Here is a 108,039-nt window from a genome sequence, read left to right on the forward strand (position 1 = left end):
CCAAAACAGTCCGCTGTTGAGTTCTCAAAGAACACACCCACACCATCACCCAGTCCCACAATCAGAACTGGAGCTCCGGGGAGCATTTCCTCTTCGCGCTTTTGCTGTTGACCAGAGTAGCAGACCCTTTTTTCGGCATTTCCAGGGGGTCGCCCCACTGGATCACCGCCGAATTTCGGCTCGCTATTCCACCCGGCCGCAGCCAAGCACTGTTGTATCAAAGATCTGGCCGGAAACCGCAACCTCGTTGCGCGGACAACCAAGTCCGGCAGTCGAATTTCGATTTCCTGATCGGGACGCCCACTCTACCACCCGGAAGCAGGAGCTTGGTTCGCGACCCCGCGTCAGTGCCCGGTCCGTTTTTCATCGGCCCGTTCCGCGCTGACTTGGAATAAGTTACGCGTCGTTCAGCGTCGAGTCAAATCGGCTCGAATCAGCACCGGCGGAACCCGAACATGCAGCTCAGCGCCCCTTTCCGGTGCTGATTCCAGGCTAGTGCACGACCCGAACGCCCGCAGTGTGACGCTTGCCACGGCGGATTACCAGCCAGCGGCCGTGCAGCAGGTCGTCCTTGCTCGGCGACCACTCCTCATCAGCGATCTTGCCGTTGTTGACGTACGCGCCGCCCTCCTTGATGGTGCGTCGCGCCGCGCCCTTCCCGGTGGCGAGGCCGGTCTCGACGAGCAGGTCCACGATCGTCGGGGCGTCGGTGAGCCGGGCGTCTGCCGTCGGCACCGCCGCCATCGCGGCGTCCAGGGTCGCCTCGTCGAGCTCGGCGATCTCGCCCTTGCCGAACAGCGCCTGGCTGGCCGCGACGACCTTGCGGGTCTGATCCGCGCCGTGCACCAGCGTGGTCAGTTCCTCGGCGAGCTTGCGCTGGCCGGCCCGCAGCTGGGGCCGCTCCACAGTGCTCCGCTCCAGCTCGTCGATCTCCTCGCGGTCGAGGAAGGTGAACAGCCGCAGGTACTTCGCGACGTCGGCATCGGCGGCGTTGACGAAGTACTGGTACCAGGCGTACGGCGTCGTCATCGTCGGATCCAGCCAGACGTTGCCGCCGCCGGTGGACTTGCCGAACTTGCGGCCCTCCGAGTCGGTGACCAGCGGCAGGGTCAACGCGTGCGCCGCGGCCGACTCCTGCTTCCGGACCAGGTCGACACCGGCGATGATGTTGCCCCACTGGTCGGAGCCGCCGAGCTGGAGCCGGGTGCCGTACTTCCGGTACAGCTCCACGTAGTCGTTGGCCTGCAACAGCATGTAGCTGAACTCGGTGTAGGACATGCCGTCGGTTTCCAGCCGCCGCTTGACGGTCTCCCGCGCCAGCATCGTGTTGACCGAGAAGTGCTTCCCGATGTCCCGCAGGAACGCCGTGACCGGCAGATCGGCGGTCCAGTGCGCGTTGTTCTCCATGATCGCGCCGGTCGGCGAGTCGTCGAAGTCGACGAACGCGGACAGCTGGGTGCGGATCTTGTCGGTCCACTCCAGCACGGTGTTCTCGTCGTGCAGGTTGCGCTCGCCGACGTCGCGCGGGTCGCCGATCAGGCCGGTGGCGCCGCCGGCCAGGACCACCGGCCGGTGCCCGGCCTGCTGGAAGCGGCGCAGCGTCAGGATCGGGATCAGGTGCCCGGCGTGCAGGCTGGGCCCGGTCGGGTCGAAACCGGCGTAGAGCGTGAGCGGCCCCTGGTCGAGTTCCCGTCGCAGCGAGTCGAGGTCGGTGGATTGCGCGATCAGGCCGCGCCAGGTCAGCTCGTCAAGGATGTTCTCACTCACGCATCCAAGTCTCGCTCATGCGAGCAACCGGCTTTACGTCCGGGCCTGGATGCGGCGACGGCCGCCGCGCCGGTACGAGCTGACCGCCGAGGAGCCGTCCACCCAGGTCCGCCAGGGCAGGTCCATCGCGGCGGCGACGCCGACCCGGGGCCCGCTGCGGATGTCGTCCTCGCCGACCGGGGTGCCGTTGTACAGCCGGATGGGTGACTCCGGGTCGGTGAGGTCGACGCCGTTGTGCTCGCGGGTGATGCCGAGGACCCCGGCCAGCCGGGCGGGCCCGCTGGCGAGCTCGGCGTCCTTGCGGGCCGCCGGGCGGCGGGACCGGGCGAGCTCGGGACCCGTGGTGATCTCCCCGGCGCGCAACAGCACCGCACCGGGGACACCGTCGGTCAGGCACACGACGTTGATGCAGAAGTGCATCCCGTACACGAAGTACACGTACAGGTGGCCCGCCGGACCGAACATCACGGCGTTGCGCTCGGTCTGCCCGCGGTAGCAGTGCGACGCGGGGTCGTCCACGCCGCGATAGGCCTCAACCTCGACCAGGCGTACGCCGACCTCGCCCTGCGGCCCGTTCGACCTCAGCTCGCAGCCGAGCAAGCGGCGGGCCACCCACAGCGGATCGAGGGCAAGTTCGTCGCGTGTCACCTGACTCACAGGCAAGACACTACCGGTCGTGCCCAAACCGTGATCACTTAGACAGCCACTCGCGATGTTGCCGCACCCCGGCGGCGACGCGTTCGCGCTGCTCGGCCACCCGGTTCGGGGCCGTGCCGCCGTGCGCGTCGCGGGAGGCGATCGAGCCTTCGACGGTCAGCACCTCGCGCACCTGCGGGGTGAGCGCGGGGTTGGCCGCGGCGAGTTCCTCGTCGGTCAGGTCCTCCAGCCCGACGCCGCGGGCCTCGGCGGTGCGCACGCACTCCCCCGACGCCTCGTGCGCGACCCGGAACGGGACGCCCTGCCGCACCAGCCACTCCGCGATGTCGGTGGCGAGGGTGAAGCCGGCGGGCGCGAGTTCGGCCAGCCGCCCGGTGTGGAAGGTCAGGGTGCCGAGCATGCCCGCCATCGCGGGCAGCAGCAGCTCCAGCTGTTCGACGGAGTCGAAGACCGGTTCCTTGTCCTCCTGCAGGTCCCGGTTGTACGCCAGCGGCTGCGCCTTCAGCGTGGCCAGCAGGCCGCCGAGGTTGCCGATGAGCCGCCCGGACTTGCCGCGGGCCAGCTCGGCGACGTCCGGGTTCTTCTTCTGCGGCATGATCGAACTGCCGGTCGCCCAGGCGTCGTCGAGCGTCACGTAGCCGAACTCGGCGGTGTTCCAGATGATCACCTCTTCGGCAATGCGCGAGAGGTTCACGCCGAGCATCGCGAGGCAGAACGCCGCCTCGGCGGCGAAGTCGCGCGAGGCGGTGCCGTCGATGGAGTTGTCGACGGCGCCGGCGAAGCCGAGCTCGGCGGCGACGGCCTGCGGGTCGAGCCCGAGCGAGGAGCCCGCCAGGGCGCCCGAGCCGTAGGGCGAGTAGGCGGTGCGGGCATCCCAGTCGCGGAAGCGCTGGACGTCGCGCAGCAGCGCCTGGCAGTGCGCGAGGAGGTGGTGCGCCAGCAGCACCGGTTGCGCGTGCTGCAGGTGGGTGCGGCCGGGCAGCACCGCGCCGGGGTGGTTGGTGGCCTGGGCGACGAGGGCGTCGACGATGTCGAGGACGCCGGCAACGACGCGGCGGTTGGCGTCGCGCAGCCACATCCGGAACAGCGTGGCGACCTGGTCGTTGCGGGAGCGCCCGGCGCGCAGCTTGCCGCCGAGTTCCGGCCCGACGCGTTCCAGCAGGCCGCGTTCGAGGGCGGTGTGGACGTCCTCGTCGTCGATCACCGGCTTGAAGGTGCCCGCCTCGACGTCCGCGGCCAGGACGTCCAGGCCCGCGAGCATCCGCTCGAGTTCGTCGGCGGTGAGCAGCCCGGCGCGGTGCAGCACGCGGGCGTGTGCGCGTGATCCGGCGATGTCGTAGGGCGCCAGTCGCCAGTCGAAGTGGGTCGACAGGCTCAGCGCGGCCATCGCTTCGGCCGGGCCGGAGGCGAACCGGCCGCCCCAGAGCTTGGTGGGCTCGCTGCCTTGCTGCGTCACGGTGTTCCCTCGGTCAAGTGTTGGTCGTCGTGATCCATTGTGGACCGCGTCGTCTCGGCGTCCGCTTCGGATTGCCGTCCGCCCGCGGCCATGTCGCTGAACCGGTCGGCCAGCTGGTGCCCGGTGAGGGGCTCGCGGGCGACGATCATCACGGTGTCGTCGCCTGCGATGGAGCCCACCACCTCCGGCAGCGCCGCCCGGTCTATGGCGCTGGCCAGGAACTGCGCCGCGCCCGGTGGGGTCCGCAGGACGGTCAGGTTGCCCGCGCCGTCGGCGCCGACGAGCAGCTCGCCGAGCAGCCGGCTCAGCCGCGACGTGCCGCCCTGCACGCCGCGGACCGGGCTGCCGTCCTCGGGGATGACGTAGACCGCCGCCCCGCCGTCGGCGCCCCGCAGCTTGACCGCGCCGAGCTCGTCGAGGTCCCGCGACAGCGTCGCCTGGGTGACGTCGATGCCGTCGCCGGCGAGCAGCTTGGCCAGTTCGGTCTGGCTGCGGATGCCCATCGACGCGACCAGTTCGATGATGCGGGCCTGCCGCGCGACCCGGGTCGTCATGCTCGTCGCACCAGCCACGCCAGCAGCGCCTTCTGCGCGTGCAGGCGGTTCTCGGCTTCGTCGAACACCGCGCTGGCCGGGCCGTCGATCACGTCGTCGGTGATCTCCATGCCGCGGTGCGCGGGCAGGCAGTGCAGCACGCTGGTGTCGGTCTTGCCGGTGGCGGCCAGCAGTTCGGCATTGACCTGGAACGGCCGGAACGGGCTGACCCGGTCCTTGCCGTCGTTCTCCTGGCCCATCGACGTCCAGGCGTCGGTGACCAGCACGTCCGCGCCTTCGACCGCGCCGTTCGGGGTGTTGAACAGCTCGACGGAGCCGCCGGTCTCGGCGGCGCGCTGCTTGGCGGCCTCCAGCACCCAGTCCAGCGGCCGGAAGCTCTCCGGCGCGCCGATGCGGACGTGCATGCCGGCGGTGACGCCGCCGACCATCAGCGAGTGCGCCATGTTGTTGGCGCCGTCGCCGAGGTAGGTCAGGGTGAGGCCGGCGAGCTTGCCGTGCCGTTCCCGGATGGTCTGCAGGTCGGCGAGCACCTGGCAGGGGTGGAACTCGTCGGTGAGCGCGTTGATCACCGGCACCCGGGACACCGAGGCCATGGCGTCGATGCGGGCCTGCGCGAAGGTCCGCCACACCACGGCGTCGACGTAGCGGGACAGCACCCGGGAGGTGTCCTCGATGGTCTCCTCACGGCCGAGCTGCATCATCCGCCCGTCCACGACGACCGGTTGGCCGCCGAGCTGGGCGATACCGACCTCGAAGGACAGGCGGGTGCGGGTGGAGTTCTTCTCGAAGAGCACCGCGATCGACTTGGGCCCGGCCAGCGCGTCGGAGCCGAGCGGATCGGCCTTGAGCTGGTCGGCGAGGTCGAGGACCTCGGCCTGCTCGTCGGGCGTGAGGTCGTCGTCGCGGAGGAAGTGCCGGGGCATCAGTGGTTCTCCTTGGCAGCGTCGAGCAGCGCGGGCAGGGCGGCGAGCAGTCGCCGCACCTGGTCGGGCCGCACGATCAGCGGTGGGGCCAGCCGGATCGCGTCGGGCTGGATGGGGTTGATCAGGAAGCCGGCTTCCTGCGCGGCGGCGGCGATCTTGGCCGACACCGGCTCGGTGAGGCCGACGCCGATGAGCAGGCCCGCGCCGCGCACCTCGCCGATCAGCGGGTGGTCGAGCTGCTGCAGGCCGGTGACCAGGTCCTTGCCGACCTGCTCGACGTGTTCGAGCAGCCCGTCGGCGGCGATGGTGTCCAGCACCGCCAGCGCGGCGGCGCAGACCACCGGGTTGCCGCCGAAGGTGGTGCCGTGCTGGCCGGGGTGCAGCAGGTCGCCCGCGGCGCCGATGCCGATGCAGGCGCCGATCGGCAGGCCGCCGCCGAGGCCCTTGGCCAGGGTGATCACGTCGGGCACGACGCCGGTGCGCTGGAAGGCGAACCACGAGCCGGTGCGGCCGATGCCGGTCTGCACCTCGTCAAGCACCAGCAGCGCGCCGTTGCGGGTGGCGATCTCCAGGGCGGCCTGCAGGTAGCCCTCGGGCGGCACGACAACGCCGTTCTCGCCTTGGATCGGCTCCAGGAACACCGCAGCGGTGTTGTCGTCCACTTCGGACTCCAGCGCGGCCACGTCGCCGTAGGGCACGTGCACCACGCCGGGCGGCAGCGGCTCGAAGGGCTGCTGCTTGGCGGGCTGGCCGGTGAGCGCCAGGGCACCCATGGTGCGGCCGTGGAAGCCGCCGTGGGCGGCGACCAGCTTGGCGCGGCCGGTCAGTCGCGCGATCTTGAACGCGGCCTCGTTGGCCTCGGCACCGGAGTTGCAGAACAGCACCCTGCCCTGGCCGGTCGCGCCGGCCAGGTCGAGCAGCCGTTCGGCGAGCTTCAGGCCGAGTTCGTGCACGTAGAGGTTGGAGACGTGGCCGAGCTTGCCGATCTGCGCGGAGACGGCCTGCACCACGGCCGGGTGCGCGTGACCGAGCGCGTTGACCGCGATGCCGCTGAGGAAGTCCAGGTAGGTCTTGCCGTCGGCGTCGGTCAACTCGGCGCCCGAGCCGCTGACGAAGGTCAGCTTCGGCGTGCCGTAGTTGTCCATCATGGACGCTTGCCAGCGCTGCGCGCCCGCGGCGTTGGTGGTCATCAGTTCTCGCCTTCCGCTGCCTCGACTGGCAGCACCATCGTGCCGACACCGGCGCTGGTGAAAACCTCCAGCAGGACCGAGTGCGCGAGGCGGCCGTCGATGACGTGCGCCCGCGGCACCCCGCCGCGCACCGCGCGCAGGCAGGCCTCCATCTTGGGGACCATGCCGGAGGACAGGCCGGGCAGCAGTTCCGCCAGCTGGTCGGTGTCCAGGCGCGACACCAGCGAGCCGCGGTCCGGCCAGTTCGTGTAGAGGCCCTCGACGTCGGTGAGCACCACGAGCTTCTCGGCGCCGAGCGCGACGGCCAGGGCTCCGGCGGCGGTGTCGGCGTTGACGTTGTGCACCACGCCGTCGGCGTCGGGGGCGACGGTCGAGACGACGGGGATGCGACCGGCCTTGATCAGGTCGAGCACCGCGTCGGCGTTGACCGACACCACGTCGCCGACGAGCCCGACGTCCACGGCTTCGCCGTCGACCGTCGCGGTGCGGCGCTCGGCGGTGAACAGCCGGGCGTCCTCGCCGGACATGCCGACCGCGTACGGCCCGTGCTGGTTGATCAGCCCGACCAGTTCGCGCCCGACCTGGCCGACCAGCACCATGCGCACCACGTCCATGGTCTCCGGGGAGGTCACCCGCAGGCCGCCGCGGAACTCGCCTTCCATGCCGAGCCGGTCGAGCATCGCGGTGATCTGCGGGCCGCCGCCGTGCACCACCACCGGGTGCAGGCCGGCGAGCCGCAGGAACACCATGTCGTGCGCGAAGGCGCGCTTGAGCTCGTCGTCGATCATCGCGTTGCCGCCGTACTTGATCACGACGGTCGCGCCGTGGAAGCGCTGCAGCCACGGGAGGGCTTCGACGAGGACGCTGGCCTTCTCGGCCGCGGTGGCCAGCCGGTCGCTGGTTTCTTGCTTGGTCATGAGGAGTACGCGCTGTTCTCTTCGACGTAGTCGTGGGACAGGTCGGTGGTCAGGATGGTCGCCGCGTGCTCGCCGAGGTGCAGGTCCACGACGATCTCGATGGCGCGGCCGGAGAGGTCGGCCTCGCTGCGGTCGCGGGCCTTGGTGCCGTTCGCGTAGAGCGTGACGCCGTTGGTGGCGATCTCCAGCTTGGCCACGTCGATCTCGGCGTCGACCCGGCCGAGCGCCATCGCGATCCGGCCCCAGTTCGGGTCCGAGCCGAACATCGCGGTCTTGACCAGGTTGTCCTCGGCGATGGTGCGCCCGATGGCGACCGCGTCGGCCTCGCTGACCGCGCCGCGCACGGTGATGTCGATGGTCTTGGTGGCGCCTTCGGCGTCGTCCTGCAGCTGGCGGACCAGGTCGGTGCAGACGGCGGTGAGCAGCCCGGTGAAGTCCTCTTTGGACGGTTCGACGCCGGAGGCGCCGGAGGCCAGCACGAGGACGGTGTCGTTGGTGGAGGTGCCGCCGTCGACGTCGAGCCGGTCGAAGGTGACCCGGGCGGCCGCGCGCAGCGCCTCGTCGAGGTCGTCGCCGCCGATCACCGCGTCGGTGGTGACGACGCTGAGCATGGTGGCCAGGTTCGGCGCGAGCATCCCGGCGCCCTTGGCGAATCCGCCGACCGACCAGCCCGCGTCGTGCGCGCCGAAGGCCCGCTTCGGCTTGCTGTCGGTGGTGAGCACCGCCGTGGCCGCGTCGAGACCGGCCTGGTCGGTGGCGTCCAGCGCCTTCGCCGCGGTGTCCACACCGGACAGCAGCGCGTCCATCGGCAGCCGCTCGCCGATCAGGCCGGTGGAGCACACCGCGATCTCGATGGCGCCGACGCCGAGCACGTCGGCGACCTTCTCGGCGGTGGCGTGGGTGTCCTGGAAACCCTCCGGGCCGGTGCAGGCGTTGGCGCAGCCGGAGTTGAGCACCACCGCGCGCAGCTTGCGCTCCGTCAGCACCTGCTGCGACCAAAGCACCGGCGCGGCCTTGACCTTGTTGGTGGTGAACACTCCGGCGGCGGCCTGCCGCGGCCCGTCGTTGACGACCAGCGCGACATCGCGCGCGCCCGCGGCCTTGATCCCGGCGGCAATCCCGGCCGCCCGGAAACCGGCAGGTCCGGTCACGCTCATTGGTTCTCCTCGATATCCACGGTGTGCCCAGCGGAGGTCAGCACGTCGGCGGCCCGCTCGGCCGCATCGGCCGGGACCAGGATCCAGTCGGTGTCGAATGTGGACAGGGTGAAGACGCTGATCTCGGCGTCGGCCAGCGGAGCCAGCAGCGCCGCCAGCACGCCGGTCAGCGCGAAGTCCAGCGGGCCGTCGATCTCCAGCGCGCGGAACGGCCCTTCCACCCGAACGTCGGGCCCGGACTCGGCGGCCAGCGAGAACGGGAAGATGATGGTGCGGCCCGCGCTGGTGGTCAGGCTGCCGTGGATCGGCGCGGTGCCACCGGTCAACGCCAGGTTGGCGTGCGCCGGAACCAGGCCGACCGCCAGCTGCTCGGCGTGCAGCCGGAGCTTCAACGCGCTCATGGAGCCACCCCGACCAGCGGCAGCCCGGTGGTCTCGGGCAGCCCGATCGCGAGGTTCATGCACTGCACGGCGCCGCCGGCGGTGCCCTTGGTGAGGTTGTCCTCGGCGCCGACGATGATCAGCCGGCCGGCGTCCGGATCCACCGCCAGCTGCAGGTGGACGGTGTTCGCGCCGAGCGTCGCAGAGGTCTGCGGCCAGTGGCCCTCGGGCAGCACGTGCACGAACGGCTCGTCGCCGTAGGCATCGAGGTAGGCCTTGCGGGCGGTGTCCTCGTCAGCGCCCGCGCGCAGCGGAGCGGAGCAGGTGGCGAGGATGCCGCGCGGCATCGGGGCGAGGACCGGTGTGAACGACACCTTCACCGGCTCCCCGGCCGCGGCGCTGAGGTTCTGCACGAGCTCCGGCGTGTGCCGGTGCGCGCCGCCCACTCCGTAGACGCTGGCGGAGCCCATCACCTCGGCGGAGAGCAGGTGCGGCTTGAGCGCGCGGCCGGCGCCGGAGGTGCCGGTGACCGCGACGACGACCGCATCCGGCTCGACGAGCCCGGCGGCGAGCGCGGGGACGAGCGCCAGCGAGGACACCGTCGGGAAGCAGCCGGGGACGGCGACGCGGCGGGAGCCGCGGAGCCGGTCCCGGGCGCCGGGGAGCTCGGGGATGCCGTAGGGCCAGGTGCCGGGGTGTTCGCCGCCGTACCAGCGGTCCCAGTCGGTGGGGTCGTTGAGCCGGTGGTCGGCGCCGCAGTCGATGACGACCGCGTCGTCGCCGAGTTCGGCGGCGATGGCCGCGGAGTGGCCGTGCGGGAGCGCGAGGAAGACGACGTCGTGGCCGGCGAGCTCGGCGGTCGTGGTGTCGGCGAGCACGCGGTCCGCCAGCGGCAGCAGGTTCGGGTGGTGCTGCCCGAGTTTGCTCCCGGCGTTGCCGCCCGCGGTCAACGCGCCGATCTCCACCTCGGGGTGCGACAGCAGCAGGCGGAGCAGTTCCCCGCCCGCGTAGCCGCTAGCCCCGGCAACTGCCACTCGAACCGTCATGCGGATGATTATGCACTCCGATGCAACATTAATCAAACGGGCGGCCGTCACGCGGCGAACGGCCCGTTCACCCCAATCCTCCCACCGCGTGGCACCCGAACGGGCGGCAAGTTTCCGGCGGCGGCGACCGGGCCCGGCTCCGCTCGATCAAGGGCGGGACGAACTGATCTTCTTGGCGCAACGTGCCCTTCGGGCCCGGGAGCAAAGGGGCGCGCCGGTGGTGTCCAGGCCAACCGACGTGCCCAGAGCCGGATACACCGGGATGCTCGCCAGCGGCGGTCTCGGGCTCGCCGGGCTGATCACGCTCGCCCTGGTCGTGGCGCTGCCGGTCGTTGGGCTTCGCGGTGCTGGTCGGCGCCGCGCTCACGGCCTCCCGGTCGATCCGTGAGCGCCCGCGATCCTGGTCCACCACGCGCTGATCCGTCATCTCCCGCCGTCGCAACGGGTTTTGCCCCCGCAGCCTGCTGCGGGGGCGGCTGGGCGACGAAAGTCCGGCGTTGCCCGACGAAAGTCCGGACCTGCGCCGCGACCGGCGTCCTGGCGCCGCACCCGCCATACGATTCCCGGATGACCGATGTCTGCACTGGCGGGCGCATGCGGCGCTGGCTGCCGTTCATCGCCGCGGCGTTCGCGATCCTGGGCGCCGCCTTCGCGCTCGCCGTGCTGCCGGGGCCGCCTGCCGCCCTCGCTCCGCCGATCGCCGTCGGGCTGCTGGCTCAGCTGGCCGCGACGGTGCTGGTCGCGCGCCTGCCCACGCACCGGCACATCGGCTTGGCGGCTGTCGCCGTCGTCGCAGGAGTGATGCAACTGGCCGACTCGCCTTGGCGAGCGCTGCTGGTCGAGCAGGGCGTGATCTGGGTTCCGCTCGCGCTGGCGTGGGCCACCGTGCTGGTGGTGGAAGATGCGCGCACGCCGCGGCAACTGCGCATCTCGGGCGCGATCCTGCTCGGGTACCTGCTCGTCGTCGGGGTGCGGGCGACGCTCGACGGAGACTCGGCCCTTGCCGCCGTGTTGAGCGCGGCCGGCCCCGTCCTCGGCGGCGTGAGCGTCAGCTTGGCCCGGCGGCTTCGCCAGGCCCGCCGCGACCGCGTCGCGGCGCTGGCCCGCGAGCGGGCCGCCGCGATCCGCGAGGCGCGCGAGCAGGAACGGCAGAAGGTGGCGGCGGAAATGCACGACACGCTCGGACATGTGCTCACACTGCTGGTGTTGCACGCCAACGCCCTCGCGGTCACGACGACCGAGGGCAACGCGCGGCAGGCCGCGGAGCAGATGAGCCGCCTGGGCACCGAAGGACTGGCCGAACTGCGGCAACTCCTGGACCTGCTGGGCACTTCCGGTCACGCCCCGCCGCCGGAGGTGGCGGAACTGGTCGACGAGGCGCGCGCAGCCGGCCAGTCCGTGCAGCTGGTGCTGGCGGAAGAATTCGCCGCGGTGCCCCAGTCCCTCGCGCGCACCGTTCGGCAGGTGGTGCGGGAAGGGCTGACGAACGCCCGAAAGCACGCGCCAGGAGCCGAAGTCCTGGTCGAGATCAAGGTGGCCGACACCATCGACGTCCTGGTGCGCAACGGCCGCGGCGAACCAGATCCCGGCCCTGGCAACGGAATTGGGCTCGCCGGCCTGCGGCGACGGGTCGCGCTGCTCGGTGGGCACTGCGAGCACGCACCGACCGGCGACGGCGGCTACGCTCTGCGGGCGAGCCTGCCTGCGGGCGGATCAACCCCTGACGAGCGGGATGGCACGTGGACCGAGCTGGCGCAACTGCCGTGACCGGCGACGCCGTGCACGTCGTCGTGGTGGACGACGAGTCGATGGTCTGCGAATTCCTCGGCATCATCCTGTCCGCCACCGGGCAGATCGTGGTGGACGCGGTGGCACACGACGGCGCCGTCGGCGTCGAAGCCGCGGCGCGTCACCGGCCCGACGTGGTCCTGATGGACTTGCGGATGCCGGGGATGGACGGCGTCACCGCCACCGCGAAGATCCGCGCGCTGCCCGATCCGCCGGTCGTGGTCGCGATGACCACGCTCGACACCGACGAGCACGTGCTGGGCGCCCTGGACGCGGGGGCAACCGGCTTCCTGCTCAAGACCACTCCCCCGGCGCAGCTCGTGCCGCTGGTGGTCGCCGCCGCGACGGGCGCGTCGGTGCTCTCCGAAGAAGCGGCGCAGCGGCTGCGGAAACGCCGCGAGGCGGAGCCCGTGTCGCGGCCCGACCCCGAGCTCGCGGCGCTCGGCGAGCGGGAGCGGGAGGTGCTGGCGCTGGTCGCGGAGGGCTTGCCGAACGCGGACATCGCCGCCCGGCTCTACCTCAGCGAAGGCACGGTGAAAGGCCACGTCTCGCGGCTCATGACGGTGCTCGGCTGCGAGAACCGGACGCAGCTCGCGCTACGCGCCGTGCGCGGCTAGCGACCGAGTGTTCCGGCACCCCGCTTCGAGTTCGGCGCGGCTCGCCCGGCATCATCGTTGCCGATGACGATGACCCCACCCCGCCCCGGCACGGGTGCCCGCCGTTCGGCGTCGATCACGACGTCGGGCCCGGTCGGGCAGCGGGTGTGGTTGCGGCGCGTCGAGCCGGCCGACCGGCGCACCCTGATGCGGTTCGACCGGGAATCCTCCGACACCCACTACCCGAAGTTCGACGGGTACCGGCACTGGGGAGCACACCGGGCGCACCACGCCGACTCCGGCGACGACATCCAGCTGGCCATCGAGACGCTGCGCGACCGGACGCTGGTCGGCTCGCTGTGCGCCAGCCAAGCCGAACCCGGTTCCGGCCGGTTCAGCTACGGCATCGGGATCGGCCCGCAGCACCGCCGCCGCGGCTACGCCGACGACGCGATCACCGCCCTGCTCGCGTACATGTTCGGACGGCTCCGCTACCGCAAGTGCGAGGTCGGGATCTACGACGGCAACCTGGCTTCCCTTGCGCTGCACGGCAAACTCGGCTTCCGCGAGGAAGGCCGCCTGCGCGACCCGGAGTTCCTGTGCGGCGGGGCCCAGTACCTCGTGCTGATGGGCATCACGGCAACCGAGTTCGGGGCCCACGACCTCACTCGCCGATGACCGGCGGCGCCGACTCCGACAGGTCGGTGCCGAAATGGTCCTGCTTTCCCGGGTACTGGGAGCCCTGGCGTTCCTGCTCTCCGAACGACCAGGCGCCACCACCCGAGATGGCCGCCCCGGCATCGGTAGCAACCCAGGTGCGCGCCCGGGTACTCGTCGCCCGCCCGTGGCCGTCCTGTTCCAGCCTGCCGATGAGGTACTTCTGCAGGCCGTTGAGATCCAGTTCCCCGCTGGGGCGCACGAAGCGCTGCACGTCGCGCACGAACGTGACGACCATCGACACCGACGAATCCCGTGCGGCCTCGACGAACATGTCGAACCAGGACTGCGCGGTCACGGCGTCGACGTCGCACGCCGCCGCGCAGTGCTCCAGGGCGGCCGGCAACCAGCGGTGCGCGGCCCAGCACAGCCGGTGGTAGTACTCCTCGACCAGCAGCGCCCGCCATTCGCCGTCGTACCACAGATTCGCCCGGCAACCCGAGTTCCCGGCGGCACCGTTCGAAGTGCTCGGCCAGCGTTTGGTGGCGCAGGCGGAAACGCCTCGGAGCGCGACCGCGTTCGTAGCGCACCATCGTCTCCCGAACCACCTGGTGGTACTGGAGACGACCCTGGCTCTCGTGCACGAACGGCCGGTCGCGCAGCCAGCGGAACAGCTCGGCCGTGCCGTCCGCAGCGCCCAACGCGGCCAGGATGTCCTCGTCGAGGCCCCGGGGCAGCGCGGCCAGCACGGCGTCCTCGCGGCGCTGCTGGTCGGGAACCCAGTTCAGGAACCGCGCCACCGCCATCCCCGTCGGGTCGTGCGCATCGTGCCCCGACTCGGCCAAGGTGGCGACCAGCAGCGGGAGACCACCCGACAGTTCGAGCACGACGTCCACCAGGCCGGGATCGAGGACTCCCCTGCGATTCAGCAGGGTTCTGGCTTCCTCGGACGTGAACGGGTCGAGCCGCCAGGTCACGGTGATCGACGAGTACTCGCCCCAGCTGTTGGGATCGAGCGGGTGCTGTCCGGCGATGCCGAGGAGCAGGTTGAGCGGGAGTTCTCCGTAGTGCCCCTGCAGCATGCGCAGCAGCCACGGCTCGATGACCTCGGAGGTCCTCTCGTAGTTGTCGAACAGCATCACCAGCTGCCGGTGCTGGGCGATCTTCCGCAGGTCGTCGACGAGGAACGGAGTGAGCTCCTCGACGGGCGACAGCAGCAACCGGACATCGGCCTGGCTGCCGAACTTCCGCGCGAGGTAGCCCCGGCACTGCTCCATCCACGCCTGGAGCTTCTCCGGCGGGACGGCGTCGGCGACCGGCCCGAGCCCCGGTGCGGCCATGCGCACCACACCGAGGCCGAACCGGATCGCCGTCGACATCACCAGTTCCCGGGCCTCCGACGGCGCCTGCGGATCGGACAGCACGTCGTCGTGCCTGCCTTCGTATTCCTTGAGGCGCTGGGCGAAGCTGCGGGTCTCGCCGCCCTGCCCGGCCAGCTGGCGGGAGATCGCGCCCATCGCCGCCACCAGGTTCGACTCGTTGTCGTCGGTGACCGCGACCAGCGCGTCGTGCTGCAGCGAGGTCTCCCGGAGCTGGCGCAGCAGGAACGTCTTGCCGATACCCGCCTGCCCGTGCAGGCCGAACACGAACTTGCGGTCCACCGGCGGCAATTGCAGGTTCGTGCGGAAGACGCTGCACTGCAGACTGCGGCCGACGAACTCGTTGCCCTGCCGCTGCCGCAGGATCTCCTGCAGGCTCCGCGCACCCCCGGCTCCGACCACCCGGACATCCTGCCAGGAAGTCGATCGGCTGAGGTGCGGTTCGGGAGAGATCCACTTCGGCCGCGCGTCAGCCTGGTACGACTCGGCTGCGCCGCTCCAGGGCGTATTCCGTGGCGATTCGCAGCAGCATCTCCTTTTCCACTCGTAGCAGCTGGTTCTCGCGGCGGAGGCGGTCGAGTTCCGCTCGTTCCACGGCCGTCAGGTCGGTGCTCATCGCAGCGGGTCGAACGGCTGCAGGAGCGCCGGGCGCTTGCCGGTGGTGATCTGCTCCGCCAGCAGGCGCCCGGTCAGCGGGCCCAGGGTCAGGCCCCACATGCCGTGGCCGCCCGCGACGTAGACGCCGGACATCTTCGTCGCGCCGATCAGCGGCAGGCCGTCGGGCGTCACCGGTCGGCCGCCGACCCACTCGTCGCGGCGTTCGTCCCAGCCGACGCCCTTCAGCAGCGGGCGCGCGGAGCGCACGATCGCTTCGATGCGGCGGCGGTCCAGCGGATCGTCCGCCGAGCGGAACTCCATCGTTCCCGCCACCCGAAGGCCGCCCTGATACGGCGTGCAGGCCACGCGCGCCGCGGGCAGGTAGATCGGGCCCGGAACCGGCTGCTCGGTCGGTACCGTGAACGAGTAACCGCGCCCGGCCCGCACCGGCGTCCGGACGCCCAGTGGTTTCGCCAGCCGGCTCAGCCACGAGCCGGTGGCCAGCACGACCACCTCGGCCGACACCCGCTCGTCCTGCTCCGACTTGACGGTCACCTGCCCGGAGCCGCGCAGCACCTCGCGCACGCGGAACCCGGTGCGCAGCGTGCCGCCGCGCTCCACCACCGACTTCGCCAGGCTCCGGGTGAACTCGCCGGGATCCACGTAGCGCTGCCCTTCCACCCGCAGCACCGCCGCGATGCGCGACGACAGCTGCGGCACATCGACGTCCGAAGTGGACAGTTCGCGGACCTCGACCTCCTGGCCGCAGCGGCGGATCTGCTCGAACTCGTGCCGCAGCTCGGCGACCTGCTCGGGCTTCTCGAACGCCGCCGTGATCGGCGCGGGCACGGTCGGCGCGGACACGCCGCCGGCGGTCAGCGAGTCGAAGGCGTCCAGGCACTCGGCGTTCATCGGGACGAACGCGCGCATCGACCGCTGCCAGGCCCGGGGCGTGCACCGCCGGGCGAAACCGGCGAGGAACGACCACAGCCCGGGATCCACCGAGGTCGGCACGTACAGCGGCGCGTCCCGGTCGAACAGCGACCGCAACCCGTAGCGCAGCACGCTCGGCTCCGGCAGCGGGATCGAGAAACCCGGCGAGAGGTAGCCGGCGTTGCCCCAGGACGCACCGGCCGCCACGTCCGTCCGGTCCAGCACCGTGACCTCGACGCCGTGCTCCTGCAAGAACCAAGCGGTCGACAAGCCGACCACACCCGCGCCGATCACCACGGCCCGGCGCGGAACCCCGTCGATCCCGTCCTCGCGCATGCTTCCTCCTCGAAACGTCTTGAGGTGGAGCCTGCCCGCGTCGCGCCGCCGCGCCAGTGTCGGAATCGCACAAATCGTGGCGGCCGGATTGGCCGGAACCGACTACACGGCGAGCGCGATGATCATCGCCAGCCGGGCGTCGGGATCGTCCAGGGCCAGCGGCGTCAGCTCGGCCATCTTCCGCATCCGGTACCGGACCGTGTTCGGGTGGACCTCCAGCCGCGCCGCCGCGGCACCCAAATCGCCCTGGCACTCCAGCCACGCCCGCAGCGTCTCGACGTAGCTCGTGCCGTGCTCTCGGTCGTGGCGGCGGAGCTCGACGACGGGACCGCGATCCGGCGCCCGCCCGGTCGACGCGGCGTGCCGCAGCCGCCGCAGCAAGATCTCGTGCCACGCCTCGTCGTAAACCACGGCCGCGACCCGGTCCGCCCGCGTCGCGTGGATCGCCAGGCTCTCGTCGGCTTCCTGCCTGCTGTCCACCAGCTGCGCCGGCTCGGCCGGGCCACCCACGCCGACGAGGACCGTCGCATCGCCGGCGAGTTCCCGGACCAGGGCCCGCGCCCATTCGCACGCCGGCTCGGCGTCCTCGTGCGGCAAGATCGTGTAGACGGTGTTCGCGAACAGCGCGCTGCGCCCCGGCCGCGACCAGCCGAAACCGGTCGTCGCCCGCTCGAAGGCGAGCAGCGGGGCGGCCTCCGGCGCGCCACCGGTGTGCACCTGCACCGCCACCACGCGGTACCTCGCACTGCGCAGGCCGAGGCGGCTCAACACCGCGGCGGGGTCCTCGTGTCCCTCCAGCAGCCCGGTGACCAGGTCGGATTCGACCTGCCGCTCCAGATCCGCGCTGGCCCGCGCGCGGAGCAGGTGCAGCGCCGCGGTGCGCGCCCCGCTGACCAGCGCGGCCTGGTGCGCGTCCGTGAGCGCGTGCTCCGTCACCACCCAGATCGAGCCCAGCAGCTCCTTGCCCGCGCGGACCGCCACGACCGCCCGGCCGTGCAGGGATTCCGGCTCCAGCGGCGCCACGAAGAGAGGTTCGTCGGAGGTCTCCAGGTGCCGGAACACGCCGCGCTCGGTCAGCTTCCGCCGGATCTCCGCCGGCACCCGCCGCCCCAGGATCGTGGCCAGGCGGGCCCGGTCGGCGCTGTGCTGCCGACTGGAGTACGCGAGCACGCCGGAGCGGTGGTCCTCGATCGTCACCGGGCCGCCGACCGAGTCCGCGAGCGCGTCGGCCAGTGCGAACAGGTCGGTCGGGCCCCGCCCCGCCTCGGTTTCGCGGCCTTCGAGCACCAGCCCGTAGATCACGCCCGCCAGCTGTCCCCACGACACGGCCGGGTCGACGAGCACGACCGTCACGTCTCGGTCGCGAGCCGTCGCGAGCGCCTGCTCGCCGAGATCGGTGCAGCGCAGCACGACCACTTCGGCGCGGGTATTCGAAAGCAGCTCCGCCGCACCGTCGGCGTCGACACCGACGGCGAGCAGGACGTCCTCACCGCCTGCGGCGGGATCGGCCGGGTCGTGCAGCGCCACCGACCGCAGTTCCGTCGACCTGGTTCGCGGGGCGTTGCCCAACCGGGCCCCGAAGCCGCCGAGAACGTTGATCAACCGATCCAGCTTGACCACGGCCGCTCCTCGAAACTGGGGCCCGGATCACCGGAATCCGGGCCCCCGACAATCAGGCGCGGAGGCTGGCGCCAAGGCGCTCGGTGGCGGCTCGCACCGCCGCGTCGCGGGCCTCGGTGGCCTCCTCCTGCTTGAGCGTCCGGTCCGAAGCGCGGAAACGCAGCGCCAGGGCCAGCGACTTCTTGCCCTCGCCGAGCTGCTCGCCCTCGTAGACGTCGAACAGCCGGATGTCCTCCAGCAGCTCGCCGCCGCCGGCGCGGACCGCGTCGATCACGTCGGCCGCGGCCACGCCCTCGTCCACCACGAGGGCGATGTCCATCAGCACCGGCGGGTACGCCGAGATCTGCGGCGCCGGGCGGCGATCGGTCAGCGGCAGGGCGTCCAGGTCGAGCTCCATCGCGCAGGTCCGCTTCGGCAGGCCCAGCGCCTCGACGACCTTCGGGTGCAGCTCACCGGCGTGACCGACGACGACGTCACCGGCCTTCAGCTGCGCGCACCGGCCCGGGTGCCACGGCGCGAGCTCGCCCGCGCGCACGGTCAGCTCCACGCCGGCGGCCTCGGCGACGACGCGCGCGGCCTGCACCGCGTCCGCCCAGTTCGCCTCGCGGCCCTTGCCCCACCAGCCGGCCTGCTCGCGGTTGCCGCCCAGCATCACGGCGACGTGCGTCGGCTGCGCCGGCAGCGACGCGTGCAGCGCGGCGAGCTCCTCGTCGCTGGGCCGCCCGGCCACGCCGACCGCAGGCACCGCGGGCTGGTTCTCCGCGGGCTGCACGACCTGTCCGATGTGGAACAACGCGAGATCGCGCTGGCCTCGGGAAACGTTGCGCTGCAAGGTTTCCGCCAGCCCGGTCAGCAGCGTCGTGGTCAGCAGCGACCGGTCGCTCTCCAACGCATTGAGCACCGTCATGGTGCGCCGCCGCGGATCGTCCTCGGCGAGGCCGAAGTCGTCCAGCGTCGCCTTGCCGACGAACGGGAACGGCAGCACCTCGACGTAGCCCTCACCGGCCAGCGCGCGGGAGACCGCGCGCTCGCGGCGCTGCTCGGCGGTGAGCCCTCGTCCGGGCGGCGCGGCGGGCAGCACCGAGGGGATCGTGTGGTACCCCTCCAGGCGCAGCACTTCCTCGACCAGGTCGTACGGCTGCTTCAGGTCCGGCCGCCAGGTCGGCGGCGTCGCGGTGACCAGGCCGACGCCCTCGTCGGACGTGCCGACCTCGATGCGGCAGCCGATCTGGCCCAGCCGCCGGGCGGTCACGCCGCGGTCGTAGTACACCCCGGCGATCTTGTCCGGCAGCGCCAGCGGCATGGTCACCGGCTTGGGCTGCGTCGGCTCGCCCACGTCGGTGCGGCCCGGCGCGATGGTGCCCTCGCCGTAGCGGACCAGCAGCTGCGCGGCCAGCTCGGTGGCCACCGCCGCGATCGCCGGGTCCACCGTCCGCTCGAAGCGCTTGCCCGCCTCGCTGGGCAGCTTGTGCCTGCGGATGGTGCGGGCGATGCTGGCCGGATCCCAGTTCGCCGCCTCCAGCAGCACGTCATGCGTGTTGTGGCCGATCTCGGTGGACTCGCCGCCCATCACGCCCGCCAGTGACACCGGGCCGGTGTCGTCGCAGATCACGATGTCGTCCGGGTCCAGCTCGCGGCTCAGACCGTCCAAAGTGGTCAGCTTCTCGCCCTGCTCGGCGCGGCGCACCACCAGCGCACCAGTCAGCTTCCCGGTGTCGAAGGCGTGCAGCGGCTGGCCGAGCTCCAGCATCACGTAGTTGGTGACGTCCACGGCCAGCGAGATGGACCGCATCCCGGCCAGCGCCAGGCGGCGGCGGAGCCACCACGGGCTCGGCGCGGTCGGGTCGACGCCGGTGACCCGGCGCAGCACGAACCGCGAGCAGGCGCTCGGGTCGCGCAACTCCACCTCGCGCGAGGGCCGGTCGTCGGCCGGGACCGGGCGGGTGCCCGGGTCGCCGAACGGCACGTCGAGCGCGTTGGACAGCTCGCGAGCCAGGCCGCGCACCGAGAAGCAGTAGCCGCGGTCCGGGGTGATGGCCAGCTCGATGATCGAGTCGTCCAGCCCCACCAGCTCGACCGCGTCGTCCCCGGGATCGGCCGAGCCGGGCGGCAACACCAGGATGCCGTCGTGGTCCTCGCCGATGCCCAGCTCCTTGGCCGAGCAGATCATGCCCTCGCTGACCTTGCCGTAAGTCTTGCGCGAGGTGATCTCGAAGTCGCCGGGCAGCACCGCACCGGGCAGCGCGACCACCACCAGGTCGCCCTCCTGGAAGTTGCGGGCGCCGCAGATGACGTCCTGCACCTGCTGCTCGCCGGACTCGGTCGCACCGACCTCGACCTGGCAGAACCGGATCGGCTTCTTGAACTCGGTGAGTTCCTCGATCGCGGCGACGCGGCCGGCCACGAGCGGGCCGCGCACCTGGGTCAGGTGGGCGACCTCCTCGACCTCCAACCCGATCCGGATGAACGCTTCGGCCAGCGTCTCCGCGGTCGTCTCCTCCGGCAGCTCAAGGTGCTCGGCCAGCCAGGAAACCGGAATCCGCACTTGGTCAGGCCTTTCTCTCGTTCAGGTGGGTGGTGTCGGTGGGCATCAGATGCCGAACGGCTGGGTGAACCGGACGTCGCCCTCGACGATGTCGCGCATGTCCGGGATGCCGTTGCGGAACTGCAGCGTGCGCTCCAGCCCCATGCCGAACGCGAAGCCGGTGTAGACCTCGGGGTCGACGCCGCAGGCGCGCAGCACGTTCGGGTTGACCATGCCGCAGCCGCCCCACTCGACCCAGCCGGCGCCGCCCTTCTTCTCCGGGAACCACACGTCCATCTCCGCCGACGGCTCGGTGAACGGGAAGAACGACGGCCGCAACCGGGTCTTGGAGTCCGGGCCGAACATCGCCCGGGCGAACGCGTCCAGCGTGCCCTTGAGGTGCGCCATCGTCAGGCCCTTGTCCACCGCAAGGCCCTCGACCTGCGAGAACACCGGAGTGTGGGTGGTGTCCAGCTCGTCGGTGCGGAAGGTGCGGCCGGGGCACACCACGTACACCGGCAGGTCGCGCTCCAGCAGCGAGCGGATCTGCGACGGCGAGGTGTGGGTGCGCAGCACCAGCCCGGAGTTCTCCGGCCCGACGTAGAAGGTGTCCTGCATGCTGCGGGCCGGGTGGTCCTTGCCGAAGTTCAACGCGTCGAAGTTGAACCACTCGGTCTCCAGCTCGGGACCCTCGGCGACCTCCCAGCCCATCGCCACGAAGGTGTCTTCGACCTGCTCGGCGAGCTGCGTGATCGGGTGCCGCGCGCCGGCCGGGACGCGGTCCCAGGGCAGCGTGACGTCGACGGTCTCCTCGCGCAGCACCCGCTCGTCGCGCTCGGCCTGCAGGGCTGCGCGGCGCTCGTCGAAGGCGCTCTGGATCGCCTCGCGGGCCTGGTTGACGCGCTTGCCCGCCTCCGATCGCGCCTTCGGCGGCAGCGCGCCGATCTCCCGGCGCGCGGTCAGCAGCGGCGAACGGTCCCCGAGGTGCGCGGGCTTGACGGTCGCCAGCGCATCGAGGTCGGTGGCCGCGGCGAAGGCTTTGCTGGCCTCGACCACCGCGCGGTCCAGCGTCTCCGGCGACAGCGCGGCGACCTCTTTCGGGTCGTACGGGTCGTTGGCTCCAGACATCGTTAGTGCGTGACTCCCGTTGATCCGACAGGCATCAGTACCCGATTCCCGGACCGGTGGCCCGGGGGCGGCGAACCTGCTCGTTGGCATACGACTCAAGCCGCAAGCTGACCCTCAGATTCTATGCGACGACCCCAACCGCTTTTCGCGGAGATCCGGTGCCGACACGCGCCCCGGGACCCGGCCGGTTCGCGATTTCACGCGAAATCGTCAACTTCCCCGAAGCGCGTGCGGCGATTTCGCGTGAAATCGCCGCGCTCAGCGGTGCTGGGCGCGGGCGGAGGCGTAGAGGCAGACCGCCGCGGCGGTGGCGAGGTTCAGGCTTTCGGCGCGCCCGTACAGCGGCACCCGCAGCGTGGTGTCCAACTCGGACTTCACCTCGTCCGGCAGGCCGTGGGCCTCGCTGCCGAACACCCACGCCGTGGGTTCGGCGAGCTCGCCGTCGCGGTCGGCCGTGTCGAGATCGCCGGTGGCGTAGCCGTCGGCGCCGACCAGCCGGAGCCCGGCCGCGCGGCAGGCGGCGAGCACGGCGGAGACGTCGCGGTCCCGCGCGACCGGCAGGTGGAAGAGGCTGCCGGTGGATGCCCGCACCGCCTTGCCGTTGTAGGCGTCGACGGTGTCGCCGGCGAACAGCACGGCACCGGCCCCGGCCGCGTCCGCGACCCGGACCACCGTGCCGGCGTTGCCCGGGTCGGCCACGCCGACCAGCACCGCGACCAGCTTCGGGCGTTCGGCGAGCGCGGCGGACAGCGCGGTGTCCGGCAGGTCGCAGACCGCGACCAGGCCCTGCGGGGTGACGGTCTCCGACAGCGACGCTGCCGCCCGCTCGGTGACCACGTGCACCGGCACCGACTCGGCGCGCGCCCGGTCCAGGAACTCTGCGTGCCGGAGCTGCTCGGTGGCGAAGACATCGCGCACCCGCAGCACCCCGGCGGCGTGCGCGGTCAGCGCCTCGCCGACCGCCTGGGCGCCTTCCGCGAGGAACGCACCGGCCTTCTCCCGGCCGGCGCGGCGGGTGAGCTTGCGAGCGACCGCGACCCGGGACGATCGCTCCGTCAGCGGAGTCGTCGTCCCGGGTCGCGGTGCAGCGGAGGGGCCTTCGGTGATCAGGCCACACTCTCCGGCAGGTTCTTGCGCGCCACCTCGACCAGCGCGGCGAACGCCTGCGGGTCGTTGACCGCGAGCTCGGCCAGGATCTTCCGGTCGACCTCGACCTCGGCGGCCTTCAGGCCCTGCACGAACCGGTTGTAGCTCAGGCCGTGCTGCCGGGTCGCGGCGTTGATGCGGGTGATCCACAGCTTCCGGAAGTCACCCTTGCGGGCCCGCCGGTCGCGGTAGGCGTAGGTCATCGAGTGGAGCATCTGCTCCTTGGCCTTGCGGTACAGCCGCGAGCGCTGACCGCGGTAACCACGGGCCGACTCGAGAATGGTCCGGCGCTTCTTCTGGGCGTTGACTGCCCGCTTGACGCGTGCCACGGGGTCCGTCCTGTTATCTCATCGGGGGCGGGGAACCGCCCGTGCGGGAAGCTGGAACTGCGTTGCCGACCTGCTGTCGCAGGCCGGGTTTCAGCGACCCAGCAGTCGGTTGATGCGCTTGACGTCGGCCTTGGCCACCGCTTCGGTGCCCTCGAGCCGGCGGGTGACACGGCTGGACTTCTTCTCCAGGATGTGCCGACGACCGGCCTGCTCGCGCCGCAGCTTGCCCGTGCCGGTCACCTTGAAGCGCTTCGAGGTGCCCTTGTGGGTCTTGTTCTTCGGCATCTTCTCGTCCTCGTTTCGTACTGATGCCGGGCGGGGGCGCGGACTGCGTCCCGGCCCGGCGTCACATCACGAGCCCTGCGGACTTAAGCGTTCGCCTTGGGCTTGGTCTTGTTCGTCTTGTGCGGCGCGAGAACCATGATCATGTTTCGGCCGTCCTGCTTGGGGTTGGCCTCGATGAATCCGAGTTCGGAAACGTCGTCGGCCAGTCGCTGCAGCAGGCGGAAGCCCAACTCGGGACGCGACTGCTCACGACCACGGAACATGATCGTCACCTTGACCTTGTGACCCTGGTTGAGGAAGCGGGTCACGTGGCCCTTCTTCGTCTCGTAGTCGTGCGGGTCGATCTTCGGCCGGAGCTTCTGCTCCTTGATGACGGTCTGCTGCTGGTTGCGACGCGATTCGCGAGCCTTCTGCGCGCTCTCGTACTTGAACTTGCCGTAGTCCATGAGCTTGCAGACCGGCGGGCGCGCCTGCGGGGCGACCTCGACAAGGTCCAGATCCGCTTCCTGGGCAAGCCGGAGCGCGTCCTCGATGCGGACGATGCCGACCTGTTCACCGTTCGGTCCGACCAAGCGGACCTCCGGAACCCGGATGCGGTCGTTGATGCGCGTCTCGGAGCTGATGGGCCCTCCTCGGTTCGATGGCTTAGTAACTGCACCGCGGCGCGTAGAGCTCACCCCGGAATGCAGAGGTCCCGTCGGCTTCCGCTCTCGCGGACCGCGGGACCCTGACTCCAAACCGATCGAACCGGTACCGCAATACCGTTCGTGCCGCCGATGGCTCTCGCCGTCGGCAGGACCGGAACCCGGAAACCTGTGGCGGCTACTCGGGTGGGAGCGGGACTCCACTTTGCCGCCCCCGCCTGCGCAGGGGCTGGTCGTGCGTGTCAGGGTAGCAGGCGTGACCGAACCGCAGCCAACCCCGCCCCCGAACGCGTCCGACCTGCTTGGTGAGCCGGTACCCGACGCGGATATGGAATTCAACGTCCGCGAGCTCGCGGATGTTCCCAGCGTCGAGGTGATCAGCCGGGCGTCGGTCATGCTGATGTCCGCGGCCGCGGAGAAGCTCGGGCTGGCCGCCGAGGACCCGGACACCGCGGCGGAGCGCGATCTGGACGAGGCGCGTCGGTTGATCACCGCGCTGGCCGGGCTGGTCACCGCTTCCGTCGAATACCTGGGGCCGCACGCGGGCCCGATCCGCGACGGACTGCAGACCTTGCAGCGCGCGTTCCGCGAGGCCTCCGCCCACCCGGACGCCCCGGGCCAGGGCCCGGGCGAGAAGTACACCGGCCCGGTGTACTGAGCTCACCAGACGAGCAGGAAGACGCCGAGGCCGATCGCGGCCACGCCGAGCACGAAGCCGATGGCCTCGCCTCGCGGGGCCGCTTTCTCCAGCGCGATCAGCGCGGCGAGGACGGCCATCCACACGAGGTTCATCGAGCCGGCCGCGATCAGCACGACCGTCAGCGCCCAGCAGCAGCCGAGGCAGTATCCGCCGTGGTGCACGCCCACCCACAGCGCGCCCGTACGACTGCGCACGGCGGTGTCGCCGTGGCGCACCAGCAGGGCCAGCGGCGAGCGGCAGCGGGCCAGGCACCAGCGCTTCAGCGGCGTGAACTGGTACGCGCCAGCGAAGATGAGCACGGCCGCGCCGACCCGCACCGACACCGCCTCTCCCTGCATCGCGATCTCGTCGAACCCGCGCAGGACGACGTAGGCGAGCACGCCGGTCGCGCTCCAGACGACCAGGTAGCCCGCCGTCAGGGCGGCAACGGTGCCGCGGCGGGCGTGGCGCGCCGCGGCCAGCCGGCGCACGCCGATGGTGAACGGCGTGCTGGCGGGCAGCATCATCGCCGCCATCATCACCGGCCAGATCAGCAGGAACAGCGGCATGGCGGACATGGCCGACCCACCGGTGAGGATGCCCGTGCTCATGTCGGGCATCGCCGCGAGACCGGTGATCAGCCAGGCCAGCCCGGCGAGCGCGAGCAGCGCGGCCGCCAGCGCGAGCTCCGCGCGCGACCAGGTGCGCGGGGCCGGGATGCCGCGCTGGGCGGCGACGCGCGTCATGCCCCGTCCGGTCCCGTCCAGTCGAACGGGATGAGCTTGCTGGAATTGCCCACGCGCTCCCAGCTGAAGCCGAACGCGTCGGCCCGGTCGGTCGTCGCCCGGCCCCAGGTGGCAGGCGGCTGACCGGGGCCGACCTCCGCGCCGGGCAGGTTGTGCACCTGGACGCGGGCTCCTTCGGCGCTGGTGGGGCCGGTGAGCGCGGTGACGGCGGCCTCCGCGTAGCCGGGGATCCGCACCCGCCAGGCCGACAGGTCGTCGGCGATGACGGCCTCGATCGCGTTCGTCTCCACGGCCACGATCTCCGGCCCGAACAGCTCGCCGAACTGCTGCGGCCAGCCGCCGGCCCGCCCCGTGAAGATCGTCTGGAGCGCGGCGCGCTGCGCCTCGCCGGCGCGTTCGTCGAAGAACACCGCGGCGCGCGCGTCGCTGTGTTCGCGAGTCCAGATGTTGCCGGTGAAGGACGCCAGCATCGCGACGTTGAGGCCGCCGAGCTTCAGGTCGCCGTAATTGCCGGTGCGGATGTGCCAGAGCAGGACGCCGTCGCAGTCGCCGTAGGTCGGCGGCTGCGCGAACGAGCAGGGGCACGGGATGGCGCATTTGCAGGCGTCGAACCAGACGCCCGCCAGGTGCCATCGCGCAACTTCGGGCGCGTTCATGTCGATCCCTCTGGCGCTTCGATGCGTGGTCCGCTGCCAGCATCCGTGATCCTCATCCCTGTCGGCACGGCCGAAAGACCCGCGCGGCCGCACGTATTGCACTTGGCGCAATGCACAGTGGACGAAATTGCATTTTGCGCAATGCACAGTGGACGGTAAATACCCGAAACCCTTGTCTTGCCGCAAGATCTTGACCACTTGCGAATGCTGACTTAGCGTTTGTTCGCTTCACACAACAAAAGACTCCAGGGGTGGACGTGGCCGATCCGGTCGAGTTACTCGCGAACCTCGTTCGCATTCCAAGCATCAATCCGCGAGAACGCGCGGAACCGGCCGAAACCGAGCTCGCCGAGAACATCGCGCAGTGGGCGTCCGAACACGGAATGCAGGCGCGCACCGAAGAAGTCCTCGACGGGCGACGGAACGTGATCGTCACGCTACCCGGCGACGACGACCGCCCGCTGCTGCTCGAATCCCATTTGGACACCGTCGAAACCGACGGCATGACGATCGACCCGTTCGAACCGGTGGTGCGCGATGGGCGGCTGTACGGGCGAGGGGCGTGCGATGCGAAGGCGCCGCTGGCGGTCTTCCTGACCGCGATGGCGCGGCTGGCCGAAGGCGGCCCGCGGCCCCGGACCGTGGTGCTCGCCGGCGTCGTCGACGAAGAACACCTGTACCGCGGCGTGACCGCGCTGCGCGCCAGCGGCCTGCCCACCCCGGTCGGCGCGATCATCGGCGAGCCCACCGAGCTGCGAATGGTGGTGGCGCACAAGGGATGCATGCGCTGCCGCATCGAGGCGCACGGCGACGGCGGGCACAGCTCGCAGCCGTGGGACAAGACCAACGCCATCGAGGTCGCCGCCGACGTGGTGCGCTACCTGCAACGCGAGCACGCCCCGCGACTGGCCGCGCTGGCCCGCCCGCTCGTCGGCCCGCCGTCGCTCGCGGTCACCCTGATCGAGGGCGGGCAGGGGCCGAACGTTCTGCCGGACAGCTGCGTGCTGACCATCGACCGGCGGACCGTCGGCGGTGAGGACCCGCACGAGGTGTGGGCCGAGCTGCGCGCCGAGCTCACCGACCGCTGGCCGGTGACGGTGCACGAGCCGCACATCGTCGACTACTCGCTGGACAGCGACCCGACCGAGGAGTTCGTCCGCTCGGTGGCCGGGAGCCTGCGCGAATCCGGGCTGGACGCGGCGCCGCTGGGCGTCGGTTACGGCACCGACGCGAGCAAGATCGCCTTGGACGGGGTGCCCGCCGTGGTGTTCGGGCCGGGCTCGATCGCCTGCGCGCACACCGCCGACGAGTCCGTTCCGCTCGACGAGGTCCGCACCGCGGTCGACGTCGTCGAACGCGTCCTGCACACCGGAGGTGCCCCGGCATGACGACCACCGCAACGACCACGACCCCGACCCGCCGGCGCTTCGGTGTGCTGGCGGCGGATTTCGCGATCCTCGGCCTGAACTACGCCGACCGGGCCGCGTTCGGCATCGCCGGGCCACTGATCATCGCCGAGTTCGGCTTCTCCAACGCCGCGTTCGGCTGGCTGGCCAGCATCTTCGCGCTCGCCTACTCGCCGTTCGGGTTCATCGGCGGCTGGCTGGCCGACCGGTTCGGCCCGCGCAACGTGATGGGCTGGGCGGTGATCGCCTGGTCGGCGTTCACCGCGCTGACCGCCGCCGGCGTCGGCTTCGTCAGCCTGCTGATCATCCGGTTCCTCTTCGGCGCCGGCGAGGGTCCACAAGCGACGGTCACCGCGAAGCTGATGCACAACTGGTTCCCGAAGCGGGAACTGGGCACCGCGCTCGGCATCGCCAACGCGGCCACGCCGCTGGGCGGCGCGATCGCCACGCCGGTGGTGGTCGGCATCATGCACGCCACGCAGGGCAACTGGCGGATCCCGTTCCTGGTCTTCGGCGCGCTGGGCGTCCTGGCCGCGATCGGCTGGTTCGCCATCGTCCGCGACTCCCCCGAGCAGCATCCGAAGGTCAACGCCGCCGAGCTGCAGGCGATCCGCGGCGGCCAGGCGGCGGCGAGCGTCGAGGAGCAGGCCGACGCGCCGGGCTTCTGGAGCTGCGTGGCCAAGCCCGCGGTGTGGGCGACCGCGATCGCGTACTTCGGCTACGCGTGGATCTTGTGGACGTTCGTGTCCTGGTTCCCGAACTACCTCGTGCAGGAGCGGGGCATCGACCTGGACGAGCTGGCGATCTCCGGGGCGATCCCGTGGGTCGGCGGGTGCGTCGGGCTGATCGTCGGTGGGGTGGCCACCGACTGGATCGTCCGGCGGGTCGGCGACTCGGCCGCCCCGCGCCGGTGGATGGTGATCGTCTGCCTGACGGCGACCGCGCTGCTGTTCGCCCTGGTCTCGACGCTGACCAGCACCTTCGCCGCGGTGCTGGTGATGACCGTCGTGGTGTTCCTGCTGTACCTCACCGGCGCCCAGTACTGGATCATCGTGGGCGAAGCGGTGCCGGCGTCCCGCTACGGCGCCGTCTCGGGCGCGGTGCAGATGTTCGCGACATCCGCTTCGATCTTCGCGCCGCTGGTGACCGGCTACCTCGCCGACTCGGCGTGGGGCTGGGGCGGGGTGTTCGTGGTGGCGGGCGCGATCACCATCATCGGCCCGGTCCTCCTGCTGTTCGCCGGCCGCCGCTGACCGGACGAAGCACGAAGGGCACCTCCCGCCGATCCGGCGGGAGGTGCCCTTCGCTCGTTGCTACGGGTTGACGGCCAGGAACAAGAAGGCCGCCAGCAGTGCCAGGTGGACGCCGCCCTGGAGGCGGGTGGCGCGGCCCGGGACGACCGTGAGGACGCTGACGATGACCGTCAGCGTGAACAGCACCAGCTGGGTTCCGCCCAGGCCGAGGTGCAGCGGGCCGTCCAGCCAGATCGTGGCGAGCACGATCGCCGGGATGGTCAGGCCGATGCTGGCGATCGCCGAGCCGTAGCCGAGGTTGAGGCTGATCTGCATCCGCCGGCGGCGGGCGGCGCGCACCGCCGCGATCGTCTCCGGCAGCAGTACCAGCATGGCGATCACGACACCGACGAAGGACTGCGGGAACCCGATGGCGTCGACCACGGCTTCGATCACCGGGGATTCCACCTTCGCCAGCCCGACGACGGCGACCAGCGCGACCACCAGCAGCACGATGCTGAGCAGGGTCTCGCGGCCGGTGGGCGGCGGCGCGTGGTCGTCCTCCGGGGCGACGGTGCCCTCGTCGGTGACCGGCAGGAAGAAGTCCCGGTGCCGGACGGTCTGGGTGAAGACGAACATGGCGTACAGCACGATCGACGCGACCGCGGCGAAGGCCAGTTGCGACGACGAGTATTCCGGGCCCGGCACCGTCGTGGTGAAGGTCGGGAACACCAGGCTCAGCGCGCCCATCGTCGCCACCGTCGCCAGCGCCGCGCCGGTGCCCTCGGCGTTGAACGTCGTCAGGTCGTAGCGCAGGGCGCCCACCAGCAGGGACAGCCCGACGATGCCGTTGGTGGTGATCATGATCGCGGCGAAGATCGTGTCCCGCGCCAGCGTCGCGGTCTCCGGGCCGCCGGAGACCATCAGCGTGACGATCAGCCCGACCTCGATGACCGTGACGGCGACCGCCAGAACCAGCGAGCCGAACGGTTCGCCCACCTTGTGCGCGATGAGCTCGGCGTGGTGCACGGCGGTGAGCACGGCGCCCGCGAGCAGGAGCGCGAGGACGACCACCATGCCTATGCCGAGGCCCTTGCCGGGCCAGGCGATGGCCAGCGCGACGATCGCGAGCACCGGTACCAGCACGTTCCAGGCCAGCAATGAACGCAACGACATGTGTCCACAGTAGAACCCGCACCGCACGGGACGGTGGAACTCGCTGGCGTCCGGCGCGGCGGCTTGCCAAGCTTGTCGAGGAGGTGCGTGGAATGGTTTCCGTTGATCGGTTGCTGGTGTTCGCGGCGATGTCGTTGGTGATCATCGCGGTACCGGGGCCGAGCGTGTTGTTCGTCGTCGGCCGGGCCTTGGCTCATGGCAGGCGCACCGCGTTGACCAGTGTCGTCGGCAACGCCATCGGGTGCTACCTGGTCGCCGCCGCGGTGGCGCTCGGCGTCGGCGCGGTGGTGGCGCAGTCGATCGTGGTGTTCACCGCGATCAAGGTGGCGGGCGCGGTGTACCTCGTCTACCTGGGGATCAAGGCGCTGCGCAGCAGTCGCCCGCTGGCGGCACAGCTGCCGGAGCAGACGCCGGCCTTCGGCAGCCTGCGGACGCTGCGGGAGGGCGTGGTGGTGGGTGTCGCCAACCCGAAGACGTTCATCTTCTTCACTGCGGTGGTCCCGCAGTTCGTCGATCCCGCGCTGGGCCACGTCCCGGTGCAGATGCTGCTGCTCGCCCTGATCCCGATCGCCATCGCGCTGGTCTCGGACAGCGCGTGGGGCCTGTTCGCGGCCACGGCCCGCAACTGGCTCGCCAGCGCACCGCGCCGCCTGGCGATGGTGCAGAAGGCGGGCGGATTCGCCATGATCGGCCTCGGTCTCTCCGTCGCCGTCACCGGCCGCAAGGAATGAGCGAAGGGCGCCTCCCGCCTGAAGACCAGGCCGGAGGCGCCCTTCAACGTTTCCATCTCGTTGCACCGAAGCCGCAACCGCGACGCCCAACACCGCGAGCGCTGAGGCCAACGCAAGCGGCGTAGCCGCTTAGCCCACCCTCGCAACTTGCACCGCCGCGGGTTCTCAGAAGCCTTCTCGCGAGGACAGCCCCGACGCCGCGTATGGCAATTTCGCTATTCAGTCAAGCACTGCCAGAGCGTCGATCTCGACGAGGAGACCGGCCGGGAGGCCGACGTAGACCGTGGTGCGGGCCGGGAAGGGCTCGCCGACGACGCGGGCGTAGGTCTCGTTCATCTCCGCGAACTGCGAGACGTCCGTCAGGTACACCCGCAGCATCAGCACGTCCTCCAGGGAGCCGCCCTCGGCCTCCAGGATCGCGATGATGTTGCGCAGGCACTGCTCGGTCTGCTCGGGGACGCCGCCCTCGACCACCTTGCCGGTCGCCGGGTTCACGGCGGTCTGGCCCGAGACCTGCAGGATGTTGCCCTTGCGGACGCCCTGCGACAGCGGGATGCTCGCCGGCGGCTTCGGGGCTTTGTCGGTGCTGACCACAGTCCTGGCCATCAGACTTCCTTTCCTTTCGGGTTCTTCTGCTGCCACCCCAGCTCGGCGGAAACCTCGCCGGCGGCGCGCAGCACGTCGTCGACGAGACCCATCAGTCCGTCGAAGTCCAGCAATACCTTGGGAACCGACAGTGACACGGCGGCGACGGCTTCGCCGCGGTGGTTGCGGATCGGCGCCCCGACGCAGTGGATGAAGTCCTCGTGCTCGCTGCGGTCCACCGCGTAGCCCTGGGCTCGCACCCGGTCCAGTTCGGTCAGGAACCGCTCGGCCGAGTCGATCGTGTTGGCGGTCATCTTCGGGTAGCTGAGCTGCTCGACGAACCGGCGGCGCTGCTGTGTCGGCCAGTCCGCCAGGAGGGCCTTGCCCACGGCCGTGCAGTGCACCGGCGCGCGCCGGCCGATGCGGGAGTACATCCTCACGGGGTGCCGGCTGTCCACCTTGTCGATGTAGACGACCTGATCGTCTTCGAGGGTCGCCAGGTGCACCGTGTGCCCGCTGATCTCGCCCAGCGCGACCAGGTGCGGGCGGGCGACGCCGCGCACGTCCAGGTCTTCCAGGGCTTGGTGGGCCAGGTCGAACAGGGCGCTGCCGAGGCGGTAGTGGTGCACGTCCTCGCGCCGCACGAAGCGGCCCGATTCGAGGGTGCGCAGGAGGCGCATCGCGGTGGATTTGTGCACGCCCAGGCGCTGCGCGAGCTGGTCGAGCGTTTGCGGGCCGGCGGCGAGTGCGGTCAGCACGGTCAGACCGCGTTCGAGGCTCTGGCTCACCGACCACTCCGTCCGTTGACGTGCTGCGCCGCTGATGGTACATACCTACCCGGCATTCTACGCAACCGGCGTTGCAGTCTACGCAATAGGAGGCCTTCGTGTCGACACGGGGGATCAACACCGCAGCGGTGCGCGCGCTGCACGACGAGCGCATCGACTGGCGCTTCAAGGGCATGCCGTCCGATGCGTTCGGCAGCACCGTCGGCGAGTTCCTCGCGCAGCGCCCGAAGTTGCACGAAGCGGGATTCGTCGGCCCGCTGCTGGTGCTCGATGATGCGGCCATGCGGCACAACCTGCGGACCATGGCGGACTGGTGCGCCCAGCACGGCCTGCAGCTCGCGCCGCACGGCAAGACGACGATGGCGCCGCAGCTCTTCGAACTGCAGCTGGCGAACGGCTCGTGGGGCATCACCGCGGCGAACCTCAGCCAGCTGCGCGTCTACCGGGCGTTCGGCGTGGAGCGGATCATGCTCGCCAACCAGCTGCTGGATCCCAGCGGCCTGGCATGGCTGGCCGACGAGCTGGACACCCACCCCGAGTTCGAGTTCAGCTGCTTCGTGGACTCGGTGCGCGGCGCGCAGCTGATGGCCGAGGCGCTGGCCCGGCACGGCGCGTCGCGTCAGGTCGACGTGCTGGTCGAGCTCGGCAGCGACGGCGCCCGGACCGGCGCGCGCACGATCGCCGAAGCGCGCGAGATCGCCGACCTCGTGCTGACGAACCCGATGCTGCGGCTGGTCGGCGTCGGTGGCTACGAGGGCGCGCTGGGATCCGACGTCAGCGAGCGGTCGCTGTCCGCAGTGGACGGATACATGGGCCGGTTGCGGGACCTCGTGGCGGAACTGGCCGAAGCCGGCCACTTCTCGGGGCTGGACGAGGTGATCGTCACCTGCGGCGGCAGCGCGTACTTCGACCAGGTCGCCGAGGCCTTCACCGAGCCGTGGCCCGCCGGGCTGCCCGTGGTGCCGGTGCTGCGCAGCGGCGGATACCTGCTGCACGACGACGGTTTCTACCGGGTCCGCTCGCCGTTCGGCCGCGAACACCGGCTGACCGGCGAGGAACGGCCGTTCCGCCCCGCGATGCGGGTGTGGGCGCAGGTCACCTCCCGGCCCGAGGAGGGCCTGGCGCTGCTGACCGTGGGCCGCCGGGACGTGTCCTTCGACCAGGACCTGCCCGAACCGCAGGTGATCCGCGGCGCGGACGGCGAGATCCGCGAGCTGGCCGCCGGTTCGTGCGAGGTGACGTCGCTGGCCGATCAGCACGCGTTCCTGACCGTGCGGGGCGCCGATCTGCAGGTCGGCGACTGGATCGGCTTCGGCCTGTCGCACCCCTGCACGGTGTTCGACAAGTGGACCTTGATCCCGGTCGTCGACGGCGACACCGTGATCGACCTGGTGCGCACGTTCTTCTAGAACGCCCGCGCAACGCAAGCACCTCCGGGTGCGACGAGAACCGAACTAGGAGATTTCTTTCAGAAGCGGCGGCAGCCGCTTGCGGTGTGGGACTCAGTTCGCACCGCCGGCGGTTCACGGTGCCCACCCCCCTGGGGTTCTCCCAGCGAGGACAGCCCCGACGTGGTGAATTGGCATTCATGATGTCGGGGATCCCACAGCGAGAAGGCGACGGTAAATCCCGCAGGGGGGCCGCTACCCGCACCGCCACGCAAGCCGCTGGAAAGAATTCCTGATTCTGAAAGGTTCCACTATGGACATCGTGGTCCACGGGGCTCGGGTCGTCGATGGAGACGGCGGCCCGGGTTACCTCGCCGACGTCGGGATCGAACGCGGGCGCATCGCCGAGATCGCCGAGCCCGGGCGGTTGAGCGGCAAGCGCACGATCGACGCCGGCGGCCTGGTGCTGGCGCCCGGCTTCATCGACATGCACGCGCACTCGGACCTGCAGATCCTGGCCGCGCCCGACCACACCGCGAAGGTGTCGCAGGGCGTGACGCTGGAGGTCATCGGGCAGGACGGGTTGTCCTACGCGCCGGTGGACGACGCCACGCTGGCCGCGGTGCGCGCCCAGATCGCGGGCTGGAACGACGATCCGCCGGGATTCGACTGGAACTGGCGCAGCGTCGCCGAATACCTCGACCGGCTCGACACCGGTATCGCCGCCAACGCCGCGTACCTGGTGCCGCAGGGCACGCTGCGGCTGCTGTGCGTCGGCTACGAAGACCGGGCGGCCACCGACACCGAACTCGACCGGATGCGCCAAGTCCTGGGGCAATCGCTGGAGGAGGGCGCCTTCGGCATGTCCTCGGGGCTGACCTACACGCCCGGGATGTACGCCGACACCGGCGAGCTCGCCTCGCTGTGCGAGGTGGTCGCGGCGCACGGTGGGTTCTACAGCCCGCACCACCGCAGCTACGGTGCCGGCGCGCTGGCCGCGTACGCCGAGATGATCGAGATCAGCAAGATCACCGGTTGCCCGTTGCACCTCGCGCACGCCACCATGAACTTCAGCGTCAACAAGGGCAAAGCAGCCGATCTGCTGTCCATGTTGGACGAAGCGCTCGCCGAGCGCTGTGACATCACCCTCGACACGTATCCCTACCTGCCGGGCAGCACGTCGCTGCACGCGCTGCTGCCCAGCTGGGCGATGGAGGGCGGCGTGGCGGCCACCCTGGAGCGGCTGCGCGATCCGGCGCAGCGAACCAGGATTCGCGTCGTCCTGGAAGAAGAGGGATCCGACGGCTGCCACGGCGTGCCGGTCGACTGGGACACCATCGAGATCAACGGCGTCCGGCGGGCCGACAACGCGCACCTCGTGGGGCGCACCGTCACCGAATCCGCCCGCGCGGCCGGGCAGCAGCCGACCGAGTTCTACTTCGACGTGCTGGTGTCGGAGGAACTCGGCAGTTCGTGCCTGATGCACGTCGGCCACGAGGAGAACGTGCAGGCCATCATGCGCCACCGGGTGCACACCGGCGGCAGCGACGGGCTGCTGGTCGGCGCCCGCCCGCATCCGCGCGCATGGGGCACCTTCCCCCGCTACCTGGGGCATTACGTGCGCGAGCTCGGAGTGCTGGGGCTGGAGGAATGCGTCCAGCACCTGACCGCCCGCGCGGCCGACCGGCTCGGCCTGACCGACCGGGGCCGGGTCCGCGAGGGATTCGCGGCGGACCTGGTGCTGTTCGACCCGGAAACCGTCGCCGACACGGCGACTTTCGACGAGCCCCGCCAGCAGGCGGTCGGCATCCCCTACGTCCTGGTCAACGGCGTGCCGGTGATCGACGACGGCCACCGCACCGACGCACTCCCAGGCCACGCACTGCGCAAGGCCCCCCGAACCCCGAGCTGACCCCGAAGCTCGGCCCCTCCCCTCCCCCTCCCTAGGAGCCCCCGCAGTGGACACCTTCCTCCACTGGCTGCAGCACGAAACCTCCGGCCTGCTCACGTTGTGCGCGGTCGGCATCGCGGTGCTGCTGCTGATGATCATCAAGTTCCGCATCGAACCGTTCATCGCCCTGATCGTCTCCGGGCTGCTGATCGCGCTGGCCGCCGGCCTGTCGGTCCAGGAGATCGTCGGCACCGCGCAGAAGAGCAGCGAATCGCTGCTGGAAGGCGGTTTCGCCGGAATCCTCGGGCACATCACCGCGATCGTCGGCCTCGGCACGATCCTCGGCTCGATGCTGGAGGCCTCCGGCGGCGCGCAGCTGCTGACCCGCAAGCTGCTCGCCGCCTTCGGCGAACGGCGCGCGCCGCTGGCGATGGGCCTGTCCGGTCTGGTGTTCGGCATCCCGGTGTTCTTCGACATCGGCATCTTCGTGCTCGCGCCGCTGGTGTACGTGGTGGCCCGGCAGGGCAAGCGATCCATCCTGCTGTACTGCCTGCCGCTGGTGGCCGGGCTGTCCATGACGCACGCGTTCCTGCCGCCGCACCCCGGCCCGGTGGTGGCCGCCGGGCTGCTCGGGGTGGACCTGGGCTGGGTGATCCTGATGGGCTTCGCCTGCGGCATCCCGGCCTTCATCGCCAGCGGTCTGCTCTACCCGGTCTGGATCGGCAACCGCATCTACCTGCCGGTGCCGGAGGACATGCTGGCCGCGACCGACGCGGTCGCCGAGAAGAACGCCGCCGCGGGCCGCCGCGATCCGAGCCTGGGCACCGTCGCGTTCATCATCGGCCTGCCGATGGTGCTGATCCTCGGCGCCACCTTCGGCAGCATCACGCTGCCCAAGGGCAGCACTGCGCTGAACGTGCTGACATTCTTCGGCAATCCCACGGTGGCGCTGACCATCGCGGTGCTGCTGTCGTTCTGGCTGCTTGGCACGCGGCGCGGGATGACCGGCAAGGACATCTCCGAGCTGACCGGCTCCGCGCTGCGCCCGCTCGGGATGATCCTGCTGGTGATCGGCGCGGGCGGGTTCTTCGGCAAGGTGCTCGCCGAAACCGGCGTCGGCGAGGCGCTGGCCGGGTCGTTGCAGTCCACCGGGCTGCCGGTGCTGGTGTCGGCATACGTGATCAGCAGCGGGCTGCGCATCGCGCAGGGTTCGGCGACGGTGGCGATCGTGACCACCGGCGGCATCATCGCGCCGCTGCTGCACGCCGGCGAGTACTCGCAGGCGCAGCTGGCGCTGATCGCGGTGGCCATCGCCGCCGGTTCGATCATCGCCTCGCACGTCAACGACGGCGGCTTCTGGATCATCAGCCGCTACTTCGGCATCCCGGTCAAGGACATGCTGAAGAGCTGGACGGTGCTGGAAACCATCCTGTCGGTGGTGGGTTTCGCAATGGCAGCCCTGCTCAGCGCACTGGTTCCGTAGAGATGATTTCAGAATGGGCTTGCGTCGCGGTGCGGGTGGCGGCCCCTGCGGGAGTTACAGACGCCGCCTGGACTGCGGGAGCCCCGACTTACGTATGACCAATACGCGGCATCGGGGCTGTCCTCGCCAAGAACCCCGGCGGGGTGGGCACTGTCTGAGAACCCGCGGCGGTGCGAGCTGAGTCCCACACCGCATGCGGCTGACGTCGCATTCTGAAACGACCCCGGTAGCCACCGCTGGGCCGAACGGCCGGAAGGACGCCAATTTCCTTGCTGCGGCGTCGGAAATGCCCGTAATCTTCAACGGATTGTCAACTGAGGAACGGGTTCACCGACGCCGACGCGAGGAGTGTCCGCATGGGCCTGAGCAGACGGTCGTTGCTGCGATCCGCTGGTGCCGCAGCGGGTTTGGTGGGGCTGACGCCGGCGCTGGCCGACGCCGCCGCGCTGGTCCCGGCGGATGCGCCGACCCCGCCGCGCGGCCCGGGCGAAGGACTCGGCCCGTTCCGCAAGCTCGTGGTCCGTGGCGTCAACGTGATCGTCGGGGCCGGCGGCGAGGTGCGCGGCCCGGTGGACATCGTCATCGCGGGCAACCGGATCCAGCAGATCATCCCGGCGGGCGCGCCGTCGCAAGCGCTCGCGCCGAACCGGGCGCCGCACGACGCCGAGCACGAGATCGACGCGACGGGCATGTGGCTGATGCCCGGGTTCGTGGACGAACACGCCCACAGCGGCACGGGCGGTTCGCCGCGGACCTACGCGTACAAGCTGTGGCTGGGCCACGGCGTCACCACGGTTCGCGGCGTTTCGCTGACCAAGAACGCCGATGCCGTCGCGGACAAGGAACGCAGCGAGCGCGACGAGATCGTGGCGCCGCGCATCGTCAACTACCAGACGCCGGGCAGCGGCTGGGAAGACGGCCCGGTCGATTCTCCGGAGAAGGCGCGCCGCTGGGTGGAATGGGCCGCGCGGCACGGCGTGGACGGCATCAAGTTCTTCGGCGAGGGCCCATACGGGCGGCCGGAGATCGAGGCCGCGATCGCCCGGGCGAAGCGGCACGGGCTGGGCACCACCATGCACCACTCGCCGCCGATCTACCCGCAGCTCAACGCGCTGGAAACCGGCCGGCTGGGCCTGGGCACGGTGACCCACTTCTACGGCCACTTCGAGGCGCTGCTCAAGGAAGGCCGCGAGCACCCGAAGCCGCCGGGCTACGACTACGAGAACGAGGCGTCGCGCTGGCGCGCGGTCGCCGACGTCATCGACTACACCTTCCCGCCGGATTCGCCGCAGTGGCGGTCGTACCTGGCGCGGCAGCTGGACAACGGCGTGACGTTCGGGCCGACGTTCGGCGTCTACCTGGCCGGCCGGGACCTGCTGCGGGCGCGCGGCCTGGAGTGGCATCCGCGCTTCGCGCTGCCATCGCTGTGGAACTTCTGGGAGCCGAGCCCGGAAGCGCACGGCTCGTTCTACTACGACTGGCGCACCGAGGACGAGGTGCGCTGGAAGCGCTTCTACCTGCAGTACATGCAGCTCATCCACGACTACAAGGCGATCGGCGGCCGCATCGCGGGCGGCACCGACCCGGGCTTCATCTACAACCTGTACGGCTTCGCCAACATCGCCGAGCTGGAAATGCTGCGGGAGGCCGGGCTGTCGCCGATCGAGGCCATCGAGGCGATGACGTCCGGCACCGCGCGGACGCTGGCCGAGCCGACCGGCGCCGAGCCGGAGTTCGGGCTCGTCCGCGAGGGCCTGCTGGCCGACCTGGCGATCGTCGGCGAGAACCCGTTGCAGGACTTGAAAACGCTGTACGGCACCGGAACTCCCCGGCTCGACGCCGAGACCGGCGACATCAGGCGCATCGGCGGCGTGCAGTGGACGATCCGCAACGGCATCGTCTACGACGCGAAGCGCCTGCTCGCCGACGTCGCCGAGATGGTGCAGGCCCAGAAGGCCACCGGCGCGTGCCGGGACGTCGATCCCGACTGGAGCACCGCGGGCCCCTGCGGCGGCAACCCGGGCGCCGACGTCGCTCCCGCCGCGAAACCCGCGAAGCGCGCGGCGGCGCTCCCCTGACCACTAGCGCGGTGCAGTGCGAATCACCTCCGTTCTCGCCCGGTTTCTGCTTGGCTGGTCGTGTTGGCGATAACGACCACGGGAGGTTCGCATGGCACTCACGCACTGGGGATTCATCTACACGGCAGCGGGCAGCACTTCGGGCGGCGATTTCAACGTCGTCGACACCGGCGAGTGCCGCACCGTTCTCGTCGGGGTGGACAAGCCCGAAGAGGGCATCGAGGTCGCGCGTCGTCTGGTGGAGGAGGGTGCGCAGCTGATTGAACTGTGCGGCGGGTTCGGGCCGGTTTGGGCCGGGCGGATCATCGAGGCGATCGACGGCGCGGTCCCGGTCGGCACCGTCGGCTACGGCCCCGAGGCCGTCGACCAGGTGCACGCGATCTTCTCCTGACCCGGGCGATTTTAGAGTCCAAGTACCGGCTGCACGGCCGGCGCTCGCTGAGATCGCGCGGGCGCAAACTGCGTGATCACTCCGTCGATGCGTGGTCCGCCTGCGCGTACTTGAGCCCTTTACCGACGGTGGCATGCCAGTGCTCTGCGGACCGGATGAGGTCGTTGCCGAACTGTTCGAGGAATTGGCCTGTCGCCGCGAGCCGGGCTCCGGCAGCGGTGTCAGCCCCGAAGATGCCGGCGCCGCGCAGCGCGGTGTCGGCGAGCCGCTGGTTGGCGCGGACGCCGACCACCGCGGAGCGAAAGGCCGCGTCTTCGTCGATGAAATACCGGTGACGCCTGCCCCGGTCGTCGCGGCCACGGCGGATCAGCGCCTGTTCCTCCAGGAGACCGACCGCGTGCGAAATGGTCGCCGCGCTGACCTGGAGGTGCTGCGCCAGTTCGGCGGCCGTGCGACTGCCGTTCTCGGCGGTGAACAGGCACGCCATCACACCGGCGGCCGTGCGCGGTAAGCCGGTGTCGATGAGCGCGGCGGTGAAATCGGTGACGAACGCGGCCGGCGCGTCTGGATCGGGGCCGCTGCACTCGCTGATCCGGTTCGGCACCGCCGGCGAACGCGGCCGTCGCTGGGCGCGGTGGGTGGTCGCGAGCTGCGCCAGTTCCGCACGATAGCGGCCCGGCCCGCCGTTGCGCGCGACCTCGCGGCTCACCGTTGAGGTGGGGCGGCCCAGGCGCCGGGCGATGTCGGCGTAATCCAGGCCCTGCGCCAACCCCGCTGCGATCTGCTGCCGGTCGGCTCTGGTCAGTCTGCGTCCTGGCATCCGGCCCGGCCCCCTGCGATTCGATCGTCTGGTCGCCAGTATGCGTACCGGTCGTCGACCGTTGCAACGCGCCGGCTTTCGGCGTGCATTAATCGGCAATGTCATTGCAATTGCCGATCACGGAGCCGATCAGCGCAAACGTGGTCAATTCGGCGAGATCTTCGTTGACCGGGGTTTCGGCTCCTGCCTAACGTTCGAATCCGCCAGCCGGACAACAGCATTCGGCGATCTGCCACGGATAAGCGAGGTAACAGCATGGCCGAGTCCGCCGTCGAACTGCCCACCGGTCGCACCCCGGGCCGTCCGTTCGATCCGCCCGCGGAACTGACTCGCATCAGCGTCGAAGCGCCGCTGAACCCACTGGCCTTCCCGGATGGGCACGAAGGGTGGCTGGCTACCGGCTACACCACGGTGCGCAGCGTGCTGGCCGACCGGCGCTTCAGCAGCCGTAGCGAACTCATGCATCCGCTGCTGCCGGGATACGAGGGGGCGGTGCCGCCGCCTGCGCAGCCCGGCGCTTTCCTCGACATGGATGCGCCGGAACACACCCGGTATCGAAGGCTGCTGGCCGGCAAGTTCACCGTGCGCCGCATGGCGCAGCTCGCCAAGCGGATCGAACAGGTGGCCGCCGAACACCTCGATGCCATGGAGCGGCACGGCGGGCCGATCGATCTGGTCCCGGCCTTCGCCCAGCCGATCCCCGCCATGGTGATCTGCGAACTGCTCGGCGTGCCCTACGCGGACCGGGAGCGTTTCCAGGCCGACGCCGCCAAACTCTTCGGAGTGGACGCCACGCCGGAGGAGCAGTACGAGGCATTCGGGGCAGTGAGTGCGTACATACGCGAACTGATCACGGCCAAGCGCGCCGAACCGACCGACGATGTGCTCAGCGATCTCACCGCCAGTGAGCTGACCGACGACGAACTCGCCGGCATGGGCGCTCTGCTCCTCGCGGCGGGTCTGGACACCACCGCCAACATGATCGCGCTGGGGACCTTCGCGCTTCTGCAGCATCCCGACCAATGGGCGGCACTGCGCGCGGATCCGGATCTGACCGGCCCGGCGGTCGAGGAACTGATGCGCTACCTCACCATCGTGCCCGCGGTGGCGAGGGTGGCGCTCGAGGACGTGGAACTCGACGGCCGCCTGGTGAAGTCCGGATCCACGGTGGTGTTGGCGTCGGCGGCGGCCAACCGCGATCCGGCGAAGTTCGCCGACCCGGATACCCTGGATCTGCGCCGCAACCCCGTCGGCCACGTCGGATTCGGTCACGGCCCCCACCAGTGCCTCGGTCAGCAACTGGCCCGGGTGGAGATGCGAGTCGCATTCCCCGCATTGGCCGCCCGGTTCCCGGGATTGCGTCTCGCCATCCCCGCCGACGACGTTCCGCTGCGCGAAGGGGCGGACATCTACGGGGTGACCACGCTTCCGGTCACCTGGTGAGGCGCGATGACCGGACTGCCCCCTCCTTGATCAACACGAGTTGGCGCGGTCAACTGAACGCCGTCGGCCGGAAAACTGCGCCGTTTTGGTCTAGTCCAATCACGTCGGATGCGGCAGACTGACCCGCGATCATCCACCGAACAGGGAGAACATCGTGCGGGACAACGCAATGCCGCGTCGCCGGTTCCTCACCGCGGTCGGCGCAGTCGGCTTCGCCGGTGCGGCCGGGATCGCCACCACGAGCACCGCCTGCGCGGCGCCCCCGGCCGCCGCACCGCACCCCGCCGCGCCGGCGACGCATCACCAGGCGGGCCTGATGACGCTCATCGGCAGCTACACCTCGGCGAATCCGCCCGGCCGGGGCCTGGAGGTCGCGATCCGCAACGAGGCCGGCGTGCTCGAGCCGTCCGGAGTGGTCGACGGAGTGCCCGACGCGTCGTTCTTCGCCTGGTCACCGGACCACAAGTTCCTGTACGTCACCAACGAAATCCCGCAGGGCACCATCACCGCGGTGGACCTCTCCGCGCACCACCCGGTGGTGCTGAACAGCCAGCCCAGCGGCGGCGCGGGCCCGACGCACATCGCGATGCATCCCAGCGGCGAATTCCTGTTCACCGCCAACTACACCGACGGCACGGTCGCCGTGCACCGCCGCAACGCCGACGGCAGCATCGGCGAATCCACCGACCTGGTCAAGCATCCCGGCTCCCAGCCGCACGCCCACCAGGTGCTCGTCGCCCCCACCAAGAGGTGGGTCGTCGCGGTCGATCTCGGTGCGGACGCGGTGTTCGTCTACGCCTTCGACACCGCCACCGGCAAGCTCACCCAGCACCAGCACCTGGAGCTCCCGGCCGGCACCGGGCCCAGGCACCTGGCGTTCAACTACACCCGCGCCTACCTGCTCGCCGAGCTGAAGTCCGAGATCACGGTGCTGGACTGGGATCCGGAGGCCGGCCGGTTCACCCCGGGCCAGGTCGTCGGCACCCGCGAACCCGACGCGTCCGGCGAGAACTTCCCGGCGGAGATCGCGATCTCCCGCGACGCGAAGTTCGCCTACGCCTCCAACCGGGGCGACGACAACATCGCCACGTTCGCCATCGACGGAGCGGACCTCACCTTCCAAGGCACGACGCCGACGGGCGGCAGCTGGCCCCGGCACTTCGCCCTGGACCCGGAGCAGACGTCCCTGTTCGTCGCGAACCAGCGAGCGGGCACGATCACCCGCCTGGCCCGCGACCCCGGCACCGGTGTCCTCTCCCCCACCCAGGACAGCTACGCCTGCCCGTCGGTCGCGGCCATCACCTTCCACGGCTGACCGGTTTCCGCCGCGGTGGCCCGGCTGGGCGCTAGGTGCCGAGCCGGGCCTCGATCCCGTCGAGGATCGTGTCGAGCCCTAGCTCGAACGAGCCGTCGAGGCCGTCGTTCGTGAGCTGGGCATGCCGTGTCAGCGCGGGATAGCGGTCGGACTGCCGGTCGATGTGCTGCTGGGCTTGGCCGCGCAGTTCGGCAACGCCACCCGGATCATGATGCGTGCTTCGCCAGACGTTCTCCGCGGCGGCGTAGCCCTGGACGTAGTAGGTCAGGCTCCCGACCGCGGCGACGAGCTGTGGCCCCTCCAGTCCCGCTTTCTCCAGCAGCGAATAGACGCGCTCGGAACGCGCGAGGGAATTCGGGCCGAGCAGCGGGCGGGTGGCCATCAGGGCGGGCAGCCACGGGTGGCGGTTCATGACCTGCAGGCTCTGACCCAGCCTGCGGACGAGTTCCTCGCGCCACGGCACGTCTTCCGCGCCGCCGAGCTCGATCTCGGCGATGACCTCGTCGACCGCGAGATCGAGCACGTCCTCCTTGCTGCCGACGTACTCGTACAGCGACATGGGGCTGGCGCCCAGCCGCGCGGCGAGCCGCCGCATGGACAGGCCCGCCACGCCTTCCGCATCCAGCACCTGCACCGCGGTCCGCGTGATCCGTTCCCTGGACAGCCGGGGCCTGCGCGGGCGTTCTTCGGTGAACCAGATCGCCGACGGGCGTGGCTCGGGCATCCGGCCCTCCTTCCTTACGCCGTACGGAAAACCGTACAGCTAGCTTCGGCCTCGTATCACTCAGACTTCGAGGCCCGGAGGAATCGATGGCCGTGACAGAGCAGGAATGGCTGCGCGAGTACGCGCTGTTGGCGCTGCGGGTGAATCGCCAGGTGACGGCGAGCGCTGGCGGCACGGTGCTCATCTACCGGGGACCGCAGGAGTGGAGCGAGCAGGTGAATGGCGAGGAGCCGATCCCGGCAGGGCGGCTGGTCGACGACGCCGAAGCGCTGCTCGACGAGTCGCCGTTCGCACCGGACCGCGCCCGCTACCTGGCCGCGCAGGTGACGGCGCTGCGCGCGGTCGCCCGGCAGCTTGCCGGAGAAGAACTCCCGTTGCCGGTGTATGCCCGCGAATGCTTGGGCGTATCGGCGGAGTGGCTCCCGGAGGAAACGTTCCAGCAGGCGCACGATCTGCTGGACGCCGCACTCCCCCGCAGCGCCGGCTCGCTGGTGGATCGGCTGCACGCCTGGCAAGCCGCCCATACCCTGCCCCGCGAACAGCTCGACCGGCTGCCCGCTCTCATCGACAAGGCGGTCGCCGAGACACGTCGGCGCACCAACGAGATCGTGCCGCTGCCCGCGGACGAGATCGTGGGGTGCAAGCTCGTGCCGGGCGCGCATTTTCGGGCGGCCGGGGATCACGAAGGCGGCCTGCGATCGACCATCCACATCAACACCGACCTGCCGTTCAACCTGGCGGATCTCCTGTACGTCGTCGCGCACGAAGGACACCCCGGGCACATCGCCGAGTCGATACTCAAAGACCGCCTGCTCGTCGACGAGCAGGGCCACTTCGACCAGCAGGTCCGGTTCATGCTCGCGCCGTCGTTCGTGATCAGCGAAGGGCTCGGCCTGCACGCGGAGAGCATCGTGTTCCCCGGCGACGAGGCCCAGGCGTGGCTGACCGACAACGTCCTCGCCGAACAGGGCATCTCCCGGGACGGCAGCGATTTCGCCGCGATCCACCGGGCTCAGAACATCCTGTTCGGAGCCTGGGCCAACGCCGCTTTCCTCGCCTCCGAAGGACATCCGGAGTCGGAACTAGCCGCATACCTCTCGCGCTGGGCGCTGCTCTCCGACGCCGAAGCCGGTGCGGCGCTGGGGTCACTGCGCGCCAGCGGGATGGCCCTGTACGTGCTGGGCTACTTCCACGGCTGGCGGCTGCTCGACACCTGGCTCGAAGCAGCCGACCGAACCACCAGGGTCCGCCGCCTGCTCACCGAGCAGATCCTCCCAACAGACCTGGAACCCACGGTCTGACACGCGATCACCCCGCCGAGAGTTCTCTCGGGGTGTTCAGGCGCAACTGGGACGACGCTGCAGTTCAGTGCCCTGTCCGCGAGGTTCGGCGGGTGCGACGGGTGTCGTGCACGGCAGCGCTGGCACAGGCTCATGCTGCGCGACCTCAAGGAGGGGCATCTGAACCTGTGCGCCTCGCGGCAGCTCTACGACGTGAAGGCCGGAGACCGCCGTCTGGGTGATGTGCTCGCTCTGGGACAACAACGCTTTCGATCCGGGCGTTTGTGCGGGAGGGGCCCGGAACGGGCCGGGCACCAATTGGACGCGAGGGAAATGCTGATGAGATTCACTCGATGGGTAGGGCGAGGCGGGGTCGCCGTCGCTGCCGCGGTGACGCTGGCGACCACCGGCGTCGTGGCCGCACCGCAGGCCTCGGCCGCTGAGGCCTGCCGACCCAATGGCCTGTGCCTGTACTACAACACCGGATTCAACGACATGAGGTTCGTGACCGAGCGAACCGGAGTCGGCTGTTGGACCCTCCTCGTCTACGGGCTCCGCGATCACGTCAACTCCTACCGCAACAACCTGCCTGTCTACGTGGATTTCTTCGACGCCAACGGAAATCTCGCTTGGAGAATCCGTCCTGGCGGCAGCAGCTCGGACAGCAGGCCGTTCGCGGGCGAGTACGCCGTCTGCACCTAGCGAGAAGCAGCTTCAGCCGGCAATCGCTGGGGCAATATTCGCCCGTTCTTCGGCGAGTACTACGAGGACCCCGAGTCACCGCGACTGCGGTTGAGCTGGGCCATGAGGCCGCGGTTCGTGCCGCGGGCGGCGTCGAATTCGCCGCTTATTCGTCGCCGCGGTCAAGGCCGACCGATTCGGCCACTGACCACGCGGCCATGAAGTGGGCGAAGGGCACCTTTGGGCGGCATAGTTGCCACCGAAGGTGCCCTCCACGCTTCGTCTGGTCCGGATCACTCCCCCTCTGAACTCCAGGGGCGACACAGCAGGGCGTCGGGTTCCTTTTCCAGGGAGCCTGCTCGGGCGCTGAAGGCGACTCCCGCGATGTACTCGCCGTCCGCGCACTGCCCCTTGTAGTGGCCCTCGGCGAAGTCGCCGCCGCGGGCCTCCGGCGGGCGGGCGTCCGACCTGTCGAACCAGACCGCACTCCCCGCAGTGCCGAGCGGGTTCGCGACCTTGCCGCACACTGTCGACGACAGGTCGACTCCCCGGGTTGCGTAGCCGACGACGAAGGAATCCGGCGGGCACTGGAACTTCGTGAAGCCCGGTGCCCAGTCGTCGGTCACGTGCCGCTCGTCGCGAACCACCTCGTAGCCCGCATCCCAGCCGCCGGCACCGCCGATGTCGGTGCACAGGCCGCGGGAACCCGTGTGGCTCAGGCCGATCAGGCGCTGACCGTCCGGGCACGCCGTCTTGCCCGCACCTGGGTCCCAATCCGGCTCGGCCCGCAGTCGCGCCGACTGCACGAGGTCGCCGTGGTCCACGTCCAGCATCCGCCAGGTGTCGGCCGGTTTCGCCGGGCTCGCCTCGGCGTTCACCAGCCGGTGCCAGGCTTCCGCGCGCCAGTCGTCGCCGTCGTCGACGAACATCCGGTTGCCCGCGGCGTCCCAGTGCACCAGGCCCCAGCCGTTGCCCTGCCGGTTCTCGTGCCAGCCGACCAGCGGCCAGTAGGCGAAGTCCGTGTCGTTGGCGACGAGGAAGTCCACGAAGTTGCCGAACCAGGCCCGCTCCTTCGGGTCCTGCTCGTCACGACCACCCACGCCGAACTCGCTGATCCACAGCGGCGCGGTGAAGTGCTGCCCCTCCTCGGTGATGAAGAACGCCTGTCGGCGCAGCACGTCGTAGAGCTGGTCGCGGTCCATGTCCCGGTACCGCGGATCGTGCGTCTCCCCCAGGCCGGTGGCGCCGGTGTGGTTCGGGCCGGTGTAGCCGTAGAAGTGCGCCGAGTACACCAGCTTTCCCGAGGCCACCAATGTGTGCGAGAGGGTGCGCGCCGGTTCCAGCGTCGGTCGCCCGTGCGGCAGGCCGTCCAGCGGGATGCCGGTCCAGTTGATGCCTTCGACGATGATCAGGAGGTTCGGGTTGGCCTCGGTCAGGATCCGGTCCCCCGCGCGCTGGGACGCCGCGAACCAGTCGTGGTTGTCCCCGAGCCCCCAGTTCGGGTCGTCCATCAGGTCGCGGCGCACCTCGTTGTAGAGGTCCGCGCCGACCACGCGCGGGTTGTCCCGGTAGCGACTGGCCATGAAGAGCCAGCCCTCTTCCCACTTCTGGTCGCTCTGGCTGCTGTTCCAGCGCTCGTTGCCGTCCAGGCCGCAGCACCAGCGGGTCGTGTTGGTGTGGTTGTTCAGGATCACTGCGAAACCGCTGTCGGTGAGCGCCGAAACCGTCGCGTCGTACACCTGGAGCCGGGTCTTGCCGCGCAGTTCGGGGTTCGCGGCCACCGCCGCGTCCGGCACGGTCGCCGGGTCGTCGATCATGTCGGTGGAGAACGGCAGCCGGATGCTGTTGATCCCGAGTTCCCGGAAGCTGCCGACGATTTCGCGCATCGAGGCCCGGTCCAGGCCGAGCGGGATGCCGCTGCTGTTCTCCCCCGAGTGGTGGTTGGCGGGGTCGGTGATGTCGCCGCTGCCGTTCCAGGTCCCGCTGGCGCCGTGCCAGTTCCCGGCCTTCAGCTTGAAGCGGTTCCCGCCCGCGTCGACGATGTAGCGCCCTTCGGTGTGCAGCGGTCCGGCCCACGTTTCCCGGATTTCCTGGGGTTTCACGGTTTTCGCCTCGGCGGCCGGCTGGACAGGTGCCAGCAACGGCACCGCGAGGACGGCGGCGAGCACCCCGGCGATCATGCGTACGTCTCCACAGTCGGCTTCCCAATCAAGTCGAACGATTCACGGATCGGCGGCGGGGCTTCATCCTCGCAGGGATCAACGGTTTGAAATGATCTGTGAAATCAACGCTTTTCCCGTTCTTCACGCGAAAAACCCAGATCGCGACCGAGTCTCGGCGATGCAACGGCACGATCCCGGACGAACGTAGATTGGTTCAGACCTTGCCTTCGGGCAAACCGGTCCTTACGATCCGATTGCTCAATGCAAAACGGGTATTGCAGATAATGCAACGGAGAATCCCCATGCGCGCCTGGAAAGCCATCACCGTCGCCGCCGTCGGCGCGCTGCTCGCGGCCTGCGGCCCGCCGCAGGTCCAGCAGTCCGCGCCCACCGAGGACGAACGCACCGGAACCCTGCGGGTCTGGCTGTTCGACGAGACCAACCGCGGCCCGAAGCAGGCCACTGTGGACGAAGCGGTTGCCCGCTTCGAAGCCGAACACCAAGGCGCGCAGGTGGATGTGCAGTACATCCCCGTGGACACCCGGTCGCAGCGGTTCACCGGCGCCTTCAACGACCCGGCCAGCGCGCCGGACGTCGCCGAGTACGGCAACACCGACGTGGCCGGTTACGTCGCCGCCGGCGGTCTGGCCGACCTCACCGGAAACCTCGGGCAGTGGCCGGAATCCCGCGACCTGAACCCGTCCGTGCTGGAGACCGCGAAGGTCGACGGCAAGGTCTACGGCGTGCCCTGGTACACCGGCATCCGCGCGCTGTACTACCGCACCGACGTCTTCGCCGAGCTCGGCCTGCAGCCGCCGCGCACCTTGGCGGAACTGGCCGACACGGCGCAGCGGATCCGCACCGCCCGCCCCGACCTGTACGGCATCTCCATCGGCGGCAAGTACCACTACGCGCTGATGCCGTTCATCTGGGCCGCCGGCGGCGACCTGGCCCGCAACGACGGCGAGAAGTGGATGTCCACTGTGGATCAGCCCGCCGCCCGCGAGGGCGTCGCCGCCTACTCGTCGCTGATCAGCGGTGGGGCGTGCCCGCGCGAGCAGTGCGCGGACCTGACCGGCAGCCAGGCCGTGCAGGCGTTCGCCTCCGGCAAGGCGGCGATGACGATCGGCGGCGACTTCAACCGCGCCGCGGTCGACGCCGGTGCCGCCGCCGGGAAGTACGCCGTCGTGCCGCTGCCCGGCGAAACCGCCGGTTCGATCGCCCCGGCCTTCGCCGGCGGCAACATGCTCGGCGTCATGAAGTCGTCCAAGCGCGCGACGCTGGCGCGCGAGTTCGTGCAGCTGCTCGCGGGCAAGGAGTACCAGCGCAAGATGTACGCGGCGATGGGCAACCTGCCGACCTTCACCGACGTGCAGCAGGAGCTCGCGGCCAACGATCCCCAGGTGGCGCCGTTCGTGCAGACGCTGCAGGCGGGCACCCGCTTCGTGCCCACCTCGGCGACCTGGTCGAAGGTCGACGCGCAGGGCGTGCTGCCGACGATGGTGCAGCAGATCATCACCGGCACCAGCGTCGACGAAGCGACCAGCAGTGCGGCCAAGCAGATGAACACCGTCTTCGAAGGTCGCTGATGGCCGCGCTGCTCTACCTGGCACCGGCGGTACTGCTGCTCATCGGCATGATGGCCTATCCGCTCTACCAGCTGGTGCAGATCTCCCTCTACGAGTACGGGCAGGCGCAGGCCTCCGGCGGCGCGCCGGTCGAGTTCCTCGGCGCGGGCAACTACCTGACGCTGCTCGGGGACGGCCAGTTCTGGACGATCCTGGTGCAGACCTGCGTCTTCGCGGCGGTCTGCGTGGTGGGCAGCCTGGCGGTCGGCGTCGCGCTCGCGGTGCTGGCCACCAGGATCAGCCCGCTGCCACGGCTGCTGCTGTTCCTGGCCGCGATCGGCGCGTGGGCCACCCCGGCGATGGCCGGGTCGACGGTCTGGCTGTTCCTGTTCGACCAGGACTTCGGTCTGGTCAACGAGGTGCTCACCGGCGTCGGGATCGACGGCGCGGCGGGCTTCTCCTGGACCTACGACAAGTTCGTGGCCTTCGGCCTGGTCGCCGCCGAAGTGATCTGGTGCTCGTTCCCGTTCGTCCTGGTCACCACCTACGCCGGGCTCACCGGGATTCCGAGCGAGATGGTGGAGGCCGCGGCGCTGGACGGGGCATCGGCGTGGCGCACCGCGCGCAGCGTGCTGCTGCCGATGCTCCGGCCGGTGCTGGTGATCGCCACCATCCAGTCGATCATCTGGGACTTCAAGATATTCACCCAGATCTACGTGATGACCAACGGTGGCGGCGTGGCCGGGCAGAACATGGTGCTCAACGTCTACGCCTACCAGTCGGCCTTCGCGGGCTCGAACTACGGGCTCGGCTCGGCCATCGGCGTGGTGATGACCGTACTGCTCATCTTGATCACGCTGGCCTACCTGCGGGCCCAGCGGAAGGACGAGGCGTTCGTATGAGTGCGCTGCGCAAGCCCCGGCTGCTCGCCGCCAACGCGGTGGCGGTGGCGATCGCCGTCGTGGTGGCGTTCCCGCTGTACTGGATGGTGCTCTCGGCGTTCAAGCCGGAAGGCGAGCTGCTGTCGACCGATCCCCGCCCCTGGACGTTCGTGCCCACCCTGGACAGCTTCCGCCGGGTGTTCACAGTGGACGGGCTGGGCGGCTACTTCGTGAACAGCGTGCTGGTGGCCGGCGCGGTCGTGCTGATCTCGCTGCTGCTGTCGTTCCTCGCCGCCGTCGCGCTCACCAGGTTCCGCTTCCGCGGCCGCACCGTGCTGCTGCTGATGCTGCTGGTGGCGCAGATGGTTCCGGTCGAGGCGCTGACGATCCCGCTGTTCTTCCTGATGCGCGAGGTCGGCTCGGTCGCCCCGGCGTTCGGGCTCAACCACCTCGGTTCGCTGGTGCTGGTGCACCTGGCGTTCAGCCTGCCGCTGGCGATCTGGATGCTGCGCGGGTTCGTCGCGGCCGTCCCCGTCGAGCTGGAGGAGGCCGCGACGCTGGACGGCGCCAGCCGCACCCGGTTCGTCTGGCAGGTGCTTTTCCCGCTGGTGGCACCGGGTTTGGTGGCCACCAGCGTGCTTTCCTTCATCCACGCCTGGAACGACTTCCTGTTCGCCAAGACGTTCATCATCTCCGCGTCGGAGAACCAGACGCTGCCGATGGCGATCCTGGTGTTCTTCACCCCGGAGGGCAACGATTGGGGCGCGATCATGGCCGGTTCAACGCTGATGACGATCCCGGTGCTCATCTTCTTCGTGGTGGTGCAGCGCCGCATGGTGTCCGGGCTGGCCGGGGCGGTGAAAGGTTGAGCTGGGACTCACTGGTACCGAAACCCGCGCTGGTGGCACCGGCCGAGGGGGCGTTCGAGCTCGACCGGGACACCACGGTGGGCGGCGAGCCCACCACGGCCGACTGGTTCCGGCGGCACGTCGGCGCCGCCACCGGGCTGCCGCTGCCCGACGCGGCGCGGCCGACGATCGAGTTCCGCGTCGACCCGGCCGAGTCCGCGCCCGGCGGCTACCGCGCGGAAATCCGGCCGGACGGCGTGGAAGTCGTCGCGCACGACGCGGCCGGAGCGCACCACGCCGCGCAGACCCTGCGGCAGCTGCTCGGCCCGGCCGCGTACCGGAGCGCGCTGATCCACTATGGACGGTGCTTGTTGCCGTGCGGCCGGGTCGAGGACCGGCCGCGGTTCGCCTGGCGCGGCTGCCACCTGGACGTGGCCCGGCACTTCCTGCCCAAGCGCGAGGTCCTCCGGTTCGTCGAGCTGCTGGCCATGCACAAGCTCAACGTCCTGCACCTGCACCTGACCGACGACCAGGGCTGGCGCGTCGAGGTGCCGCGGTTCCCGAACCTGACCCGCGTCGGCGCCTGGCGGCGGCGGTCGATGGTCGGCCGCGGCGAGCAGCCCGAGTTCGACGAACGCCCGCACGGCGGCTTCTACACCACCGACGACCTGCGGGAGATCGTCGCCCACGCCGCGCGGCACCACATCACCGTCGTCCCGGAGATCGACGTGCCCGGGCACAGCCAGGCCGCGATCGCCGCCTACCCGGAACTCGGCACCGGGCAGCGGCCGCGCGTCTGGGAATCCTGGGGCGTCAGCGACGAAATCCTCAACACCGACCCGGCCACCGCGGACTTCTACCGCGCCGTCCTGGACCACCTGATGGACGTCTTCCCGTCACCGGTGATCTGCATCGGCGGCGACGAGGTCCCGGGCGCGACGCCGGAGCACGGCCCCTTCCTGCGCTCGCTCGTCGAGCACATCCACGCCCAGGGACGCCGGGCATCGGCGTGGGACGAGATCCTGGAATCGGTCGATCCGCTGCCGCCGCGGACCATCATCGCAACCTGGCGCGACGAGCGGACCGCGCTGCGCGCCACCGAGCGCGGCCACGACGTCGTGCTGTGCCCGGAACACCACCTCTACTTCGACCACCGGCAGTCCGACCACCCCGACGAGCCCATCCCGGTCGGCTTCCGCACCACCCTCGAAGACGTCTACGCCTACGAACCGCTGACCGAGCGCGCGCTCGGCGTGCAGGCGCAGGTCTGGACCGAGCACCTGGACAACCCGCGCCGCGTCGACTACGCCACCTTCCCGCGGCTGACCGCGTTCGCCGAGGTCGCCTGGAGCCGCGACCGGGACTTCGCCGACTTCCGGCGCCGCCTCGTCGACCACCACCTGCCCCGCCTGGACGCCTACGGCGTCGAATACCGCCCGCTCGGCGGCCCGCTCCCCTGGCAGACCCGCCCCGGCGTGCCCGGCAGGCCGCGGTAAGCCTCGATGGAAAACCCCTGAAATCCATTCGGATTCGCCTCGGCCACCGGTAACGTCACGTTGAATGATCTAGCGGTCACCGGAGGTGAGGATGACGGAAGCACCTGTGAGCCAGGGAGTCGCGGTCTCCCAGTTGCCGTCCCGCCTCGGGCGGCGGTGGATCCGGCGACGCCGCGTGGAGAAGCTCCCGGACCAGCCGATCATCCACCTGCTGCGCGAAAACGCCTCCGGTCGGCTAGTCGACCAGGTCTCCGATCACCTCGGCACCATCGTGCCGCACGTGGTGCTCGACGTCGGCGGGACGCCCGCCGACACGCCGCGGCAGAAGTCGGTGCAGGTCCGGAAGCTGCTGGACAGGGCGGCCCAGGGGCTGCGCGACGCCGACTCGTGGCCGCGGATCGGCCGGCTGCGCTTCCGCCGGTACGCGCTGCTGAGCTGGCTGCTGAAGAAGAACCTGCCGCCGACGAACCTGGCCCAGGCCCCGCATTCGCACACCCGGCAGCTGCTGCGCGAATACCTCCGGAGCCGCCGGCCCCGGCGCGGCCAGCCCCAGCAGGAAGCCGCGCTCTGGGAGTCGGCGGCCCAGAGCCTGCCCTGGTACCTCTTCGTGCTGTCGCTGACGTTCTTCCCGATCTACTACGCGTGGTGGGTGCGCCGGAGCCGCGCCGCCCGCTGGTTCATGCGGCAGCGCTACCTGTCGCCGCGCGAATCCGCGGATTTCCCGAGTTTCGCGCAGCGCCTGATGACCACGCCATCGCGCTGGGAGAACGCCGAACAGGTGCGGAAACTCCTGGCGCACGCGTTCCTGACCGACCTCGCCGATTCCTACGCGCGGCGGCTGTGGCGCTGGCAGTGGGTGCCCAAGGACTGCTATCCGGTGCTGCTGCTGCGCAACCTGGGCGACGACACCGTCGGCCAGTTGCTGGTCCGGCTCATCAACGATGTGCGCAACGAGACCGGCGTGCCGGATCCGCTGCTGGTGATCGGCAGCGGCCCGGAACCGTTGCAGGACAGCGAAACGCCGAGCGCGCCGGTCACCCTCGAAGGCTGGCCTGAGACGCTGCAGGAAGCGCGTCGCAAGCGCTCGAACACCGCCTGGTACGTGACGCTGCGGGTGGCCGACGAACCGCCTTCGGCGGAGGACGAACCGGGTGTTTCGCTGGGGCAGACGACCCTGCCGCTGAAGCGCTCCAAGCTGCTGCGCCGCATCCCGATCCTGCTGGTGATCCTGCTGGTGCTCGGGGGCGGCGGCGTCTACCTGCAGCAGTACTACGGCCACTGCGGCCGGAGCTGGTGGCCGTGGACCAACACCGCGCTGTGGTCCACCGGCGGCGAATGCGTCGGGATCGCCGACTCGGAGCACCGCTTCTCCGCCGACATCTCGGATCCGGCCCTGCGCGATCGGCTCATCGCCGCGCAGGACCGGATCAACGTGCAGAACGGCGAGGCCGAGGCCCTGCACCGGCGGGCGCTGGCGGACGGCAAGCAGACCCCGTACTTCTCGATCGTCTACTTCAGCACCCTCACCGGCCGGAATCCCGACTCGTCGACGCTGGACGGGGTCGCGGCGGAGCTGGAGGGGCTGGCCGAGGCCCAGCGGAGCGCGCGGATCAACGACGGCGTCCCGATCCGGATCGTGCTCGCCAACGCCGGTGCCCAGATGAAGCACGGCGAGGCCGTCGCCGAGCACATCGTCGACTTCGCCGCGCGCGAGCGGGAGGCACCGGTGGTGGCGGTCGTCGGGCTGGGCGGCAGCTGGCAGGAGACCGGTGACGCGATCACCGTGCTGGGCAGCAGCGGGCTGGCCATGGTGGGCACGGTGACCTCGGCCGACAGCTTCCCCGGCCTCAGCAGGCTCTACCACCAGGTGGGGCCGACGAACCACTGGGAGTCCGAGGTCATCGCGCAGCACGTGCGGGACCTGGGCAGCAGGAACGTCACCGTCTTCTACGACGAAACCGACACCTACAGCAGGAACCTGGCGCTCGACGTTGACAAGCAGTTGGCTGGTTCGGCCGAACTGGCGGACATCCAGCACGGCATCCCCTCGGACGTCGTGCAGTGCGGCCCCGATTCGCTGGCCCTGTACGCGGCCAGGGCGGACCAGTTCAGCAACTACCTGAGCGTGGTGCAGGACCGGTGCGTCGGCGAGGACAACATGCCGAAGTTGATGGCCGGGGACGACGCGACGAAGTTCCTGCTCGACCGGGAGCTGCGGCAAGGCATCCAGCTCGACTACATCGACTTCACCGGGCAGCGCGTGCTGCCGGGCGACGACGGTTTGGCGGGGCGGTCGATGCTGGCCTTCGACGCCGTCCACCTCGTCCGGCAGGCGGTGCAGAAGGTGACCGACGGGCAGGCGGACGTCGGGACGACGCCGTTGAACGGCCTGGCCGTCTGGTACGGGATCGCGCGGCTCAGCGAGAACCCCGAAGGCATCCGCGCGATCAGCGGCCCCATCGACTTCGGCTCGCCGACCGGGCAGGTCCCGGTGCGGAAGGCGATCTCGGTGATGCGCGTCGAGGGCGGCAGCCAGCGGCCGCCGGTGGTCGTGATGCACTGCGGCAGAACCCCGGAGCAAACCCCCACCTGCCCCCGGTAATGCGAGCGCCGGGTCCGCCGGGCGGGTGATTTTCACGATGTCACTTTTCACCCGGCCGTTCGAGCCTGTCCTCTGCTGATGACCGGCCGATACGCTCGGAGATCTCGGGACCAGGCCTTGCGAGTACGGCAGAGGTCGACGGCGGAAAGGTAGCCACGATGTCTGACTTCGGGCGGAGCCTGCGACAACTCCGTCAGGCAGCGGGACTCTCACAACCCCAACTGGCCCGGCGAGTTCCCGTTGACCAGTCCACCCTGTCCAGATGGGAAAACGGCCGCAGCACTCCGGACCGGGACACCGTGCAGCAGCTGGACGATCTCCTCGACGCCGCCGGACGCTTGTCCCGGTCTGCAAGCCCGACCATGCCCGGAGTCGTCCCACCGACGTTCGACGTCGCTGAGCCAGTCACCACGGATCACATTGAAGAACTGCAGAACAGCATCACCCAGCTCGTCGCGCTCGACCGGCAACATGGCGGGGTCGAACTCGCGCCAATGGCCGCGCGCCTGTTCCGCTCGGCAGCTAACCGCTTGGCTTCCGGTAAGTGCAGCCAAGCGATCGAACACGACCTCGCTGCCGTCACCGCCGAACTCGGAGAAGTCGCCGGGTGGTTGGCGTTCGACGCCATGCAGTACGACAACGCCAGGAACCTGAACCTGGAGGCGCTGCACCTCTCCCGACTCGCCGGGGACCGGAACATGGAACTGTTCCTGCTCGGAAACATGGCGATGCAAGCGCAGGAGACCCGAAGGCCCCGGGAGGCACTGCGCACGGTGCAACTGATGGAGACGTTCAACCTGTCCCCACGCCTCCGCGTCATGACCGGGATGCGCCACGCCCGCGCAGCCGCCGACCTGGGCGACCACCGCGCGTTCGCAGTGATGCACCGCGCTCAGTCGGACCTTTCCAGCAGCGTGCAGAGCACCGACCCCGATTGGGCCTGGTGGGTCAACGACCACGAACTGAAAGCCCACGAAGGCGGAATGTGGCGCGCGGTCGGCGAACCATCCCGCGCCGTGGACTGCTACAACGCGGTCCTGGACCGCACCGCACCCCGCTTTAGGTGGGCGCGGTTCATCGGCGCAGCGAACCTGGTCAACGCCCTTGTCGAGGTGGCCAGCTGGGCAGAAGCGGAACAAGCGGCGGCCGAGGTGCACGCGCTCGCCAATCACGTGTCCTCAGCTCGTGCGGCTCGACGAATCCACACCGCCGCGACCTCGGCTCGCCGCAACGGCGCCCCTTCAACGCTGCAAGACCTGCTGACGGTCCTCGCGCCGCACGCGACATAAGTCCATGCGTGCTCTATGCACGCGCCATGCACATCGAACGCAACCCGTTCATCAGACGTAAGCGGCCGACGACAGCAAAAGCATGTCGCAATGGTTGCTGATTCTGTTCACCGTCCTGCTGCGGGCTGTGCTCTACGGCTCCGGACTGCTGCTGCGGTGGCGGATCAGCACACGCGCGACGTCTCCCGCTGAACGCGACGCGCACCCCTCCCCCAACGCGGCGCGAGGCGGGAACGTGGGGTCGGCCCCTACCGCGCAGGTGGCCGACCCCACCCCGGGCACCCGGAAGCGGGTGCAGGAATGACCAGCCCCAGCAACGTTTTCGAGATCTACCCGCGCTGGTTGCCCGGAACCAGCCTCCGTGACCTGGAGACCCACGTCGTCACCCAGCACCGCGACACGCACGGCGCGTGCGGGGCACCAGTGATGTGGGCCGAACCCGGTCACCCCACCACCTTCCGCAACCGGTGCCCCGATTGCCTGGCGAAAGCCAAAGAGAGCATCCCCAAACCTCGCCGCCGTTGAAACGCCCTCCGAGGAAAGCGGCGGCGCAGGACGGTCGGCCGGTGCGGATCCCCCGTAACGCACCGGCCGGCCAACCAACACCACTCGAATGAAAGCGGGGCGATCACGCTTAAATGCAAGGAGTTTCGCGATTGCTGGACCCGGATGAGTGGCGAAATCGACACGTGCACTGGCACGCCTACGCCGAAATCTACTGCCGTACCGCGGTCGACCACACCACCCGGGCACAACGGCTAGCCGGAAAACCCGCCCTCGTACTCCTCGCACCCGAAGACGCCGCCAACTGGATCGCCTCCATGACCCGCAGGCACGCACACCCGAGCGCGATCCGCTTGATCGGCACCGAAACCGGCATCGGGCACGTCGGTGACGACCGGCACATCGACCACGACTTCGTCACCAACCTGGACGCGCTGTGCCAAGGAAACAGCGTCTACCAGGACTTCCCCCGGCAAACCGACCGCCTGCACCTCTGGGTCGAGGCATTCACCCCCGACGAATGCCCGGATGTGCGCCACAACCAGGAATTCCTCTAACGCGTTCTGCTGCCGGTCATCGGGATCAGCCAGGGGGTGGTGGTCAGAAGTAGCGGCACGGCCAGGAAGGCAACCGCGGCGGTCAGGAACGCGGCGGCACCGGTACCGCCCGCTATGCCAGCGGCCACAGCCACGACTGCAGGAACTGCCGGCTGTGCGATGCCCCACGACGAGCCGTGGAAGGCGAACCAGCGGGGGCGCTCAGCTGCCGGAGCGATCTCGGCGATCATCGCCTGCCAACGGCCCAGCAGCACGCTGTTCACCGCCACCCACCCGAGGTAGGCCGAGATGATGGCCACGAGGCCGTCGCCGAGCACCATCACCAAGGCCAGCACGCCCAGCAGAGTCGTCCCGCAGGCCAGCGCCATCGTGTGCGACAAGGCATTCACCGGCGTGCGCGTCAGGCGGACGACCAGCGGGACCAGCAGAGCCGAACCAGTCAGAGTCAGGCCAGGCAGCCAGGCCGGAGCCCCCTGCTGCAGCAGCACAAATGGCATGAACATCAGAACGGCCAGATAGCCGAAGGCGAACGCGGTTCCCGCCAGCGTCAGCGTCACCAGAAGCGCCGAAGGACGCCAACGAGCACCGGGGTGCCCCCGCTCCTGCCCCGGCGTGGTCATCTGCGCAGTTTCCCTGCCCAGGAACGCCATGGTGACCACCGCGGCAGCGACACAGGTGACTCCGTCAACGACCATCAGCCAGCGAACGCCCAGCGGAAGAACCACCGCGGCCAGCACCCCACCGATCGCGCCCGCCGCCACCAGGGACGTGCCCAGCAGCGCATAGGCGTCCTGACGCTGATCGCCCTCGGTGAGGCGAGCCAGCAATTCCTGGGATGCCGGTTCGTAGATCTCAAATGCCAGCCCGACCAGTGCGACCGCGACGACCACCTGCGCCGGACTTTGTGCCGCTGCCAAGATCAGCAGCGCGGCCCCGGTCGCGGTCAATCCCGACGCGATCACTGTGCGGGGCGAAAGCTTGTCAAGCAACAGGCCACCGGCCCATCGCGAGATCAGCGCGGCTACCCCGAAGACCGCAAGCGCCACGGCCGCCAGATCGGGACCGGCCAGCACGGCCAGGAATGCCAGCACGTATGCGCCCAACTGGTTGAGGACTCGCACGCCCAACAACACCTTCACCGGCCGGGGCAACGACCCGAACACCCGCACCTCCACCACGCTCACCCCGGCCGAGCGCCCGAGCGCGCAAGAGCATGCCACGCACCACTGACAGCGCCGACGGAGTCAGGGAATGCAGATGTCTTGCTTGAGCAGCGCTTCGTGGCTTCGCGGCCGGTGATGCACTGCGGCAGAACCCCGGAGCAAACGCCCATCTGTTCCCGGTAATGCAAGTGCCGGGCACTAGCCCCCCAGCAGCGGAAGCTTCAGTCCGCCCAGGATGCCGGTGATGGGGTCCCCGGCCGCGCTGGCGACCCCGGTTGCTTCCAGCAGGACAAGGGCCGCCACCCCGGCGACAGCCGCGAGCCAAGTGAGCTTTCGACGCATCGATACCTCCATGCGATCAATGTTGTGCTGGCCGTGGATCACCATTTCTGACTCCCGCGCGGAACGCTCGCTCAACAGCACGAACGTGGGTCACGCGAAATCACCTCGCCTGGCTCGCCCTGCCCACCGAGACCAGCTCGCCACGGGCTGGCGGCTCCCAGCAATGCCCTATGGAACCAGGGACGCATCTGGGAGACGTTGACTTCCTCCCCACGTCTAAAGGCGGGGGATTCCAACCAGCTCTAGCGCTGGCTGGTGCGGCGTGACCTCGCGGCCTTCCGCTGGTTCCTGCTTCACAGACCGCCCAGCGGCGAGGTCTCCACAGGCTGTCACCGCTCGTCCGGCGGCGAGGATGTTCTTAGCGGCGTTGACGTCGGCGTGCTCAGCGTGACCGCACCAGGTGCACCGGAACCGCGCTTGGCTCTCACGCGATTCCGGAGCCACGGCACGGCATACTGAGCACGTCTGTGACGTGTACGCGGCGGGGATCTTCACGAGCTGGGTGCCCGTGCAACGGGCAACGTTCTCAACGGCGAGCTGGAGCTTGTGCCAGCCCTTATCGAGGATGGCGCGGTTCAACCCGGCCTTCTGGCGCACGTTGCGGCCGGGCTCCTCGGTGGTTCCCTTGACCGAGCGGGTCATGTTCTTCGTGCGCAGGTCTTCGATGACTACCAGCGCGTTGCATGTGGCGAGCTGGTGGGCGGTCTTGGCGCAGAAGTCGTCGCGCCGGTCGGTCTCGCGGCGCTTGATGCGCCGCATCGCAGCGAGAGTCTTCTTGCGGTTTGCCGAGCCTCGCTTCTGGCGGGCGAGTTTCCTCTGAAGGCGACGGTACCGATTGGCCTCACCAGAGGTACGGAATTCGCGGTCCAACAGATCGCCGTTGCTGGTGGCCACAGCAGCGGCTACGCCCCGGTCGACACCGACCGCGCTGTGGGGTGCAGCGTGCTGTTCGGGGGTGGTGGCACCGTCTTCGGCGAGGAACGAGACGTACCAGTGCGCGCCGTCTCGGGACACCGTCGCCGAGCGCACCGTGCCGCCGAGTGGGCGGGACCAGCGGAACCTCACCCACCCGAGTTTCGGCAGCTTCGCCCGGCCCCACTTGCGTCCAAGGCGTTCAACGGTGATTTGTTTCCCGGCGGGGAACCGGAACGACGGCGACCACCGACGTCCTGAGCGCCACTTCACACGGAACGTGCCGTGCTCCCGGCACGCCCGATCCAAGTCCATGAGGGTCTGTTGCAGCACATGTGACGGAGCGGTCTTGAGCCAGTCGTGCTCGGTTTTGGCGTCGGCGAGCTGCCTGGCCTGTTCGTTGTAGTTGATCCACGCGCCCCGGCCGCGATACGCACGGCGCTGTTCCAGAGCGGTGTTCCACACCGATCGGCAGATGTTGCCGATAGTCTCGGTGGATTCCGCCTGCTCAGGCGTGAGGGCGAGTTTGTAGCGGCGACCAGCCAGCATTGGGCGTCACCGCGCCTTCTGCTGTTCGACGTAGCGCTTGATCGCCGACAGTGGAGCGCCTCCGACCGTGGCCACGAAGTAGCTGTTGGTCCACAGGGTCGGCAGCTTCGACCGCAGCCACGGGAACTCTTCTCGCAGCACACGCGACGAGCGGCCGTTAATCGCCTTGACCAGCTTGTGAACGCCGTACTGCGGGTCGACCTCAACGAGAAGGTGAACGTGGTCGGGCATGGTTTCCAGCTCCACGAGCCACGCTCCCTTCTCGTCGACTACTTCGCGGATGACTTGCTTCAAGCGTTCTTCCATTCGGCCACCGATGACCCGGCGCCGGTACTTCGGGCACCACACCACATGGAACGCGCACTGGAAGATGACGTTCGCGTTCGAGCGCAGCGTGACGGCCATGCTCAACACTATGCAGCACGAAGCTATCTAACATTGGCGAGGTTACCGCTGAACGCGCCGAGCGCGAGGTTGACGCGCTAACCCCACGGATAAATCCGGGGGTCTGCGCGCTACGTTTCCTTGATCACGCTCGGGAGCACGCCTTGAAGATTCTCCACCGATGCGGGCAACCTCGGGCCGTCACGCGCGTCGCATGGGTGAAGACCGGCCGCATCGTGGCGGTCTTCGGACGGGACATGTCCATGACGGCCCATTCGCCGTCCACTGCTGAGGAGGATCCTGTGCGACGAGTCCTGGCCGCGTTGGTCGCGGCCCCATTGCTGGTCACTGCCATCGGATTGCCGGCTTATGCCGAAGAACGAGCCAGCTCGGTGTCCGGAGTCGGCTTCTTCGACCTGAATGGAGATGGTCAGCAGCAACCCGACGAGCCCGGCGCAGCCGGCTTCAAGGTATCTCTAGGTTTGACCAGCGATGGTTCGACGATCTCGGCTCTCACCGACGAGAATGGGTACTACCGCTTCGCCGATCTCACCCAGAAAGGCAAGTACTCGGTCCAGTTCGACGGCGGCGGACACGTCCACACCACGCCGTGGGCCGTCGGGGGCTCGCTCGGCTCGGGTGGTGTCGACGCGATTCACAACTTCGGCATCCATTAGTGTTCCACGACGACGTGGCCGGAAGTCCACTGTGGATGGACGGAGACCACATGCCCAGTGCGGAATTCCTCGCCGGAATCCCGTGAGAGGTCAACCCGCCGAACCCGCGGCGGCGACTGACGACCAGATCGCTACACCGTGGACGGCCTGCGGTGGCCGGCAGCAGCACCGCGTATTCGATCTGCTTCGAATACGCGGTGCTGACCTGCGGTTCTCGGCGCCGGAACTCGCTTTTTCGCGTCTCAGAATCCCCGGACTGGGGCGCGTGGCCTTGCCCAGCATTAGCTGTCGAATTCCCATGCCATGGCAGAAGAAGGGCTTCACCATGCGACGAGCTCGCCTTCACCGCGGACTGCGCCTGCTACCCGGACGACGACGCCGAGCTGCATCGTCGGCAACCTGGCTTCCGCGGTCGGGTCGAGTTCCGCTGCGATCCGGCACTCATGGCAACTCTTCGACCGGCTCCGCAACCGGTTGCCCGGTGATCGCCTTCAGCGCCGCCAGGTGCGCCTCGTACGCGCGGTGGCCCTTCGCGGTGAGGCTGAGCCAGGTTCGGGGACGCTTGCCGACGTACCCCTTCTTCACCTTGACGTAGCCCGCGCCCTCCAGCGTCGACACCTGCTTGGAGAGCACCGAGTCGCTGACCTCGACGATGTCGCGCACGTACTTGAACTCGGCCTGGTCGACCGCCGCGAGCGTCGCGGCGATGGAGAACCGCACCGGCGAGTGGATGAGCTCGTCCAGCTGATGCCGCGGGTGCGCTCCCCCGCTCATCCTCGGCTCCGGCGGTGCGCGACACCCGCGCCCACGAATGCGATCGCAGCCATCGCGATCCCGCCGCCGAGCCACCACTGCCACACGTCGGGCATCCAGTTGCCGCCGACGACGACGGTCGTGATCCAGGCCAGCGTCCACGCCAGCATGACCATGCCGTGGAGCGACCCGAAACCGCGCAGCCCCACCTTGCGGGTGGCCGACCACACGGAGATGCCGACGACGAACGCGATCCACAGCGGCATCGTCACGATGACCGCGGTCGAGCTGTCCACGAACGCGAAAGCCGCCGCCATGGCGAAGGAAGCGATTCCGAACACCACCAGGTATCGCACGTACCAGCGCCCGCCGCGACGAGCCTCGGCCCCCAACCGGTCCGCCCGCGCCAGCTGCGCGGCGGCATCCACCTGCATCTCGTTCATGATGCCAGGCTCGCAACTACTTTCCATGCTGTCAAGTAGATGCCATTCAGACACCTACTTTCCGCAGGTGGGGAGGTGTTCGCGGAGTCAGCCCTGCTCGCCCTCCACATGGGTCTTGAGGCGCTGCAGGGTGGCGTCGATCGACCGCTGGTTCTGCTTCGGCAGGCTGGTGCGCGCGATCAGCTTCGGCAGCATCGTCGTGTAGTCGTAGGTCTCGGTCACCTTCGTCGCCGAGTCGCCGGCCGGCTCCAGTTCGTACCGCCACCTGCCGGGCAGCATGTGCCGCCACGCGATCAGCCGGTTCTCCTCGTACTCCACCACGGTGTTGGTGATCCGGTAGCCGACGCCCTTGCGCATCCGCATCCCGAACTTGGAGCCGAGCACCAGCCGCTCCGGGCCGCTCATCTCCCCCTGCACCGTGCCGGAGCCGTCGATGACCGAATGCTTGCGCGGATCGGCAAGCACGGCGAAAACCGCCTCCGGCGGAGCCTGCACGACCACGCTGCCGGAAACCGAGAACTCGTTCTGCACCATGCCCCGAACCTAATCGGCCCGAGTAACGAACCCGACACGGCAGACCAACGCTGCCGGGCGCGCGGTGATGGCTTCACTCGGGCACGTTGTTGGCTTCCCACGTGTCGGTCGCGGCGAGGCTGCCGAGGAGCCGGATGCGTTCCTCGGTCGGGGAGCCCGGTTCGGCGGTGTACCCGAACATCGTCCACCCCGGACTGTCCGGGAGTTCCATCGCTTCGTATGCGAGTTCGAGGTCGCCGACGTCGGGGTGGTGGACGCGTTTGATGCCGGTGCGGTGGAAGCGGACGTTGTGCGCCGCCCACCGGGTGCGGAACGCGTCGCTGCGGGTGACGAGTTCCCCGATCAGGTCGGTCAGGCCCTTGTCGAGCGGATTGCGGCCGGCGTAGGTGCGAAGGGTGGCGACGATGTCATCTGCTCCCTGCTCCCAGTCCGGGTAGAAGTTCCGCGCGGCGGGGTTGAGGAACATGAAGCGGGCGTTGTTGCCCTGGTTCGACGGATCGTCCAGGACCGGCGCGTACAGGGCGCGACCGAGGGGATTCGCGGCGACGAAATCCATCCGCTGGTTTCGGACCCACGTCGGCGTGCCGGTGATCGCATCCAGGAACCGTTGCAGGCTCGGCCGCACGGTCTGGTCGCTCGTGTGCTTGCGACGCCGCATCGGCTGCGCCGCGCGGGCGAGGTCGCGGAGGTGTTCGGTCTCGGCCTCGTCGAGCCGGAGTGCGCGTGCGAGGCTGTCCAGGACGGCGTCGGAGACACCGGTGAGGTTGCCGCGTTCCATCCGCGCGTAGTAGTCGATGCTCACCCCGGCGAGCAGCGCGACCTCCTCCCGCCGCAGGCCGGGGACTCGGCGGTGCCCGCTCGAGATGATGCCCGCCTGCTCCGGCGTGACTCGCGCGCGGCGAGTGCGGAGGAATTCGCGCACCTCGGATTGGTTCGCCATGCCGCCAACGGTACGTCGCGGCTCCGGTGTGAAGGAGTGACTGCCAGTACACGGAACATCGGTCACTCCCGCGCCCGCACGTTCGGAGCTGAACTGGTGGCGTGACACCAGCACATGCCCCCACCACGTCGATCCCGACCGCCTCGGCGGCGCCCCGGCGATCGGGCGCGATCCTCGCGATCGTCCTGGTCGGCTACTTCATGATCGTGCTCGACAACTCGATCATCTTCACCGGGCTGCCCCAGATCGCGGTCGGCATGAACCTGTCGCCCACGGCGCTGTCGTGGGTGCAGAACGCGTACACGCTGGTGTTCGGCGGGCTGCTGCTGCTCGGCGCGCGCATGGGCGATCTCCTCGGCAGGCAGCGCGTGTTCATCGTGGGCGTGGCGCTGTTCGGGCTCGCATCGCTCCTGGTCGGCACCGCGCAGACGGCGTGGTGGATCATCGCCGCCCGCGCGTTCCAGGGCATCGGGGCCGCGGTGGTCGCACCGTCTTCGCTGGCGCTGATCACCGCGAACTTCCCGGCGGGGCGCGAACGAACCCGCGCCGTCGCCGCGTTCGGCACCACCGCCGGCATCGGCGCAAGCCTCGGCCTCGTCGTGGGCGGAGCGCTGGCCGACCGGGTGTCCTGGCAGGCCGGGTTCTTCATCAACGTGCCGATCGCCGTGGTGATGATCCTGGCGTCATTGCGATTCCTGCCCGCGAACCGCCCCGTGCGCGGCCGGTTCGACCTGCTCGGCGCGATCACATCCACCATCGGCATGGGCGCCCTGGTGTACGGGATCGTCAACTCGGGCAAGCAGGGCTGGGCTTCCCCGTTGAGCCTCGCCCCGGCCGGCATCGGCGTGGCGGTCCTGGCGGTGTTCGTGGTCAACGAGTGGCGGGCGCAGCAGCCGATCATGCCGTTGCGGATCTTCGCGAACCGGGAACGCTCCGGCGCGGCGATCGCACGCCTGCTGTTCGCCGGGACCATGATCGCGTTCTTCTTCTTCACCACCCAGTTCCTGCAGGGCGTCTACCACTGGAATCCGCTGCAGGCCGGGCTCGCTTTCCTGCCGATGACCGCCGTCCAGTTCGCCTCGTCGCTCCCGGTGCCACGGCTGACTCGCCGATTCGGCAACGCGCCGCTGCTGGTCGCGGGGCTCGCCCTCGTCCTCGCCGGCATGGCGTGGATGACGCGGCTGACCGCGGAGACCTCGTACCTGGCCGGTGTGGCTCTGCCGATGATCCTCATCGGCCTCGGGCAGGGCCTGGCATTCGGCCCGCTCACCGCCGCCGGGATCGCCGGCGCGCGAGCCGAGGACGCCGGTGCGGCCTCTGGGGTGGTCAACACCGCGCACCAGCTGGGCAGCACCCTCGGGATCGCGATCCTCACCGCCGCGTCCGCCGGCGCTGCCACCCTCGCCCACCGCGTCATCGACGCCTACGCCGGCGGCACCGCCATGCTCACCATCGCCCTCGCCGCCGTGCTCACCCTGATCGTTCCCGCCGGGATCGCCGCGCGGCACCGCACCCGCAACTGAACGGCGAACCGAATTCTCAACCGAAGGAGCACATCCGTGCAGACAGTCACCCTGAACAACGGCATCGCCATGCCGATCCTCGGCTTCGGCGTCTACCAAATTCCCGATGACCGGACAGAACAAGCCGTCACCGACGCCCTCGCCGCCGGATACCGCCTGATCGACACCGCCGCGGCGTACCGCAACGAGCAAGCCGTCGGACGCGCGATCAAGAACAGCGGCATCCCCCGCGAGGACCTGTTCGTCACCACCAAGCTCTGGGTCCAGGACGCCGGCGAGGGCAACACCGAACGCGCATTCGCCGCCTCCCTCGACCGGCTCGGGCTGGACTACCTCGACCTGTACCTGATCCACCAGCCCTACGGCGACTACTACAGCGAGTGGCGGGCCATGCAACGACTCCACGAGGAAGGCCGCATCCGGGCGATCGGGGTGTCGAACTTCCCGCTCGACCGGCTCGTGGATCTGATCACCCAGAACGAGATCACCCCGGCGGTCAACCAGGTCGAGGTCAACCCGTTCCACCAGCGCCAGGACTACCAGCTGCGGATGCGGGAGCTGGGCGTCCAGATCGAGTCCTGGGGCCCGTTCGCCGAGGGCCGGAACAACCTCTTCAACGACCCCACCCTCACCGCGATCGCCCACGCACGCGGAAAGTCCGTCGCCCAGATCGTCCTGCGCTGGCTGGTGCAGCGCGGCGTCGTGGCCATTCCCAAGTCCGTGCGCCCGGACCGAATGGCCGAGAACATCGCCGTTTTCGACTTCACCCTCACCCACGACGAGATGACCCGGATCGCCACCCTCGACACCGCGCAGTCGCAGTTCTTCGACCACCGCGACCCCGATTGGGTCCGCCAGCTCGGCACCCGCCGCATCGACTGACCACCAACCCGCCCCACCCGAGGAGGCGCGCATGCCGGTTTCGCTGAACCGCCGCTCGCTCATCCGCGCCAGCGCGGGCCTCGCGACCGCCGTCCTCGGCGGATGCTCGCCCGCACTACCCCGATCGACCCCGGACGCAGAAAACGCCACCACGATGCCGAAACCGACTGAAACCAGAACGCTGCTGGCGTACTTCTCCCGCGCCGGCGAGAACTACTACTACGGCGGCCGCCGCACCCTGACCGTCGGGAACACGGAAGCGCTCGCCCGGATGATCGGCGACCGCATCGATTGCGAGGTGTACCGCATCGAAGCGGCCGACCCGTACCCGGACGGCTACGACGACACCGTGGCGCGCAACGTTCGCGAACAGAATGCCGATGCCCGACCCGAAATCACGAATCCCCTGCCGGACATGGACAAGTACGAGATCGTGCTCCTCGGCAGCGGAATCTGGAACGTCCGGGCACCCATGATCATGTCGACCTTCGTCGAAAGCCTCGACTTCACCGGGAAGACGATTCTGCCGTTCACCACCCACGCGATGAGCGGACTCGGCACAGTCGAGCGCGACTACGCCTCCTCCGCACCGCACGCCACCATCGGCACCGGCCTGGCTGTTCGGGGCGAAGAAGTGCCGGACGCCGCCTCGGAGGCCGAAACGTGGCTGCGCGAAGCGGGCTTGCTCGACTGACCCGCCTTCCCGACCAGAACCCAGCGGCGCGGATGAAATGCGCGGGGCACCCTCGGCCGGATTGCCGACCGAGGGTGCCCCGCGCGTCGATGAGATCAGTCTCCGGACAGCACCGGGGCGAGGAAGCGGCCCGTGTGGCTCTCGTCGATCTCCGCGAGCTCCTCCGGGGTACCCTCGGCCACCAGCGTTCCGCCGCCGGAGCCGCCCTCCGGGCCCATGTCCAGCACCCAGTCCGACGTCTTGATGACGTCCAGGTTGTGCTCGATCACGATCACCGTGTTGCCCTTGTCCACCAGGCCGTTGATCACGCCGAGCAGCTTGCGGATGTCCTCGAAGTGCAGGCCCGTCGTCGGCTCGTCGAGGATGTAGACCGTCTTGCCGGTGGACCGCTTCTGCAGTTCGCTGGCCAGCTTCACGCGCTGCGCTTCACCGCCGGAGAGCGTCGGCGCCGGCTGCCCGAGCCGCACGTAGCCCAGCCCCACGTCCACCAGCGTCTTCAGGTGCCGGTGGATGGCGTTGATCGGCTCGAAGAACGACGCGGCCTCCTCGATCGGCATGTCGAGGACCTCGGCGATCGTCTTGCCCTTGTAGTGCACCTCCAGGGTCTCCCGGTTGTACCGGGCGCCCTTGCACACCTCGCACGGCACGTACACGTCCGGCAGGAAGTTCATCTCGATCTTCAGCGTGCCGTCGCCCGCACACGACTCGCACCGGCCGCCCTTGACGTTGAAGGAGAACCGGCCCGGCAGGTAGCCGCGCACCTTCGCCTCGGTCGTCGCCGCGAACAGCTTGCGGATGTGGTCGAACACGCCGGTGTAGGTGGCCGGGTTCGACCGCGGGGTGCGGCCGATCGGCGACTGGTCGACCTGCACCAGCTTGTCGACGTGCTCCAGGCCCTTGATCCGGGTGTGCCGGCCGGGCACCTGCCGGGCGCCGTTGAGCTTGTTCGCCAGCACCGACGCGAGGATGTCGTTGACCAGCGTCGACTTGCCCGACCCGGAGACGCCGGTGACCGCCACCAGGCAGCCCAGCGGGAACGACACGTCGATCTTGCACAGGTTGTGCTCGCGCGCCCCGACCACGGTCAGCTGCCGCTTGCGGTCGCGCGGGCGCCGCACCTCGGGCAGCGGGATCTGCTTGCGCCCCGCCAGGTAGGCGCCGGTGAGCGACTGCTTGTTCTCCAGCAGCTTCTTGTACGGTCCACTGTGGACGACCTGGCCGCCGTGCTCGCCCGCGCCGGGGCCGATGTCGACCACCCAGTCCGCGCTGCGCACGGTGTCCTCGTCGTGCTCGACGACGATCAGCGTGTTGCCCAGGTCCCGCAGGCGGCTGAGCGTCTCCAGCAGCCGGTGGTTGTCCCGCTGGTGCAACCCGATCGACGGCTCGTCCAGCACGTAGAGCACGCCGACCAAGCCGGAACCGATCTGCGTCGCCAGCCGGATGCGCTGCGCCTCGCCGCCGGAGAGCGTCCCGGCCGCGCGGTCCAGCGACAGGTAGTCCAGGCCGACGTCGAGCAGGAAGCCCAGCCGCGCCTGCACCTCCTTGAGCACCCGCCCGGCGATCATCTGCTCGCGCGGGCCGAGCACCAGCCCGTTCAGGAACGCGGCGCACTCGCGCACGCTCAGCGCGCTGACCTCGGCGATGGACAGCTCGCCGCGCTCGTCGTTCTCCATCGTCACGGCCAGGATCTCCGGCTTGAGCCGGGTGCCGTCGCAGGCCGGGCACGGCACGTCCCGCATGTAGCCCTCGTACTTCTCGCGGGCGTAGTCGGACTCGGTCTGCTCCAGCCGCCGCTCCAGGAACGGGATGACGCCCTCGTAGTTGGCGTAGTAGGAGCGGGTCCGTCCGTAGCGGTTCTTGTACCGGACGTGCACCTGGTCGGTGGTGCCGTGCAGCACCGCCTTCTTGACCTTGGTGGACAGCTGCCGCCACGGCGCGTCCATCCGGAAGCCGATGGCCTCCGACAGCGAGGTCAGCAGCCGGGTGAAGTACTCCGCGGTGTGCCCGCCCGCCCACGGCGCGATCGCGCCGTCGGCCAGCGACAGCTCCTCGTCCGGCACGACCAGCTCCGGGTCGACCTCCTTTCGGATGCCCAGGCCCACGCACTCCGGGCACGCCCCGTAGGGCGAGTTGAACGAGAACGACCGCGGTTCGAGCTCGTCCACGCCCAGCGGGTGGCCGTTGGGGCAGGCCAGGTTCTCGGAGAACTTCCGCTCCCGGTTCGGGTCGTCCTCGTCGAGGTCGATGAACTCGATGAGCACCAGCCCGTCGGCCAGTCGCAGCGCGGTCTCCACCGAGTCGGTCAGCCGCTGCTTCGCGCCGGCCTTCACGGTGAGGCGGTCGATGACCACCGCGATGTCGTGCTTCTCCTGCTTCTTCAGCTTCGGCGGGGCATCCAGCGGATGCACCACGCCGTCGATGCGGGCGCGCGCGTAACCCTGCGACTGCAGCTGCTCGAACAGGTCGACGTACTCGCCCTTGCGGCCGCGCACCACCGGGGCCAGCACCTGGAACTTGGCCCGGTCGGGCATCTCCAGCACCTGGTCCACGATCTGCTGCGGGGTCTGCTTGCTGATCGGTTCGCCGCACGTCGGGCAGTGCGGCTTGCCCGCGCGCGCGTACAGCAACCGCAGGTAGTCGTAGACCTCGGTGATGGTGCCCACCGTCGACCGCGGGTTGCGGCTGGTGGACTTCTGGTCGATCGACACCGCCGGAGACAGGCCCTCGATGAAGTCCACATCGGGCTTGTCCATCTGGCCTAGGAACTGGCGGGCGTAAGCGGACAGCGACTCGACGTAGCGGCGCTGCCCCTCCGCGAAGATGGTGTCGAAGGCCAGGCTCGACTTCCCGGAGCCGGACAGCCCGGTGAACACGATCAGGCTGTCTCGGGGCAGGTCCAGGTCGATCCCGCGCAGGTTGTGCTCACGGGCGCCGCGAACGACAAGGCGGTCAGCCACGGTGATCCCTTCGAAAAGTTCTTGTGTTGACGTGGACGCGCGCCGGCTGCAGGCAGTGCATCGGCAGGTACGCGACGTCGCCCGCCCATGCTATTCGGGGCCTCTGACAGCCCCGGATCGCGTGCGGCGCGCAGCCCGCGCAACAACCTCCCCGCACCCGAACGAGTGACACACGGGGAGGTCAACCGCGACGCTTCCGACGATACGCAAATTCCCCCGGAATGGGCACTGTCGCGGCTGTGGCCTGCGCAATTAAGCTCGATGTCTCACCGGTCACGAAATCCCCTCCTGCACGCAGAGGTTGACCTCATGGCTGATATCGCCCTCGGGACCGGTGGCCGCAGCACTGCGCAACCGGCGGCCGCCGCGCAACTCGCCCACCAGATCACGGCCCAGCTGACCGCCATCGACAGCGCCAGCAGCCGGCTGCTGGACACCGTCGCCGGACTCGACGAGCTGGCCGTGCGCCAGCCCAGCCTGCTGCCCAGGTGGAGCAGGGCGCACGTGATAACGCACCTGGCGCGCAACGCGGACGGGTTCGTCAACCTGCTGATCTGGGCGCGGACCGGCATCGAGCACGCGATGTACGCCAGCGGCGACGACCGGGACGAGGCCATCGCCGAAGGCGCGGGGCGCAGCCACCGGCTGTTGTTGGAGGACCTGGCGGCGTCCTGCGACCGCTTCGCGCACGCCGCCCGCACGCTGCCGGACGCGGCGTGGACCGCGGAGATCGCCGACGCGGTCGGCGACCCGATGCCGGCGCACCACATGCTGCGGCTGCGGCTGCTGGAGGTCTGGGTGCACCTGGTCGACCTCGATCACGACGTGGACTTCGACGACATCCCGCGGCCGGACGCGGAGCAGCTGCTGGAGGACGCGGTGCAGCAGTTCGGCGGGCGGCCGGACGTGCCCGCGCTGTCGGTGGAGGTCGACTTCGGCGACCACCGGCGGACCTGGGACCTGCGCGGCACCACCGAGCCGCCGAGCCGGGTGCGCGGCGAGCCGGGCCCGATGCTCGGCTGGCTGCTGGGCCGGACCGGCTCGGAGCGCCTGGACGGTGACTTCCCGGACCTCCCGGACTGGCTCTGAGCACGCGCGTTTCCGCAGCTCACCACCCGTGCGCACTTTGTGTCGCCATAGCAGCACAAAATGCGCACGGCACCTGACCAGGCAAAACGCCCATCCTGAACCGTAGCGGGCGCGCTGTCGCCACGTTCGGGGGAAGGCCGCCGCCACGCTCGCCCCGCTGCTGAGCGACCGGCTGAGCCGCTGGATCGCGATCCCCTCCGTGGTGCTGGAGATCCTGCTCGGCATCCTCATCGGGCCGCAGGTGTTCGGCTGGGCCCGCGAGGACGACGTGATCGGCTTCCTCGCCGACTTCGGCCTGGCGATGCTGATCTTCCTGGCCGGCTACGAGCTCAAGCTCGGCGAGGTGCGCGGCAAGCCGATGCGGCTGGCGACGGTGGGCTGGCTGGTCTCGCTGGTCCTGGGCCTGGGCTTCGGGGCGCTCGTGCACGGCTTCTCGTACTCGTCGCTGATCGTCGGCCTGGCGCTGACCACCACCGCGCTGGGCACCACGCTGCCGATGGTGCGCGACGCGGGCCTGCTCGGCACGCCGCTGGGCATCCGGGTGCTGGCGATCGGGGCGCTCGGCGAGTTCGGCCCGATCCTCGCGGTGGCGCTGCTGCTCAACGACCAGAACCCGCTGCGCACGATCCTGTTCCTGGCCGCGTTCGGGCTGGCGGCGGCCCGGATGCTGTGGGTGGCGGCGAACCGGCGCTCGGAGCGCATCAGCCGGCTGATCCGCACCACGCTGGGCACCAGCGTGCAGTTCGCGGTGCGGCTGTGCATGGTCGTGGTCGTCCTGATGCTGTGGATCGCCGGTGCCCTCGGTCTCGACGTGCTCCTCGGCGCCTTCGTCGCCGGGCTCGTGGTGCGGCTGTTCCTCGACGCCGGCGACCCCGACGAGGGCACCGTGGTGGAGGGCAAGATCGAGGCCATCGGTTTCGGCTTGTTCATCCCGCTGTTCTTCGTGGTCAGCGGCATGAACTACGACCTGGCGGCGTTGTTGGCGACGCCGAGCGCGTTCGCGCTGCTGCCGGTGTTCCTGGTGCTGTTCTTCGTGATCCGCGGGCTCCCGATCCTCGTCCTGCATCGCCGCGACCTGCCGAGGAGTCCTCGGTGGACGCTCGCGCTGCTGGGGTCCGCGGCGCTGCCGATGGTCGTGGTGATCACCACGATCGGCACGGAAGTCGGCGCGATGCCGCCGAGCACCGCCTCCGCCCTGGTCGGCGCGGCGATGATCAGCGTGCTCGTCTTCCCGATGCTGGGCCTGCGCCTCGGCCGGTCGGCGACCCTGGAGAAACCGGCTGCCTGAGCGCCCGGTCGCCCTGCGCGAATGCCCCGAATGGGCGACTCTGGCGGTGGACACGTCATCGAGCAAATTGAGGGGGCGTGCACGATGTCCAGTCCGCAGACCGGGCCCGAATCCCAGGCGAAGGCCGAGGGGACGATGCCCGAACAGACCACGGCGCCCGAGCAGCAGAAGCAGTGGGCGATGGCGCCCGCCCAGCCCACCGGCGCGATGTCCGGGTGGCTGGCGTTCGCCGGCTCGCTGATCGCGATGATCGGCATCTTCAACATCATCGGTGGGATCACCGCGCTGTTCCGGCCCACCTACTACCTCGTCGGATCCGCTCAGCTGCTGGTCTTCGACTTCGCCGCGTGGGGCTGGTTCTGGCTGGCGCTGGGCGTCCTGCAGGTGGCGGCCGGCGTCGGCTGCCTGTACGGGCAGATGTGGGCGCGGATGACCGGCATCGCGCTGGCCGCGCTGAGCGCGATCGCGCACCTGGCGTTCCTCGCGGCGTTCCCGCTGTGGTCGCTGGTGGTGATCGCGCTGTCCGTGCTGGTGATCTACGGCCTGATGGTGCCGTCAAGAGGAGCGGCCGCCTGACCGGCGATCATCCGCCGAGGCCACGAGCACGGGACGTTAGGCTCGGGCCGTGGAGCCTCAAGGACAGTACAGCGGACACGTCGAACCGGGCGGCGCCCCGGCGCGCCGCGAACTAGACGCGCTGACCATCACCAAGATCTCGGTCGGCCCGATGGACAACAACGCGTACCTGGTGGTGTGCCGCCGCACCGGCGACGCGCTGCTGGTCGACGCCGCCAACGACTCGGAGCGGCTGGCCGACCTGCTCGGCCACGACGCCCAGCGCCCGCGGCTGCGCACGATCGTGACCACCCACCAGCACGCCGACCACTGGCAGGCCCTGGGCGCCGTCGCCGGCCAGACCGGGTGCTTCACGCTGGCGCACCCGGCCGACGCCGAGGCGCTGCCGGTGCCGCCGGACCGCCTGGTCCAGCACGGCGACACCATCGCCGTCGGCGAGGCCCAGCTGTCGGTGATCCACCTGCGCGGCCACACGCCGGGCTCGATCGCCCTGCTCTACCGCGACCCGAACGGGCACCCGCACCTGTTCACCGGCGACTCGCTGTTCCCCGGCGGCGTGGGCAAGACGAGCTCTCCGGAGAACTTCCGGTCGCTGATCGACGACGTGGAGAACCGGATCTTCGCCGAGCTGCCCGACGACACCTGGTTCTACCCGGGCCACGGCGACGACTCGACGCTCGGCGCGGAGCGCGCCAAGCTCGCCGAGTGGCGCGAGCGCGGCTGGTGAGCGCCGACCTCGCGGCCGAGGTCGAGCGGGTGCACCGGCTGCTCGCGGAGTGGCTGGGCACGGACTGCGGGCCCGCGGTGCTGGAAGCGCTGCGGGCCGCGCACACCGACGACTTCACCATGATCACGACCGATGGCAGGCCAATGACGGTGGAGGACCTCTTCGGCGCCCTCGCCGGCGCCCGGAACGCGGCGCCGGGCCTGACCATCGAGGTCGACGAGATCACCACCGCGGCGGACGCGGCGGATCTCGCGGTGGTCCACTTCCGCGAAACCCACCACCACGAAGGCAGAACGACCCGGCGCAGAACGACGGCGGTCCTGCGGCGGACCGGCCAAGGCCTCCGCTGGCACCACCTCCACGAAACAGCGGAAGCGGACTGACGCCGGTGCCGTGAGTCTTTTGGGCTGCCATGGCAGCCCAAAAGACTCACGGGCCGTCTGCTGTGTGTTCGGCGCGGAACTGGCGGATGAGGACCTTCAGGGCCGCCGCGATGGGGAGCGCGGTCAGCGCGCCGAGGACTCCCGCGAGCGCGGCGCCGAGCAGGATCGCCACGAACGCTCCGAGTGGGCTCAGCTCCACCGTCTTCGCGAAGATGCGCGGCGCGATCAGGTAGTTCTCCACCATCTGGTACAGGCAGAAGAAGACCAGCGTCACCACCGCCAGCGTCAGGCTTTGGCTCAGGGCAGCGAGAATCCCCGTCACCGACGCCAGCGTCGCGCCGACCTGCGGAACCGCGTCGAACAGCGCGACGACCAGCGCCAGCAGCGCCGGGTAGGGCACGCCGGCGATGAGGAAGAACAGGTAGGAGACGACCCCGGCGCACAGGCAGACCGCGGCCTGCCCGGTGACGTAGCCGCCGACGCGACCCATCGCGGAGCGCAGAGCCGCGGCCCGGCCTTCGTGAGCCGACGCGCCGCGTTCCACGGCGGCGTTGATCCGGGGCATCGCCAGCGAGAAGTAGACCGTCAGGGCTCCCGCGGTGCAGGCGGCGAAGATGCCGCCGAAGAACGCCCCGATCGCGGCGAATCCCGCCGCCAGGGTGCTCGTCACGACGCCCGTGACCGCGCCCATCGCCTCCTGCAGCTGGTCGTGCACGCTCGGATCGTTCAGCTGCGCCTGCAGCTCGGGATCGGCGCTGAGCTTCGCCGCGATGGCGCTGACGAGCTCCGGGATCTCCGAAACGAACTGCCCGAACTGCCCCACGGCGGGCACCAGCGTGAGCAGCACGAGCGCGCCGATGAGCAGCACGATTCCCAGGAGCAGCACCAGCAGGGCCAAACCGCGCCGCCAGCCGTGCCGATGCAGCCAGGCGATGACCGGTTCCACGCCGAGCGCCAGGAAGAAACCGAGGAAGATCAGGACCAGCATGCCGCGGGCCGAGTACGCCAGCACCGCGACGAGCCCGACCAGCAGGTACACGCAGGCGATCTTCGCGTGGTCGAAGAGCGAGAGGCCCGGCCGACCACCACTCGCCCGGACCTCGCCGTTGTCAGGACCGCTCATGCCAGCCACCTCCAGAACCGAGGCCCGGCGGACGCCTCGAACGCCTTTCGCAGTACAGCGGCTATCCGACGGCCCCGCACGGCACGCCAACACGGACGGGTGAGAGCGAGCGTCGTGCCGGTGCGACAAAATGCGTCGCCGCAGGCGACTGCGAGGTGGTAGCAAGGCTCGCGTGAGCGTTGAATTTCTGTTGACTTCGTTGGTAATCGTTGCGACGCCGGGCACCGGCATGCTCTACACGTTGGCCGCCGGGCTCGCCCGCGGGGCCAGAGCCAGCATCATCGCCGCCGTGGGTTGCACGCTCGGCATCGTCCCGCACATGGTCGCGGCCATCACCGGGCTCGCCGCGCTGCTGCACGCCAGCGCCATGGCGTTCCAGATCATCAAGTACCTCGGCGTGGCGTACCTGCTCTACATGGCGTGGAGCACGCTGCGCGACAAGGGCGCACTCACGGTGGAGCAGGACACGAAGCCGCGATCAGCGGCGAAGGTGATCACCTCCGGCATCCTGGTGAACATCCTCAACCCGAAGCTCACCATCTTCTTCCTCGCGTTCCTGCCGCAGTTCGTGAGCAGCGCGGAGCCGAACGCGTTCGTCCGCATGGTCGAGCTCAGCGGCGTGTTCATGCTGATGACGTTCGTGGTCTTCGCCGCCTGCGGCGCGTTCGCCGCCGCGATCCGCAACCACGTGATCAGCCGCCCCCGGGTGCTGGCCTGGATGCGCCGCACCTTCGCGGCGGCGTTCGTCGCCCTCGGCGCGAAACTCGCCGTCACCGAACGCTGAGCCGCCGGCTCACGGCCCCTATTCACCCCTTCGGGTTTCGGTTGGGGTGCGTAGGGGTGGGTGGACGGTTCTACTGGGCGGGCTGGGCTCGCCCGGCTCCGCGTGGAATCGCTCAGGTCCGAGGAGAACCGATGGCCACTTTGACCGCCTGGAAGTTCGACAGCCCGGAAGGCGCCGAGGGAGCGGCGCAGAAGCTGCAGGCCCTGCAGAAGGAGCAGCTGATCACCATCTACGACGCGGCCACCGTGACGTGGCCCGAGTCGGCCAAGAAACCGAAGACGCGGCAGCTGCACGACCAGACCGGGGCCGGCGCGCTCGGCGGCATGTTCTGGGGCATGCTGTTCGGGTTGATCTTCTTCGTGCCGATCCTCGGCGCCGCCATCGGGGCCGCGACCGGGGCGCTGGCGGGCTCGTTGCGCGATGCGGGCATCGATGACGATTTCATCGACGAGACGCGGAACAAGGTCGTGCCCGGCACTTCGGCGCTGTTCCTGCTCAGCGACAACGCGGTGATGGACCGGATCAAGGAGCGCTTCCCCGGCGGCCATGCCGAACTCATCCACACGAACCTGTCCAACGAGCAGGAAGCGGCGCTGCGCCACGCGTTCGAGGACACCGAGACGAAACCGGTTGGCTGAGCCCATCGCCGACGACCGCCCCGGGGCCCGACGAACGGGCCCCGGGGCTCTTCATCTCCACCTCTGTCCACACGGGACTTCCAAGAACGGCCCGTCCTGGTCAGGGCGTCACGATCGGGAAGCTCGGGTCGGGCTCGTCCACGAGGCCGATCAGGCGCCCGAGGGTGCCGCGGTCGCCCCGGTGGTCGACGCCTTCCGGCTGCCGACCGGCGACCAGCTCGAGCAGCTGGGCCTTCGTCAGCGTGAGGGCGAGATCGGCGGGTTCGGCTTCCCGGATGGGTTCCTGGACCAGCACGCCGTTGGACAGCGCGGTGCGCACGTGCTCGTCGGCGTCCGTGACGTGCCAGTCGATGACCAGGCCCGCGCCCGCGGCGCGCGGCCCGTCGATGCGGATCGCCACCGAGTCCAGGATCTGCTCGACCGTGAGCGCCGCGGCCATCCCGCCGGAGATGGCCGTCGGCGTCGGGACGATCCCCTCGCGGAGTTCCCGGGCTCCGGTGAGGTAGTAGTTGCGCCACGTCGCGTTCTCCGAGCCGAAGCCGAGCCGCTGGTAGGTGTCCGCGAGCAGCTCCTTGGCGGCGGCATGGCCCGGCTCGGCGAACACGGCGTGCTTCAACAGCTGCGCGGCGAACCGCAGGTCTCCCGCGTTCGCGTACTCGCGGGCCTTCTCCACCACGCGGTCCACGCCGCCGATGCAGTCGACGTAGCGCTTCGCCGACTCCACCGGCGGATGCTCCCAGAGCGAAGCCGGATTGCCGTCGAACCAGCCCATGTAGCGCTGGTACACCGCCTTGACGTTGTGGCTGACCGAGCCGTAGTAGCCGCGCGCGTGCCAGGCGCCGTCCAGCGCCGGCGGAAGCTGGATCCGCTCGGCGATCTCCACGCCGGTGTAGCCGAGGTTGATCAGCCGCAGCGTCTGGTCGTGCAGGTAGGCGTACAGGTCGCGTTGCTCGGTCAGGAACTTCCAGACGCGATCGCCGCCCCAGGTCGGCCAGTGGTGGGAGGCGAACGCGACGTCGGTCTGCCCCGCGTAGCGCGCGATGGTCTCCGTGAGGTAGCGCGACCACATGCGGGTGTCGCGGACCTCGGCGCCGCGCAGGGTGAGGACGTTGTGCATGTTGTGGGTCGCGTTCTCCGCCAGGCACAGCGCGCGGTGCTCCGGGAAGTAGAAGTTCATCTCCGCCGGCGCTTCGGTGCCTGGCGTGAGCTGGAACTGGATGCGCACGCCGTCGAGCGTCTCCTCCTGCCCGGTGCGGGCGATGTCCGTCGTGGGCGGGATCAGCGAGACGCGGCCCGTCGACACGGCCTGCCCGAGCCCGGTGCCGACCTGCCCGTCCGGGCCGTTCGGCAGCACCATCCCGTACTGGTAGGCGCCGCGCCGGGCCATCGCGATCCCGGCGTAGACGTTCTCCGACACGGCGTGCGCCATGAACCCCGCCGGGGCGAGAACCGGCACGTCGCCGGACACCACGCCTTCGACGCCGCCGAAGTGGTCGACGTGGGAATGCGTGTAGATCACCGCGGTGACCGGGCGGTCGCCGCGGTGCTGCCGGTACAGGGCCAGCGCCGCCGCGGCGGTCTCGACGGACACCAGCGGGTCGATCACGATCACCCCGCGCTCGCCTTCGACCAGGGTCATGTTCGACAGGTCGAGGCCGCGGACCTGGTAGATCCCCGGGACGACCTCGTAGAGCCCCTGGCGGGCGCACAGCTGGGACTGCCGCCACAGGCTGGGATCGACCGTTGCCGGGCAGTCGTCGACCAGGAAGCCGTACACATCGTTGTCCCACACGACGCGGCCCTGGTCGTCCCGCACCGCGCCGGGCTTCAGCGCGGCGATGAACCCGCGGTCGGCGTCCTCGAAATCAGCGCGATCGGAAAACGGCAGCTCACCCACGAGACACTCCTGAACGTCCGCGAACACCTTGCGCGCCTACGCCGAACCGCGCGCCGGAACAGCGAGTCCAGTACAACCGCTCACCGGAATGACCGCATCGCGAACTGCGCCAACAGCACAGCAGTTCATGATGACCATCGATGTCCATTTAGGACTGATCTGCTCGGGCGCGCTCGGCGGCGCTGGTGATGTTGCGGGCCATGCCGCCGAAGATCAGGCCGTGGAATGGTGCCACCGCCCTCCAGTAGGCGTGCCCGAGCAGGCCTCGCGGGATGAACACGGCGCACTGGCGGTAGCAGGCCCCGTCTTCGCCGTTGGATTCCACCGACATCTCCAGCCAGGCCCGCCCCGGCACCTTCATCTCGGCTCGCAGCCGGAGGTAGCGGCCTTCCACGAGTTCTTCCACGCGCCACCAGTCGAGCGCGTCGCCGGTGCGCAGGCGGCGCGGATCCCGCCGGCCTCGCCGCAGGCCGACGCCGCCGACCAGGCGGTCGAACCAGCCCCGCACGGCCCACGCGAGCGGGAACGAGTACCAGCCGTTGCCGCCGCCGATCCCCTCCACGACGCGCCAGACGTCCTGCGCCGAGGCGGTGGTCCGGTGCTCGCGCACGTCCCGGTAGGCGCTGCCTCCGGACCACGGCGGGTCCGACGGCAGCGGTTCCCACGGCGCGTCTGCCGGTGACGCATCCGACCACCTCGTTTCCACCTCGCCCCGGCGGATCTTCCGCAGTGCGAGAGCGACCGCGTCCCGGTAGCCGGTCGTCCCACCCGACGGCGGTGGGACGAACTCGTCGATGTCGTGCTCGGAGCAGATCGCTTCGTTGATCAGCGACTCGATCAGCGGCGCGCCGATGCCGCGCGGCACCGGGGTGACGATGTTGATCCAGAGCGAGCTCAGCCGCGGCGAGAGCACCCCGACCGGCACCATCCGCCGCCGCGGGAGCCCGGCCACCACGGCGAAGCCGCGCATCATGTCCGCGTAGGTCAGCACGTCCGGACCGCCGATGTCGAAGGTCCGGTTGACCGGCTCGGGCAACCGCGCCGCGCCGACCAGGTAGTGCAGCACGTCGCGTATCGCGATCGGCTGCACCCGGTTGCGCACCCAGCTCGGCGTGACCATCAGCGGCAGCCGTTCGGTGAGGTAGCGCAGCATCTCGAAGCTCGCCGAGCCTGATCCGATGATCACCGCGGCCTGCAGGGCGACCGCCGGAACCCCGCTGCGCAGCAGGATCTCGCCGACCTCGGCGCGCGAGCGGAGGTGCTCGGACAGCCGGCCCGATGCGGGATGCACTCCGCCGAGGTAGACGATCTGCGCCACGCCCGCCCGCTCCGCCTCGGCGCCGACGACGGCCGCGGTCCGCCGGTCGAGGTCGGCGAATCCCTTCTTCGCCAACGAGTGGACCAGGTAGTACAGGACGTCTACGCCTTCGCAGGCGGAGCGCACCTGGTCGGCGTCGAGCAGGTCGCCGCGCACCACCTCGACCCGATCGCGCCACGGCACGTCGCGGAGCTTCTCCGGGGAGCGGACCAGGCAGCGGACCCGGTGTCCCGCGCCGAGCAGCAGCGGCACCAGCCGGCCGCCGATGTAGCCGGTCGCTCCGGTCACCAGGCAGAGCCGGGACGTGGAAACCGCCATTCCGGAACGGTATGAGCCGAGGTCGGCGCCGACAAATCCGGCTGGCTCCGGAATCGCGCGCGGTCCAAAATTTGCGGACGGACGAGGAGGCGAGGTCGAAGCACATTGCTCACGGCGATCTGCCTGTTCACGCGCGATCTGCGGGTCCACGACAACCCCGTGCTGCTGGCCGCCGCGGCGGCCGATCGCGTGGTCCCCCTGTTCGTGCTGGACGACGCCGTGCTGGCGGGCCCGTTCAACCGGCCGAACCGGATGGCGTTCCTGCTCGACTGCCTACGCGGCCTTCGCCGCTCGCTGCGCGAGCTCGGCGGCGGACTGGTCGTCCGGCGCGGCAGCCCGCACGCCGAAGTCGCGGCCCTGGCCGACGAGGTCGGCGCGACGGAGGTGCACGTCGCCGCCGATGTCAGCGCCCACGCCATCGCACGCGCGAACGAGTTGCGCCAGGTTCTGGCGGCGCGCAACTGCACCCTGCACGTCCACGACGCCGTGATCACCGCCCAGCCCGCCGGGTTCCTCACCCCGGCCGGCAGCGACCACTTCGCGGTGTTCACGCCCTACTTCCGGCGCTGGGCCGAAGCCCCGATGCGGCGGTCCGCCGCCGTTCCGGAGCGCCTGCGGATGCCCGCCGTCCGCACCGGTGCCCTGCCGGCTCGGGCGGATCTCGCACCGGGCGACCTGTCGCCGTGCCTGCCGCCCGGCGGTGAGACCTGCGCCAGGCAGCGGATGCGGCAATGGCTGGCCGACGGCATCACCGGTTACGCCGGGGGCCACGACGACCTGGCTGCGGACGCCACCTCGCGGCTGTCGCCCCACCTGCACTTCGGCTGCGTGTCGCCGGTGGAACTGGTCGAGCGGGCGGGCCGCGGCGAGTCCGACCGCGCCTTCGTCCGTCAGCTGGCCTGGCGGGACTTCCACCACCAGGTGCTGGCCGCCCGCCCCGAGTGCAGCTATCGGGACTACCGCGCCCGGAACTACCGCTGGCGCGACGATCCGCAGGCCCTGCGCGCGTGGCAGGAGGGACGCACGGGCATCCCGATCGTCGACGCAGGGATGCGCCAGCTGGCCGAGGAAGGCTGGATGCACAACCGCGCCCGGATGATCACCGCCAGCTTCCTGACCAAGACGCTCTACCTCGACTGGCGCCTCGGCGCCCGGCACTTCTTCGACCTCCTGGTCGACGGCGACATCGCCAACAACGACATGAACTGGCAGTGGGTCGCGGGCACCGGGACCGATTCCCGGCCGAACCGCGTCCTCAACCCGACGCGCCAGGCCAAGCGCTACGACCCCGCCGGCGACTACATCCGCCGGTACGTGCCCGAGCTCGACGGGCTCCCTGCGGACCAGCTGCACGAACCGCGGCGCATCGACCCCGCCGAGCGAACCCGGCGGGGCTACCCGGCGCCCATCGTCGACGTCGACGAGGCCAACGCCGAGTTCCGCGCCGCACGCGGAAATGCATGACCCGGCTTGCTGCGCGCGTCGAACATCCCTGTGACCGGGCCTGCGACGACCTACGCTTGTGCGGGACCGAACGGGTGGAGGGTTGGCGATGGGTGAGGGCGTCACGTTGGACGTCGGGGGTACCGAGGTTTCGGTTTCGCATCCCGACAAGGTCTTCTTCAGCCGGCGCGGCGAGACGAAGCTCGACCTGGTCCGCTACTACCAGGCCGTCGCCGGCCCGCTGCTGGGCACGTTGCAGGGGCGGCCGCTGCTGCTGGAGCGGTATCCGGACGGGGCTGGCGGCAAGTCCTTCTTCCAGAAGCGGGTGCCGAAGTCCGCGCCGCCCTGGTTGCAGACCACCGTCGTCGCCACTCCCAACGGCACCACCAGCGACGCGCTCGTCGCCGCCGACCTGGCGCACATCGTCTGGGCCGTGAACCTGGGCTGCCTCGGGTTCCACGTCTGGCCGTACCACGCCGACACGCCGGAGATCGCCGACGAGCTGCGCATCGACCTCGACCCGTCGCCCGGCGTGCGGTATCCGCAGGTGATGGAGGCCGCCGTGGCGACCCGGGAGCTGCTCGCCGCGGACGGCATCGCCGCGCACGTGAAGACCTCGGGATCTCGGGGCCTGCACATCTACGCTTCGCTGCAACCGCGTTGGAACAGCTACGAGGTGCGGGCCGCCGCGGTCGCGCTGGCCCGCGAACTGGAGCGCCGCCACCCCGAGCTCATCACCGCGAAGTGGTGGAAGGAGGAGCGGGGCGCCCGGGTTTTCGTCGACTTCAACCAGAACGCCCCGCACAAGACGGTTTTCGGCGCGTGGTGCGTGCGGCCCAAGGTGGGGGCGCAGGTTTCGACTCCGATCGGCTGGGACGAGCTCGAATCGGTCGATCCCGACGAGCTCACCATCGCGACCGTGCCGGGCCGGGTAGCGGAGCTCGGTGATCCGTGGGCCGACCGGCAGCCGCAGTCGATCGAGCCGCTGCTCGAACGGTCCCGGCAGGACATGGCCGCCGGGCTGCAGGACGCGCCGTGGCCGCCGGTCTACCCGAAGCAGCCCAACGAGCCGCCCCGCGTCGCGCCGAGCCGCGCCAAGAAGTCCTGACCGGCCTCATCGCACGAGCTTCGCGAGCTCGACCCGGGAGCGGACGCCGAGCTTGGCGAAGATGTTGCGCAGGTGGTGGTCGACGGTGCGGTGGCTGATGTAGAGCCGCTGGGCGATCTCGCGGTTCGTCGCGCCGTCGGCCACCAGCCGGCAGATCTCGGACTGCTGCGGCGTGAGCTCGCCGCCGCGCGCCGGGGCGGTTCGCGGGGCGCCGGCCCCGGCGGCGCGCAACTCGGCACCGGCCTGCTCCGCCCAGCTGTCGACGCCGAACTCGCGGAAGATCGCGCACGCCTCGCTCAGCAGTTCCCGCGCCAACCGGGGCTTGCGCCTGCGACGCAGCCGTTTCGCGTACAGCAGTTCCGTCCTGGCCAGCTCCACCGCCGACCCGCTGCTGCGGTGCAGCTCGATCGCCGCGTGGAAGCGTTCGTCGGCATCGGATTCGCGCTCGGCGAGCAGCGCGTGGCAGCGGTGCGAGAGCGCCATCCTGGCCTGGCTGCCTGTGGTGCCGACCCAGTCGTCGAAGGCCTGCAGGGATCGCCGGGCTCGCGCGCCTTCGCCGCAGTCCGCGGCCGACTCCACCAGGTGCGGCACGGCCAGCACGCGCACCACCGGGTTGACGCGCCCCGAGCCCGGTGCCGTCGAGCGCAGGCGGCGGACCGCGTCGGCCGGGCGGCCGGAGGCCAGTTCGGCGCAGCCCATCGCCCACGTGCCGAACGCGCCCGGGCGCCCCAGGCCGCGGGTGGCCACGCCGCTGCCGAAGGCTCCCGCCAGGCGGCCCCACGCGGTTTCCCGGTCGCCGCGCAGCGCCGCCACCAGGGCGAGCAGCGCCAGGTGGTCGATGGCGATGTTGCGCTGATCGGTCGCCCGGGCCATGCGCAAGCCTTCGAGCGCGCTGGTTTCCGCATCGGCGTAGCGGTCGAGCAGCAGCGCCGATAGCGCCAGGTACACGAATGCCCACGGCAGCTGCGCGATCTCGCCGCGTTCCCGAGCCGCGACCACGGCGCGCTGAGCCAGGTCGTGCGCGCGCAGCGGCTCGCCCAGCGCGAAAGCGGCCTGGCTAGCGAGGATTCGCGGCAGCGAGCCGGTTCCCTCGTCGACCAGCCGCAGCACGTTCCGCAGCGCCGGGACCGCTGTTGCGTGCCGTCCCTGGAACAACGCGGCCATCCCCCGCACGTGGTCGAGGAGCAGCGTCGTCGCGGGGCCGTCGTGCAGGCTGCGCAGTTGCTCGGTTTCTTTGGCGACGGCGAAGAAGCGCTCGTAGTCGCCGGTCACGCAGTTCGCCTCGCCGGCCAGCACCAGCGCGGTCACCGCCAGCTCCCGGTCCGTGCCGATCAGCCGGGCCGCCGCACCGCGCAGGTCGTGGTGCGCCGCCGCGGGCATGCCGTCCCGCAACTCCAACTCTCCCGACACCAGGCCCGCCAACCCGCGCGACCGGGACGAGCCGATCATCGGCCGTGCCCGGCAGACCAGCGTCCGCGCCCGTAGCGATCCGCCGGCTAGCAGAGAATCCCGACCGGCTGCTAGCAGCAGCTGCGCCTTCCGCTCCGGCTCCGCCGTCAACTCGGCGGACTTCGCAGCGGCTGCCGCGGCTGCCGCGTGCCGCCCGGCTCGCCGGGCCGACTCGGCGATTTCCTGCAACCGCACGGGCAAATCGCCCGTGGCCTGGTCGCCGGCCTTCAGCCTGTGCCAGGCGGCCGCCACTTCGTCGTCGGCGATCAGCGCGAGCCGCCGGTGCGCGTCCCGCAGCAGGGCTGCCGGGGCGTCGGCCCGCAGGCAGGCTCGCGCGAACTCGCTGGGCACCCGCACCCGGTCGCCGTCCACCACGACCAATCCGGCCCGGATGGCTTCGTCGATGTCGCCGCAGATCTCGGCGGCCAGGTCTTCGTCGGCGGCCAGCACCAGCGCCGCCAACTGCTTCGCCCGCTCGGACAATTCGCCGAACCTGCTCCTCAACTGGTTGCGGAAGCGGCTGGTGCGCGGCAGCACCGACGGCACGGGGGCCAGCCCGGCGCATTGCTCGGCGGACAGCGCGTCCGCGGCTTCCAGCAGTGCCAGCGGATTTCCTGCGGCGCGCAGCACGATCTCGGAAACCACGGCGGGATTCAGAGCCGGACCGAAGCGGTCGGCGAGCAACCGGCGGCACGCGTCGTCGTCGAGCGCGTCGACGTGGAGCTGCTCGACCCCGGCGAGCTGACCGTTGGCGGTCGCCCGGTCGGCCGCGAAGACCAGCAAAACCCGTCCGGTCTCCGCCCGGCGAGCCCAGAACGCCAATGCGGCCAACGATTCCGGGTCCAGGTCGGCGATGTCGTCCACGCAGCACAACAGCGGCTCGGCGGTGCGCCGCCCGGCGCTGCGCAGCAGGCGATCCAGCGCCGCGAACGGGATTTCCCGCTCCGCTCGGACCCCGCTGACATGCGCGATCCGGAAGCCGGAAGCAGTACTGCGGGCGTGTTCCAGCAGCGCGGACTTGCCGATCCCGTCCGCGCCCGCGATCACGAGCGCGCCACCGTCGCGTTGTGCCAGCAAGCGGCGCAAGGCGGCGGTTTCCCGCTCGCGGCCCCGCAACTCCGGTGCGGCTGGGCTGTCCGGCATGACGACAGTGTGCAGGCGCGACCGCGCGCGGGGAACACGCCCAACGTCGTAACCGGGCGAACCGGCGCGCGGGACTGGTGATTTCGCCGATGCCCGCGCGGCCGAGCCCCGGCGAAGCTGTGCGCCGTCAGTTCCCGCTCAACGAGGAGGATCGCATGCGTCGACTGATCGGTGTTCTACTGGCATGCCTGGCGTTCTGCGCCGTCGGACCGCCGCTCGTCGCGAACGCGGCGGGCTCGCACCCCGTCGTCTTCGTCCACGGCTACACCGGGAGCGCGTCCAACTGGGCGCCAGCGCTCACCCACTTCCGCGCCAACGGTTACGACTCGTCTCAGCTCCACACCTTCGAATACGACTGGAGCCAGTCCAACGAGCGCAGCGCGGCGGAACTCGACGCGTTCGTCGACCAGGTGCGCGCCGAGACCGGCGCCGACCAGGTCGACATCGTCAACCACTCGATGGGCGGGCTGGTGACCCGCTGGTACCTGAAGGAGCTCGACGGTCACGCCGAGGTGGCGCACTGGGCGTCGCTGGCCGGCGCGAACCACGGCACCACCGCCGCGAACGCCTGCCTGGTCAACGCCTCGTGCCGGGAGATGCTGCCCGGATCGGACTTCGAGCAGCGCCTCAACTCCGGCGACGAAACGCCGGGCTCCACGGCCTACGCGACCTGGTACTCGCCGTGCGACGGCGTGATCCTGCCCTACACCAGCACGGCCGTCGAAGGCGCCGCCAACAACGTGGTCGCCTGCCAGACGCACATCGGGTTCCTGTCCGACACCAGCGTGCTCGACACGGTGATCGGCTTCTTCGAATCCTGATGGGCCGGCGGGTGCCGCGCATGCTCGGCACCCGCCAATCCAACTAATGGCCACAGTGGACGATCGTGACCGTCACCGGATCGCTTCGGAACGCTGCTCGGGTTTCTCCGTTCCGGGCAAGGCCTTTCGCAGCGACAGGAACAGGTGGATCAGGCCGAGCGTGATCAGGATGTGGCCGAGCCCGGCGATCCCGGAGATCGCGGCGGAGCTCTCCTCGCCCAGCACGGTCAGCGTGCCGTGCACGAGCATCATCGCGGCGGTGAGGGCGAGCCCGGAGTTGTAGAACCAGAAGAACAATGTGAACAGCTTGTTCCCGGACAGTGCGAAGGCCTTGTCCAGCGCCAGCACCAGCAGGAAGAACAGCATGCCCAGCGCGAGCAGGTGGGTGTGCAGCACGGAGAGCTGGGTGTCGCCGGTGAAGTCCAGCGCCTTGGTGAACTCGCGGTAGTACAGCCCCGCGGCCAGCCCGAGGACCATGTAGGCCAGTGCAGCCCAGTACAGCTTCTTCATCGCCGATGCGCTTCCTTCCAACCGAGGCGTTCCGCCGACATCCAATGTGACCGAGGCGGCCGCCCGGCACATCGCACCGCGGGATGGCCGACCGGAACCGAAGGGCGCACCGCGAAATCAACCGTTCGACCGATGCGCGGGTAGGCGCCTGCCGCACCGGGTTCGCTCCCGGCGGGCAGGCGTCGTTCCGCACCGGTCAGCGGACGACCGCGGCGGCGGCTCGGACCGACATCCAGTGCAGGACGCGTTCCAGCGGGCCGCGGCCGAGGAATGGCCGCCACAGTCCGCAGAACAGCATCGAGACCAGTGCGAAGCCGATCAGCGGCAGCCACGGGTACGCCATGATGACCGGCGGCGCGGTGTCCATCAGGATCTTCAGCGCCACCGCCTGCACCGTGTAGACGGTCAGCGCCAAGGCGCCGACAGCCGTCAGCGGCGCGAGCACCGTGCTCAGCCGGTCACCGATGAACAGGCAGAGCGCGAGGACAGCCAGCGCGGCGCCGGTGGAGCCCACGATCTCGAATGTCGTGCCGGAATGCGGCGCGGCCAGTAGCAGCGTCGCCGGATTGCCGGCGGGCACCGTCCCGAAGTGCGACATCTGCAGGAGCTCCATCGGGGTCTTCCCGAGCTCGACCGCCATCGGGCTCAGCGCGTCCAGCAGCGGCGAAAGTGCTTTGATGCCACCGAAGACGTTCAGCGCGAGCCACGATCCGCCGTACCCGACGACCGCCAAGCCGGCGCCCGTCACCAGCAATCGCAACCGAACGGCCGTCGTGCGCAGATCGAGCCGCCCGACCGCGATGCCGACGAACACGAACGGCATCCAGGTCAGCACCGGGTACGCGCCGTCGAGCAGCAGCCGCAACAACCCGGCCCCGGCGTCCGGCAGCGAAGCCAGGTCGCTGAAGGACAACGCGCCGCCCGCCGTTTCCGCGCTGCCGACCGCGCCGCGGATGAGGAACGAGACCTGCGGAGCGACGAGCGCCCACATCCCGGCGAGCACCGCGAGCGCCGTGGGACGCAGCCGCAGCACCGGCAGGGCGAGCACGAAGTAGATCGCGTAGAAGGACAGGATCACCATGATCGGGGTGCCGAGCTGGGTCAGCGCCATGCCGAGCACGAACAGGATCGCCGCCCGAACCGCGATCCGGACGCGATCCCGTCGCAGCAGCGCGCCCTCGTGCGGGTCGCTACCACCGGTGAGCAGGGCGAGCGACACGCCGGCCAGCGTGGCGAACAGGATCGAGGCGTGCCCGTTCCCGAGCACCGCCAGCACCTGCGCGGCGGTGCCCGCCCGCAGATCCAGCATCGCCGGCCCGATGTGCGCGACGAACATGCCCAGCACCGCCAATGCGCGGGCCAGGTCGACCCCGCTCAGGCGTGCGGGGCGCGGTCGCGGATCGGGTATCTCGACGGCGTCGGGCGTTCGGCTTTCGTTCGCGTGGAGCATGGATCAAAGCTATGGCGGGCGATCCTGCGCGGACATCGCCCGCGAGTCCCATTCGGTGATCATTCCCGGATCGCAGAAATTCCCACGCCGCAGCGCGGGTGTCATACCTGAGTAGTACGACCGCAGGCCAATTCGGTCGGCGCGTCGTTCCCATACGCTAGGTGCCGTGGCAATGCGGAGTCTGATCGCCAACTTCCCCGGCAAGCTCGACCCGGACGAGGAGCCGTACTTCCTCGGCACGCGGCCGACCTGGCTCGCGCGAGTACCCCGGTGGGTGATCCTCGCCGTCATCAGCGGATTCGTCTTCTTCCTCTCGGCGTGGTCCACCATCTTGAACAACCCGGCCCGCGACTTGGAGATGTGGTGGCAGCTGGCGTGGGCGCTGGTGGGCTCGCTCGCCCTGCTCGCCATGCGGCGGTTCCCGGTCACTGTCGCCTTGTTCGCTGTGGCCGTGCATCTCGCGACGCCGTTCTTCTTCGGCGATTTCGTCGCGCAGTACGCGCTGGGCGCCTACGGCCGGAAGCGCTGGCAGATCTGGGGCACCGCGGCGGTGAGCATCGTCGCGTCGCGGGCCTTCCTGCGCGAGGTCGCCACGTTCGACAGCATCGGCAACTTCGCCACGCTGGTGGTCATGATGTCGCTGCTCAATCTGTTCCCGCTGGTCGTCGGGCTCTACATGGCCGGTCGTCGCGCGCGGCTGGCCCACTGGGTGGAGCGCGCCGAGCGGGCCGAGCGGGAGCAGGCCCTCATCGCCGAGCAGACCCGCGCCGAGGAACGCGCCCGCATCGCCCGCGAGATGCACGATTCCATCGCGCACCAGGTGAGCCTGGTCGTGGTGCACGCCGGCGCGCTGGAACTGCTGGCCGAACGCGATCCCGCGAAGGCGGCCCAGGCGGCCGCGACCATCCAGGAGGTCGGTCGCGGCGCGCTGAACGAGCTCCGGCAGATGATCGGCGTGCTGCGCTCGGATCCCGACGATCGGCGGCCCGAGCCGCCCCAACCCACCTTGCGGGACGTCGAGGCGCTCGTTTCCGCCTCCAGCGACGCCGGCCTGGCCGCCGAGCTTCGCATCGACGGCGACCGCCAGCGGCTGCCCGACCACATCGAGCGCGCCGCGTACCGGGTCATCCAGGAGGCGCTGACGAACGTGCACAAGCACGCGGGCGGTTCCCGCGCCTCGGTCGCGCTCGCCTACCGGCCCGAGAACCTGGAGATCTCGGTGCGCAACAGCCGCCCCGCCGAGGACTTCCGGCGCAGCCTGCCCAGCGGCGGGCAGGGCCTGATCGGGCTCGCCGAACGCGTGCAGCTGGCCGGCGGCGACATCGACTCGGGTCCGCTGCCCGACGGCGGTTTCCAGGTGACCGCAACGCTTCCCGCCAGCTGACGCTCGTCCACAGTGGTCAGCCGAGTGCCTCGGCGACGACGCGCGCGGTGTCGGCGTGCAGCCCGTTGTCGACCTCGTCGTCCTTCCGCGGCCGGGTGGTCAGCACCGCGATGACGATCGCCTGGCCGCGATCGGTCCAGGTCACGGCCACGTCGTTGCCCGAGGCGTAGTCGCCGGTGCCGGTCTTGTCGCCGGTGCGCCAGGTCGGCGGCAGGCCCGCGCGGATGCGCGCGGCGCCGGTGGTGTTGGTGAACAGCCATCCGGTCAGCCGGTCGCGCTCGGGCGCGCCGAGGGCGTTGCCCACCGCCAGCGCCCGGTAGCCCGCGGCGATTCCGGCCGGGGTGGTGGTGTCGCGCTCGTCGCCGGGGATCGCCGTGTTGAGATCCGTTTCCCAGCGGTCCAGGCGGGTGCTGCCGTCGCCGATCTCGCGCGCGAACGCGGTGATCGCGGGCGGGCCGCCGAGCTCGGCGAGCAGCAGGTTGCCCGCGGTGTTGTCGCTGCGGGTGATCGCCGCGGCGCAGAGCTCGTTGACCATCATGCCGATGCCCGCGTTGGGGCCGGTGATCGGCGAGTTCGCCACCAGGTCGGCCTCGGTGTAGTGGATCACCTTGTCGAAGTAGCCGCCGGCCAGGCCGTGCCGGTGCAGCAGGGCGCCGGCCGCGTAGGTCTTGAACGTCGAACACATCGCGAACCGCTCGTCGGCGCGGTGCCCCAGGGAACGTCCGGTGTGGACGTTGACCGCGAACAGCCCGAGCCGGGCGTCGTAGCGGCGTTCCAGGTCGGCGAAGACCGGGGTGTACTTGCCCGTGAGGTCCGGCCCCGCGTTGCTCGGTGCCGCCACTACGCCGCTCGAACCGCACGCGGCCACCGCCGGGGCGGCCAGCAACGCGCCCAGGATCGTTCGACGTCCAACACGGGTTTTGTGGTGCTGCAAGGAGATTCTCCAATCGGGTGGGGCCGCATCTCGGCCTGCCGCCAATCAAGCAGCCCGCGGCCGATAGCGCCAATCCGTTCCCGGCCCGCGCCCGATAGCGGATCGATATGGTCGCAGCTGCCGGGCGGCGCTCAGGCTCGCCCGACCCGCGAAAAAAAGTTCGCTCACAACCGGCCGGAGCGCAGGTCCGTGACCGCTATCCGGGCGCATTCCGCGATGGCCGCGTCGACTCCGGGCAGCGCGGCGTCGGCGCGGGCCGCGAGCGTGAACACCGCCACCGCGACCGGTGTTTCGCCGTCGAACTCCACCACCGACACCTCGTTGCGCACCGCGCCGATCGTGCCGGTCTTGCCCGCGACCCGAACCCCGCTGTACGGGAACCCGGCCCGGATGCGGTGCTGCCACGCCTGGTTCCCCAGCAACCGCCGGATGAACTCGCACTGCCGCGGCGACGCGACCGCGTCGGCCCAGATGAGTTCGAGCAGCCGGGTCATCTCGCGCGGCGTGGTGGCGCTGGCGTACGACGGGTCGTAGGCGCTCACCGTGCGAGCGGCGTCGTTGTCGCTGAGCAGCGCGAACGCCTCGGCCGCGGTGGTCGTGCCGGTGTCGCGGATCAGCGCGGCGTGCGAGTCGGCCGTGCCGCCGACCACGCGGGTGCGGGAAAGCCCCAGGTCGGCGAGGGTGTCGGCGAGCGCATCGAGCCCCACCTCGCCGAGGATCAGGTCCGCCGCCGCGTTGTCGGAGACGGCGATCATCGACGCCGCCAGGTCGCGCCAGGAAACCGTGACCGGGTCCTGGAACGCCGACATCCCGGTGGGTCCGGGCGTGCAGGACGCGGGATCGATCCGCACCCTGGTGCGCGGGTCGAGCGCACCGGCGTCGAATGCGCGGCACAACGCCACGAGCAGCGGCAGCTTGTAGACCGACGCGGTGACGACGAGCTCGTCCCCGCCGACGTCGATCTCCCGCTCCGACGAGGAGTTCAGCGGCTTCGCGTGCACCCAGCCTTCGGCACCGGCGTCGGCCAGCACCTCGCGGATGCGGCGCTCGACCGGGCTCACCGCGGCCTCGCCGGTTGCAGCGCGGCCTCGACCGCCGCGAGCACGTCGTCCGGCGGCGCGGGTTCCTGCCAGACCAGCCGCACCCGCAGCGCGAGGTCATCCCCCGGTGTCGGCAACCGGGTCACGCCGGAGACCTCCAGCGATGGGTCGGTGGTGAGGGCGAAGGCGCGCCCGGCGGCGACTGCGGTCAACGCGTCGCGATCACCCGCCGCAGGCAGGAAGTCCGGATCGAGCCCCTTGATCCGCAGCGTGTCCACGAGCAGGTCGAACGCTGCCGTCCCGTGACTGCGCGGCGCGGTCGCGCAGGCCAGGCCGGCCAGCGAGCGCAGCGACTGCTTGCGGCGCGCCGCCGGGTGGTCGGCGGGCACCAGCAGCGAACGCGGGATCTTCCGGATCGGCCCGGCCTGCAGCGCGCCGATCAGCGCCGGGTGGTGCACCACCGCGCAGTCGAGCCGGCCGGCGGTGACGGCGTCGACCAGGTCGACCGTCGACGCCGTCGTGATGATCACGGTTCGCGCCGCTGGATCGGGCGCGGCGGCCCGCACCGCCGCCGTCAGGGCCGCGACCTGCCGGTCGCTGAGCGCCGCGACGACGCCGACGCGCACCGCTCCGCGGTTCTCCCGCTGGCGGCGCGCTTCCTCCTCGAACTGCTCCGCGCCGTCGAGCAGGGCACGTGCCCTGGGCAGCAGCTCGGCCCCGGCGGTGGTCAGCCCCACTCCGCGAGAACCCCTGGTCAGCAGGGTGACGCCGAGCCTGGTCTCCAGCCGCTGCACGCCCTGCGACAGCGGCGGCTGCGTCATCCCGAGCCGGTCCGCGGCGTGTCCGAAATGGCCCTCTTCAGCCACGGCGACGAAGAATCGGAGATGACGCAACAGATCCACGCCCTGATCCAAACAGATCCCGGAGCCGGCGCTCACCGGGCCGGTGCAGCGGGCTCCGGGCTCCCGAGCGGCGTTCGGGCATCGGGTGCCGGCCTCGTGCTCAGACCGGCTGTCCTCTCAGCGCATCAGAGCGCGGGCAGCACGTCCGTGATGATCAGGAACGCGCAGATGCAGGAGTTCACGATCTTGTGCGAAAGGAAGACCGCCACGAACTCGCGGATCGTCGCGCTCGGCCAGAAGTAGCGCGCCGTCGGCGAACCGATCACCTGGCCGTTGACCTTCTCCTTGCGCGTGATGGTTGCGGCGCGCATGACGTGGTAGTTGTTCGTCACCACCACGCACCGGTGCTTCGGCCGGTGCTGCTGCATGATCGCCTTGCTGAACCGCAGGTTCTCCTCGGTGCTGCGCGACTGGTCCTCGACCAGGATCCGGTCCTCGGGCACGCCCTTGTCGATGAGGTAGTCGGCCATCGCGCGCGCCTCGGGCAGGTCCTCGCCCGGTCCTTGACCGCCGGAGGTCACCAGCTTCGGATCGCGGCCCTTCGCGCGCTCGGCGTCGAACGCGGCTCGACCGCGGTCGAGCCGGCTGGCGAGCAGCGGCGGCACGCGCGAGCCGATCAGGCCGGAACCGAGCACCACGATGAAGTCGACGGCGCGGCGGGGCCGGATCCGGCCGTAGACGAAGGAGTAGAGCAGGAAGCACACGAACAGCAGGGAAACGTAGGAGACCACGGCGCCCACCGCGCCCATGGTCACCTGCAGCGGCTTCCACTGGAGGCTATTGGCGAGCGCCCGCAATCCGAAGAGGGCGAAAATCCCGACGCCCGCTGCCAGCGACAGCAGGTTCGCCGGGCGCCTGCCCTCGCGGCGCATCATCGTCACGCCGTTCATGATCAGGAAGATCGCGAGGACGACGATGGCCAGCGGGACGAGGAGCAGCATCGTCACGAGCACGATCTCGGCGGCGACCAACGACTTCGAAGCGAGCACCATCATCAACGCGCCCGCCAGGAACAGCAGCGCGAAGAACAGGTAGACGCCGTTGCTCACCTTTCGGCGGTCGAAGGCGAAACTCACCAAGAACACTGCGAAGAGGAGAGCCGCCGGCACGAAGAAGAGCGCGGCGGGAACGTAATCGTCGAGCACGGTGGGAAGCGTAACCGATCGTGGTTTGGACCGCGGCCGGCGCGTTTCCGCAGGCGCCCGGGGCCGTGAGTACTTTGGGCTGCTATAGAGGCTGTTTTGGATGTGGTGGTGTGGGGTCGTGGCAGGGCGGCTTGTGCCTTCAAAGCGGTGAAGCGAACGGCCTGTTCACCTCGCCTATCGGGACGAACGGGCCGTTCACCCCACATCAGCTGGTGCCCGCCGACGTTGGATGGATGAAGCGAACGGACCATTCACCTCACCTATCGAGGCGAACAGGTCGTTCACTCCACACCAGCCAACGAGGATGCACCACTGCGCAAACGAGCTCTCAAACAGCCGCTATAGCGACACAAAGTACTCACGAGCGTTCTAGAGCCAGCGACCGATTTCCGGGAGTTCTCCCCCGTCTGCCTTGAGATCACGGCAGCCTCGGCCGGACAGCCAGCGGGCGAGGTCCACAGTGGAGCCTCGCACCACGTGCGGGGCTTCGCCGTCGATGTCGACCCGGTACTCGGCCTCACGGTCGTCCGGGCGGAGCAGCAGCGCCGGGCCTTGGGCCTTGCGCTGCCAGAGTCCGGTGATGTCGGCCAGCAGGGCGTCGAGGAAGTCCGGCGGGAAGTCCGCGAAGCTACCGCCGTTGCCGAGGTCGACCGCGTGGATCCACACCTCGCGGGCCCGCATCCACGGCGTTTCGGCCGCCGGGACCAGACGTCCCTGCGCCGTGCGGACCTCGGCTGCCCAGCGGCCCTCGGGCAGGTCGCGCCAGCTGACGTCGAGGTGCACCGCGGCGTGCTCGGCCAGCGCCCGCAGGGCGGAAACGCTGAGCGTGGCGCCTTCCTCGATCTCCTCGGCGCGCGCTGCGGGCGAGGAGTACATCGGGTTCTCCACGCCGGTGGCGGCCCAGTCGACCAGCCGCGCGATCGCGCCCGCGTTGTAGCCGACGTGGGCCACCAGGTGCCGCCTGCTCCAGCCCGCCAGCCCGGTGGGCGCGTCGAACTCCGCGTCCGGGAGCTCGTTGAGCTTGCGGGCGAAGTACGCGCTGCCGTGCCGCGCCCACCGCAGCCGCCGTTCCAGGTTCACGAGGGATCCTTGGCGATGTTGACCAGCTCGCCGAGCCCGTCGATGCGGGTGACCAGCTTGCTGCCCGCCGTCAGGTAGCGCGGCGGCTTGCGGGCGTGCCCGACGCCGCCGGGAGTGCCGGTGGCGATCACGTCGCCCGGGTTGAGCGTGATGATCTCGGAGATGTAGGACACCAGCTGCACCGGGCCGAACACCAGGTCCTTCACGTTGGACTGCTGCATGACCTCGCCGTCGACCTCGGTGACGATCTCCGCATCCAGCGCGAACTCGTCCGGCGTCACCAGGTACGGGCCGAACGGTGTGGTGGCCTCGAACGTCTTGCCCTGCAACCACTGCTTGGTCCGGTACTGGTAGTCGCGCACCGTGACGTCGTTGAGCACCGCGTAGCCCGCGATCGCCGCCTCCGCCGCCGCGTGGTCGACGCCCCGCACCCGCGAGCCCACGACCACGGCGAGCTCGGCCTCCCAGTCGATCGCCGAGGACACCTTCGGCAGCTCGATGTCGTCGCCCGCGCCGATCAGCGCCTCCGGGTACTTCGCGAACAGCGTCGGGTACTCCGGCAGCTCGCGGCCCATCTCCAGGATGTGGTTGCGGTAGTTCAGCCCGACGCACACGATCTTGCCGGGTGCGGGCACCACCGGCGCGAGGTCCACATCGGACAGCCGGTGGCGGGCACCGTCGGCGGCCGCGGCGGCCTGCCATCCGTCCTGCCGCAGCAGGGCGCCGACGTCGGACGCTGCGAGCGCCACCGCCTCGTCGCCTTCGACACGGGCAGCGGCGGTGGTGCCGCCGAGGCGCAGCGTGGCCAGCTTCATCGTTGGCCTTCCTCAACGAACACGCGGGACTGGTTGAGCCGCTCGAAGATCGGCTGGTCGGAGAAGCGGAACAGGTCGAATCCGTCGTCGGAGCGCAGCGACCACTTCGCCCAGGACGGCACCACGAACATGTCCCCGGTCGACACGCGGTGCTCCGCGCCGTCGAGCACCACTTCCCCGTCGCCTTCGAACACCTGCCACACCGAGGAGCCGACCTCGCGGCGTGGGCGCGTCCACGCCCCGGCGCGCAGCCGGTGGAACTCGGCGCGGATCGTCGACATCACGTCGCCGCCGGTCGTCGGGTTGCTGTAGCGGACCGCCGCGTGGCCCGGCTCGACGGTGGCCGGGTGGCCCTCGTCCTCCAGCGCGAGCTGCTCGCGCAGGGCGGCGTCGGTGTGCTCCCAGCGGTACGCCGCCATCGGCGAGTTCGGCAGGTCGTCCAGGCCGGACAGCGGCCGCAGGCCGGGATGCGCCCAGAGCCGCTCGGAGCGGGAGGTGCGCGGCGTCGCCGGATCGGTGACCTGCTCGGAGCCGAACTCGAAGAACGCCGAGTCGGTGTACTGCACGAACGGGATGTCCAGGCCGTCGATCCAGGCCATCGGCCGGTCGGTCTCGTTGTGGTGGCCGTGGAAGTTCCAGCCCGGGGTGAGCAGGAAGTCGCCGCGGCGCATCGCCACCGGGTCGCCGTTGACCACGGTCCACACGCCCTCGCCCTCGACCACGAAGCGGAAGGCGTTCTGGCTGTGCCGGTGCTCCGGTGCCACCTCCTTCGGGCCGAGGTACTGGATCGCCGCCCACAGCGTCGGCGTCGCGTGCGGCACGCCGCCCAGGCCGGGGTTGGCCAGCGCGATCGCCCGGCGCTCGCCGCCGCGGCCCACCGGCACCAGGTCGCCCGCGCGCTGCGCCAGCGGGTACAGCGTCGACCAGCGCCACACGTGCGGCACGGCCTTCGGGGTCGGCTGCATCGGCATGAGGTCGTCGCGCTGGGTCCACAGCGGGTTCAGGTTCTCCGCCGCGAAGTCGGCGTAGAGCTGCGCCAGCGCGGCTTCCTGTTGCGTGTCAAGCGAAGTCATCACGTTCTCCCCTCGAATACCGGTCATGCTCCCGGACGGTTCTCCTCAGCAGAACCGCCGCGTCACCGCTCCGCAGTGGTCTGGCGCGTGGGGCGCGGGCATAGCCACAGCACGACGCCCGCGACGCCGGCCGCCACCGCGAAGGCGAGGAAGTTCGACCCGACGCCGAGCTCGGCGGCCAGCAGCAGGCCGCCCACCTGCGGCGCGGCGACGGCACCGATGCGGCCGACGCCGAGTGCCCAGCCCAGGGCCGTGCCGCGCAGCCGCGCCGGGTAGTGGTTCGCGATCGCCGCGATGACCAGGCACTGCGTGCCGTGCGTGCCGACGCCGGCCAGCACCAGCAGGCCGTAGGTGACCGCGCTCGGCGGATGCGCCAGCAGCCCGGTCAGGCCCAGCGCCGCGACCACCGCCGCCACCACGCCGGTGCGCATCGGGCCGAACCGGTCGCCCGCCCAGGCGGTGACCAGCGAGCCGACGACGGCGCCCAGGTTCAGCGCCAGCAGGAAGCTCAACGACGAGCCGAGGTTGAACCCGGACTGCCGCATCAGCTGCGGCAGCCAGGTGCCCAGGCCGAACCAGGCGAACAGGATCGCCACCGTGGCCAGGGCGAACAGCGCGGTGGCGGCGGCGTAGGACGCCGAGAACAGCCCCGGCCCGCCGGCCTCGTCGGCCGATTCGTCCACAGTGGAGCCGAACTTGCGCTCCACCTCGACGGCGCGCTCGAAGGCGCCGCGGGCCCGGTGGTACGCCGCGGTCTCCGGCAGGAACCGCCAGGCCAGCGGCAGCACCACGACCAGGCAGATCGCCGCGACGCCGAACATGCTCGGCCAACCCCACGCCGGGATCATCCAGATCCCCAGCACGGCCGCCGCGCTCCCGCCGATCGGCACGCCGGACATCATCAGCGTCGAAACCATGGCCCGCCGGTTGCGCGGGACGAACTCGGCGGCCATCGCGTTGGCCGACGGCACCAGCCCGCCGAGGCCGAGCCCCGCGAGGAAGCGGAACGCGCCGAAGGAAGCGGGACCCCAAGCCACCGCGCAGAGCACGGTGAACACCGAGAACCACGCGGTGCACAGCAGCACGGCACGGCGTCGGCCGATGCGGTCCGACAGCACCCCGGCGACCAGCGCGCCCACTAGCATCCCGGCGAACGCCAGGCTGCCCAGCAGGCCGGCCACGCCGGGCGTCAGGCCCCAGCCGGGCTGGTGCAGCAGCTCCGGCAGCACGGTGCCGTAGACGATCAGGTCATAGCCGTCGAAGACCACGATGATCCAGCAGAGGGCGACCACGAGGAACGTTGCCCGACCGGATCGGACCGGGCGCACTTCGGTGTGCGACATGCGGCACACGCTAGCGATCGAGTTCCGCCACGGCGACCGTCATTCTGCTATCCGGAATCGAACGGCTCGGGGTCGCGCTCATCCGCATGGGCGCATCGGTCACAGGACCGGCAATGCCTTCAGGTCGATCTCCGCACGCGCCACCGCGGCGCGAATCTCCCGCACCAGCAACGGGATTCGCTTCGGGGCGAAGCGCGCCGAAGGGGCCGCGATCGACAGGGCCCCGACGGGCTCGCCCGAGCCGTCGTGCACGCACATGCCGACCGCCGCCACTCCGTCCTCGGTGCGTTCGCGGTTGATGGCGTAGCCGGTCTCGCGGGTCGCCTTGAGCTCGCGCAGCAGCGTCTTCCACTCCCGCTCCGAGAACTGCCGGTCCGGCTCGCCCGGCCGGTAGAGCTGCTCCAGCTGGGCGCGCTCCAGCTCCGCCAGCAGCGCCTTCCCGCCCGACGACAGGTGCGCGGGCAGGATGGTGCCTCGCCGGTCGCCGACGTGCAGGACCTGCGTCGACTCGACGCTGGCGAGGAACCGCGTCTGGGTGCCCACCCGGACCATCAGGTTCACCGTCTCCTGCACCCGCTCGCACAGCGCGTCCATGTGCGGGTAGAGCGTCTTGCGCAGCTGCTGGTTCGGATGGCCGGCCACCTGGTTCGCGGCCAGCGCCGGGCCCGGCACGTAGGTGCGCCGGTCGTCCTGGATCGCGAAGTCCCGGTACACCAGCATCGACAGCAGGCGGTGCGCGGTGGAGCGGGCGATGCCGAGCTCCTCGGCCGCCTCGCTGACCCGCAGGCCGCCCTGGTCGCGCAGCATCTGCAGGAGCAGCAGCGCGTTGTCGACCGACGTCAGCGCGTAGGTCGGTTTGTTCTTCATACCGGAATTCTATTCTTCTCCATCGAACATCGCTCTAGCGTCGGAACCGTGGCGGGACGTCCGTTCAGCGCAGAAGGGAAGGCACGCTGAGCAGCACTCGGGCACCGGAGGCCGACGGACACGACGTCATCGTCGTCGGTGGCGGCATCGGCGGGCTGGCCGCCGCGCTCGCCCTGCGCCTGCAGGGACGATCGGTGCGGCTGCTGGAGCGAGCAGCCGAGTTCGGCGAGGTCGGCGCGGGCCTCCAGCTGGCGCCCAACGCCACCCGGATCCTCCGCGAATGGGGCGTGCTGGACTGGGTTCTCGCCGCCGGTGTCGAGCCGCAGCGCATCGTGCTGCGCGACGAGGTCAGCGGCGACGAGCTCACCCACCTCGACCTCGGCGAGGAGTGTCGCGCAGCGCGGAGTTCAGGCCGTCGACGCCGAGCACGATCTCGCTGCCGAACGCGGAACCGTCGGCGCAGTACGTGAAAGCGCCGTCGTCGGTGCTCTCGAACGCCGGGCTGCGGAACACCGCGACCTGGTTGACCATCTGCCGCTGCCGCAGGGCGTACTGCACCAGGTGGCAGGTCGGCCCGACCCAGGCCACCACCTCGTCCAGGTTCACCCCGGCGGGCATGACTACATCCACATCGACTGACTCTACGGAGCGCGAGCCCAGGCCCGTGCGTACTTTCTGTCGCTATAGCAGCAAAAAGTACGCACAGCTCCGGATCACTCCTTCTTCTTATCGTCCTCGTCGATGATCTCGGCGTCGACCACGTCCTCCTCCGCCTGCTTCGCCTCGCCGTCTCCGGCGGCGTCGGCCGTGGCCTGCTGGCGGCCGTACATGGCCTGGCCGATGGCCTGCGACGTCGCCGCGAGGTGGTCGACCGCCGTGCGGATCTTGTCGACGTCGTCGCCCTTGAGCGCCTCGTTGACGCCCTTGATCGCGTCCTGCACCTGCGTCCGGGTGTCGGCCGGGATCTTGTCGGCGTTGTCGGTGAGCACCTTCTCCGTCTGGTAGACCAGCGTTTCCGCCTGGTTGCGGGTCTCGGCCTCGTCGCGGCGCTTGCGGTCCTCCTCGGCGTGCGCCTCGGCGTCCTTGACCATCCGGTCGATGTCGTCCTTCGGTAGCGCGGAGCCACCGCTGATCTTGATGGACTGCTGCCGGCCGGTGCCGAGGTCCTTGGCGTTGACGTGCACGATGCCGTTGGCGTCGATGTCGAAGGTGACCTCGATCTGCGGCAGCCCGCGCGGCGCCGGCGGCAGGCCGGTGAGCTCGAACATGCCGAGCTTCTTGTTGTGCGCGGCCATTTCCCGCTCGCCCTGGAAGACCTGGATCATCACCGACGGCTGGTTGTCCTCGGCGGTGGTGAAGGTCTCCGAGCGCTTGGTCGGGATCGTGGTGTTGCGCTCGATCAGCTTGGTCATGATGCCGCCCTTGGTCTCGATGCCAAGCGACAGCGGCGTGACATCGAGCAGCAGGACGTCCTTGACCTCACCGCGCAGCACGCCGGCCTGCAGGGCGGCGCCGACGGCGACGACCTCGTCCGGGTTGACGCCCTTGTTCGGCTCCTTGCCGCCGGTGAGCTCGCGGACCAGGTCGGTCACGGCGGGCATCCGCGTCGCCCCGCCCACCAGCACCACGTGGTTGATGTCGCCGACCTTGATCCCGGCGTCGCGGATCGCGTTGTTGAACGGCTTGCGGCAGCGCTCCAGCAGGTCCGAGGTGATGCGCTCGAACTCGGCGCGGGAGAGCGTCTCGTCCAGGAACAGCGGGTTCTTGTCCGCGTCGACCGTGATGTAGGGCAGGTTGATGCTGGTCTGCGAGGAGCTGGAGAGCTCGATCTTGGCCTTCTCGGCGGCTTCCTTGATCCGCTGCATGGCCATCCGGTCCTTGTTCAGGTCGATGCCCGACGAGGCCCGGAACCGGTCCACCAGCCACTCCACGACCCGCTCGTCCCAGTCGTCACCGCCGAGGTGGGTGTCGCCCGAGGTGGCCTTGACCTCGACCAGCCCCTCGCCCACCTCCAGCAGCGAGACGTCGAAGGTGCCGCCACCGAGGTCGAACACCAGGATGGTCTGCTCCTTCTCGCCCCTCTCCAGGCCGTAGGCCAGCGCCGCCGCAGTGGGCTCGTTGATGATCCGCAGCACGTTGAGGCCGGCGATCTGGCCGGCCTCCTTGGTCGTCTGCCGCTGCGAGTCGTCGAAGTACGCGGGCACCGTCACCACCGCGTCGGTGACGTCCTCGCCCAGGTAGGACTCCGCGTCCCGCTTGAGCTTCATCAACACGCGGGCGCTGATCTCCTGCGGCGTGTAGGACTTGTCGTCGATCCGCACCGACCAGTCGGTGCCCATGTGCCGCTTGACCGACCGGATGGTGCGGTCCACGTTGGTGACCGCCTGGTTCTTCGCCGGCTGCCCCACCAGCAGTTCGCCGTTCTTCGCGAAGGCCACGACCGACGCCGTGGTCCGGGACCCCTCGGAGTTGGCGATCACCGTCGGCTCGCCGCCCTCCAGCACGGCCACCACCGAGTTCGTCGTCCCCAGGTCGATTCCAACCGCGCGCCCCATCACGCCCTCCCCTCCGACCCGCCGACGGGCGAGTCCTGCGAGGCCGACACCCTCAGTATGGGAACCCCCCACGACCGCGTCCACCTGGGCCGGTGGCCCGGGCGATAACGTTGTCGCCCGGGCCCGGCTTCCTCAGGCCGCCGCCGGGGAGCTGAGGGCGGCGATCCCGAGGCGGCGGGCGCGGCGGTCGATCCACCACGTGTAGGCCACGGTCAGGACCGTGGTCGGCAGGACGTCCCACAGCGAGTAGCTGCCGCTCTGGTCGAGGCTGGGCACGCCCTGGGTTCCGGCGATCACGGCGAAGGTGGCGTTGTTCGCCACGTGCAGCGCGATCGCCGCCTCCAGCCCGCCGGTGCGGATGGTCAGCCAGCACATGGCCATCGCGAAGACGAAGAGGTCGGCGATCACCAGCGGTTCGGTGTAGTCGTGCAGCACGACGAACAGCGCCGAGCTGGCCACCGCCCCCGGCCACGGCGTGCGGGTCCAGGAGGCGAAGGTCTGCACCAGCCAGCCCCGGCACAGGTACTCCTCGGCGGCGGCCTGCAACGGCACGAGGGTCACGGCGATCGCGAGCACCACCAGGAACGTCGGCCAGCCCGGCCACGACGCCGCGTCCCAGCCCTGGCCCCGGGCGAGGTCGATGGCGGCGATGAGGACGAAGCCGAGCACCGCCCATCCCCCGCAGTGCAGCAGCCACCGCCAGCGCAGTCGTCCCTCCACACTGGACACCGTGCCGACCGGGCGGCGCTGCGCCCACCGCGCCGTCAGCAGCACGGCGGGCAGGAAGACGGCGATGGTGGCGAAGCCGAACGCGAATTCCCACAGCGGGGCGGAGAAGCCCAGCTCGGCGTCCAGGCCGATGCCCACCAGCACCGCGAGGCCCATGCCGACGGCCGCGATCACCACCAGGAACACCACCGCGAGCGCGGCCAGCAGCAGGATCCCCACCAGCGGCCGCCACCAGCGGTGCGCCGCCGTGCGCGCGAGCAGGTGGTACGGCGTGCCTTGGGCATCGACGGCCGCGACCGATTCCCGCTGAAGACTCATGTCGGTCCTACCTTCTAGGTGATTCGTCGCGTTGGAGCCTAGGGAGCCCGCCATCGCCGAAGCGCGTGCCGCCCGTCCAGAGCTCATGGCCGATCGGCCATGATGTGCGGGCCGGTCGGCACTGCCCGGCGGGCCGGGTGCCGGCCGAGAATGGGCCAGGTCAACGGCCGATCTTCCGAGGTGAGGTATTCGCGGGTGTCTCCGCTGGTTGAACGGGTGCGATCCGCGGTCGCCCGCGATGTGCGAGCCGTGCGGGCGGCGCCGCGTCACGTGGTGGCCGGCGAGCTGGTGGCCTTCCTCGTGGTGCTGGGCATCGGGTTCGTGCCGAGCCCGGCATCGCTGCTGCCGTCGAGCCATCTCGCCGTCACCGCCGCGACGGCGTGCTGGGCGGCGCTGCTGGTTCCGGCCCGCCGGCGGTGGCCGGTCGCGACGCTGCTGGCCACGGCCCCGGTGTTCGCCAGCGACAACATCTGGGCGGTGGCGACGCTGCCCTTCGTCACGTTCTCGGTGGCGCGGCGCATCACGCCCGCCCGGCGCCGGTGGCTGGCGGTGCTGGCGACCGCCGTCGTCGACTTCCTGCTCACCGTTGTGCACGAGTGGAACGAGCCGGGCGGCCTCGGTGAAACCCTCGCCGGTTACGCGCTGACCGTCGCCTTCCTGCTGCTGCTCCCGGCGCTGTCCGGAAGCCTTCTGGGGCAACGCCAGCCGCTCGTCCGGCTTCTCCGGGAACGCAACGAGTACCTGGAACGGGCGCAAGCACTCACCGCCGAGAAGGCTCGCCTGAAGGAACGCGCGCACATCGCCACCGAGATGCACGACATGCTCGGACACCGGCTCAGCCTGATCTCGATGCACGCCGGGGCGCTGGAGATCACCGCAGCCAAGGACGCGCCCCGGTTCAGCGGCCAGGCCGAGCTGCTGCGCACCACTACCGCAACGGCGCTGGCCGAGCTGCGCGAGATCCTGGGAGTTCTCCACGACGCCGAGGGCGCGCCGCCCGAAACCGTCGGCGAGCACAGCGGAACCCGCGCCGACATCACCGATCTCGTGACCGAATCCCGCCGCGCCGGCATCGACGTCGAGCTGGTGTGGTCCGGCGCGGACGTCGACGACGCCGATGTGCGGGCCCGCCACGCCGTGCACCGCGTGGTGCGGGAAGGGCTGACCAACGTGCACAAGCACGCCCCCACCGCGCCCGCCAGGGTCGAGGTCGCCCACGAGGCAGGCCGCATCCGGGTGCGCGTGATCAACAGCGCCGTGCACGGCGAACAACGCCCCTCGGGCACCCGGCACGGGCTCGTCGGCCTGGAGGAACGGATCGATCTGCTCCGCGGCACGTTCGCCGCCGGCTCCACGCCCGAGGGCGGCTTCCAGATCTCGGCCGATCTCGCCGCGCACCCGGCAGTGCCCGCGCCGCCCGCCAACCGCCCGGTGCCGGAAGTACGGGAGCCGCTCGACGCCGAGGTGCTCACGCTGCCCCGAGCGGTGGGCGCCGGGTGCCTGGGATTGCTGGCGGTCGTCCCGGTCGCCACCGGCTTGATCACGTTGATCGTCCTGCTGGCCATAGAATGATCAGGTGATCCGGACCCTCATCGCCGACGACGAAACTCTCATGCGAGCGGGTATCCGCCTCATCCTGGAGAACGCCGAAGACGTCGAGGTCGTGGCCGAGGCGGCGGACGGGCGCGCCGCCGTCCGCGCGTGCCGCGAGCAGGAGGTCGACGTCGCCCTGCTGGACGTGCACATGCCCGGCGGCGACGGGCTCACCGCGGTCGCCGACATCGCCCGCGAATCACCGCGCACCAACGTTGCCATGCTCACGGCGTTCGGCAACGACCACAACGTCGCCCAGGCGCTCCGGGCGGGAGCCGTCGGATTCCTGCTCAAGGACACCGGGCCGAACGAACTCATCCGGGCCGTGCGGGTGGCCGCGACCGGCGAATCGATCCTGGCGCCGCAGATCACCCGCCGGCTCATCGAACGCCACCTGCTCTCCGGCGACGGCGGCGCGGAGGCGGCCAAGCGCCGGATCGACCAGCTCACCGACACCGAACGAGACGTGCTCCGGCTGGTCTCGGCGGGACTGTCGAACGCGGAGATCGCCCAACGCCTGCACATGGGCACGGGCACGGCGAAGGCGCACATCAGCCGGATCCTCACCAAACTCGACTGCGCCAACCGAGTCCAAGCCGCGATCCTGGCCCACGACGCCGGCCTCCAACCCGGCTGACGGTTTGACTCTCCAGCGACTGGAGACCTTACGGTCCCGGGTCATGAAGATCGTTGTTCACGACACGGCGTCCGCCATGGTCGACCTCCTCCGGCGACCGCCAGCGGAGCGGCCCGATGCCCTACGGGAAATTTACAGCCCTCTCGAGCCCGCGATGGCCGTGATGGGGGATGTGGATCTGGTCCAGATGCACCAGATGATGGGCAGTGGTTTCCGGCTCGACCACGACGACCCGCGATACCTGCCCGCCCTGCGCCAGATGCAGGAAGCGAAGGTGTGGAGCCGTATCGAGGAATCCCTCGCCGCCGCGTGGGAGCGGATCAGCGATGCGGCGCCCGGCATCGATCACGCCGACACCGTGCATGTCGTCCTGATACTCGGCAATCCCGACGACGAGCACCTGATGGAGCGCAGTGCCGGATACTTCGGCCAGGGCGGGTTCCCGGGTGCGATCCAGCTGGTCATGTGGCCCACCGAGACGAGCCTGGCGAAGATCGACTACGCCGCCGCGCACGAACTGCACCACAACGTGCGCTACGCGAATGTCGTCTGGAACCCGGCGACCGTCACGGTCGGGGAACACGTCATCGCCGAGGGGCTGGCCGAGGCGTTCGTGCGGGAGCTGGCCGGCGAGCAGGCGATGGGCCCGTGGTCCCAGGCGCTGACCGGCGCGGAACTGGACGACGCGTACCAGAAGATCACGGCCGCCATCGACGTGGCCGGGATGCAGAACCTGTCCCCGTACGTCTTCGGCGATGCCACGGCCAAGTACCTGGGACAGCAGCCGGTGGGGCTACCGGACATGGCTGGCTACGCGGCAGGACTGCGGATCGCCGACGCGCATCTGAAGGCCTCCGGCCTAACGGCGGCTGAGAGCACGGCCCTCTCGGCCCGCGAGGTACTCACCAACGCAGGCGTCCCAACCAACGCCTGACCGCGCCGGCTCCGCCTACGGCCCGTGTGTACTTTGTGCTGCTATAGCGACACAAAGTACACACGGGTCACTACGGCAGGCTTTCCAGGTGGGGAACCAGATCTGCCGGGGATGGCATGGCCTTCATCTCCTCGCGGACCTCGGCTGCCGCCGCCGTCATGGCTTCGTCGGTGATCAGGCGGGTCAGGTCGGCTGCCGTGATCCGCTTCGCCGGAACCGCGAGCCCCGCTCCCCGCGTAGCAACCTGTTCCGCGTTGAACTTCCGGTCGCCCGGGCCGGGCGTGACCAGCTGCGGGAGGCCCGCCGCGAAGGCCCCGAAGACACTGCCCGCTCCGCCGTGGTGCACCACCGCCGCGCACGTCGGAAGGATCGCGTTGATCGGAACCCAGTCGACCGTGCGGACGTTCTCCGGCATGGCGCGGCTCGCTGTCTTGGCGTCCGGGCGCACCAGCACGATCTCCGCGTCGACTTCCGCAGCTGCGGCGACGACGGCCGGCATCGGGCTCGCTCCCGGGCCGTTGACCGTGCTGCGACTGACCAGGATTCGGGGCCGCTCGGGCTTTTCCGCCAACCAGTCCGGCACCTCACCATCGCCGCTGAACGGCTCGCACCGCATCGGCAGGCCGTCGCGGGCGCCGACGACGCTCGGCGGCGCGATGGTCAAAGTCGCCGCGGCAGGCGGCAGAGCCGACACACCATGACGAGCCAACGGCGCGGCCATCCTGGTGGCACCGAACACTTCCGGGCCGTCGAACAGCGTGTTCTCGTGCAGCACCGCGGGAATGCCCCGCTTCGCCGCGGCCAACGCCCCAGCTGCCGCGAGAGGCTCGTGGATGACGAGATCCGGCTTCCACCGGTCGGCGAGCGCCACGACCCCGTCCGCCATCTCGTCGTTCACCGCGCCGAAAAGCCGGGACACGGTGCGGATCCCGCCGTTCCCGGCGAGTTCGGCTCGGGCCAGCAGCGGGTGCCGCAGCATGATCCGCCGGGCGATCCGGTCGAACTCGAAGCCCGGCGCGACGTCCTCGATCCCGATCCCGTTGTTCCGGGCCGACAGCGCGTCCGCGCCCGAGGCCGCCAACACGTCGTGGCCCGCGTCTCGCAGGGCCTGCGCCAGCGGCAGCAGCGGCAGCAGGTGCCCGAGCAACGGGGCCGAAACGACAAGTATCCGCATGCCAGGACCGTACTCGACCCGTGCGTACTTTCTGCTGCTATAGCGACACAAAGTACACACGGGCCATCCAGCCAGGCCAGACCGGATCGGACGCATTTCCGGGTGTATCGACCACCCGAAGTGCTGACGGGCGAATCTGTGCGGGCGGCTCGCTCCTCTATGCGGGTGTGCCTATTCAAATCCGAGAGACCGACCAAGCCGACTGGCAGTCGCTGTACCGCGGGCAGCATGCCGTCTTCACGTGCAAGCAGCTGCGACAGTTCGGCATCAGCTACCCCACGGTCCGGGCGAACATCGAGGCCCGGCGCTGGCAACGCGTCCATCGCGGGGTGATCGCCCTGTTCAGCGGCCCGCTCCCGCGCGAAGCGCGGCTCGCCGCCGCACTCCTCTACGCCGACCTTCCGGCCGCGCTCAGCCACCGCACCGCCGCGCAGGAATGGGGCTGGCTGCCCGCCGATGACGAACCCATCCACGTGACCGTTCCGTTCGGGACTTCAGCCGAACCGCAGGAAGGCGTTGTGGTGCACCGCAGTCGCGCCTTCCGGCACATCGTCGTGTCCCACGACCCGCCGCGTACGTCACGTGCCGACACCGTTATCGACCTGGCCACCGCCGAACCCGACGAGGCGGCGGCCGAGCGCACTCTGTTGACGGTCGCCTCCGCGAACCGGGTCACGGCGGACGAGATCCGCGCCCGGCTGGCGGCAAGACCGGCCTACCGCTACGCCGCGGCCCTTGATCGAGCGGTTCGGCTGCTCGCCGAAGGGCTCACGTCGATGCTGGAGGCTCGCTACTTCCTGGACGTCGAGCAGGCGCACGGCATTCCTCGCGCCCGACGCCAGGTGCCCGTCCACGCGTTCGGCCGCAGGCTCCTCGAGGACTGCAGCTACGACGGTATCGGCGTGCCGCTGATCGTCCGGTTGGACGGGCGCGCGTACCACAGCGACGCCGAAACCGCGTTCCGCGACCGGCGGCGGGACAACGCAGCCGAGCTCAGCGGAACAGCTCGGCTCGTGTACGGCTGGCAGGACGTCGACCGCACCCCGTGCTCGGTGGCGCGCGAGGTCGTAGCGATGCTTCGGCGAGAGGGGTGGCAAGGGCCGACCAGAAGGTGCCGGAGGTGCCTGGGCCCGTGAGTACTTTCTGCTGCTATAGAGGCTGTTTCCGAACTTGCTCTGCGTAGCGGTGCGGGTAGCGGAACCTCAGGCGCCTTCTCGCTGTGGGATCCCCGACATCATGAATGCCAATTCACCACGTCGGGGTTGTCCTCGCGAGAAGACACCTGAGAA

The 108,039-nt window shown here is 70.2% G+C and carries 100 protein-coding genes and 2 pseudogenes; 46 read left to right on the plus strand and 56 right to left on the minus strand.

The window, feature by feature from the left end; all coding sequences use genetic code 11:
• Window positions 1–492: 492 nt before the first annotated feature.
• From tyrS to argC, 10 genes are read right to left on the minus strand one after another with little or no spacing between them, the layout of a single operon-like run.
• Window positions 493–1,767 (minus strand): tyrosine--tRNA ligase, encoded by a 1,275-nt coding sequence (gene tyrS, locus AB0I53_RS19705; RefSeq protein ID WP_358604571.1) that lies wholly within the window; start codon window positions 1,765–1,767, stop codon window positions 493–495.
• A 33-nt stretch (window positions 1,768–1,800) separates the two neighbouring features.
• The gene (locus AB0I53_RS19710) at window positions 1,801–2,424 is read right to left on the minus strand and encodes a DNA-3-methyladenine glycosylase (protein ID WP_358604574.1); all 624 of its coding nucleotides are present in this window, start codon (window positions 2,422–2,424) and stop codon (window positions 1,801–1,803) included.
• A gap of 34 nt (window positions 2,425–2,458) precedes the next feature.
• Window positions 2,459–3,880 carry an argininosuccinate lyase gene (gene argH / locus AB0I53_RS19715; protein ID WP_358604577.1) on the minus strand — a complete coding sequence of 474 codons (1,422 nt, stop codon included), beginning with the start codon at window positions 3,878–3,880 and terminating at the stop codon, window positions 2,459–2,461.
• Window positions 3,877–4,434 carry an arginine repressor gene (locus tag AB0I53_RS19720; protein WP_358604580.1) on the minus strand — a complete coding sequence of 186 codons (558 nt, stop codon included), beginning with the start codon at window positions 4,432–4,434 and terminating at the stop codon, window positions 3,877–3,879. Before AB0I53_RS19720 ends, argH begins: the two co-directional genes overlap by 4 nt.
• Window positions 4,431–5,357, minus strand: coding sequence for an ornithine carbamoyltransferase (gene argF / locus AB0I53_RS19725; protein ID WP_358604583.1), 927 nt, complete (start codon window positions 5,355–5,357; stop codon window positions 4,431–4,433). The genes AB0I53_RS19720 and argF overlap by 4 nt, the downstream gene beginning before the upstream one ends.
• Window positions 5,357–6,547 carry an acetylornithine transaminase gene (locus AB0I53_RS19730; RefSeq protein ID WP_358604586.1) on the minus strand — a complete coding sequence of 397 codons (1,191 nt, stop codon included), beginning with the start codon at window positions 6,545–6,547 and terminating at the stop codon, window positions 5,357–5,359. Before AB0I53_RS19730 ends, argF begins: the two co-directional genes overlap by 1 nt.
• Window positions 6,547–7,464 (minus strand): acetylglutamate kinase, encoded by a 918-nt coding sequence (argB, locus tag AB0I53_RS19735; RefSeq protein ID WP_358604589.1) that lies wholly within the window; start codon window positions 7,462–7,464, stop codon window positions 6,547–6,549. Before argB ends, AB0I53_RS19730 begins: the two co-directional genes overlap by 1 nt.
• Window positions 7,461–8,621, minus strand: a complete 1,161-nt coding sequence (gene argJ / locus AB0I53_RS19740) for a bifunctional glutamate N-acetyltransferase/amino-acid acetyltransferase ArgJ (RefSeq protein WP_358604592.1) — start codon at window positions 8,619–8,621, stop codon at window positions 7,461–7,463. Before argJ ends, argB begins: the two co-directional genes overlap by 4 nt.
• Window positions 8,618–9,022, minus strand: a complete 405-nt coding sequence (locus tag AB0I53_RS19745) for an ACT domain-containing protein (protein ID WP_358604595.1) — start codon at window positions 9,020–9,022, stop codon at window positions 8,618–8,620. The genes argJ and AB0I53_RS19745 overlap by 4 nt, the downstream gene beginning before the upstream one ends.
• Window positions 9,019–10,047 carry an N-acetyl-gamma-glutamyl-phosphate reductase gene (gene argC / locus AB0I53_RS19750; RefSeq protein ID WP_358604598.1) on the minus strand — a complete coding sequence of 343 codons (1,029 nt, stop codon included), beginning with the start codon at window positions 10,045–10,047 and terminating at the stop codon, window positions 9,019–9,021. The genes AB0I53_RS19745 and argC overlap by 4 nt, the downstream gene beginning before the upstream one ends.
• Window positions 10,048–10,264: 217 nt before the next feature.
• Between argC and AB0I53_RS19755 the strand changes: the two genes are divergently transcribed.
• From AB0I53_RS19755 to AB0I53_RS19770, 4 genes are all read left to right on the plus strand, one after another.
• Window positions 10,265–10,435: a hypothetical protein gene (locus AB0I53_RS19755; protein ID WP_358604601.1), complete on the plus strand. Its 171-nt coding sequence runs from the start codon at window positions 10,265–10,267 to the stop codon at window positions 10,433–10,435.
• Between the two features lie 179 nt (window positions 10,436–10,614).
• Complete coding sequence (locus AB0I53_RS19760; RefSeq protein WP_358604604.1) at window positions 10,615–11,814, plus strand: histidine kinase; 1,200 nt, start codon at window positions 10,615–10,617, stop codon at window positions 11,812–11,814.
• Window positions 11,787–12,452 (plus strand): response regulator transcription factor, encoded by a 666-nt coding sequence (locus tag AB0I53_RS19765; protein WP_358604607.1) that lies wholly within the window; start codon window positions 11,787–11,789, stop codon window positions 12,450–12,452. Before AB0I53_RS19760 ends, AB0I53_RS19765 begins: the two co-directional genes overlap by 28 nt.
• A 186-nt stretch (window positions 12,453–12,638) precedes the next feature.
• A complete protein-coding gene (locus AB0I53_RS19770) occupies window positions 12,639–13,109 on the plus strand; it encodes a GNAT family protein (protein ID WP_358604824.1) in 471 nt (156 codons plus the stop codon).
• 1,827 nt (window positions 13,110–14,936) lie between these two features.
• Here AB0I53_RS19770 and AB0I53_RS19775 read toward each other — a convergent pair.
• The 9 genes from AB0I53_RS19775 to infC all read right to left on the minus strand — a co-directional run bounded on the left by AB0I53_RS19775 (window position 14,937) and on the right by infC (window position 24,042).
• On the minus strand, window positions 14,937–15,083 hold the full coding sequence (locus AB0I53_RS19775) for a hypothetical protein (RefSeq protein WP_358604610.1): 147 nt from the start codon (window positions 15,081–15,083) through the stop codon (window positions 14,937–14,939).
• On the minus strand, window positions 15,080–16,333 hold the full coding sequence (locus tag AB0I53_RS19780; protein ID WP_358604613.1) for an FAD-dependent oxidoreductase: 1,254 nt from the start codon (window positions 16,331–16,333) through the stop codon (window positions 15,080–15,082). The genes AB0I53_RS19775 and AB0I53_RS19780 overlap by 4 nt, the downstream gene beginning before the upstream one ends.
• Window positions 16,334–16,435: 102 nt before the next feature.
• A complete protein-coding gene (locus tag AB0I53_RS19785) occupies window positions 16,436–17,953 on the minus strand; it encodes a helix-turn-helix domain-containing protein (RefSeq protein ID WP_358604616.1) in 1,518 nt (505 codons plus the stop codon).
• Between the two features lie 52 nt (window positions 17,954–18,005).
• Complete coding sequence (pheT, locus tag AB0I53_RS19790; RefSeq protein ID WP_358604619.1) at window positions 18,006–20,498, minus strand: phenylalanine--tRNA ligase subunit beta; 2,493 nt, start codon at window positions 20,496–20,498, stop codon at window positions 18,006–18,008.
• Window positions 20,499–20,543: 45 nt separating this feature from the next.
• The gene (gene pheS, locus AB0I53_RS19795) at window positions 20,544–21,605 is read right to left on the minus strand and encodes a phenylalanine--tRNA ligase subunit alpha (RefSeq protein ID WP_358604622.1); all 1,062 of its coding nucleotides are present in this window, start codon (window positions 21,603–21,605) and stop codon (window positions 20,544–20,546) included.
• Window positions 21,606–21,863: 258 nt separating this feature from the next.
• Window positions 21,864–22,664 carry an RNA methyltransferase gene (locus AB0I53_RS19800; protein ID WP_358604827.1) on the minus strand — a complete coding sequence of 267 codons (801 nt, stop codon included), beginning with the start codon at window positions 22,662–22,664 and terminating at the stop codon, window positions 21,864–21,866.
• Between the two features lie 47 nt (window positions 22,665–22,711).
• The gene (gene rplT, locus AB0I53_RS19805) at window positions 22,712–23,080 is read right to left on the minus strand and encodes a 50S ribosomal protein L20 (protein ID WP_358604625.1); all 369 of its coding nucleotides are present in this window, start codon (window positions 23,078–23,080) and stop codon (window positions 22,712–22,714) included.
• Between the two features lie 90 nt (window positions 23,081–23,170).
• A complete protein-coding gene (gene rpmI, locus AB0I53_RS19810; RefSeq protein ID WP_010313612.1) occupies window positions 23,171–23,365 on the minus strand; it encodes a 50S ribosomal protein L35 in 195 nt (64 codons plus the stop codon).
• An 83-nt stretch (window positions 23,366–23,448) separates the two neighbouring features.
• Entirely contained in the window at window positions 23,449–24,042 is a 594-nt protein-coding gene (gene infC, locus AB0I53_RS19815; protein ID WP_093266843.1) for a translation initiation factor IF-3, read from the minus strand.
• A gap of 295 nt (window positions 24,043–24,337) precedes the next feature.
• Between infC and AB0I53_RS19820 the strand changes: the two genes are divergently transcribed.
• Window positions 24,338–24,667 (plus strand): DUF1844 domain-containing protein, encoded by a 330-nt coding sequence (locus AB0I53_RS19820; protein WP_358604830.1) that lies wholly within the window; start codon window positions 24,338–24,340, stop codon window positions 24,665–24,667.
• A 2-nt stretch (window positions 24,668–24,669) separates the two neighbouring features.
• Here the strand turns inward: AB0I53_RS19820 and AB0I53_RS19825 are convergent, their stop codons facing one another.
• Together AB0I53_RS19825 and AB0I53_RS19830 are read right to left on the minus strand one after the other, a co-directional pair.
• Entirely contained in the window at window positions 24,670–25,434 is a 765-nt protein-coding gene (locus AB0I53_RS19825) for a DUF2182 domain-containing protein (protein ID WP_358604628.1), read from the minus strand.
• Window positions 25,431–26,090: a DUF1326 domain-containing protein gene (locus tag AB0I53_RS19830; RefSeq protein WP_358604631.1), complete on the minus strand. Its 660-nt coding sequence runs from the start codon at window positions 26,088–26,090 to the stop codon at window positions 25,431–25,433. Before AB0I53_RS19830 ends, AB0I53_RS19825 begins: the two co-directional genes overlap by 4 nt.
• Window positions 26,091–26,347: 257 nt before the next feature.
• Here AB0I53_RS19830 and AB0I53_RS19835 point away from each other — a divergent pair, with 257 nt between their 5' ends.
• Both AB0I53_RS19835 and AB0I53_RS19840 read left to right on the plus strand, forming a co-directional pair.
• Window positions 26,348–27,478, plus strand: coding sequence for a M20 family metallopeptidase (locus AB0I53_RS19835; protein WP_358604634.1), 1,131 nt, complete (start codon window positions 26,348–26,350; stop codon window positions 27,476–27,478).
• Complete coding sequence (locus AB0I53_RS19840) at window positions 27,475–28,749, plus strand: MFS transporter (RefSeq protein WP_358604637.1); 1,275 nt, start codon at window positions 27,475–27,477, stop codon at window positions 28,747–28,749. The genes AB0I53_RS19835 and AB0I53_RS19840 overlap by 4 nt, the downstream gene beginning before the upstream one ends.
• A gap of 60 nt (window positions 28,750–28,809) precedes the next feature.
• Here the strand turns inward: AB0I53_RS19840 and AB0I53_RS19845 are convergent, their stop codons facing one another.
• Window positions 28,810–29,904 (minus strand): ionic transporter y4hA, encoded by a 1,095-nt coding sequence (locus AB0I53_RS19845; protein ID WP_358604640.1) that lies wholly within the window; start codon window positions 29,902–29,904, stop codon window positions 28,810–28,812.
• 92 nt (window positions 29,905–29,996) lie between these two features.
• On the opposite strand from AB0I53_RS19845, the gene AB0I53_RS19850 reads away from it, so the two are divergent.
• The gene (locus tag AB0I53_RS19850; RefSeq protein ID WP_358604643.1) at window positions 29,997–30,635 is read left to right on the plus strand and encodes a LysE family translocator; all 639 of its coding nucleotides are present in this window, start codon (window positions 29,997–29,999) and stop codon (window positions 30,633–30,635) included.
• A gap of 219 nt (window positions 30,636–30,854) precedes the next feature.
• Here AB0I53_RS19850 and AB0I53_RS19855 read toward each other — a convergent pair whose 3' ends face one another.
• Together AB0I53_RS19855 and AB0I53_RS19860 are read right to left on the minus strand one after the other, a co-directional pair.
• Window positions 30,855–31,241 (minus strand): Rid family detoxifying hydrolase, encoded by a 387-nt coding sequence (locus tag AB0I53_RS19855; protein ID WP_358604646.1) that lies wholly within the window; start codon window positions 31,239–31,241, stop codon window positions 30,855–30,857.
• Window positions 31,241–32,008 carry an IclR family transcriptional regulator gene (locus tag AB0I53_RS19860; protein ID WP_358604649.1) on the minus strand — a complete coding sequence of 256 codons (768 nt, stop codon included), beginning with the start codon at window positions 32,006–32,008 and terminating at the stop codon, window positions 31,241–31,243. The genes AB0I53_RS19855 and AB0I53_RS19860 overlap by 1 nt, the downstream gene beginning before the upstream one ends.
• A gap of 98 nt (window positions 32,009–32,106) precedes the next feature.
• Between AB0I53_RS19860 and AB0I53_RS19865 the strand changes: the two genes are divergently transcribed.
• The 5 genes from AB0I53_RS19865 to AB0I53_RS19885 all read left to right on the plus strand — a co-directional run bounded on the left by AB0I53_RS19865 (window position 32,107) and on the right by AB0I53_RS19885 (window position 39,239).
• Window positions 32,107–33,417 (plus strand): amino acid deaminase, encoded by a 1,311-nt coding sequence (locus AB0I53_RS19865; protein WP_358604652.1) that lies wholly within the window; start codon window positions 32,107–32,109, stop codon window positions 33,415–33,417.
• A 292-nt stretch (window positions 33,418–33,709) separates the two neighbouring features.
• Window positions 33,710–35,308, plus strand: a complete 1,599-nt coding sequence (locus tag AB0I53_RS19870) for a D-aminoacylase (protein WP_358604655.1) — start codon at window positions 33,710–33,712, stop codon at window positions 35,306–35,308.
• Between the two features lie 46 nt (window positions 35,309–35,354).
• Window positions 35,355–36,770 carry a gluconate:H+ symporter gene (locus AB0I53_RS19875; protein WP_358604658.1) on the plus strand — a complete coding sequence of 472 codons (1,416 nt, stop codon included), beginning with the start codon at window positions 35,355–35,357 and terminating at the stop codon, window positions 36,768–36,770.
• 356 nt (window positions 36,771–37,126) lie between these two features.
• Entirely contained in the window at window positions 37,127–38,848 is a 1,722-nt protein-coding gene (locus AB0I53_RS19880; RefSeq protein ID WP_358604661.1) for an amidohydrolase, read from the plus strand.
• A 91-nt stretch (window positions 38,849–38,939) separates the two neighbouring features.
• The gene (locus tag AB0I53_RS19885) at window positions 38,940–39,239 is read left to right on the plus strand and encodes a DUF6506 family protein (RefSeq protein ID WP_093266828.1); all 300 of its coding nucleotides are present in this window, start codon (window positions 38,940–38,942) and stop codon (window positions 39,237–39,239) included.
• Window positions 39,240–39,315: 76 nt separating this feature from the next.
• On the opposite strand, the gene AB0I53_RS19890 is transcribed toward AB0I53_RS19885, so the two are convergent.
• Window positions 39,316–39,843: a helix-turn-helix domain-containing protein gene (locus tag AB0I53_RS19890; protein ID WP_358604833.1), complete on the minus strand. Its 528-nt coding sequence runs from the start codon at window positions 39,841–39,843 to the stop codon at window positions 39,316–39,318.
• A 45-nt stretch (window positions 39,844–39,888) separates the two neighbouring features.
• Window positions 39,889–40,059: pseudogene (locus AB0I53_RS19895) on the minus strand (helix-turn-helix domain-containing protein); the annotation flags it as partial.
• A 255-nt stretch (window positions 40,060–40,314) separates the two neighbouring features.
• Between AB0I53_RS19895 and AB0I53_RS19900 the strand changes: the two are divergent.
• Together AB0I53_RS19900 and AB0I53_RS19905 are read left to right on the plus strand one after the other, a co-directional pair.
• Window positions 40,315–41,502, plus strand: coding sequence for a cytochrome P450 (locus AB0I53_RS19900; protein ID WP_358604664.1), 1,188 nt, complete (start codon window positions 40,315–40,317; stop codon window positions 41,500–41,502).
• Window positions 41,503–41,656: 154 nt separating this feature from the next.
• Window positions 41,657–42,817 carry a lactonase family protein gene (locus AB0I53_RS19905; protein ID WP_358604667.1) on the plus strand — a complete coding sequence of 387 codons (1,161 nt, stop codon included), beginning with the start codon at window positions 41,657–41,659 and terminating at the stop codon, window positions 42,815–42,817.
• Between the two features lie 31 nt (window positions 42,818–42,848).
• On the opposite strand, the gene AB0I53_RS19910 is transcribed toward AB0I53_RS19905, so the two are convergent.
• A complete protein-coding gene (locus AB0I53_RS19910) occupies window positions 42,849–43,541 on the minus strand; it encodes a TetR/AcrR family transcriptional regulator (RefSeq protein WP_358604670.1) in 693 nt (230 codons plus the stop codon).
• Between the two features lie 86 nt (window positions 43,542–43,627).
• Between AB0I53_RS19910 and AB0I53_RS19915 the strand changes: the two genes are divergently transcribed.
• The gene (locus tag AB0I53_RS19915) at window positions 43,628–44,842 is read left to right on the plus strand and encodes a hypothetical protein (RefSeq protein WP_358604673.1); all 1,215 of its coding nucleotides are present in this window, start codon (window positions 43,628–43,630) and stop codon (window positions 44,840–44,842) included.
• 318 nt (window positions 44,843–45,160) lie between these two features.
• A complete protein-coding gene (locus tag AB0I53_RS19920) occupies window positions 45,161–45,523 on the plus strand; it encodes a peptidase inhibitor family I36 protein (RefSeq protein WP_358604676.1) in 363 nt (120 codons plus the stop codon).
• 272 nt (window positions 45,524–45,795) lie between these two features.
• Here the strand turns inward: AB0I53_RS19920 and AB0I53_RS19925 are convergent, their stop codons facing one another.
• A complete protein-coding gene (locus AB0I53_RS19925) occupies window positions 45,796–47,682 on the minus strand; it encodes a cellulase family glycosylhydrolase (protein ID WP_358604679.1) in 1,887 nt (628 codons plus the stop codon).
• Window positions 47,683–47,966: 284 nt separating this feature from the next.
• Here AB0I53_RS19925 and AB0I53_RS19930 point away from each other — a divergent pair, with 284 nt between their 5' ends.
• The 9 genes from AB0I53_RS19930 to AB0I53_RS19970 all read left to right on the plus strand — a co-directional run bounded on the left by AB0I53_RS19930 (window position 47,967) and on the right by AB0I53_RS19970 (window position 57,409).
• Window positions 47,967–49,253 carry an extracellular solute-binding protein gene (locus tag AB0I53_RS19930; RefSeq protein WP_358604682.1) on the plus strand — a complete coding sequence of 429 codons (1,287 nt, stop codon included), beginning with the start codon at window positions 47,967–47,969 and terminating at the stop codon, window positions 49,251–49,253.
• Complete coding sequence (locus tag AB0I53_RS19935; RefSeq protein WP_358604685.1) at window positions 49,253–50,134, plus strand: sugar ABC transporter permease; 882 nt, start codon at window positions 49,253–49,255, stop codon at window positions 50,132–50,134. The genes AB0I53_RS19930 and AB0I53_RS19935 overlap by 1 nt, the downstream gene beginning before the upstream one ends.
• Window positions 50,131–50,982, plus strand: a complete 852-nt coding sequence (locus tag AB0I53_RS19940) for a carbohydrate ABC transporter permease (protein ID WP_358604688.1) — start codon at window positions 50,131–50,133, stop codon at window positions 50,980–50,982. Before AB0I53_RS19935 ends, AB0I53_RS19940 begins: the two co-directional genes overlap by 4 nt.
• Window positions 50,979–52,457, plus strand: coding sequence for a beta-N-acetylhexosaminidase (locus AB0I53_RS19945; RefSeq protein WP_358604691.1), 1,479 nt, complete (start codon window positions 50,979–50,981; stop codon window positions 52,455–52,457). Before AB0I53_RS19940 ends, AB0I53_RS19945 begins: the two co-directional genes overlap by 4 nt.
• 91 nt (window positions 52,458–52,548) lie before the next feature.
• Window positions 52,549–55,059, plus strand: coding sequence for a hypothetical protein (locus AB0I53_RS19950; RefSeq protein ID WP_358604694.1), 2,511 nt, complete (start codon window positions 52,549–52,551; stop codon window positions 55,057–55,059).
• A gap of 158 nt (window positions 55,060–55,217) precedes the next feature.
• On the plus strand, window positions 55,218–56,348 hold the full coding sequence (locus AB0I53_RS19955) for a helix-turn-helix transcriptional regulator (protein WP_358604696.1): 1,131 nt from the start codon (window positions 55,218–55,220) through the stop codon (window positions 56,346–56,348).
• A gap of 82 nt (window positions 56,349–56,430) precedes the next feature.
• Window positions 56,431–56,652, plus strand: a complete 222-nt coding sequence (locus tag AB0I53_RS19960) for a hypothetical protein (protein WP_358604698.1) — start codon at window positions 56,431–56,433, stop codon at window positions 56,650–56,652.
• Entirely contained in the window at window positions 56,649–56,873 is a 225-nt protein-coding gene (locus tag AB0I53_RS19965) for a hypothetical protein (protein ID WP_358604700.1), read from the plus strand. The genes AB0I53_RS19960 and AB0I53_RS19965 overlap by 4 nt, the downstream gene beginning before the upstream one ends.
• A 131-nt stretch (window positions 56,874–57,004) precedes the next feature.
• Window positions 57,005–57,409 carry a hypothetical protein gene (locus AB0I53_RS19970; RefSeq protein WP_358604702.1) on the plus strand — a complete coding sequence of 135 codons (405 nt, stop codon included), beginning with the start codon at window positions 57,005–57,007 and terminating at the stop codon, window positions 57,407–57,409.
• On the opposite strand, the gene AB0I53_RS19975 is transcribed toward AB0I53_RS19970, so the two are convergent.
• From AB0I53_RS19975 to tnpA, 4 genes are all read right to left on the minus strand, one after another.
• Window positions 57,406–58,584, minus strand: coding sequence for an MFS transporter (locus AB0I53_RS19975; RefSeq protein WP_358604705.1), 1,179 nt, complete (start codon window positions 58,582–58,584; stop codon window positions 57,406–57,408). The two genes, AB0I53_RS19970 and AB0I53_RS19975, sit on opposite strands and share 4 nt — an antisense overlap.
• 186 nt (window positions 58,585–58,770) lie before the next feature.
• Window positions 58,771–58,989 carry a hypothetical protein gene (locus AB0I53_RS19980; protein WP_358604708.1) on the minus strand — a complete coding sequence of 73 codons (219 nt, stop codon included), beginning with the start codon at window positions 58,987–58,989 and terminating at the stop codon, window positions 58,771–58,773.
• A gap of 141 nt (window positions 58,990–59,130) precedes the next feature.
• Window positions 59,131–60,375 carry a transposase gene (locus AB0I53_RS19985; RefSeq protein WP_358604711.1) on the minus strand — a complete coding sequence of 415 codons (1,245 nt, stop codon included), beginning with the start codon at window positions 60,373–60,375 and terminating at the stop codon, window positions 59,131–59,133.
• A 6-nt stretch (window positions 60,376–60,381) separates the two neighbouring features.
• Window positions 60,382–60,780, minus strand: coding sequence for an IS200/IS605 family transposase (gene tnpA, locus AB0I53_RS19990; RefSeq protein WP_358604714.1), 399 nt, complete (start codon window positions 60,778–60,780; stop codon window positions 60,382–60,384).
• A gap of 143 nt (window positions 60,781–60,923) precedes the next feature.
• Between tnpA and AB0I53_RS19995 the strand changes: the two genes are divergently transcribed.
• The gene (locus AB0I53_RS19995) at window positions 60,924–61,436 is read left to right on the plus strand and encodes an SdrD B-like domain-containing protein (protein WP_358604717.1); all 513 of its coding nucleotides are present in this window, start codon (window positions 60,924–60,926) and stop codon (window positions 61,434–61,436) included.
• Between the two features lie 441 nt (window positions 61,437–61,877).
• Here AB0I53_RS19995 and AB0I53_RS20000 read toward each other — a convergent pair whose 3' ends face one another.
• The 4 genes from AB0I53_RS20000 to AB0I53_RS20015 all read right to left on the minus strand — a co-directional run bounded on the left by AB0I53_RS20000 (window position 61,878) and on the right by AB0I53_RS20015 (window position 64,106).
• Window positions 61,878–62,210, minus strand: a complete 333-nt coding sequence (locus AB0I53_RS20000) for a transcriptional regulator (protein WP_358604720.1) — start codon at window positions 62,208–62,210, stop codon at window positions 61,878–61,880.
• The gene (locus AB0I53_RS20005) at window positions 62,207–62,632 is read right to left on the minus strand and encodes a hypothetical protein (protein ID WP_358604723.1); all 426 of its coding nucleotides are present in this window, start codon (window positions 62,630–62,632) and stop codon (window positions 62,207–62,209) included. Before AB0I53_RS20005 ends, AB0I53_RS20000 begins: the two co-directional genes overlap by 4 nt.
• Before the next feature lie 87 nt (window positions 62,633–62,719).
• Complete coding sequence (locus tag AB0I53_RS20010; protein ID WP_358604726.1) at window positions 62,720–63,166, minus strand: SRPBCC family protein; 447 nt, start codon at window positions 63,164–63,166, stop codon at window positions 62,720–62,722.
• 73 nt (window positions 63,167–63,239) lie between these two features.
• On the minus strand, window positions 63,240–64,106 hold the full coding sequence (locus tag AB0I53_RS20015) for a helix-turn-helix transcriptional regulator (RefSeq protein WP_358604728.1): 867 nt from the start codon (window positions 64,104–64,106) through the stop codon (window positions 63,240–63,242).
• A gap of 101 nt (window positions 64,107–64,207) precedes the next feature.
• Here AB0I53_RS20015 and AB0I53_RS20020 point away from each other — a divergent pair, with 101 nt between their 5' ends.
• From AB0I53_RS20020 to AB0I53_RS20030, 3 genes are read left to right on the plus strand one after another with little or no spacing between them, the layout of a single operon-like run.
• Window positions 64,208–65,629, plus strand: coding sequence for an MFS transporter (locus AB0I53_RS20020; protein ID WP_358604731.1), 1,422 nt, complete (start codon window positions 64,208–64,210; stop codon window positions 65,627–65,629).
• A gap of 36 nt (window positions 65,630–65,665) precedes the next feature.
• A complete protein-coding gene (locus tag AB0I53_RS20025; RefSeq protein ID WP_358604734.1) occupies window positions 65,666–66,511 on the plus strand; it encodes an aldo/keto reductase in 846 nt (281 codons plus the stop codon).
• A gap of 31 nt (window positions 66,512–66,542) precedes the next feature.
• Complete coding sequence (locus tag AB0I53_RS20030) at window positions 66,543–67,205, plus strand: flavodoxin (RefSeq protein WP_358604737.1); 663 nt, start codon at window positions 66,543–66,545, stop codon at window positions 67,203–67,205.
• 95 nt (window positions 67,206–67,300) lie between these two features.
• Here AB0I53_RS20030 and uvrA read toward each other — a convergent pair whose 3' ends face one another.
• Entirely contained in the window at window positions 67,301–70,162 is a 2,862-nt protein-coding gene (uvrA, locus tag AB0I53_RS20035; RefSeq protein WP_358604740.1) for an excinuclease ABC subunit UvrA, read from the minus strand.
• A 309-nt stretch (window positions 70,163–70,471) separates the two neighbouring features.
• Here uvrA and AB0I53_RS20040 point away from each other — a divergent pair, with 309 nt between their 5' ends.
• From AB0I53_RS20040 to AB0I53_RS20060, 5 genes and pseudogenes are all read left to right on the plus strand, one after another.
• Window positions 70,472–71,251, plus strand: coding sequence for a maleylpyruvate isomerase family mycothiol-dependent enzyme (locus tag AB0I53_RS20040; protein ID WP_358604743.1), 780 nt, complete (start codon window positions 70,472–70,474; stop codon window positions 71,249–71,251).
• 151 nt (window positions 71,252–71,402) lie between these two features.
• Window positions 71,403–72,539: pseudogene (locus AB0I53_RS20045) on the plus strand (cation:proton antiporter); the annotation flags it as partial.
• A gap of 84 nt (window positions 72,540–72,623) precedes the next feature.
• A complete protein-coding gene (locus AB0I53_RS20050) occupies window positions 72,624–73,115 on the plus strand; it encodes a hypothetical protein (RefSeq protein ID WP_358604746.1) in 492 nt (163 codons plus the stop codon).
• Window positions 73,116–73,164: 49 nt separating this feature from the next.
• A complete protein-coding gene (locus AB0I53_RS20055; protein ID WP_358604749.1) occupies window positions 73,165–73,842 on the plus strand; it encodes an MBL fold metallo-hydrolase in 678 nt (225 codons plus the stop codon).
• On the plus strand, window positions 73,821–74,225 hold the full coding sequence (locus AB0I53_RS20060; RefSeq protein WP_358604752.1) for a DUF4440 domain-containing protein: 405 nt from the start codon (window positions 73,821–73,823) through the stop codon (window positions 74,223–74,225). Before AB0I53_RS20055 ends, AB0I53_RS20060 begins: the two co-directional genes overlap by 22 nt.
• A gap of 46 nt (window positions 74,226–74,271) precedes the next feature.
• Here AB0I53_RS20060 and AB0I53_RS20065 read toward each other — a convergent pair whose 3' ends face one another.
• Complete coding sequence (locus AB0I53_RS20065) at window positions 74,272–75,348, minus strand: AI-2E family transporter (RefSeq protein ID WP_358604755.1); 1,077 nt, start codon at window positions 75,346–75,348, stop codon at window positions 74,272–74,274.
• A 172-nt stretch (window positions 75,349–75,520) separates the two neighbouring features.
• On the opposite strand from AB0I53_RS20065, the gene AB0I53_RS20070 reads away from it, so the two are divergent.
• Window positions 75,521–76,132 carry a LysE family translocator gene (locus AB0I53_RS20070; protein ID WP_358604757.1) on the plus strand — a complete coding sequence of 204 codons (612 nt, stop codon included), beginning with the start codon at window positions 75,521–75,523 and terminating at the stop codon, window positions 76,130–76,132.
• A 131-nt stretch (window positions 76,133–76,263) separates the two neighbouring features.
• Entirely contained in the window at window positions 76,264–76,770 is a 507-nt protein-coding gene (locus tag AB0I53_RS20075) for a DUF1269 domain-containing protein (protein ID WP_358604760.1), read from the plus strand.
• A 100-nt stretch (window positions 76,771–76,870) separates the two neighbouring features.
• On the opposite strand, the gene AB0I53_RS20080 is transcribed toward AB0I53_RS20075, so the two are convergent.
• Together AB0I53_RS20080 and AB0I53_RS20085 are read right to left on the minus strand one after the other, a co-directional pair.
• On the minus strand, window positions 76,871–78,667 hold the full coding sequence (locus AB0I53_RS20080) for an alkyl sulfatase dimerization domain-containing protein (RefSeq protein ID WP_358604763.1): 1,797 nt from the start codon (window positions 78,665–78,667) through the stop codon (window positions 76,871–76,873).
• A gap of 148 nt (window positions 78,668–78,815) precedes the next feature.
• Window positions 78,816–80,303, minus strand: coding sequence for an SDR family oxidoreductase (locus AB0I53_RS20085; protein WP_358604766.1), 1,488 nt, complete (start codon window positions 80,301–80,303; stop codon window positions 78,816–78,818).
• Between the two features lie 105 nt (window positions 80,304–80,408).
• Between AB0I53_RS20085 and AB0I53_RS20090 the strand changes: the two genes are divergently transcribed.
• Window positions 80,409–81,767: a deoxyribodipyrimidine photo-lyase gene (locus tag AB0I53_RS20090; protein WP_358604768.1), complete on the plus strand. Its 1,359-nt coding sequence runs from the start codon at window positions 80,409–80,411 to the stop codon at window positions 81,765–81,767.
• Window positions 81,768–81,855: 88 nt separating this feature from the next.
• Entirely contained in the window at window positions 81,856–82,854 is a 999-nt protein-coding gene (gene ligD, locus AB0I53_RS20095; RefSeq protein WP_358604770.1) for a non-homologous end-joining DNA ligase, read from the plus strand.
• Window positions 82,855–82,860: 6 nt separating this feature from the next.
• Here ligD and AB0I53_RS20100 read toward each other — a convergent pair whose 3' ends face one another.
• Window positions 82,861–85,446, minus strand: coding sequence for a LuxR C-terminal-related transcriptional regulator (locus tag AB0I53_RS20100; RefSeq protein WP_358604772.1), 2,586 nt, complete (start codon window positions 85,444–85,446; stop codon window positions 82,861–82,863).
• Window positions 85,447–85,601: 155 nt separating this feature from the next.
• Between AB0I53_RS20100 and AB0I53_RS20105 the strand changes: the two genes are divergently transcribed.
• Window positions 85,602–86,267 carry a triacylglycerol lipase gene (locus tag AB0I53_RS20105; RefSeq protein WP_358604774.1) on the plus strand — a complete coding sequence of 222 codons (666 nt, stop codon included), beginning with the start codon at window positions 85,602–85,604 and terminating at the stop codon, window positions 86,265–86,267.
• 72 nt (window positions 86,268–86,339) lie between these two features.
• Here the strand turns inward: AB0I53_RS20105 and AB0I53_RS20110 are convergent, their stop codons facing one another.
• The gene (locus AB0I53_RS20110; RefSeq protein ID WP_358604776.1) at window positions 86,340–86,777 is read right to left on the minus strand and encodes a DUF2871 domain-containing protein; all 438 of its coding nucleotides are present in this window, start codon (window positions 86,775–86,777) and stop codon (window positions 86,340–86,342) included.
• A 196-nt stretch (window positions 86,778–86,973) separates the two neighbouring features.
• Window positions 86,974–88,227, minus strand: coding sequence for a DUF418 domain-containing protein (locus tag AB0I53_RS20115; RefSeq protein ID WP_358604778.1), 1,254 nt, complete (start codon window positions 88,225–88,227; stop codon window positions 86,974–86,976).
• A gap of 172 nt (window positions 88,228–88,399) precedes the next feature.
• On the opposite strand from AB0I53_RS20115, the gene AB0I53_RS20120 reads away from it, so the two are divergent.
• Window positions 88,400–89,611 (plus strand): sensor histidine kinase, encoded by a 1,212-nt coding sequence (locus AB0I53_RS20120; RefSeq protein WP_358604836.1) that lies wholly within the window; start codon window positions 88,400–88,402, stop codon window positions 89,609–89,611.
• A 16-nt stretch (window positions 89,612–89,627) separates the two neighbouring features.
• Here AB0I53_RS20120 and bla read toward each other — a convergent pair whose 3' ends face one another.
• From bla to AB0I53_RS20165, 9 genes are all read right to left on the minus strand, one after another.
• The gene (bla, locus tag AB0I53_RS20125) at window positions 89,628–90,545 is read right to left on the minus strand and encodes a class A beta-lactamase (RefSeq protein ID WP_358604779.1); all 918 of its coding nucleotides are present in this window, start codon (window positions 90,543–90,545) and stop codon (window positions 89,628–89,630) included.
• 164 nt (window positions 90,546–90,709) lie between these two features.
• Window positions 90,710–91,606 (minus strand): serine hydrolase, encoded by an 897-nt coding sequence (locus tag AB0I53_RS20130; protein ID WP_358604781.1) that lies wholly within the window; start codon window positions 91,604–91,606, stop codon window positions 90,710–90,712.
• The gene (locus AB0I53_RS20135) at window positions 91,603–92,487 is read right to left on the minus strand and encodes a LysR family transcriptional regulator (protein ID WP_358604783.1); all 885 of its coding nucleotides are present in this window, start codon (window positions 92,485–92,487) and stop codon (window positions 91,603–91,605) included. The genes AB0I53_RS20130 and AB0I53_RS20135 overlap by 4 nt, the downstream gene beginning before the upstream one ends.
• 125 nt (window positions 92,488–92,612) lie before the next feature.
• Window positions 92,613–93,632 carry a YdcF family protein gene (locus tag AB0I53_RS20140; RefSeq protein WP_358604785.1) on the minus strand — a complete coding sequence of 340 codons (1,020 nt, stop codon included), beginning with the start codon at window positions 93,630–93,632 and terminating at the stop codon, window positions 92,613–92,615.
• A 369-nt stretch (window positions 93,633–94,001) separates the two neighbouring features.
• Complete coding sequence (locus AB0I53_RS20145) at window positions 94,002–94,712, minus strand: maleylpyruvate isomerase family mycothiol-dependent enzyme (protein WP_358604787.1); 711 nt, start codon at window positions 94,710–94,712, stop codon at window positions 94,002–94,004.
• Complete coding sequence (locus tag AB0I53_RS20150) at window positions 94,709–95,527, minus strand: fumarylacetoacetate hydrolase family protein (RefSeq protein WP_358604790.1); 819 nt, start codon at window positions 95,525–95,527, stop codon at window positions 94,709–94,711. Before AB0I53_RS20150 ends, AB0I53_RS20145 begins: the two co-directional genes overlap by 4 nt.
• Window positions 95,524–96,600, minus strand: coding sequence for a cupin domain-containing protein (locus tag AB0I53_RS20155; protein ID WP_358604793.1), 1,077 nt, complete (start codon window positions 96,598–96,600; stop codon window positions 95,524–95,526). Before AB0I53_RS20155 ends, AB0I53_RS20150 begins: the two co-directional genes overlap by 4 nt.
• A gap of 62 nt (window positions 96,601–96,662) precedes the next feature.
• A complete protein-coding gene (locus AB0I53_RS20160) occupies window positions 96,663–97,943 on the minus strand; it encodes an aromatic acid/H+ symport family MFS transporter (protein ID WP_358604795.1) in 1,281 nt (426 codons plus the stop codon).
• A gap of 99 nt (window positions 97,944–98,042) precedes the next feature.
• The gene (locus AB0I53_RS20165; protein ID WP_358604798.1) at window positions 98,043–98,810 is read right to left on the minus strand and encodes an IclR family transcriptional regulator; all 768 of its coding nucleotides are present in this window, start codon (window positions 98,808–98,810) and stop codon (window positions 98,043–98,045) included.
• 155 nt (window positions 98,811–98,965) lie between these two features.
• Between AB0I53_RS20165 and AB0I53_RS20170 the strand changes: the two genes are divergently transcribed.
• Window positions 98,966–99,280 carry a hypothetical protein gene (locus AB0I53_RS20170; protein ID WP_358604839.1) on the plus strand — a complete coding sequence of 105 codons (315 nt, stop codon included), beginning with the start codon at window positions 98,966–98,968 and terminating at the stop codon, window positions 99,278–99,280.
• On the opposite strand, the gene AB0I53_RS20175 is transcribed toward AB0I53_RS20170, so the two are convergent.
• The 3 genes from AB0I53_RS20175 to AB0I53_RS20185 all read right to left on the minus strand — a co-directional run bounded on the left by AB0I53_RS20175 (window position 99,174) and on the right by AB0I53_RS20185 (window position 102,412).
• The gene (locus AB0I53_RS20175) at window positions 99,174–99,428 is read right to left on the minus strand and encodes a hypothetical protein (protein WP_358604801.1); all 255 of its coding nucleotides are present in this window, start codon (window positions 99,426–99,428) and stop codon (window positions 99,174–99,176) included. The genes AB0I53_RS20170 and AB0I53_RS20175 overlap by 107 nt on opposite strands.
• 95 nt (window positions 99,429–99,523) lie before the next feature.
• Complete coding sequence (gene dnaK, locus AB0I53_RS20180; RefSeq protein WP_358604804.1) at window positions 99,524–101,365, minus strand: molecular chaperone DnaK; 1,842 nt, start codon at window positions 101,363–101,365, stop codon at window positions 99,524–99,526.
• Window positions 101,366–101,497: 132 nt separating this feature from the next.
• Complete coding sequence (locus tag AB0I53_RS20185) at window positions 101,498–102,412, minus strand: type II CAAX endopeptidase family protein (protein WP_358604807.1); 915 nt, start codon at window positions 102,410–102,412, stop codon at window positions 101,498–101,500.
• A 195-nt stretch (window positions 102,413–102,607) separates the two neighbouring features.
• On the opposite strand from AB0I53_RS20185, the gene AB0I53_RS20190 reads away from it, so the two are divergent.
• The 3 genes from AB0I53_RS20190 to AB0I53_RS20200 are packed head-to-tail and all read left to right on the plus strand — an operon-like array spanning window position 102,608 to window position 105,576.
• Window positions 102,608–103,984 (plus strand): histidine kinase, encoded by a 1,377-nt coding sequence (locus AB0I53_RS20190; RefSeq protein ID WP_358604810.1) that lies wholly within the window; start codon window positions 102,608–102,610, stop codon window positions 103,982–103,984.
• Window positions 103,985–103,988: 4 nt separating this feature from the next.
• Entirely contained in the window at window positions 103,989–104,642 is a 654-nt protein-coding gene (locus AB0I53_RS20195) for a response regulator transcription factor (protein ID WP_358604813.1), read from the plus strand.
• Between the two features lie 43 nt (window positions 104,643–104,685).
• The gene (locus tag AB0I53_RS20200; RefSeq protein WP_358604816.1) at window positions 104,686–105,576 is read left to right on the plus strand and encodes a DUF2268 domain-containing putative Zn-dependent protease; all 891 of its coding nucleotides are present in this window, start codon (window positions 104,686–104,688) and stop codon (window positions 105,574–105,576) included.
• 70 nt (window positions 105,577–105,646) lie between these two features.
• Here the strand turns inward: AB0I53_RS20200 and AB0I53_RS20205 are convergent, their stop codons facing one another.
• Entirely contained in the window at window positions 105,647–106,750 is a 1,104-nt protein-coding gene (locus tag AB0I53_RS20205) for a nucleotide disphospho-sugar-binding domain-containing protein (RefSeq protein WP_358604819.1), read from the minus strand.
• A gap of 167 nt (window positions 106,751–106,917) precedes the next feature.
• On the opposite strand from AB0I53_RS20205, the gene AB0I53_RS20210 reads away from it, so the two are divergent.
• The gene (locus AB0I53_RS20210; RefSeq protein ID WP_358604822.1) at window positions 106,918–107,886 is read left to right on the plus strand and encodes a hypothetical protein; all 969 of its coding nucleotides are present in this window, start codon (window positions 106,918–106,920) and stop codon (window positions 107,884–107,886) included.
• The last annotated feature ends 153 nt before the right edge of the window (window positions 107,887–108,039 follow it).

Origin of the sequence: Saccharopolyspora sp. NPDC050389 (genome assembly GCF_040655595.1) — a bacterium.
GTDB lineage: Bacteria > Actinomycetota > Actinomycetes > Mycobacteriales > Pseudonocardiaceae > Saccharopolyspora.

Coding starts and splice junctions, on each gene's coding strand:
- AB0I53_RS19760 (WP_358604604.1), top strand. CDS start 10,615: ATGACCGATGTCTGCACTGGCGGGCGCATGCGGCGCTGGCTGCCGTTC.
- AB0I53_RS19820 (WP_358604830.1), top strand. CDS start 24,338: ATGGAATTCAACGTCCGCGAGCTCGCGGATGTTCCCAGCGTCGAGGTG.
- AB0I53_RS20150 (WP_358604790.1), bottom strand. CDS start 95,527: ATGAAGCTGGCCACGCTGCGCCTCGGCGGCACCACCGCCGCTGCCCGT.
- AB0I53_RS19770 (WP_358604824.1), top strand. CDS start 12,639: ATGCGGTTCGACCGGGAATCCTCCGACACCCACTACCCGAAGTTCGAC.
- AB0I53_RS20040 (WP_358604743.1), top strand. CDS start 70,472: ATGGCTGATATCGCCCTCGGGACCGGTGGCCGCAGCACTGCGCAACCG.
- rpmI (WP_010313612.1), bottom strand. CDS start 23,365: ATGCCGAAGAACAAGACCCACAAGGGCACCTCGAAGCGCTTCAAGGTG.
- argF (WP_358604583.1), bottom strand. CDS start 5,357: ATGCCCCGGCACTTCCTCCGCGACGACGACCTCACGCCCGACGAGCAG.
- AB0I53_RS20115 (WP_358604778.1), bottom strand. CDS start 88,227: ATGCTCCACGCGAACGAAAGCCGAACGCCCGACGCCGTCGAGATACCC.
- AB0I53_RS20050 (WP_358604746.1), top strand. CDS start 72,624: ATGTCCAGTCCGCAGACCGGGCCCGAATCCCAGGCGAAGGCCGAGGGG.
- AB0I53_RS20005 (WP_358604723.1), bottom strand. CDS start 62,632: ATGAACGAGATGCAGGTGGATGCCGCCGCGCAGCTGGCGCGGGCGGAC.
- AB0I53_RS19935 (WP_358604685.1), top strand. CDS start 49,253: ATGGCCGCGCTGCTCTACCTGGCACCGGCGGTACTGCTGCTCATCGGC.
- AB0I53_RS20155 (WP_358604793.1), bottom strand. CDS start 96,600: ATGACTTCGCTTGACACGCAACAGGAAGCCGCGCTGGCGCAGCTCTAC.
- AB0I53_RS20120 (WP_358604836.1), top strand. CDS start 88,400: ATGCGGAGTCTGATCGCCAACTTCCCCGGCAAGCTCGACCCGGACGAG.
- AB0I53_RS20185 (WP_358604807.1), bottom strand. CDS start 102,412: ATGAGTCTTCAGCGGGAATCGGTCGCGGCCGTCGATGCCCAAGGCACG.
- AB0I53_RS19745 (WP_358604595.1), bottom strand. CDS start 9,022: ATGAGCGCGTTGAAGCTCCGGCTGCACGCCGAGCAGCTGGCGGTCGGC.
- argB (WP_358604589.1), bottom strand. CDS start 7,464: ATGACCAAGCAAGAAACCAGCGACCGGCTGGCCACCGCGGCCGAGAAG.
- AB0I53_RS19920 (WP_358604676.1), top strand. CDS start 45,161: ATGAGATTCACTCGATGGGTAGGGCGAGGCGGGGTCGCCGTCGCTGCC.
- AB0I53_RS20165 (WP_358604798.1), bottom strand. CDS start 98,810: ATGAAGAACAAACCGACCTACGCGCTGACGTCGGTCGACAACGCGCTG.
- argJ (WP_358604592.1), bottom strand. CDS start 8,621: ATGAGCGTGACCGGACCTGCCGGTTTCCGGGCGGCCGGGATTGCCGCC.
- AB0I53_RS19845 (WP_358604640.1), bottom strand. CDS start 29,904: ATGTCGTTGCGTTCATTGCTGGCCTGGAACGTGCTGGTACCGGTGCTC.
- AB0I53_RS19840 (WP_358604637.1), top strand. CDS start 27,475: ATGACGACCACCGCAACGACCACGACCCCGACCCGCCGGCGCTTCGGT.
- AB0I53_RS20160 (WP_358604795.1), bottom strand. CDS start 97,943: ATGTCGCACACCGAAGTGCGCCCGGTCCGATCCGGTCGGGCAACGTTC.
- argC (WP_358604598.1), bottom strand. CDS start 10,047: ATGACGGTTCGAGTGGCAGTTGCCGGGGCTAGCGGCTACGCGGGCGGG.
- AB0I53_RS19730 (WP_358604586.1), bottom strand. CDS start 6,547: ATGACCACCAACGCCGCGGGCGCGCAGCGCTGGCAAGCGTCCATGATG.
- AB0I53_RS19850 (WP_358604643.1), top strand. CDS start 29,997: ATGGTTTCCGTTGATCGGTTGCTGGTGTTCGCGGCGATGTCGTTGGTG.
- AB0I53_RS19965 (WP_358604700.1), top strand. CDS start 56,649: ATGACCAGCCCCAGCAACGTTTTCGAGATCTACCCGCGCTGGTTGCCC.
- AB0I53_RS19960 (WP_358604698.1), top strand. CDS start 56,431: ATGTCGCAATGGTTGCTGATTCTGTTCACCGTCCTGCTGCGGGCTGTG.
- AB0I53_RS20065 (WP_358604755.1), bottom strand. CDS start 75,348: ATGAGCGGTCCTGACAACGGCGAGGTCCGGGCGAGTGGTGGTCGGCCG.
- AB0I53_RS19955 (WP_358604696.1), top strand. CDS start 55,218: ATGTCTGACTTCGGGCGGAGCCTGCGACAACTCCGTCAGGCAGCGGGA.
- AB0I53_RS19885 (WP_093266828.1), top strand. CDS start 38,940: ATGGCACTCACGCACTGGGGATTCATCTACACGGCAGCGGGCAGCACT.
- AB0I53_RS19950 (WP_358604694.1), top strand. CDS start 52,549: ATGACGGAAGCACCTGTGAGCCAGGGAGTCGCGGTCTCCCAGTTGCCG.
- AB0I53_RS20105 (WP_358604774.1), top strand. CDS start 85,602: ATGCGTCGACTGATCGGTGTTCTACTGGCATGCCTGGCGTTCTGCGCC.
- AB0I53_RS20030 (WP_358604737.1), top strand. CDS start 66,543: ATGCCGGTTTCGCTGAACCGCCGCTCGCTCATCCGCGCCAGCGCGGGC.
- AB0I53_RS19855 (WP_358604646.1), bottom strand. CDS start 31,241: ATGGCCAGGACTGTGGTCAGCACCGACAAAGCCCCGAAGCCGCCGGCG.
- AB0I53_RS20085 (WP_358604766.1), bottom strand. CDS start 80,303: ATGGCGGTTTCCACGTCCCGGCTCTGCCTGGTGACCGGAGCGACCGGC.
- pheS (WP_358604622.1), bottom strand. CDS start 21,605: ATGTCTGGAGCCAACGACCCGTACGACCCGAAAGAGGTCGCCGCGCTG.
- AB0I53_RS19930 (WP_358604682.1), top strand. CDS start 47,967: ATGCGCGCCTGGAAAGCCATCACCGTCGCCGCCGTCGGCGCGCTGCTC.
- AB0I53_RS19830 (WP_358604631.1), bottom strand. CDS start 26,090: ATGAACGCGCCCGAAGTTGCGCGATGGCACCTGGCGGGCGTCTGGTTC.
- AB0I53_RS19825 (WP_358604628.1), bottom strand. CDS start 25,434: ATGACGCGCGTCGCCGCCCAGCGCGGCATCCCGGCCCCGCGCACCTGG.
- AB0I53_RS19720 (WP_358604580.1), bottom strand. CDS start 4,434: ATGACGACCCGGGTCGCGCGGCAGGCCCGCATCATCGAACTGGTCGCG.
- AB0I53_RS20100 (WP_358604772.1), bottom strand. CDS start 85,446: ATGCCGGACAGCCCAGCCGCACCGGAGTTGCGGGGCCGCGAGCGGGAA.
- dnaK (WP_358604804.1), bottom strand. CDS start 101,365: ATGGGGCGCGCGGTTGGAATCGACCTGGGGACGACGAACTCGGTGGTG.
- AB0I53_RS20015 (WP_358604728.1), bottom strand. CDS start 64,106: ATGGCGAACCAATCCGAGGTGCGCGAATTCCTCCGCACTCGCCGCGCG.
- tnpA (WP_358604714.1), bottom strand. CDS start 60,780: ATGGCCGTCACGCTGCGCTCGAACGCGAACGTCATCTTCCAGTGCGCG.
- AB0I53_RS19915 (WP_358604673.1), top strand. CDS start 43,628: ATGGCCGTGACAGAGCAGGAATGGCTGCGCGAGTACGCGCTGTTGGCG.
- AB0I53_RS20010 (WP_358604726.1), bottom strand. CDS start 63,166: ATGGTGCAGAACGAGTTCTCGGTTTCCGGCAGCGTGGTCGTGCAGGCT.
- AB0I53_RS20000 (WP_358604720.1), bottom strand. CDS start 62,210: ATGAGCGGGGGAGCGCACCCGCGGCATCAGCTGGACGAGCTCATCCAC.
- AB0I53_RS20075 (WP_358604760.1), top strand. CDS start 76,264: ATGGCCACTTTGACCGCCTGGAAGTTCGACAGCCCGGAAGGCGCCGAG.
- AB0I53_RS19870 (WP_358604655.1), top strand. CDS start 33,710: ATGGACATCGTGGTCCACGGGGCTCGGGTCGTCGATGGAGACGGCGGC.
- AB0I53_RS20175 (WP_358604801.1), bottom strand. CDS start 99,428: ATGCCCGCCGGGGTGAACCTGGACGAGGTGGTGGCCTGGGTCGGGCCG.
- AB0I53_RS19880 (WP_358604661.1), top strand. CDS start 37,127: ATGGGCCTGAGCAGACGGTCGTTGCTGCGATCCGCTGGTGCCGCAGCG.
- AB0I53_RS19910 (WP_358604670.1), bottom strand. CDS start 43,541: ATGCCCGAGCCACGCCCGTCGGCGATCTGGTTCACCGAAGAACGCCCG.
- AB0I53_RS20205 (WP_358604819.1), bottom strand. CDS start 106,750: ATGCGGATACTTGTCGTTTCGGCCCCGTTGCTCGGGCACCTGCTGCCG.
- AB0I53_RS20200 (WP_358604816.1), top strand. CDS start 104,686: ATGAAGATCGTTGTTCACGACACGGCGTCCGCCATGGTCGACCTCCTC.
- AB0I53_RS19900 (WP_358604664.1), top strand. CDS start 40,315: ATGGCCGAGTCCGCCGTCGAACTGCCCACCGGTCGCACCCCGGGCCGT.
- AB0I53_RS19775 (WP_358604610.1), bottom strand. CDS start 15,083: ATGAGCACCGACCTGACGGCCGTGGAACGAGCGGAACTCGACCGCCTC.
- AB0I53_RS19940 (WP_358604688.1), top strand. CDS start 50,131: ATGAGTGCGCTGCGCAAGCCCCGGCTGCTCGCCGCCAACGCGGTGGCG.
- AB0I53_RS19985 (WP_358604711.1), bottom strand. CDS start 60,375: ATGCTGGCTGGTCGCCGCTACAAACTCGCCCTCACGCCTGAGCAGGCG.
- ligD (WP_358604770.1), top strand. CDS start 81,856: ATGGGTGAGGGCGTCACGTTGGACGTCGGGGGTACCGAGGTTTCGGTT.
- AB0I53_RS20110 (WP_358604776.1), bottom strand. CDS start 86,777: ATGAAGAAGCTGTACTGGGCTGCACTGGCCTACATGGTCCTCGGGCTG.
- AB0I53_RS19925 (WP_358604679.1), bottom strand. CDS start 47,682: ATGATCGCCGGGGTGCTCGCCGCCGTCCTCGCGGTGCCGTTGCTGGCA.
- AB0I53_RS19780 (WP_358604613.1), bottom strand. CDS start 16,333: ATGCGCGAGGACGGGATCGACGGGGTTCCGCGCCGGGCCGTGGTGATC.